The sequence below is a fragment of the Rhizobium sp. 3T7 genome, from assembly GCF_020166565.1.
GTDB lineage: Bacteria > Pseudomonadota > Alphaproteobacteria > Rhizobiales > Rhizobiaceae > Rhizobium.
This window is the reverse complement of sequence record NZ_JAIQXS010000017.1, coordinates 1-113,045: the sequence shown is the minus strand read 5'-3', so window position 1 is coordinate 113,045 and position 113,045 is coordinate 1. Positions and strand designations below refer to the sequence as shown.

At 59.1% G+C, this 113,045-nt stretch carries 100 protein-coding genes and 13 pseudogenes (1 of these 113 running past the window's edge); 55 read left to right on the top strand and 58 right to left on the bottom strand.

All coding sequences use genetic code 11. The annotated features are described in order from the left end of the window. Positions 1-837: the 3' portion of an efflux RND transporter periplasmic adaptor subunit gene (locus K9B32_RS21570; protein WP_224565833.1), read on the top strand. The gene continues 234 nt to the left of window position 1, outside the view; only the last 837 of its 1,071 coding nucleotides appear in the window; its start codon lies off the left edge, out of view; it ends in the stop codon at positions 835-837. 10 nt (positions 838-847) lie between these two features. Further along, entirely contained in the window at positions 848-3,898 is a 3,051-nt protein-coding gene (locus K9B32_RS21565) for an efflux RND transporter permease subunit (RefSeq protein WP_224565831.1), read from the top strand. Between the two features lie 398 nt (positions 3,899-4,296). Here the strand turns inward: K9B32_RS21565 and K9B32_RS21560 are convergent, their stop codons facing one another. The 6 genes from K9B32_RS21560 to K9B32_RS21535 all read right to left on the bottom strand — a co-directional run bounded on the left by K9B32_RS21560 (position 4,297) and on the right by K9B32_RS21535 (position 10,551). Next, a complete protein-coding gene (locus K9B32_RS21560; protein ID WP_224565829.1) occupies positions 4,297-6,006 on the bottom strand; it encodes a GH32 C-terminal domain-containing protein in 1,710 nt (569 codons plus the stop codon). Between the two features lie 3 nt (positions 6,007-6,009). Further along, positions 6,010-6,903: a carbohydrate ABC transporter permease gene (locus K9B32_RS21555; protein WP_224565827.1), complete on the bottom strand. Its 894-nt coding sequence runs from the start codon at positions 6,901-6,903 to the stop codon at positions 6,010-6,012. Then, positions 6,896-7,828: a carbohydrate ABC transporter permease gene (locus tag K9B32_RS21550; RefSeq protein WP_224565825.1), complete on the bottom strand. Its 933-nt coding sequence runs from the start codon at positions 7,826-7,828 to the stop codon at positions 6,896-6,898. Before K9B32_RS21550 ends, K9B32_RS21555 begins: the two co-directional genes overlap by 8 nt. Positions 7,829-7,911: 83 nt before the next feature. Beyond that, positions 7,912-9,204 (bottom strand): ABC transporter substrate-binding protein, encoded by a 1,293-nt coding sequence (locus K9B32_RS21545; protein WP_224565823.1) that lies wholly within the window; start codon positions 9,202-9,204, stop codon positions 7,912-7,914. 39 nt (positions 9,205-9,243) lie between these two features. After that, positions 9,244-10,242, bottom strand: a complete 999-nt coding sequence (locus K9B32_RS21540; protein WP_224565821.1) for a LacI family DNA-binding transcriptional regulator — start codon at positions 10,240-10,242, stop codon at positions 9,244-9,246. Positions 10,243-10,344: 102 nt separating this feature from the next. After that, positions 10,345-10,551: a hypothetical protein gene (locus tag K9B32_RS21535; protein WP_263491042.1), complete on the bottom strand. Its 207-nt coding sequence runs from the start codon at positions 10,549-10,551 to the stop codon at positions 10,345-10,347. Positions 10,552-11,000: 449 nt separating this feature from the next. Here K9B32_RS21535 and K9B32_RS21530 point away from each other — a divergent pair, with 449 nt between their 5' ends. Together K9B32_RS21530 and K9B32_RS21525 are read left to right on the top strand one after the other, a co-directional pair. Beyond that, the gene (locus K9B32_RS21530; RefSeq protein WP_224565816.1) at positions 11,001-11,969 is read left to right on the top strand and encodes a hypothetical protein; all 969 of its coding nucleotides are present in this window, start codon (positions 11,001-11,003) and stop codon (positions 11,967-11,969) included. Between the two features lie 125 nt (positions 11,970-12,094). Further along, entirely contained in the window at positions 12,095-12,463 is a 369-nt protein-coding gene (locus tag K9B32_RS21525; protein ID WP_263491041.1) for an IS5 family transposase, read from the top strand. Positions 12,464-12,563: 100 nt separating this feature from the next. On the opposite strand, the pseudogene K9B32_RS29165 reads toward K9B32_RS21525, so the two are convergent. Both K9B32_RS29165 and K9B32_RS21515 read right to left on the bottom strand, forming a co-directional pair. Then, positions 12,564-12,686: pseudogene (locus K9B32_RS29165) on the bottom strand (helix-turn-helix domain-containing protein); the annotation flags it as partial. Positions 12,687-12,761: 75 nt separating this feature from the next. After that, the gene (locus K9B32_RS21515) at positions 12,762-13,013 is read right to left on the bottom strand and encodes a transposase (protein WP_224565812.1); all 252 of its coding nucleotides are present in this window, start codon (positions 13,011-13,013) and stop codon (positions 12,762-12,764) included. A 471-nt stretch (positions 13,014-13,484) separates the two neighbouring features. On the opposite strand from K9B32_RS21515, the pseudogene K9B32_RS21510 reads away from it, so the two are divergent. The 5 genes and pseudogenes from K9B32_RS21510 to K9B32_RS21490 all read left to right on the top strand — a co-directional run. Continuing rightward, positions 13,485-13,718: pseudogene (locus K9B32_RS21510) on the top strand (IS630 family transposase); the annotation flags it as partial. 472 nt (positions 13,719-14,190) lie between these two features. Beyond that, positions 14,191-14,649, top strand: a complete 459-nt coding sequence (locus K9B32_RS21505) for a (2Fe-2S)-binding protein (protein ID WP_224565810.1) — start codon at positions 14,191-14,193, stop codon at positions 14,647-14,649. A gap of 5 nt (positions 14,650-14,654) precedes the next feature. Beyond that, positions 14,655-16,808, top strand: a complete 2,154-nt coding sequence (locus K9B32_RS21500; protein ID WP_224565809.1) for a xanthine dehydrogenase family protein molybdopterin-binding subunit — start codon at positions 14,655-14,657, stop codon at positions 16,806-16,808. 2 nt (positions 16,809-16,810) lie between these two features. Then, complete coding sequence (locus K9B32_RS21495) at positions 16,811-17,452, top strand: Isoquinoline 1-oxidoreductase subunit (RefSeq protein ID WP_224565807.1); 642 nt, start codon at positions 16,811-16,813, stop codon at positions 17,450-17,452. 154 nt (positions 17,453-17,606) lie between these two features. Beyond that, positions 17,607-18,038, top strand: a pseudogene (locus tag K9B32_RS21490) (DUF983 domain-containing protein). Between the two features lie 170 nt (positions 18,039-18,208). On the opposite strand, the pseudogene K9B32_RS21485 reads toward K9B32_RS21490, so the two are convergent. The 3 genes and pseudogenes from K9B32_RS21485 to K9B32_RS21475 form a co-directional block, all read right to left on the bottom strand. After that, a pseudogene (locus tag K9B32_RS21485) lies at positions 18,209-18,472 on the bottom strand (DUF736 domain-containing protein); the annotation flags it as partial. Between the two features lie 387 nt (positions 18,473-18,859). Continuing rightward, a complete protein-coding gene (locus K9B32_RS21480; RefSeq protein ID WP_224565805.1) occupies positions 18,860-19,915 on the bottom strand; it encodes a Fic family protein in 1,056 nt (351 codons plus the stop codon). Between the two features lie 133 nt (positions 19,916-20,048). Further along, a complete protein-coding gene (locus tag K9B32_RS21475; protein WP_224565803.1) occupies positions 20,049-20,357 on the bottom strand; it encodes a DUF736 domain-containing protein in 309 nt (102 codons plus the stop codon). A gap of 481 nt (positions 20,358-20,838) precedes the next feature. Between K9B32_RS21475 and K9B32_RS21470 the strand changes: the two genes are divergently transcribed. Next, entirely contained in the window at positions 20,839-21,024 is a 186-nt protein-coding gene (locus tag K9B32_RS21470; RefSeq protein WP_224565801.1) for a hypothetical protein, read from the top strand. Between the two features lie 180 nt (positions 21,025-21,204). Here the strand turns inward: K9B32_RS21470 and K9B32_RS21465 are convergent, their stop codons facing one another. Then, complete coding sequence (locus K9B32_RS21465) at positions 21,205-21,732, bottom strand: YqhA family protein (RefSeq protein WP_224565799.1); 528 nt, start codon at positions 21,730-21,732, stop codon at positions 21,205-21,207. 453 nt (positions 21,733-22,185) lie between these two features. On the opposite strand from K9B32_RS21465, the gene K9B32_RS21460 reads away from it, so the two are divergent. The 3 genes from K9B32_RS21460 to arcA all read left to right on the top strand — a co-directional run bounded on the left by K9B32_RS21460 (position 22,186) and on the right by arcA (position 26,432). Beyond that, complete coding sequence (locus K9B32_RS21460; protein ID WP_224565797.1) at positions 22,186-23,622, top strand: basic amino acid/polyamine antiporter; 1,437 nt, start codon at positions 22,186-22,188, stop codon at positions 23,620-23,622. A gap of 108 nt (positions 23,623-23,730) precedes the next feature. Further along, on the top strand, positions 23,731-25,161 hold the full coding sequence (locus tag K9B32_RS21455; protein ID WP_224565795.1) for a basic amino acid/polyamine antiporter: 1,431 nt from the start codon (positions 23,731-23,733) through the stop codon (positions 25,159-25,161). 14 nt (positions 25,162-25,175) lie between these two features. Continuing rightward, a complete protein-coding gene (arcA, locus tag K9B32_RS21450) occupies positions 25,176-26,432 on the top strand; it encodes an arginine deiminase (protein ID WP_224565793.1) in 1,257 nt (418 codons plus the stop codon). A gap of 265 nt (positions 26,433-26,697) precedes the next feature. Here arcA and K9B32_RS21445 read toward each other — a convergent pair whose 3' ends face one another. Further along, positions 26,698-27,156 (bottom strand): pyridoxamine 5'-phosphate oxidase family protein, encoded by a 459-nt coding sequence (locus K9B32_RS21445; protein WP_224565791.1) that lies wholly within the window; start codon positions 27,154-27,156, stop codon positions 26,698-26,700. A 408-nt stretch (positions 27,157-27,564) separates the two neighbouring features. On the opposite strand from K9B32_RS21445, the gene K9B32_RS21440 reads away from it, so the two are divergent. Continuing rightward, complete coding sequence (locus K9B32_RS21440) at positions 27,565-28,059, top strand: GNAT family N-acetyltransferase (protein ID WP_224565789.1); 495 nt, start codon at positions 27,565-27,567, stop codon at positions 28,057-28,059. Positions 28,060-28,832: 773 nt separating this feature from the next. On the opposite strand, the gene K9B32_RS21435 is transcribed toward K9B32_RS21440, so the two are convergent. The 4 genes and pseudogenes from K9B32_RS21435 to K9B32_RS29160 all read right to left on the bottom strand — a co-directional run. Continuing rightward, entirely contained in the window at positions 28,833-29,027 is a 195-nt protein-coding gene (locus tag K9B32_RS21435) for a hypothetical protein (protein ID WP_183721417.1), read from the bottom strand. After that, positions 29,027-29,194, bottom strand: a complete 168-nt coding sequence (locus K9B32_RS21430; RefSeq protein WP_007799735.1) for a hypothetical protein — start codon at positions 29,192-29,194, stop codon at positions 29,027-29,029. Before K9B32_RS21430 ends, K9B32_RS21435 begins: the two co-directional genes overlap by 1 nt. A 216-nt stretch (positions 29,195-29,410) precedes the next feature. Continuing rightward, positions 29,411-29,848, bottom strand: a complete 438-nt coding sequence (locus tag K9B32_RS21425; protein ID WP_224565787.1) for a CBS domain-containing protein — start codon at positions 29,846-29,848, stop codon at positions 29,411-29,413. A 415-nt stretch (positions 29,849-30,263) separates the two neighbouring features. Next, positions 30,264-30,381, bottom strand: a pseudogene (locus K9B32_RS29160) (integrase); the annotation flags it as partial. 112 nt (positions 30,382-30,493) lie between these two features. On the opposite strand from K9B32_RS29160, the pseudogene K9B32_RS21420 reads away from it, so the two are divergent. The 15 genes and pseudogenes from K9B32_RS21420 (at position 30,494) to K9B32_RS21345 (ending at position 44,635) form a co-directional block, all read left to right on the top strand. After that, positions 30,494-30,707, top strand: a pseudogene (locus K9B32_RS21420) (type II toxin-antitoxin system ParD family antitoxin). Further along, positions 30,694-31,040, top strand: a pseudogene (locus K9B32_RS21415) (type II toxin-antitoxin system RelE/ParE family toxin). The pseudogenes K9B32_RS21420 and K9B32_RS21415 overlap by 14 nt, the downstream one beginning before the upstream one ends. Positions 31,041-31,573: 533 nt before the next feature. Next, positions 31,574-32,320, top strand: a complete 747-nt coding sequence (locus tag K9B32_RS21410) for a GntR family transcriptional regulator (RefSeq protein WP_224565785.1) — start codon at positions 31,574-31,576, stop codon at positions 32,318-32,320. 4 nt (positions 32,321-32,324) lie between these two features. Continuing rightward, a complete protein-coding gene (locus K9B32_RS21405; RefSeq protein WP_224565783.1) occupies positions 32,325-33,110 on the top strand; it encodes a transporter substrate-binding domain-containing protein in 786 nt (261 codons plus the stop codon). 82 nt (positions 33,111-33,192) lie between these two features. Further along, entirely contained in the window at positions 33,193-33,864 is a 672-nt protein-coding gene (locus tag K9B32_RS21400; RefSeq protein ID WP_224565781.1) for an amino acid ABC transporter permease, read from the top strand. Next, a complete protein-coding gene (locus K9B32_RS21395) occupies positions 33,861-34,520 on the top strand; it encodes an amino acid ABC transporter permease (RefSeq protein ID WP_224565779.1) in 660 nt (219 codons plus the stop codon). The genes K9B32_RS21400 and K9B32_RS21395 overlap by 4 nt, the downstream gene beginning before the upstream one ends. Next, on the top strand, positions 34,498-35,223 hold the full coding sequence (locus K9B32_RS21390; RefSeq protein ID WP_224565777.1) for an amino acid ABC transporter ATP-binding protein: 726 nt from the start codon (positions 34,498-34,500) through the stop codon (positions 35,221-35,223). The genes K9B32_RS21395 and K9B32_RS21390 overlap by 23 nt, the downstream gene beginning before the upstream one ends. Positions 35,224-36,110: 887 nt before the next feature. Beyond that, positions 36,111-36,449 (top strand): hypothetical protein, encoded by a 339-nt coding sequence (locus K9B32_RS21380; RefSeq protein WP_224565852.1) that lies wholly within the window; start codon positions 36,111-36,113, stop codon positions 36,447-36,449. Between the two features lie 1,024 nt (positions 36,450-37,473). Beyond that, positions 37,474-38,250, top strand: a complete 777-nt coding sequence (locus K9B32_RS21375) for a FadR/GntR family transcriptional regulator (protein WP_224565850.1) — start codon at positions 37,474-37,476, stop codon at positions 38,248-38,250. A 39-nt stretch (positions 38,251-38,289) separates the two neighbouring features. Beyond that, complete coding sequence (denD, locus tag K9B32_RS21370) at positions 38,290-39,273, top strand: D-erythronate dehydrogenase (RefSeq protein WP_224565773.1); 984 nt, start codon at positions 38,290-38,292, stop codon at positions 39,271-39,273. Between the two features lies 1 nt (position 39,274). Further along, a complete protein-coding gene (locus K9B32_RS21365; RefSeq protein WP_224565771.1) occupies positions 39,275-40,051 on the top strand; it encodes an SDR family oxidoreductase in 777 nt (258 codons plus the stop codon). Between the two features lie 98 nt (positions 40,052-40,149). Further along, positions 40,150-41,217 carry an ABC transporter ATP-binding protein gene (locus K9B32_RS21360; protein ID WP_224565769.1) on the top strand — a complete coding sequence of 356 codons (1,068 nt, stop codon included), beginning with the start codon at positions 40,150-40,152 and terminating at the stop codon, positions 41,215-41,217. Between the two features lie 160 nt (positions 41,218-41,377). Then, entirely contained in the window at positions 41,378-42,694 is a 1,317-nt protein-coding gene (locus K9B32_RS21355; RefSeq protein ID WP_224565767.1) for an ABC transporter substrate-binding protein, read from the top strand. A 93-nt stretch (positions 42,695-42,787) separates the two neighbouring features. Next, positions 42,788-43,720 (top strand): carbohydrate ABC transporter permease, encoded by a 933-nt coding sequence (locus tag K9B32_RS21350; RefSeq protein ID WP_224565765.1) that lies wholly within the window; start codon positions 42,788-42,790, stop codon positions 43,718-43,720. 15 nt (positions 43,721-43,735) lie between these two features. Next, positions 43,736-44,635: a carbohydrate ABC transporter permease gene (locus K9B32_RS21345; protein ID WP_224565763.1), complete on the top strand. Its 900-nt coding sequence runs from the start codon at positions 43,736-43,738 to the stop codon at positions 44,633-44,635. Between the two features lie 24 nt (positions 44,636-44,659). Here K9B32_RS21345 and K9B32_RS21340 read toward each other — a convergent pair whose 3' ends face one another. Further along, positions 44,660-45,328, bottom strand: coding sequence for an aldolase (locus K9B32_RS21340; RefSeq protein WP_224565761.1), 669 nt, complete (start codon positions 45,326-45,328; stop codon positions 44,660-44,662). A 16-nt stretch (positions 45,329-45,344) separates the two neighbouring features. Further along, on the bottom strand, positions 45,345-46,343 hold the full coding sequence (locus K9B32_RS21335; RefSeq protein WP_224565759.1) for a LacI family DNA-binding transcriptional regulator: 999 nt from the start codon (positions 46,341-46,343) through the stop codon (positions 45,345-45,347). Positions 46,344-46,585: 242 nt separating this feature from the next. Here K9B32_RS21335 and K9B32_RS21330 point away from each other — a divergent pair, with 242 nt between their 5' ends. The 4 genes from K9B32_RS21330 to otnK all read left to right on the top strand — a co-directional run bounded on the left by K9B32_RS21330 (position 46,586) and on the right by otnK (position 50,989). Further along, on the top strand, positions 46,586-47,902 hold the full coding sequence (locus K9B32_RS21330; RefSeq protein ID WP_224565757.1) for an MFS transporter: 1,317 nt from the start codon (positions 46,586-46,588) through the stop codon (positions 47,900-47,902). A 68-nt stretch (positions 47,903-47,970) separates the two neighbouring features. Continuing rightward, positions 47,971-48,915 (top strand): L-threonate dehydrogenase, encoded by a 945-nt coding sequence (gene ltnD, locus K9B32_RS21325; protein WP_224565755.1) that lies wholly within the window; start codon positions 47,971-47,973, stop codon positions 48,913-48,915. A 13-nt stretch (positions 48,916-48,928) separates the two neighbouring features. Then, complete coding sequence (gene otnI, locus K9B32_RS21320; protein ID WP_224565753.1) at positions 48,929-49,705, top strand: 2-oxo-tetronate isomerase; 777 nt, start codon at positions 48,929-48,931, stop codon at positions 49,703-49,705. A 3-nt stretch (positions 49,706-49,708) separates the two neighbouring features. Next, positions 49,709-50,989, top strand: coding sequence for a 3-oxo-tetronate kinase (gene otnK / locus K9B32_RS21315; RefSeq protein ID WP_224565751.1), 1,281 nt, complete (start codon positions 49,709-49,711; stop codon positions 50,987-50,989). A 242-nt stretch (positions 50,990-51,231) separates the two neighbouring features. Here the strand turns inward: otnK and K9B32_RS21310 are convergent, their stop codons facing one another. The 7 genes and pseudogenes from K9B32_RS21310 to K9B32_RS21280 form a co-directional block, all read right to left on the bottom strand. Beyond that, positions 51,232-52,125 (bottom strand): GGDEF domain-containing protein, encoded by an 894-nt coding sequence (locus K9B32_RS21310; protein ID WP_224565749.1) that lies wholly within the window; start codon positions 52,123-52,125, stop codon positions 51,232-51,234. A gap of 481 nt (positions 52,126-52,606) precedes the next feature. Next, complete coding sequence (locus K9B32_RS21305) at positions 52,607-53,362, bottom strand: transporter substrate-binding domain-containing protein (protein WP_224565747.1); 756 nt, start codon at positions 53,360-53,362, stop codon at positions 52,607-52,609. 259 nt (positions 53,363-53,621) lie between these two features. Continuing rightward, positions 53,622-56,774, bottom strand: a complete 3,153-nt coding sequence (locus K9B32_RS21300) for an efflux RND transporter permease subunit (protein ID WP_224565745.1) — start codon at positions 56,772-56,774, stop codon at positions 53,622-53,624. An 8-nt stretch (positions 56,775-56,782) separates the two neighbouring features. After that, complete coding sequence (locus tag K9B32_RS21295; protein WP_224565743.1) at positions 56,783-58,090, bottom strand: efflux RND transporter periplasmic adaptor subunit; 1,308 nt, start codon at positions 58,088-58,090, stop codon at positions 56,783-56,785. Positions 58,091-58,102: 12 nt separating this feature from the next. Then, positions 58,103-59,449, bottom strand: a complete 1,347-nt coding sequence (gene hemA / locus K9B32_RS21290; protein ID WP_224565741.1) for a 5-aminolevulinate synthase — start codon at positions 59,447-59,449, stop codon at positions 58,103-58,105. 188 nt (positions 59,450-59,637) lie between these two features. After that, positions 59,638-59,784, bottom strand: a pseudogene (locus K9B32_RS21285) (NADH-quinone oxidoreductase subunit J); the annotation flags it as partial. Between the two features lie 34 nt (positions 59,785-59,818). Continuing rightward, a complete protein-coding gene (locus K9B32_RS21280; protein ID WP_224565739.1) occupies positions 59,819-60,772 on the bottom strand; it encodes a DoxX family membrane protein in 954 nt (317 codons plus the stop codon). A gap of 2,112 nt (positions 60,773-62,884) precedes the next feature. On the opposite strand from K9B32_RS21280, the gene K9B32_RS21275 reads away from it, so the two are divergent. Continuing rightward, positions 62,885-63,958: a PAS domain S-box protein gene (locus K9B32_RS21275; protein ID WP_224565737.1), complete on the top strand. Its 1,074-nt coding sequence runs from the start codon at positions 62,885-62,887 to the stop codon at positions 63,956-63,958. Between the two features lie 28 nt (positions 63,959-63,986). Here the strand turns inward: K9B32_RS21275 and K9B32_RS29155 are convergent, their stop codons facing one another. Continuing rightward, positions 63,987-64,337, bottom strand: a complete 351-nt coding sequence (locus K9B32_RS29155; RefSeq protein ID WP_224565735.1) for a PPC domain-containing DNA-binding protein — start codon at positions 64,335-64,337, stop codon at positions 63,987-63,989. A 220-nt stretch (positions 64,338-64,557) separates the two neighbouring features. On the opposite strand from K9B32_RS29155, the pseudogene K9B32_RS29060 reads away from it, so the two are divergent. From K9B32_RS29060 to K9B32_RS21250, 4 genes and pseudogenes are all read left to right on the top strand, one after another. Next, a pseudogene (locus tag K9B32_RS29060) lies at positions 64,558-64,743 on the top strand (ATP-dependent DNA ligase); the annotation flags it as partial. A 174-nt stretch (positions 64,744-64,917) separates the two neighbouring features. Then, complete coding sequence (locus tag K9B32_RS21260) at positions 64,918-65,391, top strand: Hsp20 family protein (protein ID WP_224565733.1); 474 nt, start codon at positions 64,918-64,920, stop codon at positions 65,389-65,391. Positions 65,392-65,463: 72 nt separating this feature from the next. Beyond that, positions 65,464-65,763, top strand: coding sequence for a DUF982 domain-containing protein (locus K9B32_RS21255; RefSeq protein ID WP_224565732.1), 300 nt, complete (start codon positions 65,464-65,466; stop codon positions 65,761-65,763). A 9-nt stretch (positions 65,764-65,772) separates the two neighbouring features. Continuing rightward, complete coding sequence (locus K9B32_RS21250) at positions 65,773-66,051, top strand: hypothetical protein (RefSeq protein ID WP_224565730.1); 279 nt, start codon at positions 65,773-65,775, stop codon at positions 66,049-66,051. Between the two features lie 137 nt (positions 66,052-66,188). Here K9B32_RS21250 and K9B32_RS21245 read toward each other — a convergent pair. Beyond that, positions 66,189-66,323 (bottom strand): annotated as a pseudogene (locus tag K9B32_RS21245) (DNA polymerase IV); the annotation flags it as partial. A gap of 12 nt (positions 66,324-66,335) precedes the next feature. Beyond that, positions 66,336-66,593 carry a hypothetical protein gene (locus K9B32_RS21240; protein ID WP_224565728.1) on the bottom strand — a complete coding sequence of 86 codons (258 nt, stop codon included), beginning with the start codon at positions 66,591-66,593 and terminating at the stop codon, positions 66,336-66,338. A gap of 78 nt (positions 66,594-66,671) precedes the next feature. On the opposite strand from K9B32_RS21240, the gene K9B32_RS21235 reads away from it, so the two are divergent. From K9B32_RS21235 to K9B32_RS21220, 4 genes are read left to right on the top strand one after another with little or no spacing between them, the layout of a single operon-like run. After that, the gene (locus tag K9B32_RS21235; RefSeq protein WP_224565726.1) at positions 66,672-66,980 is read left to right on the top strand and encodes a hypothetical protein; all 309 of its coding nucleotides are present in this window, start codon (positions 66,672-66,674) and stop codon (positions 66,978-66,980) included. 2 nt (positions 66,981-66,982) lie between these two features. Next, the gene (gene ligD, locus K9B32_RS21230) at positions 66,983-69,616 is read left to right on the top strand and encodes a DNA ligase D (RefSeq protein WP_224565724.1); all 2,634 of its coding nucleotides are present in this window, start codon (positions 66,983-66,985) and stop codon (positions 69,614-69,616) included. A gap of 31 nt (positions 69,617-69,647) precedes the next feature. Beyond that, positions 69,648-70,562, top strand: a complete 915-nt coding sequence (locus K9B32_RS21225; protein WP_224565722.1) for a hypothetical protein — start codon at positions 69,648-69,650, stop codon at positions 70,560-70,562. Continuing rightward, positions 70,528-71,046, top strand: coding sequence for a DUF4334 domain-containing protein (locus K9B32_RS21220; RefSeq protein WP_224565848.1), 519 nt, complete (start codon positions 70,528-70,530; stop codon positions 71,044-71,046). Before K9B32_RS21225 ends, K9B32_RS21220 begins: the two co-directional genes overlap by 35 nt. A 133-nt stretch (positions 71,047-71,179) precedes the next feature. On the opposite strand, the gene ligD (K9B32_RS21215) is transcribed toward K9B32_RS21220, so the two are convergent. From ligD (K9B32_RS21215) to K9B32_RS21155, 13 genes and pseudogenes are all read right to left on the bottom strand, one after another. Next, positions 71,180-72,223, bottom strand: a complete 1,044-nt coding sequence (gene ligD, locus K9B32_RS21215) for a non-homologous end-joining DNA ligase (RefSeq protein ID WP_224565720.1) — start codon at positions 72,221-72,223, stop codon at positions 71,180-71,182. Beyond that, positions 72,220-72,726 carry a transposase gene (locus K9B32_RS21210; RefSeq protein WP_224565718.1) on the bottom strand — a complete coding sequence of 169 codons (507 nt, stop codon included), beginning with the start codon at positions 72,724-72,726 and terminating at the stop codon, positions 72,220-72,222. The genes ligD (K9B32_RS21215) and K9B32_RS21210 overlap by 4 nt, the downstream gene beginning before the upstream one ends. Positions 72,727-72,855: 129 nt before the next feature. Continuing rightward, complete coding sequence (locus tag K9B32_RS21205; protein WP_224565716.1) at positions 72,856-74,757, bottom strand: potassium transporter Kup; 1,902 nt, start codon at positions 74,755-74,757, stop codon at positions 72,856-72,858. A gap of 714 nt (positions 74,758-75,471) precedes the next feature. Continuing rightward, positions 75,472-76,653 carry an aromatic amino acid transaminase gene (locus K9B32_RS21200; RefSeq protein WP_224565715.1) on the bottom strand — a complete coding sequence of 394 codons (1,182 nt, stop codon included), beginning with the start codon at positions 76,651-76,653 and terminating at the stop codon, positions 75,472-75,474. 60 nt (positions 76,654-76,713) lie between these two features. Further along, positions 76,714-77,496, bottom strand: coding sequence for an ABC transporter ATP-binding protein (locus tag K9B32_RS21195; protein ID WP_224565713.1), 783 nt, complete (start codon positions 77,494-77,496; stop codon positions 76,714-76,716). A gap of 1 nt (position 77,497) precedes the next feature. Further along, entirely contained in the window at positions 77,498-78,358 is an 861-nt protein-coding gene (locus tag K9B32_RS21190; RefSeq protein ID WP_224565711.1) for an ABC transporter permease, read from the bottom strand. 24 nt (positions 78,359-78,382) lie between these two features. Next, positions 78,383-79,399 (bottom strand): ABC transporter substrate-binding protein, encoded by a 1,017-nt coding sequence (locus tag K9B32_RS21185; RefSeq protein ID WP_224565709.1) that lies wholly within the window; start codon positions 79,397-79,399, stop codon positions 78,383-78,385. Positions 79,400-79,530: 131 nt separating this feature from the next. Continuing rightward, positions 79,531-79,671, bottom strand: a pseudogene (locus tag K9B32_RS21180) (alpha-hydroxy-acid oxidizing protein); the annotation flags it as partial. Between the two features lie 114 nt (positions 79,672-79,785). Further along, on the bottom strand, positions 79,786-80,517 hold the full coding sequence (gene hutC / locus K9B32_RS21175; protein WP_224565707.1) for a histidine utilization repressor: 732 nt from the start codon (positions 80,515-80,517) through the stop codon (positions 79,786-79,788). A gap of 36 nt (positions 80,518-80,553) precedes the next feature. Further along, positions 80,554-81,567 carry a zinc-dependent alcohol dehydrogenase gene (locus tag K9B32_RS21170; RefSeq protein ID WP_224565705.1) on the bottom strand — a complete coding sequence of 338 codons (1,014 nt, stop codon included), beginning with the start codon at positions 81,565-81,567 and terminating at the stop codon, positions 80,554-80,556. Between the two features lie 4 nt (positions 81,568-81,571). Further along, a complete protein-coding gene (gene hisD, locus K9B32_RS21165; RefSeq protein ID WP_224565703.1) occupies positions 81,572-82,900 on the bottom strand; it encodes a histidinol dehydrogenase in 1,329 nt (442 codons plus the stop codon). A gap of 282 nt (positions 82,901-83,182) precedes the next feature. Beyond that, complete coding sequence (locus tag K9B32_RS21160; protein WP_224565701.1) at positions 83,183-83,953, bottom strand: SDR family NAD(P)-dependent oxidoreductase; 771 nt, start codon at positions 83,951-83,953, stop codon at positions 83,183-83,185. 175 nt (positions 83,954-84,128) lie between these two features. Beyond that, on the bottom strand, positions 84,129-84,410 hold the full coding sequence (locus K9B32_RS21155; RefSeq protein WP_224565699.1) for a hypothetical protein: 282 nt from the start codon (positions 84,408-84,410) through the stop codon (positions 84,129-84,131). Between the two features lie 257 nt (positions 84,411-84,667). On the opposite strand from K9B32_RS21155, the gene K9B32_RS21150 reads away from it, so the two are divergent. Continuing rightward, complete coding sequence (locus tag K9B32_RS21150) at positions 84,668-84,805, top strand: hypothetical protein (RefSeq protein ID WP_224565697.1); 138 nt, start codon at positions 84,668-84,670, stop codon at positions 84,803-84,805. Positions 84,806-84,877: 72 nt separating this feature from the next. Here K9B32_RS21150 and K9B32_RS21145 read toward each other — a convergent pair whose 3' ends face one another. Continuing rightward, positions 84,878-85,738, bottom strand: a complete 861-nt coding sequence (locus tag K9B32_RS21145; RefSeq protein ID WP_224565695.1) for a Hint domain-containing protein — start codon at positions 85,736-85,738, stop codon at positions 84,878-84,880. 430 nt (positions 85,739-86,168) lie between these two features. Here K9B32_RS21145 and K9B32_RS21140 point away from each other — a divergent pair, with 430 nt between their 5' ends. Continuing rightward, positions 86,169-87,188 (top strand): YihY/virulence factor BrkB family protein, encoded by a 1,020-nt coding sequence (locus tag K9B32_RS21140; RefSeq protein WP_411969732.1) that lies wholly within the window; start codon positions 86,169-86,171, stop codon positions 87,186-87,188. Positions 87,189-87,369: 181 nt separating this feature from the next. Here K9B32_RS21140 and K9B32_RS21135 read toward each other — a convergent pair. The 4 genes and pseudogenes from K9B32_RS21135 to K9B32_RS21120 all read right to left on the bottom strand — a co-directional run. Then, positions 87,370-87,591, bottom strand: a pseudogene (locus K9B32_RS21135) (glycogen debranching enzyme GlgX); the annotation flags it as partial. Positions 87,592-87,668: 77 nt separating this feature from the next. After that, complete coding sequence (locus K9B32_RS21130) at positions 87,669-88,535, bottom strand: SDR family oxidoreductase (protein WP_224565691.1); 867 nt, start codon at positions 88,533-88,535, stop codon at positions 87,669-87,671. Positions 88,536-88,871: 336 nt separating this feature from the next. After that, a complete protein-coding gene (locus tag K9B32_RS21125) occupies positions 88,872-89,105 on the bottom strand; it encodes a DUF6894 family protein (protein WP_224565689.1) in 234 nt (77 codons plus the stop codon). 476 nt (positions 89,106-89,581) lie between these two features. Beyond that, on the bottom strand, positions 89,582-90,073 hold the full coding sequence (locus K9B32_RS21120) for a ferritin-like domain-containing protein (RefSeq protein ID WP_224565688.1): 492 nt from the start codon (positions 90,071-90,073) through the stop codon (positions 89,582-89,584). 97 nt (positions 90,074-90,170) lie between these two features. On the opposite strand from K9B32_RS21120, the gene K9B32_RS21115 reads away from it, so the two are divergent. Further along, positions 90,171-91,238: a DNA topoisomerase IB gene (locus tag K9B32_RS21115; RefSeq protein WP_224565686.1), complete on the top strand. Its 1,068-nt coding sequence runs from the start codon at positions 90,171-90,173 to the stop codon at positions 91,236-91,238. Between the two features lie 2 nt (positions 91,239-91,240). Continuing rightward, positions 91,241-91,837: a cysteine hydrolase gene (locus tag K9B32_RS21110; protein ID WP_224565684.1), complete on the top strand. Its 597-nt coding sequence runs from the start codon at positions 91,241-91,243 to the stop codon at positions 91,835-91,837. Positions 91,838-92,068: 231 nt separating this feature from the next. On the opposite strand, the gene K9B32_RS21105 is transcribed toward K9B32_RS21110, so the two are convergent. The 4 genes from K9B32_RS21105 to K9B32_RS21090 form a co-directional block, all read right to left on the bottom strand. Then, positions 92,069-92,971, bottom strand: a complete 903-nt coding sequence (locus tag K9B32_RS21105; protein ID WP_224565682.1) for a hypothetical protein — start codon at positions 92,969-92,971, stop codon at positions 92,069-92,071. Positions 92,972-95,250: 2,279 nt separating this feature from the next. Continuing rightward, positions 95,251-95,706 (bottom strand): hypothetical protein, encoded by a 456-nt coding sequence (locus tag K9B32_RS21100; protein ID WP_224565680.1) that lies wholly within the window; start codon positions 95,704-95,706, stop codon positions 95,251-95,253. 301 nt (positions 95,707-96,007) lie between these two features. Further along, entirely contained in the window at positions 96,008-96,418 is a 411-nt protein-coding gene (locus K9B32_RS29150; RefSeq protein ID WP_411969733.1) for a hypothetical protein, read from the bottom strand. 124 nt (positions 96,419-96,542) lie between these two features. Further along, positions 96,543-97,811, bottom strand: coding sequence for a DUF763 domain-containing protein (locus K9B32_RS21090; RefSeq protein ID WP_224565678.1), 1,269 nt, complete (start codon positions 97,809-97,811; stop codon positions 96,543-96,545). A gap of 207 nt (positions 97,812-98,018) precedes the next feature. On the opposite strand from K9B32_RS21090, the gene K9B32_RS21085 reads away from it, so the two are divergent. Next, positions 98,019-98,330 carry a hypothetical protein gene (locus K9B32_RS21085; RefSeq protein WP_224565677.1) on the top strand — a complete coding sequence of 104 codons (312 nt, stop codon included), beginning with the start codon at positions 98,019-98,021 and terminating at the stop codon, positions 98,328-98,330. 96 nt (positions 98,331-98,426) lie between these two features. On the opposite strand, the gene K9B32_RS21080 is transcribed toward K9B32_RS21085, so the two are convergent. Beyond that, positions 98,427-99,182, bottom strand: a complete 756-nt coding sequence (locus tag K9B32_RS21080; RefSeq protein WP_224565675.1) for an endonuclease/exonuclease/phosphatase family protein — start codon at positions 99,180-99,182, stop codon at positions 98,427-98,429. Between the two features lie 66 nt (positions 99,183-99,248). Between K9B32_RS21080 and K9B32_RS21075 the strand changes: the two genes are divergently transcribed. Then, positions 99,249-100,220: a lysylphosphatidylglycerol synthase domain-containing protein gene (locus tag K9B32_RS21075; protein WP_224565673.1), complete on the top strand. Its 972-nt coding sequence runs from the start codon at positions 99,249-99,251 to the stop codon at positions 100,218-100,220. On the opposite strand, the gene K9B32_RS21070 is transcribed toward K9B32_RS21075, so the two are convergent. Next, the gene (locus tag K9B32_RS21070) at positions 100,170-101,825 is read right to left on the bottom strand and encodes a phospholipase D-like domain-containing protein (protein WP_224565671.1); all 1,656 of its coding nucleotides are present in this window, start codon (positions 101,823-101,825) and stop codon (positions 100,170-100,172) included. The two genes, K9B32_RS21075 and K9B32_RS21070, sit on opposite strands and share 51 nt — an antisense overlap. A 167-nt stretch (positions 101,826-101,992) precedes the next feature. On the opposite strand from K9B32_RS21070, the gene K9B32_RS21065 reads away from it, so the two are divergent. The 3 genes from K9B32_RS21065 (at position 101,993) to K9B32_RS21055 (ending at position 103,383) form a co-directional block, all read left to right on the top strand. Next, complete coding sequence (locus K9B32_RS21065) at positions 101,993-102,604, top strand: hypothetical protein (RefSeq protein ID WP_224565669.1); 612 nt, start codon at positions 101,993-101,995, stop codon at positions 102,602-102,604. 73 nt (positions 102,605-102,677) lie between these two features. After that, positions 102,678-102,839 carry a DUF1328 domain-containing protein gene (locus tag K9B32_RS21060; RefSeq protein WP_224565667.1) on the top strand — a complete coding sequence of 54 codons (162 nt, stop codon included), beginning with the start codon at positions 102,678-102,680 and terminating at the stop codon, positions 102,837-102,839. A gap of 121 nt (positions 102,840-102,960) precedes the next feature. Further along, on the top strand, positions 102,961-103,383 hold the full coding sequence (locus K9B32_RS21055) for a hypothetical protein (protein ID WP_224565666.1): 423 nt from the start codon (positions 102,961-102,963) through the stop codon (positions 103,381-103,383). A 47-nt stretch (positions 103,384-103,430) separates the two neighbouring features. On the opposite strand, the gene K9B32_RS21050 is transcribed toward K9B32_RS21055, so the two are convergent. Both K9B32_RS21050 and K9B32_RS21045 read right to left on the bottom strand, forming a co-directional pair. Next, on the bottom strand, positions 103,431-103,877 hold the full coding sequence (locus K9B32_RS21050; protein ID WP_224565664.1) for a hypothetical protein: 447 nt from the start codon (positions 103,875-103,877) through the stop codon (positions 103,431-103,433). A 30-nt stretch (positions 103,878-103,907) separates the two neighbouring features. After that, positions 103,908-104,120: a hypothetical protein gene (locus K9B32_RS21045; protein WP_224565662.1), complete on the bottom strand. Its 213-nt coding sequence runs from the start codon at positions 104,118-104,120 to the stop codon at positions 103,908-103,910. Positions 104,121-104,196: 76 nt separating this feature from the next. Here K9B32_RS21045 and K9B32_RS21040 point away from each other — a divergent pair. After that, positions 104,197-104,355, top strand: a pseudogene (locus tag K9B32_RS21040) (IS6 family transposase); the annotation flags it as partial. A gap of 86 nt (positions 104,356-104,441) precedes the next feature. On the opposite strand, the gene K9B32_RS21035 reads toward K9B32_RS21040, so the two are convergent. Continuing rightward, positions 104,442-105,092, bottom strand: coding sequence for a GntR family transcriptional regulator (locus tag K9B32_RS21035; RefSeq protein ID WP_224565660.1), 651 nt, complete (start codon positions 105,090-105,092; stop codon positions 104,442-104,444). Positions 105,093-105,253: 161 nt separating this feature from the next. Between K9B32_RS21035 and K9B32_RS21030 the strand changes: the two genes are divergently transcribed. The 3 genes from K9B32_RS21030 (at position 105,254) to K9B32_RS21020 (ending at position 109,632) form a co-directional block, all read left to right on the top strand. Beyond that, complete coding sequence (locus K9B32_RS21030; protein WP_224565658.1) at positions 105,254-106,678, top strand: malonyl-CoA decarboxylase; 1,425 nt, start codon at positions 105,254-105,256, stop codon at positions 106,676-106,678. Further along, positions 106,675-108,189: a malonate--CoA ligase gene (locus K9B32_RS21025; RefSeq protein WP_224565656.1), complete on the top strand. Its 1,515-nt coding sequence runs from the start codon at positions 106,675-106,677 to the stop codon at positions 108,187-108,189. The genes K9B32_RS21030 and K9B32_RS21025 overlap by 4 nt, the downstream gene beginning before the upstream one ends. 96 nt (positions 108,190-108,285) lie before the next feature. After that, on the top strand, positions 108,286-109,632 hold the full coding sequence (locus K9B32_RS21020) for an SLC13 family permease (protein ID WP_224565654.1): 1,347 nt from the start codon (positions 108,286-108,288) through the stop codon (positions 109,630-109,632). 459 nt (positions 109,633-110,091) lie between these two features. On the opposite strand, the gene K9B32_RS21015 is transcribed toward K9B32_RS21020, so the two are convergent. Both K9B32_RS21015 and K9B32_RS21010 read right to left on the bottom strand, forming a co-directional pair. Further along, entirely contained in the window at positions 110,092-110,715 is a 624-nt protein-coding gene (locus tag K9B32_RS21015; RefSeq protein WP_224565652.1) for a response regulator transcription factor, read from the bottom strand. Next, complete coding sequence (locus K9B32_RS21010) at positions 110,705-112,615, bottom strand: PAS domain S-box protein (RefSeq protein WP_224565650.1); 1,911 nt, start codon at positions 112,613-112,615, stop codon at positions 110,705-110,707. The genes K9B32_RS21015 and K9B32_RS21010 overlap by 11 nt, the downstream gene beginning before the upstream one ends. Positions 112,616-113,045 lie beyond the last annotated feature (430 nt).

Sequence of the window (113,045 nt, the reverse complement as noted above, 5' to 3'; positions counted from 1 at the left end):
ATCGTCAGGAAGGGGGATGTCGTTGCTGCCATTGATCCTCTCTCGCTGGAGCTTGCGGTCAAAAGCGCGCAGTCCGAACTCTCCAACGCGCAGGCGCAGCTCGCAAACGCAGTATCGACCGAAGAGCGCCAGCGATCGCTTGCCGAAACGAAATCGGGAAGCGAGGCCGCCTATGAGGAGGCTGAACTGGGACGCAGAAGCGCCAGCGCCGCCGTTGCCAAGGCGCAGGCCAATCTGGACAAGGCCGAGGAGCAACTGGGCTATACGCAGCTTCTGGCAGAATTCGATGGCGTCGTGACGGCAACCTCGGCGGAAGTCGGCCAGGTTGTCGCAGCAGGCCAGAGCATCGCCACCATTGCCCGTCCCGATCAGAGGGATACGGTGATCGACATACCGGTCGCAAGCTTCGATGGCCTCAAGGTGGGATCGCCCTTCGAGGTTGCTCTCCAGTTGGACCCAACCATCCGTACGAGCGGCGTCATCAGAGAGATCGCGCCGGAAGCCGAGGCCACAACGCGTACACGACGCACGAAGATAACGCTCATCGATCCGCCGGCAGCGTTTCGCCTGGGCTCGGTCGTGACGGCAACCGCAACTGTCGTCGCTCAGCCGATGATCCTCATCCCGTCCTCATCGGTCCTGATGAAGGACGGAAAGCCGAACGTCTGGGTGGTTGATGCAGCAGCCGGCAAGGTTTCCATTCGCGCGATCAAGATCGACGGAGACGGTGTCGAGGGAGGCTCCGTGCGGATCGCCGACGGCATCAGTCCTGGCGACCGTGTTGTCGTCGCCGGCGTTCACAAGCTTATCGATGGCCAAGCCGTCAGGGTAGATTAGGGGAAGCCCCGTGAAAAAATTCAATCTTTCCGACTGGGCGCTCGAGCACCGTTCGCTCGTCTGGTACTTCATGATCGTCTTCATCCTGGCCGGTGCGTTTTCCTATATCGGGCTCGGCCGCGAGGAGGATCCCCAGTTCACCATCAAGACCATGATCATTCAGGCGCAGTGGCCTGGTGCATCAGCTGAGGAAGTAACCAAGCAAGTCACCGACCGCATCGAGAAGAAGCTCGAGGAGCTGGAATCGCTCGACTATACGCGCAGCGAGACGGTTGCCGGGCAAACTACGGTTTTCGTGGAACTCCTGCCGACGACCAAAGCCAAGGATGTGAATGCCATCTGGATGCGCGTCCGCAACATGATAGCCGACATCAAGGGAGACTTCCCGAGCGGCGTTGTGGGGCCATTTTTCAACGACCGCTTCGGCGACGTTTTCGGCAATATCTACGCGTTTACCAGTGACGGGCTGACGCAGCGCCAGCTTCGCGACCTTGTCGAGGACGCGCGTGCGAAAGTGCTGACGGTTCCAAATGTCGGCAAGGTGGACATTATCGGTGCGCAGGACGAGGCCATCTATCTCGAATTCTCCACCCGGAAGATCGCAGCCCTTGGTATCAACCAGCAATCCGTGATCGAGACGCTCCAGGCGCAGAATGCCGTCACGCAGTCGGGGTTCGTTGACGCCGGTCCCGAGCGCATCGCCTTGCGCGTCAGCGGCCAATTCACATCGGAGGAAAGTCTCAAGTCGATCAATCTTCGTGTCAACGACCGCTTCTTTCCGCTGACCGATGTCGCAACGATCAAGCGCGGCTATGTCGATCCGCCCTCGTCGTTGTTCCGATATAACGGCCAGCCGGCGATTGGTCTCGCAATCGGCATGAAAGCCGGCGCAAATCTGCTTGAATTCGGCAAGGCGCTCGATCAGGAGATGGATAGGGTCGTTGCCGATCTTCCTGTCGGCGTGGACGTCCAGCGCGTCTCCGATCAGCCTGCCGTCGTGGACGAGGCCGTATCGGGCTTTACGCGAGCACTGTTTGAGGCGATCGTCATCGTGCTTGCGATCAGCTTCATCAGTCTCGGCGTTCGGGCGGGGCTCGTGGTTGCCATCTCCATCCCTCTCGTTTTGGCGATCACCTTCCTCGTCATGGCCTATTGGGGCATTTCGATGCAGCGTATTTCGCTTGGAGCGCTGATCATCGCCCTTGGCCTTCTGGTCGATGACGCGATGATTGCCGTCGAGATGATGGTGGCCCGCTTGGAGGTGGGCGATGACCTTAAGAAAGCGGCGACATACGTCTACACCTCGACAGCCTTCCCGATGCTGACCGGCACGCTTGTGACGGTCGCCGGTTTCATTCCGGTTGGGCTCAACAACAGCGCTGCCGGCGAATTTACCTTCACCCTTTTCGTGGTGATTGCTGTCTCGCTCCTCGTTTCATGGATTGTCGCGGTGTTGTTCACGCCACTCTTGGGCGTAACGATCCTCCCGAAGACCATGAAGTCCCATCATGATCAGAAAGGCCGCTTCGCAAGAGCCTTCACATGGATCCTGGGCGTGGCGATGCGCTGGCGCTGGATTACAATTGGCGCGACCGTCGTGGCATTCGCCCTTTCCATCGGCGGGATGAGCCTGGTGCAACAGCAGTTCTTCCCTTCCTCCGACAGACCGGAGCTCATCGTCGACTGGAACTTGCCGCACAACAGCTCGATCTCGGAGACGAACAAGCAGATGGCCAAGTTCGAACAGGAGATGCTCGCCAACAACAAGGATATCGAGCACTGGACGACGTATGTCGGACAAGGCGCTCCCCGCTTCATCCTGTCGTTCGATGTTCAAACGCCCGACGTCTCCTTCGGCCAGACCGTCATCGTCACCAAAGGGCTTGATGTTCGCGACAAGGTCAAAGCCGAACTGCAGGACTATCTCACGAAGACCTTTCCCGGAACCGATGCATTCGTGAAACTCCTCGACATCGGGCCTCCGGTCGGCAAGCCGGTGCAATACCGCATCAGCGGACCCGATATCCAGAAGGTCCGGGACATTGCCCAGCAATTTGCCGGTATTGTCGGCCAGCACCACCTGCTGTCCAACATGACTTTCGATTGGAATGAACCGTCGCGCGTCGTCAAGGTCGAGGTCCTCCAGGACAAGGCGCGGCAATTGGGTGTCTCCTCGCAGGACATTGCAACTGCCCTTAGCGGCATTGTCGAGGGGTCCTCAGCAACCCAGATTAGGGACGACATCTATCTCATCGATGTCATCGGCAGAGCCCAAACTTCGGAGCGCGGTTCCATCGAGACGCTGCAGAACCTTCAACTGGCCGGTTCAAACGGCAACTCGGTGCCGCTCTCGGCAGTCGCCAATTTCCGCTACGAGCTGGAGCAGCCGACGATCTGGCGGCGAACCCGCACGCCGACCATCACCATCAAGGCTGCCGTCGTCGGACCGACGCAGCCGGCGACCATCGTCACCGAATTGCAGCCGAAAGTCGATGAGTTCCGAAAAGGACTTCCGGCCGGTTACAACATCGCGATTGGCGGCGCAGTGGAAGAGAGCGCAAAGGCGCAAGGGCCGATCGCGGCTGTCGCACCGCTGATGCTGTTTGCGATGGCGACGATCCTGATGATCCAGTTGCAGAGCTTCAGCAGGCTGTTCCTGGTCTTCGCCGTGGCTCCTACGGCGCTTATCGGTGTGGTTACAGCGCTGCTCCTCAGCAACGCGCCGATGGGATTCGTCGCAATCCTCGGCGTCCTGGCGCTGATCGGCATCCTGATCCGCAACTCGGTCATCCTTGTCGTCCAGATCGAACACCTTCGAAGCGAGGGTATGCCACCATGGCAAGCCGTCATTGAAGCGACGGAGCATCGAATGCGTCCGATCATGCTGACGGCCGCTGCAGCAACGCTGGCACTCATCCCGATCTCCAGGGAAATTTTCTGGGGTCCCATGGCCTACGCCATGATGGGAGGCATTGTCGTCGGCACGGTTCTGACCCTTCTCTTTCTCCCCGCGCTCTATGTGGCGTGGTTCCGGATACCCCGCGACGGCCTACAGCACTAACGAGGTTATCCGATGTCACATGTTGAGCAGAGGGGTTTTGCGGCAGCGATTCCCTAGCTGAACGCTTGCCGCGCAGCTGGACCTAATTCGCTGTGAGGCGGTCGTGTCTTTCCGTCCTGATGGCCTGATCAGTATTGGCGGGCGCGCAAGGCGGCTGGAGGATGTTCTCCAGCCCCTCTCAACTGCTGCGCCCGGCACGAGCACGGTGGACATGATGCTTGCCACGACCGTCGGCCGAGCGACAAATCGAGTGAGCTTTATTCAGGCGAGCGCGGAACGGCGATATCCCTCGATGATATTGTTGTTTCCATTTCTCTGGATCGAAATCGAAAAGCCGGTGAGGTGCAATGGCCATCGCATTTGCCGGCCAATCCCGAGGCGGAGTTCGCTGTCCTCGATCAGAGCTTGAGCTGCCAGACGCGAGCAGCCGCGACACTGCCTTCGGATGCGGCGAGTGTTGCCGATCCGATAGGGGCAAAGCCTGGAATGCGCTTCGTGCCGCACCAGCGGCCGTTGTCGGCAAATACTTCAATAGAGCCGGTGTCGACAAAGATACGCACCTGCTCAGGCTTGGCGCCGGCAGCCAGATAGCGCGGCGACGGCTTTCCCGTTCTGGCATCGAAAAGGATCGCCAGCCCATCTTCGTCTAGCCGCACACCAAGACTGATGTCGGGATGGTCGAAACCGAGTTCGAAGGACGCACCGGGTTGTTTGAGGTCAAGCAGAATCTCGGCAGCCCCATCGATGAACTCGATGCTCTTGCCGGCCAGCAACCTGTCGTCATCGAGAAGCTTGTGGCGCAGGCCGTCCACGGCCTCGACGGGCGGCGTCAGAACCGCGTTTCCATCAAGAAGAATGCGCCGCGGCAACGTCATGGCAGTTGGAAAATCGACGCTCTTGGAAACGTCGGTCCAATTCGCCAGCCAAGCCAGACCGACAGGTCCGTCATCGTCGACGAAGGCCTGAAAGGCATAGGCGTCAGATCCGAAGTCGAATTCCTGCTCAAACTCCGGTACGAAATTGCGGCCATCGAACCGGCCGACGGTGACGGACGACATGTTGCGGCGCCCGGTCGCGGGATCGCGGCTGGTCAAGAGACCAAAAATGAGAGCCCAGCGCACCTCATCGCCTGTGGCGTTGCCGAGAGGGACCATGCAGGGACATTCGGCGGCCGTCATGCCAAAGCGATCCTCGCGATGCAGGATGCCGGCGAAGCTCCAGCCGCCCGCTGCATCGTTATCTAACGTCTCATAGAGGAGGATCACGCCGCCTGATTTGTCACGGCTGCCGAGCAGCATCTTCCACAGGCCGTCGGGCCCCTTGAACACATAGGGATCACGGAAATCGAGAGTGAGCCCCAGTCCGTCCGGTCGCAGCGGCAGCACAACGGAGGGGTTGCCAACATGAATCTCGTCCGGGCAGATTGCAGAAAGCTGTATCTGCTCCTCCGGCTTGCGATCCGGCATCTGCTCGGTGAAGAAGATGCGGATCTGCTCGCCGTCCTCTGTCGCAACCGGGATGGCCGACCCGGAAAAAGCTCCTCCGCGGCCATCGTCACGCATCGAGAGTTCGGCTGCAGGAAACAGGAAGACCGGTAGATGCGTCCAGCGAAGGTAATCATGCGAGACCGCATGCCCCCAATGCATCGTGTTCCAACGCAGGCTATGTGGATAATGCTGGTAGAAAAGGTGCGCTTTCCCCCCGAACCGGCCGAAACCATTGGGGTCGTTCATCCAGCCAAAGGGCGGACGGAAGTGATACCCCGAATGGAGTTGGGGCGGCGCATTTGCTGGCGCGTAGTGAAGTATGCGAATGCCCTGTTCGAGCACGCTTGCCGGATCGAAACTGTAGATCACCGAGACGGCCGTGGTGGCCGGGTCATAGCTCAGTTCGGTTCTGCCTCCTTCATTCAGCACGACCTGATGAAATTCGAACTCTTCGGTCCTGGCTGAAGCCACGGTGCGTTCAACGCCCACGACGGTCACCGAGACGGAGGCCGTAGCGCCTGGGACACGCGCCTTCAGCCAGATGTGAACAACGTCTCCGGCATGGAGATTGGCACTCACATTCTCACGCGACAGCGCGAAACTTCCTGCTTGGACTGTCATCAATCAACCTTTCACGGCAGAGCCGACGAACGAACTCACAAACCAACGCTGGAAGGCGAGGTAAAGAGCGAGAATGGGGATCATCATCAGGACGGAGGCGGCCATGGCACGATCCCAATAGATGCTGTCCTGGCCAAAGAAGGTGGCGATGGCCACGGATATCGGACGCGCATAGTCGGTCTGCGTCACGAGGGTCGGCCAGAGATACTGGTTCCAGCTTTCGATCCCCATGAGGATCGAGACGGTGGCAAGCGCGGGCAGGCTGAGCGGCATGTAGATGGAGCGATAGATCCGGAAGACCGAGGCCCCATCGATTTCCGCCGCCTCGTAGAGCTCCTTGGGAAGCTGTGCGAAGAACTGGTAGAACAGAAAGATGTAGAGGGGGCTCGCGACCCAGGGGAGGATCTGTACCGCGAACGTGTCGGTCATGCCGGCGCGCGACACCATCACCACCAGCGGCATAATGATGCTCTCCTGCGGAATTACATAGAGCGCGACGACAAGCGCAAGCAATACGGCTTTGCCGCGCAGTGAGCCCCAGGCCAGCACGAAGCCGGCCATCGAATTGACGATGAGACCGCCGCCGACTGTGAGCGCCAGGATCAGCAGCGAGTTGAGAAGATAGCGACCGAATGCCAGTTCGCCGGAGAAGTGCGCGACCTCCTTGAAGTTGGCAAGCGTCGGATCAGACACCCAGAAGGCACGGAAGCTGCCCATATCAGCCAGAATCTGGAAGCGATCGTCCTTCAGGCTCGCGATCAGGAGCATGAACAGCGGCGAGATCACGACCAGCGCGATGATAAAGATGCTAACGGCCTGGACGAGGTGGAATGACGCCTTCTTGGAAGCCCGGGGCTTCACGACCGGCGTCACTTGGCTCATGACGAGATCAGACATCGAAGCGCCTCAACAGTTTGCGCTGAATGAGCGCGATTATGAGCACGATGACGAACAGGATGACGGAGACGGCCGAAGCATAGCCGAGTTTCTGCTCCTCGAATCCGGCCCGCACCATGTAGTGCACGACTGTTTCGGTGCTCCCTTTTGGTCCGCCTTGGGTGAGGATGGCGACCTGCGTGTAGAGCTTGAACGCCTGGATGGTCGTAATGACAAGCACGAAGACATGGGTCGGCCGCAGGCCGGGCATCGTCACGTGCCAGAAGCGGCGCAGCGCATTCGCACCGTCGATCTTGGCGGCATCATAGAGCTCGTCCGGGATCCCCTGCAGACCCGCGAGGTAGACGATCATCTGGAAGCCATAGGCCTGCCACGCCGAAAGCAGCACGATCGAGAACATCGCCCAGTTGGGATCGCCCAGCCAGTCGATTGGCTGGATGTGACCGCCGGACAGAAAGCCGACGATCTGGTTGAACGGTCCGCTGGGATATTGGAACAGCGTGCCCCAGATGACGCAGACGACAACCATGGAGGTGATCGCAGGCAGGAAGAACATGCCGCGCAGGAGATTGCGACCAGGTATCTTCTGGTGCAGCAGCAGCGCCGTTGCAAACGCGAGGCCGCACTGAACCGGCAGGACCCAGAACGTAAAGCGCGACACATTCCACAAGGACGTCCAGAACAGTGGATCGTTGAAGATACGCTGGAAGTTCAGCAACCCGACGAAGCGCACCGGCGTCGGTCGCGGGACCAGCGGCTGGTTCGTCATGGACGTCCAGAACGACAGGAGGAACGGCGCGATCAGGAAGAAGGCGAGAAGCAGGACGGCCGGTGCGATCATCAGGGCCTCCTGCACCAGCCGGCGCGGATCACGCCGTCCGCCCGAGCGCAGCCGTACGGCCGCGGGCGATTGTTGCAAAGTCATGATCTCCTCCTCCTGAAGATTGAATGCATCCAACGAGATTGCCGCCAGGCTGCCTTACCGGCTGGCCTGGCGGCAAAGGCCCCCTACTGTTGCGCATCGAACGGCGGGTAGCCGGCGTTGTCCTCGATGTCTTCATCGATCTTCTGCGCGGCTTCCTGCAACGCTTGCCTGGCGTCACCACCATTGAAGATCTTGTCGACGGCCTGCATGAAGGCCGAGGTGATCGTCGGATAGGCCGGATGCGGCGGGCGAGCGACAGCCGTCTTCGACGCCTGTTCGAAGGCAACGGCCATCGGGCCACCCGCAGCATAGACCGGCGAGTCGGCGGCAAAGCTCTTCAGTCCGGGGAAGCCGGAATTCTCCTTGGCGAACTCGCGATACGCCTTGTCCTTCAAAAGGAAGCTCACGAACCTGCCGGCAACGTCGGGATGGTCGGACGACTTCGTGATGCCCCAGATCCAGGTCCCGTTGGGGCTGACCCCTTTGGTGCCGAGCTTGGGCAGCGGCATGACGATGATATCGTCTTTCATCGCCGCGGCAGCTTCTGCATAGAACCAATGACCGCCGAGCGCCAGGGCAGCCGGCTTGCCGTCGGCGTAGAACTGGTTTGTGCCAGAGGAACCCGGAACGACCCAGCCGTTCTTCACCCACGTCTGCATCATTGTCAGCGCCTTGACACAGGCCTCGCCGTCCAGCGTGCCCGTCGCCTTCCACGACGTCCGGTCAATCAGGTCGCAGCCCGCCGACTCGAGAAGAGGCCCATAGGCATAAGTGATCCACTCCGTCTTGATGCCATAGCCGCGAAACGTGTCGATCGGCCATTTGACACCGTCGAGCTTGGAGAGTTTCTCCAGGTAGCCCTCAAACTCTTCGCGCGTCCAGGCGTCGTCGACGGATTTCGGAATACGGGCGCCGATCGCCTCCAAGTATTTTTTGTTGCCATAGAGCACGACCGAGGAGTCGGTGAGGCCGACGGCATAGAGGTCCTTGTCTATGGGATAGGTGCCCTGCGCCACGTTCGACGGCGTCATGTCGTCGACAATATCCTTGTCGATCAACGGCTTGATCGGCTGCAGGTAGCCAGACCACACATAGTTGGCGAGAAACGGCGCATCGAGTTCCATGATGTCGGGCAGCTGCTTGGCCATAACAGCCGCGCTGAACTTTTCATTGTAGGCATCGTGCGGCGCATAGATGAGTTCGACGTCGACATCAGGATTGGCTTCTTCGAAGCGCTTGGCAACATCGCCGTAGGTCTTCACCCAACCCGGATCGCCCTGATGCATCATGTGAATGACGGTCTTGGCCTCTGCCAGACCGGCGGTTGCTGCAAGAGCTGTCGAGACCAGAAGTGCCGAAAGTAAACGTTTACCCATTGTTTCTCCTCCTTTGGATACTCATGTTGCCGTTGATTTTCAGACGGAAGATCGAGAGATCAGCTGGAATGGAAGCCTTCGCGTGTGCGGTGGGACGACGTCCTCGCTCAGCAGCATCTCTGCCGCGAGCCGACCCATGGCGCGATGCGGCAGGGCCATTGTTGTCAGGGGCGGATCAAGCCTTGTGGCGATTTCGACCTGGTTGTCGAAACTGCCCACCGCGACATCGTCGGGAATGACCGCACCCACCCGGCGCAGCGCAGAGTACACCTCCATGGCAACGCGATCGTTGCCACAGAGAATGGCGTCAGGGGACTCGCTCGCGTTCATGAGGCCGGCGACATGAGTTCCGACCATACTGGGCGCGCGGTCACTGTAGATTGGACGGCGAACAGCAGGCACAACGCCGATCGGAACAATGCCTGCTTCATCGAGCGCCTTTCGAAAGCCGCGCTCGCGCAATTCCCCGGCGAGAAGGCCAGGAAGATTGATGAAGGCAATGCGGCGACGTCCGGCAGCGAGCAGGTGGCGAGTGATCTCGAAGGCAGCGCTCTCTTCGTCAGGCACCAGCGAGGTTACCCGACCGTTGGCTTCGCTGCAATTGATCATGATACCGACATTTCCGGCCAACTCTTCCGGCAGGGCGACGGTCTTGTGGTACATTGCCGCATAGGCGATGGCGCGAGGACGAAAGCGGCGCACCTCCTCCAGAACCGAGGCGACGTCACGAGTACCGTTGAGGTTCATCGCAAAGACGGCCATCTCCGCCGTCCGTGCGGCACCATCGAGGCCGCGGATGATCTCGGTCGCGAAGGGTGACGTGATAAGCTCATCGGCAACGACGCCGATCAGCGGCAACCAACCCTGTCGCACACCTCTGGCAGCGAGGTTGGTGACGTAGCCGAGTTCCTCGGCGATCTGCTTGACTCTCGAGCGCGTCTCTTCCGACATACGGGCGGATCCGCCATGCAGCGCGCCGGAGACCGTCTTGATCGAGACCCCCGCCCGTTCCGCTATGTCTGAAAGCGATGTCGCCAAGCCTCCCTCCCTTGGGTTATCGATTACCCAATAATCGGTCGGAAATGCGTTGTCAAGAACGGACGTTGTCTTGACCCAAGGAATAGCCAGGGTCCTATCGGATTATTCCGCAGCGCGGATCGCCGGTGCAGTTGGGGCGGAGTTTCCCAACCTGAACTTCTGCATCCTAGGGGATCCGCCTTTGCCGTCTTGCGAGGTCGACCAAGAGACAAGATGCAACTCCTCACCGGCGGCATTGGGCCTTGCAGCCTGCGGTCTGCGTACGGGGAGTTCCCGACCGACCGACTGCTCCAGACGCTGTATCCGCATGCCCACGGCCGATTGACTGCCGCCAACCATGGTGCGGCATTCGACGAGTTGCCGCTTTCAATGACGGTAACAAAGGTCTCAGCAGGTCGAGATCGAGTGGAGGGGAACAAAGCTGCGAAAAAAGGGTCTGGCTGAGACTGGCCCGTATTGGTCGCAGGCGAGCGTTTGGAAAGCCATCCGAAACGGAGACCGCGCTGTCCCCGTTGGCTGCAAGGCTAAATTTTTGCGATCGTTGCCCGAGTACCAACTGCCGCTTCGAGGGCGTGGTGGACTTACGAGATTTCCCGCAACCAATTGTGGAAGTGAAACGATGACGGGGCCGTAGCGTTTGTCACTGATCTCGTCGATCCCGAAACTTCGGATCGGTGCAGCAGCCAAGCCGAACTGTCGTGTGTACCGTAAATATAGTATAGTGACGATACTTTCTGCGGGAGTCCGGGGTGTTCATCATGTCTGATCGAGCCAAGCGCCTTAGAACCCTGAACTTCTGCTTACTATTCCTGGCGATCTCCGTTTCCCTATTCGCGATTGGGGTCGCAGTTAGGGTGTCGAGAGACTGGAAGACTAATCCGCTGAAGGACATCGATGATGGACACTTCAGTCTATTGGTTGACGACCGAGGGAAAGTCCTGATCAACTATAGTTGCGAAGGGGAGTACTCGCAGATTCAATATGACGTTGCTACGCGGCAGTACAACGTCAGCCCAATCTCGAATGCCTTTGCCTCGACGATGATCACATGGTTTTCAGAGCGTGATAAAGAAATCTATGGCCTGTCCGCTGGCGCTCCGGTAGCGATAACGGCCGGGGAAGTGCTCTTTTCGTGGAGGGTATTCCAGAGTGATCGATTGGAAGGGATACGGTTCATCCGGTCAATCGCGACGAACAAGACCTTTTGGTATGGCGTGGCCACGGTCGGTGGATACTTTGCTGGCGACTATGTCGGCGGTCTTATAAATGTTGGCTGCTACAAGCCAGGTGATCTGGCTTGGCTCCAGGGGCTTGATTGGAACGTGATCACACAGGGCCTATACACGTATACGATGTTGAAGCTGGGGCGCTGCATGCAAGATCATAAGTTTTATGTGCAGGCGAATATTCCGAGGGAGTACTTGCTAGATGCTGGCATAATCCAGGATAAAATCATGTCACAGACCCTTCCGATATATCGGAGGTTGCATTTGCCGGTGATGGCTTCCCAAAGTGTAAAGCTTCAAGTCGGCTACCAAGCGCAGCCTCCGAAGCTAGAAGAGATACGCAATGCTGATAGTTTGCTCCGCGAATGTTCGAGCGTGGACCAATTTTCTACCTTTTCGGAGCAGCGGCTAGCAGAGGCCGTTTCGGTGATAAAGAAAAATCGTACAGGACCTTGGGATATGACCAATCCGTTTCTCTTCAACACCTCAAAAGTGAGGTGACCAAGTATGACGGTAAGTTGGCCGAGTGAAACGTGATCTAGGCTCTGTTGACAAAGTGGATTCCCAAATCGGCTGAAGCGTGATTCAAGACTGCTTTTTAGGAGGCAGTATTGGCGCGAGGCGATTTGAGCAACGACGAATGGCGTGTAGCCGAGCCGTTCCTACCCAGAGAACGGGGACGCAAGTCGCGGCCCGCTCACGATAATCGTCGCTTTTTTAACGGGATGCTGCACGTTCTGCGCGTTGGCTGCCCGTGGCGCGACATGCACGAACGCTACGGCAAATGGAACTCTGTCTATGTCCGTTTCCGTCGATGGGCTGAGCAAGGCGTCTGGGACGCGCTCTTGGAAAGGCTCGTCGAACTGGGTCTTGCCGACGATTGGCAGCACATGATCGACAGCACGACCGTTCGGGGTCATTCGCAGGCTGCGGGCGCAAAAGGGGGACTGATAAGGAGGCTTTTGGTCGATCACGCGACGGCTTGCCCTCATTAGCTGTCAGAAACCGCTCGATCTCGGCCTTCCACGCCCCGATCCTTGGTAGCGGTTGCCGTTCTCGCTCATAGGTAAAATCGGTCTCGTTGGAGCGCAGTATCTTGCGAACCGTGTTGCGCGACATATGGAGCTCCCGGACGATCTTCTTCACCGACCAGCCCTGCACATGGAAGGCCCGTCGAACACGCGCAATCGTATCCACTCGCTTCAACTCCCGCTCCATCCGCCGCTAAATGCCGGATGGTCAGATGAAAGCTGAGGGGGGCAAAATTGGACCCCGATTACTCCGCCAAGGGGGTCAAAATTGCACGCCGAAACACACCCGGAAGCCATGGAATGTGCCGAGCGCCCATCGTTTCAGGTTGGCGAATACGATGTGAATCCATTTGAAGCTGATGTGCGCGGGTATCGGCGTGCGTGAGAGGTTCACCTGGGGGATCCTTCGATCCGGCGCAGCCCGATATGTGGAGTCCTCGTCTGTTCGCAGGTGCGATCCCGGTGTGTTCCCCACCACGAAGGGGATGAGGCTCGCGGACGGTCGGCAATGCATGCCAGCCTAATGCGGCCGACCACGAATCTTCCGCCTCTTTCGACCGCTCCAGCGATCCAGATCTGGTGTTATGTTCTCATCTGCGTCAACATGGCTGATGTTGTATGCAGCAGTTTTGAGCTAGTGCTCCCTCACGATCGAGTGTTCAAGTAATAGCCTGGAAATATCCGAAATGTGGGATTGGTTCCCTATAGTCTTCTTTCCGCTCAAGCTTCTCGTGTTAGGCACGGGCATGTTCTTCGCCATCAAGTGGCATCACGATCAAGCGAAGAAGAAATAACGAAACCAGCGGACCGTAAGCGCCCGCCGATTAGAGAAGCGCCGTCCATTTAGTCCGCTTAGGGCCCGCAAGCTGCCCAACCGCCCCCATCATCCATTAGAGCGGTTCATTGCTTGTCAGAATCGCCTCCAGATTCCCAAATCAGTTGAAATATGATTCAAGATGGATACTGGGATTGGAGGCCAGCATCCATGACGCGACCGTATTCCAATGATCTTCGAGAGCGTGTTGTCGCTGCAGTTGAGACCGTTCAGAGCTGCCGTGTTGTCGCCGAACGGTTCGATATGACGGTTTCCTCTGTCGTGAAGTGGTCGCAACGCTATCGTGCCGCGGGCAGCGTAATCCCCGGCAAGATGGGCGGCCATCGCCGGCGTGTCCTGGAGCCGCACCGCGCCTTCATCATCGAGCAGACGTCGCACCTGACCGCCGATAGCGGAAGGGGCCTTGGCCGGAAAGCGCCAGATGCGGTCATGGACTGAAGAGCGGCAGTTCATGGCACCAGCCTGACGTCCAATCTTACACTGCCAACAGCACGGCTGAATCTGGCGAGCAAATCATGCATGATACCGAGATCACGACCTTCGAAAAGGTAAAGGCTTGATTGATCGCGTACCTCGGCTTTGGGCCGCCCGTCATTGCCAAATGGCGGAGTATCTCGATCTCGACGGACTTCGAAACGGCGGTAACGAAGTCGGCGTGACGAACAAGGGGGCCGGCTGTTGGCAGAAAGCTTCTGGCGCTTCCTTCCTAAGCGGAGCGAGATTGGTTTACCCTCTTGTCGTTCAGGCAGAACGCGCCAGATTTCACAATGCTTCGAGGGCAGGCGGCTAATCTTGCTGGCAACCTGCTTGCAATTTGCGTTTACAATAGGGGGACGGCTCCAGCCGATAGTTCGCGATGTCTTTCGATCTTTCAGTCAATGGTAAGAACTACGCTGTCGACGTCGATGGCGACATTCCGCTTTTGTGGGTCCTACGGGATACGATCGGACTCACCGGTACGAAATTCGGCTGCGGCATTGCGATGTGTGGCGCGTGCACCGTCCATGTCGACGGAGTTCCGGTCAGGTCGTGCGTGATGCCCGTTGCCGATGCGGCGGCCAAGCCGATCACTACGATCGAGGCGATCGGGGAAACCGAGGCAGGCGCGCGGATACAGAAGGCTTGGCTCGATATCGATGTCGTTCAATGCGGTTATTGTCAGTCGGGCCAGATCATGTCGGCAACTGCCTTGCTTGCCGCAAACTCCACGCCGACGGACAAAGACATTGACGCCGTAATGGCCGGAAACATCTGTCGATGCGGAACTTATCCTCGCATCAGGGCTGCCATCAAACAGGCTGCGGAGACGAGGTAGCTGTCATGTCGCTCCACGACAAAATCAACCTCACAATCTCGCGCCGGCAATTTCTCATCGGGGCCTCGCTGACGGCCTCGGGACTTCTCATCGGTCTTCAACCAGAAAAGTCCTCCGCCGCGGTCGCGGCGTTGGAGCCGAGCCCGTTCATCCGCATCCCCGCCAAGGGCAAGATCGTTTTCATCATGCCTTCCGTGGAGATGGGGCAAGGTATCTACACGGCGGTAGCCATGCTCCTTGCGGAGGAGTTGGAAGTCCCGCTTGAAGAAGTGGTTCTCGAGCATGCGCCTGCAGATCCGACCCGATATGCAAATCCACTTCTTGGCGATCAAATTACCGGGGGGTCGGTAGCCATCCGTGCCGTCTACGAGCAAATGCGCAAGGCAGGTGCCGCCACGCGGATTGTGCTGGTGAATGCTGCTGCGCGCGGTTGGGGCGTCCAGCCCGGGAGCTGCAAAGCCGAAGCCGCGCATGTTGTCCACGCGGAAAGCGGCCGTCGCGCTGCCTATGGAAGCCTCATTGAGGCGGCCGCCTCGGAGGCCGTGCCACAGGAAGTGCCGCTCAAAGCGGCCTCAAGCTTCGCCGTGATAGGCAGGTCCATCCGGCGTCTCGACAGTCCGGAAAAGGTTAACGGGACCGCCAAGTTCGGGATCGACGCGCGCCCGGAAGGCGTCTCGTATGCGGCGATTGCGATCTGTCCCCATTTCGGCGGCAAGCTCGGTTCGGTCGATGACGAGCCTGCTACGAAGGTCAAAGGCGTCAAGCAGGTGGTCCGAACCGAGGATGCCGTTGCAGTCGTCGCCGACAATACGGGCGCTGCGCGCAAGGGGCTGGCAGCCCTCTCCATCGAGTGGAACGCCGGCCCACACGGTGACCTCTCATCGGCGGAGCTTGAAAGGCGTGCCGAAGATGCGATTGGCGGCGAAGCCCTGGCGCACATCGATGAGGGGGACGTCGCCAAGGCCGAGGCAGAGCACGGGCCCGTACATCAATTCGTGTATCGCATGCCGATCCTTACCCATACGGCGATGGAGCCGATGAACTGTACCCTCCACGTTCGTAACGATGGATGCGACGTTTGGGTAGGCACCCAAGTGATGGGACGGGCACGCCAGGCCGTTGCAGATGTGACCGGGCTCCCGGTCGAGAAGGTGGTCGTTCATAACCATCTGCTCGGCGGGGGCTTCGGCCGAAGGCTGGACGTCGATGGCGTCATACTGGCGGCGAAGATCGCAAAACAGGTTGACGGCCCGGTCAAGGTGACGTGGAGCCGGGAGGAGGACATCCGCCACGACTGCTATCGCTATCTCAACTACAGCAAGGTCACCGCGACGCTCGGGCGGGATGGCATGCCCGTTTCCTGGCGTCATCGCGTCATCGGCCCTTCGGTCATGGCACGCTGGCTGCCGGCGTTCACCCGCGATGGGATAGACCTCGACATTATGGGGGGTGCGGAATCGCCTTACGATATCGCGAACAAATACACCGACTTCGTACGTCACGAAGCACCGGACGGGATGCTGACGGGCAACTGGCGTGGCGTCGGCGCGACCCGCAACATTCCGCCAGTTGAAGGCAGCATCGACGAACTCGCTCACATCGCCGGGATCGATCCGCTGGAATACCGGAGGCGGCTGCTGCAGCAGAAGCCGCGGCTACTCGGGGCCCTGAACCTTGCGGCGGAGAAAGCCAACTGGGCTGCCGCGCTTCCAAAAGGAAAGGGAAGGGGAATTGCACTTTCTGAGGACTTCGGCAGCTTCGCGGCCATGATCTCGCAGGTGAGCATAGACGACAATGGAAGGTTTACCACCGACCGTATCATCTGCGCTGTCGACTGCGGCCAGGTCATCAATCCCGACACCATAGAGGCTCAAATCCAGAGCGGCATTATTTATGGCTTGAGCGCGGCACTTTATGGCCGCATCACCGTACAAAACAGCGCTGTCGTTGAGAGCAACTTCGACGACTCGCCGGTCCTGCGTATGCATGAGACGCCGTCGATCGAGGTCTACATCGTTCCAAGTTCGGAAGCTCCGGGAGGTATCGGGGAAGTCGGCACACCCGGCGTTGCGCCATCGTTGCTCAACGCGATCTTCGTGGCGACCGGCGAGAGATTGCGCACTCTGCCCATCGACCAGTCCAAGTTGCGGAGGGTGTGATTATGACGAAGAGAACAATCGCCGTCCTCGTGACGGCGGCCATGACGTCCATAGCGATCGTTGCTGGCCTGGGCCCGTTTCAGACCAATGCTGAAAACTCCCAACAGAACGGCTTGAAGGCCATTTCCGACTTCAATTCGATCGAAGACAAAGCTGCTCGCTCAAAAGCAATCTTCGAAGAGGCGAGCCGTGTCCTGACGCATCCCCGGTGCATCAACTGTCACCCGGCGACGCGCCGCCCAACGCAGGGCGATGACATGCATCCGCACGTCCCGCTGATGATTGCAGCCGATAGTTCGCTGGGGCCTGCGGGTCTCGTGTGTAGTACCTGTCACGGTCCGGAGAACCGGAGTGTCGTCGGAAGCCGCCTCAAGTCGATACCTGGCAATGCCCACTGGTCTCTCGCGCCTGCGAGCATGGCCTGGCAGGGGCTCACCGTCGGCGAAATATGTCAGCAGGTCAAGGACCCAGGACGCAACGGCAATCGTTCACATGCTGACCTGGTCCGTCACATGGGGACCGATCATCTCGTTGGCTGGGCGTGGCATCCGGGAAGCGGCCGTGCTCCGCCCCCAGGGTCCCAGCAGGAATTTGCGGCGTTGATCTCGGCATGGATCGATCTGGGGGCCGAATGCCCGGGTTAAACTGGACGATTGTTCCCCTCCGTGCCGACCCGCTTTCCACGCGTGGCATGTCAACCGTCGGCGTGCCTGGGTGGCACGAGGATAATGACGGGAACGCAACCCGCCCATGACGAGTTCGAATAAGCGCTGCCACCCGGTGGTGAATGGCGAAGCGATGACCAATGACTACAACGAGACCACCAATCCAGCACTCACGGGAATCAAGGGGCGCTGCCCGCGGTGTCAACGCGGACACTTGTTTAACGGGCTCCTATCATTGGCTCCATCTTGTGAGTATGTGGTTTGGATTACGCGTTTGCCGACCCTGCGGATGGCCCCGCGTTTTTCGCCATGAGCATCGTCGCAGCCCCGGCGCTCGCATTTGCTCTGTGGCTCCAACTGACCTTTACCCCCCCGGCTTTGGGTACATCTCGTTTCAACTTTGCCTTTGACCGTAGTGGCATGTGTCGTGCTGTTGCGGCCCTTGAAAGGATGGCTGGTGTGCTTCCAGTACGTCCATAAAGCTGAACAGGGCCGCATTGATCGGGACTGGCGAGGTCGAAAAGGAAGACCACCACGTCCTCGCCTGCGGCTAGGTCCAGCCTGATCCAGCATAACGGGGGGAACATCTTGCGGGCGTTATTTCGACCGGCTGATCTCAGTAAAACGACTTGCGACGCGCAACAAACGCGCGGAGGAGGGGAAGGAAGAAGGCCTTACTGAACCGTCCAAGTGGTGGTTGGGACTGAAGGCAGAAGCAGCGGCCGACGACATCGCTGTCGCGTAGATCGGAGCGGAGAAGCTCGGGTCATCGAGCTTGACTGAGAGGTAGTCGCGGTTGCTCTCGCTGGAGTGCTTCTGCCAGGCCGCACCAAACTCGACATTATGTGGAGCTCCACATAATGTCGATTATGCAGAGAGCGGGCCCTTGTCGGAGGGGTTTTCGATGCGGGCTATGCGAGCCTTCACGTTAAGGGCAAGCGTGCGGATCGAGCCGTCGAAGCCGTTTTCGCTGGTGGTGAAGATGCCGATGGTTGCCATTGTCGTTTTCCTTTTCGCAGTTTCGGGCCGCACCATTGCGGCCTCGATGGCTGTCGCAAGGACCGGTGACGATTGGACCGCACCCCCGGGATCCACGTTGCGCTCGCGCAATGGGGCGGGTCATAGGGCCGTAATGAAATGGAGGGCGGCCGGGAGGAACTTTGTTGCCGCGCGAGGAATGGCGGCGGAGCCGTCAGGGGAAGAAAGTTTCGGATGGCCGTTGCGGGAAGGCGATCGAGGCGGAGCCGTTTCTCTGGTCAGACATGCCTCATCGAGCCCGCGAATGGAGCGCCGCTAACGTCCGGCTAAGGGATGTGACAATGGCGGCCGCGCGCAGTTGGGGCATAGCTCCGATCTCGGCGCATCGGCGGACCGATCACTCCGGCTTTAGCTCAGGCCGTACCAGGTCCCACGACCCGCTCCATGAAGGGTCAGATGTCCCTGCTCTGTCAACGCCCGAAGATGATCCTTGACGGTGTTGCGGCTTGCGCCTGTGGCCTTGGCCGCGTCCATCACCGTAACGCGCCCGCGCTCACGCGCCAGTTCGAGGATCGAGACGGACAGCTCTGGCAGGTCGCCCAGCAGGATGCGTTCACGCTCGATCTTGCGCTCGAGCCGCTGCTTCTGGCGCTGCAGGCTCCGGAGGAAAAACTCGACCCACGGATTCCAGTCCTGTTGATCTGTCCTGATCGTGCCCTGCGTTCGACGAAGCGCAAGGTAATAGGCTTCCTTGTTCTGCTCGACAACGCTTTCGAGAGAGCTGTAGGGCACGTAAGTATAGCCCGCCCGAAGGAGCAGCAAAGTGGTCAAGGCTCGCGACAGGCGGCCATTGCCGTCCTGGAATGGATGGATTTCCAGAAAGACCACGACGAAGACAGCGACGATGAGCAGAGGGTGAAACGTCCCATCCTTCTCCTGGGCCTGTTGCCAGGACACCAATTCCGACATCCGGCCCGGCGTATCGAAGGGGGATGCTGTCGCGAAGACGACGCCCAGGCTTCGCCCATCTTCGTCGAAGGCTTCGACGTTGTTGGCAAGGGTTTTCCAGTTTCCCCTATGTCGCTCATCCTTGGTCGAGTGTGCGAGTAGATCACGATGGAGTTGGCGGATGTGATTTTCGTCAAGCGGGATCGCGTCGAAGGCAGAGAAGATCGTTTCCATCACCTCGGCATAGCCTGCGACCTCCTGTTCGTCTCGGCTGGTGAATGAGCCGATACGCAGGTTCGAGAGCAGCCTCTCGACTTCGCGGTCGCTCAGTTTTGCGCCCTCGATACGGGTAGACGATCCGATGCTTTCGATCGTCGCCACCCGCCGCAAGCTGGAGAGCCGGTCTGGCGCAATCCGGCCAAGCGCTCGCCACGCACCTTTGAATTCGTCGATCTCGGCGATCAACGACAGGATCTCAGGCGTGATGTGCAATTTCGTGAGGTCAAGGATCGTCATCCATTATCCCATCCGTTTCCATCCGAATGGGATATGACATACCGGGCTCCATTTTTCCATCCATTTTCATCCAATAAGGAACAATAGCGGAAAAAGGCAGAGGCCCCGCCCGATGGGTGGAGCCTCGAGGAGCTCAGTCGCGGTTGGGCCGCGACCAGATCAGCTGCAGGCCGTCTTCGCCTTCGACTTCGGCCAGCGTGGCGTAGATCGGAGCGGGGAAGCTCGGGTCGTCCAGCTTGACCGAGAGATAGTCGCGGCCCTGTTCGGAGGTCTTCTGCCAGGCGGCGCCGAGCTCGACATTGCCGGCGTAGATGCGGAAGTGCGGACCCTTGTCGGAGGGGTTTTCGATGCGGGCTATGCGAGCCTTGACGTTAAGGGCAAGCGTGCGGATCGAGCCGTCGAAGCCGTTTTCGCTGGTGGTGAAGATGCCGATGGTTGCCATTGTCGTTTTCCTTTTCGCAGTTTCGGGCCGCACCATTGCGGCCTCGATGGCTGTCGCAAGGACCGGAGACGATTGGACCGCACCCCCGGGGTCCACGTTGCGCTCGCGCAATGGGGTGGGTCATAGGGCCGTAATGAAATGGAGGGCGGAAAGTCGCAGATTTGTTAGTTGGAGAGGAATGGATGCGCAGCGCCAGGGGTAAGAAATCTGGGGCTGGCCGTTGCGAGACGACGATCGAGGCGTAGCCGGTGTCCGGTCAGACATGCCTCATCGAGAACGCAGAGGGAGCGCCAGCATAGAGGGAAAGGAGCGCAAAATGGCGATCGCGAACGGATGACCACATTCGAAAAACGGATCAGCGGTGAAGCGGCTTGCGACCGGCAGCACCCTAGGTGCTCTCCCTTTTGCATTCTCGGCCCGATTACATGTGCCATTGCAGAGGCTATCGTGGCGCCGCGATTCGTCGCTCGGAGGAGGATCCATGCGCAAACAGACAAAGCCGTTCACCGTCGAAATCAAGCCGTCCCCGAAAGCCAAGGTCTGGCAACCAGAAACCATCGATCTGGGGAACGCTGGATCTGAGAGCAACAGAAGAACTCCAGGTCACAACGATGCCGGACGAGGCGCCAACCGCCGTCGAGGACAGTGGCTGGTCTTGATCAATTGATTGGACGATCAAGCCGCCCGCAGGGCTTGCTCCTGCGATGAAAGCTCACAGCAATTGGCTCTGATGGCGCGTGCTCGATACGGATATGTTTAGGCCGACGAGGCGTGACGGCGAACCCGCCGTCCGTTTTCGCCAACAGTTCGTCATCCCGGTGCGACAAGGAATGCCTGAAAGGCGACTTTAAGAGCGCGATGTGACATCGCCGCTCTCAGCATCTGTCTTAACCGCAGCGGGACGCGGGTGCGACGAAACGGTTGCGATTATTTTCATTGCCGCGGCCAATAAGACAATAGCGACAGGCAAGACCAGCGCGTTCCATTGCGGCATGGTATCGGCAGTCTCCGCAACCAACGTCACGAAGTGGACGACGAGATAGAGAATAATCATCTGAAAGAAAAGATTCTTAAGCTCGGCGATGCCTTCAATTACCATCCATTCCGGCAATTTCTTTCGCCAGGGCGAAGACGGGTCAATGACAAATCCTACGGTGATCGCGCAGCCGAAAATTACCAGCACGATACCGAACAACAGCTTGTCTGTGCCCTGCAGGACCGCAGTAACGACGGCTTGGTCTGGATCAGTTCGAATGTAGGCGAACGCGTCCCAGATTGTGAGAAGGCCTTCCCAGAACATCAGGAAAGACGCGGCGATGACACCGACAGATGCCAGCGCCATCACGTAACGCAAACTCAATAGCACGGCGATCATGTCGTCTCGTCCCCGGAAAGCGGCTTACTCGCAGGTCAGTTTCGGAAAACGAAATCACTATTGGCTGTTAGCATTCAGTACCATTAACCAGGCATCCCTGTCCATTCCGCGTCGAGTGGTGCCTCGTTCAGAAAAAACACGGCCGCGGCCCGTTGGGGCGGTAGCGGAGCCAAGGCCAACCGGCTGCGACTGCTTGGAATACATGGTGCGGCGACACCTGATCTCGGGATTGTCAAGGAACTGTCCGACAAGGCATTTGATTTTTTTAAGGACCGCGCAATATGCATACACGCAGAAATAGATCCTCAGGGCCCGGTTCGGCGACTGATGGATAAATTGGCTTTGCGAACAGCACCAGGTGCGCAGTGGTCCCTCTGGTTGGCGCAACCGGAGCCGGCGCGGCCAGTTGCCAGTTGAAGGCGTTTTGCCCCTTGTGTTCTCATTGGAGCAAGCATGTCCAGTTCTTCTCATGAGACCAAGTTTTCCGCCTGGACACTGATGGGGATCGTGGTTGGTTCCATGGTCGGCGCGGGAATTTTCTCCCTGCCTCAAGCCTTCGGCAGAGCGACCGGACCGCTGGGTGCGATGATTGCCTGGACAATTGCCGGTGTCGGGATGCTGATGGTCGCTTTCGTGTTCCAAACTCTTTCAGAGCGGCGACCTGACCTTGACGCGGGTATATATGCTTACGCCAAGGAGGGATTTGGCAACTACGCCGGCTTCTTGTCGGCGCTCGGTTACTGGAGTGCTGCTCTTTTAGGGAACGTATCGTATTTTGTTCTCATAAAATCGACCCTCGGGTTGTTCTTTCCAATTTTCGGAGATGGAAATACGGTCATTGCAGTAGCGACCTCTTCATGCCTGCTGTGGGGAATGCACTGGCTCATTCTTCAAGGCATCCGCCAAGCTGCCGCTTTAAACGCTGTCGTAACAGCCGCAAAGCTCATTCCAATCATGGTTTTCATCGTCCTGGTGTTTCTCGCCTTCAAATGGGAGGCCTTCAGCAGCGGATTCTGGGGAAGTGGTGATCGCACCTTTACTGCAATCGCTGAACAAGTGCGCAGCACCATGCTGGTCACAGTATTCGTCTTCGTCGGCATCGAGGGTGCAAGCGTTTATTCGCGATATGCCAAGAGCAGGTCAGACGTCGGGATCGCCACGGTAGGAGGATTTCTGCTTGTCTTGGGCTTGATGCTAGCCGTCACATTGCTGTCGTACGGCATATTATCGCCCGCTGAGCTTGGCCAGCTTCGCAATCCCTCCATGGCGGGTGTCCTTGCCGCGGCAGTGGGCCCGTGGGGCGCCGTGTTCGTCAGCCTGGGGTTGATCATCTCTGTCGCTGGCGCATATCTCGCCTGGGTTCTGCTCGCCGCAGAGATTTTATACTCCGCGTCAAAATACGAGACGATGCCTCGTTTTCTATCAAGAGAAAACAGTCGGGGCGTGCCTGCCAATGCACTTTGGCTAACAAATATCCTGGTTCAGCTATTTCTTATCGTTACGCTTTTTACGCAATACGCCTTCACATTGGCGGTAGCGATGACGAGTTCAATGATATTGATCCCGTATTTTTTTGTTGCAGCCTATGGCGTCAAACTCAGTTGGAGTCAGATGCCTTTCAAAGAAATAGGACGAAGCCCCAGTCGAACAGAATTTATGCAATCGTTGCTGGCACTGATCTACACGAGTGGTCTGATATACGCAGCTGGCGCGAAGCATCTGCTTCTCACCGCTCTTCTCTATTGTCCCGGTACGGTTCTTTTTGCCTTGGCGAGAAGGGAGCAACGCAAGGGAGTCTTTAACCACTGGGAAAAGGCCGCTTTCGCCCTGCTATTTCTAAGTGCAGCCGCGGCTATATTCGAAATTGCAAACGGCGGGATTAGCATATAGCCTGAGACAACTCATAAGGGCAAAACCGTGCCCTGCAAAGGATACAAAAGCCTTACATCAAACTGACAGCTGAACAGAGATAATGCTTGAACTGAGAGGTTTTCTCAAATGGCAGACTCGCAGCAGAAGTTCTCACTATTCTCTCTCACCGCAATGGTGGTCGGCTCTATGGTAGGAGCCGGAATTTTCTCTCTGCCACGTACTTTTGGTATGGCAACGGGTCCGTTTGGCGCGATCATCGCCTGGTGCATTGCCGGTGGTGGCATGTACATGCTGGCGCGTGTTTTCCAGGCGCTTGCCGAACGCAAGCCCGACCTTGATGCTGGTGTTTATGCCTATGCCAAGGAAGGCTTCGGCGACTATCCGGGCTTTCTCTCAGCCTTCGGCTACTGGATCGGCAGCTGTATCGGCAACGTCTCCTACTGGGTCCTGATCAAATCAACACTCGGCGGCTTCTTCCCGATCTTCGGCGACGGCAACACGGTGGTCGCGATCGTCGTCGCGTCGATTGGAATCTGGCTGTTCCACTTCATGATCCTGAAGGGCATTCAGCAGGCGGCCCTCATCAACACTGTTGTGACGGTCGCAAAAGTTGTACCCATCATCGCCTTCATCATCATCCTTTTCGTCTTTTTCAAACTTGACCTGTTCCGACTGAACTTCTGGGGTGGCGAAGGCATGCCCGAAGCCTCGCTCCTGGAGCAGGTTCGGGCGACGATGCTGGCAACCGTGTTCGTCTTCATCGGTATCGAGGGCGCCAGCAACTACTCCCGCTACGCGCAGACGCGCGCCGATGTCGGCACGGCGACGATCATGGGTTTCATCGGCGTGTCCGCGCTGATGGTCCTCGTTACGCTGCTGCCCTATGCGGTCCTCCAGCGCCCCGAGATCGCCGCTATGAGCCAACCCTCGATGGCGGGCGTGCTTGCCGCCGTGGTCGGCCCCTGGGGTGCGGTTTTTATCAGCGTCGGCGTCATCGTTTCGGTGCTGGGTGCCTATCTTGCCTGGTCGCTGGTGTGCGCCGAAGTGCTGTACATCGCCGCACGCACGAACGACATGCCCCGTCTGTTTGGTACGGAAAACCAAAACAAGGTTCCAGCGGCGGCCCTTTGGCTGACCAATGGCATCGTCCAGCTTTTCGTCATCAGCACCTACTGGTCCCGGGATGCCTTCGCGCTAATGCTGAACCTGACCAGCGCCATGTCGCTAATCCCGTATCTTTTTGTCGCCGCATTCGGCTTTCTGTTGGCGAAGCGGCGACTGACCTATGACGTCAGGCCGGCGGAACGCAACCGGGATCTTATCATCGCGGGCATTGCCGCCATCTACACGATCTTCATGATCGTTGCAGGCGGCATGAAGTTCGTCCTGCTATCGGCTCTTCTTTATGCGCCCGGGACAGTTCTCTACTTCTGGGCGCGGCGGGAGCAGGGCAAGCAGATCTTCAACACAACCGTAGACTGGGTAATCTTCGCCGCAGCCGTTATAGGTTGCATTGTCGCGATCATTGCTTTGGCCACCGGATACCTGACAATCTGAAAAGGAGGAAAAGCATGTCTTCTGCAAGTTCCACTCCTCGGGCCCTTGGCGTCCATTCCGAAGTTGGGCAGTTGCGCAAGGTGCTGGTGTGCGCTCCCGGACGTGCCCACCAGCGGCTGACACCGACCAATTGCGACGCGCTGCTGTTTGACGATGTGCTGTGGGTCGACAATGCCAAGCGCGACCATTTCGACTTCATGAACAAGATGCGCGACCGCGGTATCGAGGTCGTGGAAATGCACAATCTTCTGGCTCAGACAGTCGCCGTGCCCGAAGCCAAGAAGTGGATTCTCGACCATCAGGTCGCCCCCAACCAGATTGGCCTCGGCCTGCTCGGCGAAGTGCGCTCCTATCTCGAAGGGCTGTCTGACCGTGATCTTGCCGAAACGCTGATCGGCGGTCTCTCGACCTACGAGTTCCCCGAGGCGATCGGTGGCGAGCAGCTGGCTCTTATTCGCGATGCAGCCGGCGTCAATGAATACCTGCTGCCGCCGCTACCGAACACGCTCTACACGCGTGACACGACCTGCTGGATCTATGGCGGCGTCACGCTGAACGCGCTCTACTGGCCCGCGCGTCACGAAGAAACCATTCTCACCACCGCAATTTACAAGTTCCATCCGGATTTCGCTGGCAAAGTCAACGTCTGGTGGGGTGATCCGACCAAGGACTGGGGCCTTGCCACGCTCGAGGGTGGCGACGTTATGCCCATTGGCAAGGGCAATGTCCTGATCGGCATGAGCGAACGCACGTCACGCCAGGCGATCAGCCAGGTCGCGGCCGCGCTGTTCGAGAAGGGGGCTGCCGAGCGCGTGATCGTCGCCGCCATGCCGAAGCTGCGCGCCGCCATGCATCTCGACACGGTGTTTACCTTCGCAGACCGAGACTGCGTGCTGCTCTATCCAGATATTGTCAATAGCATCGATGCCTTTTCTTATCGGCCGGACGGCAAGGGCGGTGTCGAACTGCACAAGGACAAGGGTAGCTTTGTCGAGACGGTACGTGACGCTCTGGGACTGAGAAAGCTGCGGGTCGTCGAAACTGGTGGCAACGACTATGTGCGCGAACGCACCCAGTGGGACAGCGGCGCCAATCTCGTCTGTGCCGCACCGGGCGTCGTCTATGCCTATGACCGCAACACCTATACGAACACCTTGCTTCGCAAGGAAGGCATCGAGGTCATCACCATTACTGGCGCGGAGCTCGGACGCGGACGTGGCGGCGGCCATTGCATGACATGCCCCATTATCAGAGACCCCGTCGATTATTGACGAACCGAAGTCTTCCCCAACGGCTTAGGTGGCAAGCCGGTGAAGGCGTCAATAACGGGTGTAGCAATGAGTGAAACTGGGCGCGAGCCCTGAACACCTTTGGCGTATTGCCGATCCTTGGGCATCGGCCCAACGTCACGACCGGCCGTTGTTTGCCTGGGACCGTGACTGGAAATTCGGCGGTGGTGGTTGAGGTTCGACAATCTCGCCGTCGGCCAGAGGAGTTCAACAGGCGCCCGGCGCGGTTGCTTCGCAAAGGTGGGTTCTATTCCAATTGCGTGGCAATCCGGCCGGAGACGTCGTTCAAATAGATGCCGTAGAAGAGATGGGCGGGAACACTCGCCGGAGGAGCCTCGTTCGGCCTCAGCGATCCGATCTCCCACCAGTTCAGACGCTTTTCCAGCAAGGACCAGGCATGAAGGCGTTCCTCATGCCAGGCCTCGTCGTCCGGCAGTTCCTGAAACCTGCCATTGAGCACCACGCTTTTCCAGCTTCCCTTTGACGGCCATTCCTCGACCTGAAGACAGACGTTCGGGTTTCGGCGCATCCATTCGACTTTGCGTCCTGGCATCGAGAAGCTATAGGCTACTCTTGCGTGGAACGCGAAGTAGATGGGGACGAGGTATGGTTGCCCTTCGTTGCAGCAGGCCAGATGCCCGTAGTGCGCGCCTTCGAGCATTTCCAGGCATTCTGCGTGAGTCATGTTTCTGAGTGTCATTGACATATTTGTTGCTCCCTTTCCTCAAAGACGGCTTTGGATTGCCACAAGTAGAAATTGCTGCGTCTCGTCGCCGCTCGACCGGTACAAGAGTACGTTGGTGACCCGCTGCGATCATTGCGATGAGAACCAGAAATAGCGCGTGGTCGGAGACGAACCAGCGCAGTCATTTGGTAGCAGTCTTGGTGCGTGCCCGAATAGGACGGGGCGCGCATCGGGGGGCCAAGACGTCAGCCGGACAGGCGGCCTTGCAAGGTGATCTGTCCTCGCGGCTGCAGGCGCCCGTCGGGACGGCATGATTGATTCGGCAACGCGGCGACTTGTGCGACGTCAGGCAGGACGCCGATCAGAAAGCACGGCGAGGATCAAACTGGCTAGCGGTGGCCTCGGACATGGCATAGACTTCACTGAGAAATGACGACGGCATCAATCAGATCCACGGTAAAAATCCGTCCCGCTACCTCGGCGGACGCGGCTGTACTTGGTTGTTTCGGTGCGCTCCTTGTCGAGCTCCACCACGAGCTCGACCCGGCGCGCTTTATCGCAACCATGACGAACACCCCAACAAAATACGCGAACTTCCTCGAACGCGAGTTGAACCGAGCCGATGCTGTCGTCCTCGTCGCGCAAGAAGACAGCATGATCCTAGGATATGCGTACGCGGCTTTGGAAGGAGCCGACTACATGTCTCTACGTGGTCCGGCGGGCGTTATCCACGATCTGTTCGTTGATCCGGCACGTCGGCGCGAGGGTGTTGGTCGGATGCTGCTCGACGCAGTCGTTGTCGAAATGGATATGCGGGGCGCCGAGCGGATCGTACTGTCTACAGCATACGGAAACGAAGCTGCACGGAGCCTATTCGCCTCCTTGGGTTTCCGTCCGACGATGGTCGAGATGACCCGAGCTTGAAGACGATATTCGGGCTTTCATGTGGAAGGCTCAATCAGGCCGGTGGGAGTACGTTCGACGGTTCGCGGGGCCGGGTTCCTCGCAGGAAGGATCGTAGACCTAGTTTAGCCAACCCGGTCTCAACCGCCTGCGTTGTTGACACCTGCATTTGCGGACGAATGCCAGGCCGTCTCGTTTTCTGTTCGTAGTCGCTGAAGGCGTTCCTGAGACCGAGCAGCCCTTCGGCCGCGGTTTCAAACATCGCCTTCAACTGCGGCTCTTCGACCTTGTCGATATCTCCAAGGACATGATCGACCATTCCATGGAGGCGTATCTGCATCCTTTTGCGCAGGGTGAACCGGATTCCAATCTGCTTCGCTGACCATTGGCCTTCTCCTATGGGCTCGTGGCTCGTTTCGAGCCCTGGTTCCCGACGGTTGCAGGTCTTTCGGCTTCATCCGGCTCCACCTGCTTCATCCTTGAACCCACCCCGTTTTTGGCCGCGAAGTTCGACTGCTCCTGTCAGTCTCGCGGCAGTTGCCCCAGAAGCAATCCGTTGCCGGCATGGTTCCCGCAGCCGGAGCATTTTAGTCTCCTGGCCAAAGTGGCAAGGGTTACGTGTTTGCCTATCCGCCTGCCAAGCTCCCATCGATCGAGCGGGGTGCTCTTTAGGCATAAAGGACAGGTGGCCAGGAGCACGAACATTTCCGGTAACGATCCGAGTGTTTCGCGATCAAGGTTGACGGCATAGTCCACAGGCAACGCCAGATTGATGCCGCGGCGGTGACGCATGTCTATTTCCGTTCGAACTCCGGCTTCCAGCCACGCGTCATGCCACGGCTGATGACGCCCTCAGTCAAGGCGAGCTGGTGACGCAGATGCCTGATGTCCTCGAGAAGCGTCGCGATGGTCGCATTTACGTCGTCGTCGTGCCAAGCGAGCGCTGCCTGCACTTCGAAGTCGACGTCTTCCTTTGTCATGGGCAGCATCAGTGCAGGTCCAGGCTGAGTTGCTGGCCTTTGATCGAAGGCAGCGGGCGGCCGATGTCGATCTTGCCAAAAACGCGCTTGCGGCGTTCGGCATCACGTTCACGTTCCGCGCGGCTGGCTGCAACAACTGCCAAAGCGTTTGCAATAACCTGTTCGGTATGGCTCATGAGAACCTCCATTGAATGTTCTTATTTTGTTCTCATTTGGTCGCCAGGTCAAGTGTCGTTTCCGGCTGGCATTTGGACGCATGACAAAAGAGCTGTGCCAGGCGTCCTTATGCGCGTCATTGCAGCGGCCTTGCGCCCAAAGGCAATGGTGCAAGCATTGGGTGAGCAGATGGCCGCGGGCCTGCCGGCAGGTTTGCTATGGCGCCACACGGACCGTCAGTGGGCCGTCTGTGAATGTGCGCCGCCGCGTTGCGAGATGCCACTCAGTGCCCTGCCTGTTTCCATGGTGTCGCCCGTCATAGCCAGATCGCCTAGCGAGATGATGCCGACGAGCCGCTTGCTTCGGTTCAGTACCGGCAAGCGCCGCACTCGAAGATCGCCCATGTTATGAAGGACATCTTCGACATCTTCGTCGTCGAAGCAGTATTTGACATCGGTGCTCATCACGTCACGCACCTTTGCGTCCGGGCCTTTACCCTCTGCCACGCCACGAATGGCGATGTCGCGATCGGTGATTATGCCGACAAGCCGGTCATTATCACCCACCGGCAGAACGCCGGCATCGAGACGTCCCATCATTAAGGCGACATCCTGTAATGTCTGTTCCGGATCGGTGATCTGAACATCGGTGGTCATGCAATTGCTGACTTTCATGGTAGTAACCTCCCTCACGTTGCTCGCGCCAAGTAGCGCGGGATAAAAGAATCAACGCGCACCGATCGGAAACGTTCCTGCCAAGAGCCCTCTAGACCGATCGTTCAAAGTCCGGCTTCATGAAGGTGCTGGAGCGTCAAATCGCCCACTTGTGGAGGTTTCAGACCAGGTCCGTTCGGGAACAGCTCGATGATCTTCGATGACCCCGGGCACGTGGTTTTTCGGGGAGCCGACTGCAGCATCTCGTCGGGTCGCCTTGCTGCAGATCCGTCCGCTGACCGGGTTCGGAATGGGACGAACCTAGCGCAAGTTTCCGGCCTTGGCGTTGAACACCGGCATCAATCTCAACGCCAGCGAGCGGAGGGCCTAATCGAATGTCTTTACGACCTGGGATTGCCCGGCTTCCCACGCTCTCATTTCGCCGCCTTGATTGCTCCATTGCCTCGGGCAAAGGGACGCGGCGATTGGCCGCCTCGGTGATATCCAGATCGCAGCCCGTGCGCGGAGAGCTCCCCAGGCTCGAGCCCGGCCATCGCCCCCCACTCGTTCCTCGACCTCACAGCGATTACATCGGAAACAGAGGAATCAAGGAATCCCTTGACATATGCGACTGGGTAGCAATCCTCGAAGCTCAAGGAGATTATTATAAGCGTAAAATCATCGATCTCGCTGACCGAGCAACAGGACGCCTTTGCCAGATCGCTTGTCGACAATGGGCGGTACTCAAGCCTGAGTTCGGTTCTCCAGGGAGCTGATCCATCGACGGTTAAACGGACCGACGCTGTCGGATGATGCAATGGCGGATGCAGTTGACGACATGATTGCGCGGAAACGGCAAGCTCTTCGTGTCGAACCTTGAATACTCGGCCGAAGCGGAGCGCGATCTTGAACGCATATTTGATCATCTCTTCGCAGCCTATAGCGATCTTGGCGATCATGCGCACGAGGCCCTGGGGAACATGCTGCCGGCCGAATTCGCGCGCTACGTTTGTCGATCCAGCGGCTGACTGAGACGCCGCTAGATTGGAACATTGCGATCCAATATCTATCCGGGCATCCGCTTTTTGGGCGAGACAAGGCCGCAGTTTGGTTCTTGCCGATAGTGGATCGTGAGACGATCATCGTTGCTGCCATCTTCTTCGGCGCGCAGGAGCATATCCGACACATGATGAGGCGACTGTTCGACAGTTGAGACTCGCGGTCGGAAACAAGGCAGCAGGCGGCTGGTTGGAAAGCCATTCGACGACAGCGGGGCGGGAGAAGGCCTAAGCAGTTCCGAAAGGACGTTGGCATCAAGAATGATCACTGGCCAAAGTCCGGCGCTTCACGGATTGGCTCACGTGCTGGATTTTCAAGGGTGACGCCGCCGGCAGGCGCAACGTGCGACAGGATCGCCTGTGCCAAAGTCCGGCGACACTCGTTCGCGAATGCGTGATCCAGGTCGCGTTGGATTTGCCAAAGGCATGCTTCTTGGAGCGCCGAGCAGGCCAGACGCCTTGGTGAGATTGATCCGGAGGTCGCCGACGACGGTATTTACGCGCCATCTCCGCGATCGCGTCGCCGAGCTGCTTGTGAGTGCAGCAATAACGGAGCGAAAAGTTCAAAATTTTGGCTGCGGCCCAACACATATGACCATGATCTAGGCGAATGCGCCCCAATACTTCTCTAATGAGTTGATATTATTAATTTCATTAGACTGGCATGCACCTTGCTTACCCGTCTTGTATGCAAGATAGCCATACAGCTGAGACCACGCAGAACCACATCGAAGAGGCCATCATCTCGGGCATTCTATCCGCCCGGATCAGGCCCGGCACGCGGCTGAGCGAAAATCAGCTGGCGTCGGTTTTCGGCGTGTCCCGGACCCGGGTGCGGGAGGCGATGATGCGGCTCGAAACGCGTGGCATCGTCACAGTAAGCCCTCGACGGGGCTGGTTCGTGGTCGAGCCGTCCGCCGAAGAGGCGATGACTGTCTATGAAGCAAGGCGCGCCATCGAGTCCGGCCTGCTGCGGGGCATGCGCACGCTCACGCACGAGGGGCGCAAGGTTCTTGCCGCCCACTTGGACGAGGAAAAGGCTGCGATGGCCGCCGGCGACCGCCAGCGCCTCACCTGCCTCATGGGTGATTTCCATATCCGCATTGCCGAACTTGCCGGCAACACGATCCTTGTCGAAATCCTGCGCGACCTCACCGCCCGCACGATCCTCATCTCGATGCTCTACCAGTCGGAGTTCCATGCCGGGCAGTCCCATGAGGGACACTGCCGTATTTTCGAAGCGATGGAGGCCGGCGATTTCGTCAGGGCCGCCGAGCTCTCCGTCGAACATCTGGACGAGGTGGAGACCGGCCTGGATCTCACGACGCGCCCGGACCCTCTGTCGGAACTGCGCAACTCCCTGTCGCTCCCTCCCAGGACCGTGCCCGCCCAACCGTCGAGCACACGAAAAAACGCAACCTCAAAGGAGAAATGAACACATGCTGACAAGAAGAACATTTTTTGCAATCGCAACGCTGGCAGCCGCCGTCGGCTTCGCTTCCGCGTCCCATGCCGATGCGCTCGGCGACATCACCGCGCGTGGCACGCTGCGCGTCGCCGTGCCGCAGGATTTCCCGCCTTTTGGCAGCGTCGGCACCGACATGGCGCCGATGGGCTACGATATCGACGTGGCCAACCTGATCGCCGAAAAGCTTGGTGTTAAGAGCGAACTCGTGCCAGTCACCAGCGCCAACCGCATTCCCTACCTGCAGACGAACAAGGTCGATCTGGTCATTTCCAGTCTTGGCAAGAATCCGGACCGTGAAAAGGTCATCGATTTCTCGGCAGCCTATGCTCCGTTCTTCAACGGCGTGTTCGCGCCCGGCGAACTTTCCGTCGCCAAGGTGGAAGACCTTTCCGGCAAGACCGTCGGTGTCACCCGCGGCGCTGTCGAAGACCTCGAGCTGACGAAGATCGCGCCGGCCGATACCACGATCAAGCGCTACGAGGACAACAACGGCACGATCTCCGCCTTCCTCTCCGGTCAGGTCGAGACCGTTGCGACCGGCAACGTCGTTGCCGCCGCCATCCTCGCCAAGAACCCGCCGAAGCGCCCGGAACTGAAGTTCCTCATCAAGAACTCCCCCTGCTACATCGGCCTCAGCAAGGAGCAGCCGGCGCTTCTGGAAAAGGTAAATGCCATCATCGCCACCGCCAAGGCCGATGGCACGCTGAACGCCATCGCCCAGAAGTGGCTCGGTACCGACCTCCCGAAGGACCTCTAAGGAAACCGCGCTTTCAGGGTCATCCCGCGCGCTCGACGCGGGATGACCCACGTCACCGCCGGTATCAGAGAGGGAGAATTTCGTGAGCTACCATTTCGAATTTGGATGGCTGCTTCAGTATTACCCGCAGATCGTCAAGGGAGTACTGATCACCATCGAGCTTATCGCGATCGGCGGTGTGCTCGGCATTTCACTCGGCACCTTCTGCGCCTGGGTGCGCGCGCTTGGACCTGCCTGGCTGAAACCCGTGATCGCCGCCTATGTCGAGCTGATCCGCAATACGCCGTTCCTGATCCAGCTTTTCTTCATCTTCTTCGGCCTGCCGTCGCTTGGCCTGCAGCTTAACGAACTGACGGCCGCCAACATCGCCATGATCGTCAATCTCGGCGCCTATAGCTGCGAGATCATCCGCGCCGGCATCCAGGCGACGCCGAAGGGACAGTTCGAAGCGGGCGCGAGCCTTGCCATGACGCCGTTCGAAACCTTCCGTCACGTCGTTCTCGTGCCGTCGCTCCAGCGTATCTGGCCGGCACTCTCCTCGCAGGTGGTGATCGTCATGCTCGGCTCCTCCGTCGTGTCGCAGATCGCCGCCGAAGACCTGACCTTCGCCGCCAACTTCATCCAGTCGCGCACCTTCCGGGCCTTCGAGGCCTACATCGTCTCGACCGCCATCTATCTGGCGCTGGCGATCCTGCTTAGGCAGGTGCTTTCGGTCGTTGGCGGGTTCATCTTCCCGAGGAGGCTTACGCGATGATCGAGTTCACCGTCTGGGACATCCTGCGCAACCTGCTGCTTGCCACGCGCTGGACCATTCTCCTCTCGCTCGTCTCGTTTATCGGCGGCGGCGCGGTCGGGCTGATGCTGCTCTTCCTGCGCATCAGCAAGCGGAAATCACTCAGGGCCTTTGCGAAATACTACATCGAGCTTTTCCAGGGCACGCCGCTCCTGATGCAGCTCTTCATCGCCTTCTTTGGCCTTGGCCTTTTCGGCGTTGACGTGCCGGCATGGCTTGCCGCCGGTCTGGCTCTGATCTTCTGGACTGCTGCCTTCCTCGCCGAAATCTGGCGCGGCTGCGTCGAATCCGTCGCGAAAGGCCAATGGGAAGCCTCCGCCAGCCTCGGCATGGGCTGGCTCCAGCAGATGCGCTACGTCATCCTGCCACAGGCGTTGAAGGTCGCCGTGCCGCCGACGGTCGGCTTCTCCGTCCAGGTCGTCAAGGGAACGGCGCTGACCTCGATCATCGGCTTCGTCGAATTGTCCAAGGCAGGCACCGTCGTCACCAACGCCACCTTCCAGCCCTTCACCGTCTACGGATTCGTCGCCCTCATCTATTTCGCGCTTTGCTGGCCTCTGTCGAAGAGCAGCCAGATCCTCGAAAGGAAGCTCAATGTCGCTCATCGAAATCACTGAAGTCCGCAAGAGCTACGGCACGAACGAGGTGTTGAAGGGCATCAACCTGGACGTGGAGCCCGGCGAAGTCATCGCCATCATCGGCAAGAGCGGTTCGGGAAAATCGACCCTGCTTCGCTGCATCAACGGCCTTGAGACCATCACTCAAGGCTCGATCTCGGTGGCCGGCGCCCAGCTTCTGGACGACGAGGTGCACTTGAAGGCGTTGCGCCTGAAGGTCGGCATGATCTTCCAGCAGTTCAATCTCTTCCCGCACCTTTCAGCCGGCGCCAACGTCATGCTGTCTCAAACCGTCGTCAAGAAGACGCCGAAGGCGGATGCTGAAGCGGTCGCTCGCAAGATGTTGGACCGCGTCGGCCTTGGCCATAAGTTCGATGCCTATCCCGACCAGCTTTCAGGCGGCCAGCAGCAGCGCGTCGCCATCGCCCGGGCGCTTGCCATGCAGCCGATCGCACTGCTTTGCGACGAGATCACCTCGGCGCTCGACCCGGAACTCGTTGCCGAAGTGCTGGCTGTCGTGCGCGAACTTGCCGCCGAGGGCATGACCCTGCTTATGGTGACGCATGAAATGAAATTCGCGCGTGACGTCTGCTCGCGCGTCGTTTTCATGCATGAGGGCAAGGTTCATGAGATCGGTCCACCGGAAGAGTTGTTTGCCGCTCCGAAGACGCCGGAGCTGAAGCAGTTCTTGGGCGTTCATTGATTGGTAAGAGCTTGTTAATCAAACTGCGTGGGAGAACTTACCCCCGCGTTCCGAAGTCTTAACCCTGCGGCCTTCGTCAGGTTGAGTGGGAAGGGATCCCTTGGACGCCGGTAGCGTCGGGTCATTTCCGCCGAGGCATTGCCAAACATCTGCTGAAAACAATGCCGCCGGCGGGGAGCGCCGAGAGCGCAACTGTCCGGTGGTGTCGGAACGCATGCGGATTGGTGGGCCGCGGCTAGGTGAGGCAGGCGAGGGCGGTCAAGTGTTCGTGATAGCCCTCGCATCCGCTTGATGGTGCGGCATTTTCGCGTCAAGGACGCAAATCATCGCGGCGGGGAGATTCCATATGAGCAGATTTCACGCATTTGCGGCAGTTGGAATGATCATTTGTCTGACCGCGATCATTTCAGCTTGTACGACGACACCACGAAATCCGAACCCGCCTGATTATCAATACCAACCGAGGACTTCCGTGAATCCGGCCTGTGCCGGCGGGTTCAGACCGAGCAATGAGCGGTCGTGCAGCTACTGACCCGGTTGCGACTTGGTGTCACTTGGGATCCAGCAACTCGGGACGCGGCTCGATGGACTGGCTGACCTTTACGACCATCAAGCGCGACGAACTATTCGACTTGATCGCAGGAACGTTTAGGGCGCGAAATGCGCGCTTGCCCGCCGAAAAATGCGGTCTTTTTCTTCAAGGTCACCAATGGCGGGCGCGGTCACCACCTGCGCCCACACAAGCAGCGCGCCGGCAGGTTTACTCTGTACGCGGCCGATCGCCCGCGCCACAACCAGTCCGCGAAAAGCGTAAGTCTCTGTACACGCAACGTTCATGGGCGGTTCAGGCTTGATGGCTCTATGTAGTTAGCGAGGAGGAGTCGATGATGAAAAAGCTCTTATCCGCTCTCACAGCAATGGGCCTGGCGGCATTTTTCGCCCTACCGCTAAACGCCGCGCCGATGTTCGTGCCGATACCCGAGCAAGCGCAGACCGGCGATGTCGTGCAGGTCAAAAACCGGCACCATGGTCATTGGCGTTCGGATCGCTATTGGAACCGGCGGTACGCCTACCGTTCCTGCCGTTACTACGGCAACTGTTACCCTCGCCACTACGGGTACCGCGGTTATCCGAGGTACTATGGCTATCCTCGGTACTACGGCGGCTATCCTGACTACTACGGCTATCAGCGGCGGTCGGGCGTGACCCTGTATTTTGATTTCTAGCCGGTAGCGCTCGCAGGTAGGGAGAAGAGTCGCAACGATTGCGACTCCAGCGACGATCCAAAACGGTTCACCCATCAATGCGGCCGTCGCTCGCGTTCGGGCGGCGGCTTTTTCTTGTGCTGTCAAGCGCAGACATCGGAATGAAAAAAGACCGCCTCGGGTTTAGCCGGGGCGGTCAACGCGGATTCGATGTCCGCTAACCCGGTGAAGGGAGGAACACCGGCGCTGCTGCTCGCCTCGTGGGAGGGGAATGAGGCGACGACAACCTATCAGCTGACCGCACCTTGCGAAGCTATACAGCGGTTTGCCTGAGCTGGACCCTGGGACGGGCCGCGCTGCAGTCACCATCCAAGGGCGTACCACAAGGTAACGCTTGCGGCACCTTCACGTTCGATGGAAGACTTCGTCGGTTAGGAGCAGGAGAAAGTTCTCGTCGTCGATCTTATTCGCAACTTGGCCGTCTTCCGTCATATAATCGACGACAGGTGCCCGCGGTTTCCCGTCTGGCGGGGATGACGGAAATTTTCGTTGTTCGATAATAACGAGGCAGCGTCCAGAAGCGTCTGCACAGTTTATTCGTGCAGTATTTTCAAAGATAGGCATTTGGGATCACGAGGGTTGATATCGGTGCGAAGCGCAGATGGGGTTCCATCTCGTGGTGATCAATAGCCGAATGGGTTGGCCGCGTTTAAGGAGCGCAGCATGCCGCGTCGGCGCGAAGGCCGGCGGGTTTCCTTTTTACCACGACGAGACAAGCAAAAGCCCGGCGCTGGCTCCGCGCCGCTAGGTCTCATGCGGACCTGGATGCGCTGCAGGAGATTAACTGGCGGCGCGAAGAAGGTTCCGGCCGCGCCGGAGCTTCTGGCCCACATGCCGAAGCACAAGATGAGCAACGGCGCCGTTGCAGAGCCGATTTTTGATGCAGTGCAGCGACGAACCTCTCTTGACTGGACATGATTTTCGCGGCTCCATGACAACTGATCTGCTGGACCAACCAGTGGGTCAGTTAGAGGTGATGACGGCGATGAACGGCAGCCCGATACTCACGCAGATGCCGAAGGTCGGACAAAGTCTCGACCGGCGCACGGCTCGTGACCTCATCGCCGACAAGCTGATGGTGCTAATCGCCACCAACATGCTGCGTCCCGGCGACGTCTTGCCGGGTGAACGGGAACTCGCCAATGTGCTTCATGTCAGCCGCGAGACTGTGCGCGGTGCCATCCAGACGCTTTCTGCGCGTGGCATCGTCGAGGTGTCTCAGGGCAGCCGCACGCGGGTCTGCAATGTCGATCTCAGCCATCTCACCGTTACCATCGCATCGCCCAACGCCATCGACAGCTACGATCTCGACGATGTTCATGCGGCCCGGCTGCATATCGAGCTGAAGGTCGTCGGCGATGCTGCCGATCGGATTGATGGAGAGACGCTGGACAAGCTCAAAAGCCTGCTCGAAGCGCAAAAGTTGTGTGGCGATGACGCCATGCGCTTCCTGATCTGCGACCGCGAATTCCATATCGGAATCTATCGGGCTTGCGGAAACCCGCTGCTCTGCGATTTCGTCACCGATCTCTACACCTACATGATGGACCATCGGCGCAGCGCGATGTCACGGCCGGGCGCCATAGCTGCCAGCTATGACGACCACACCGAGATCGTGGAGGCACTGGAGCGGCGCGACCGGGACGCGGTGGTTGGCGCGTTTCGACAGCATCTCACCCGGATCTACGACACGACGAAGGAACTGCTTGGCGCAAATGGGCAGCCGAAGCGGGAAAAGAGCAAGAGCAGGACGAAAGCGTGATCCGGCTTGGCCGGCAGCAGGTAGGGAGGTTCACCGCGTATGCATGTCATGGTGATTGGAGCGGCCGGGATGGTTGGCCGAAAGTTGGTGGAAAAGTTCGCCGCGGAGGCAGGCGTGCTTGGCTACGATATTTCCAAGCTGACACTGGTCGATGTCATCCAACCGCCGGTGCCGCAGGCGCTGTCGGCCGCTGCAACGACACTTGCGCTCGATCTTTCAAGTCACGGTGCGGCTGAGAAACTCGTCGCTTTGCGGCCCGGCGTGATCTTCCATCTTGCCGCGATCGTTTCCGGTGAGGCCGAGGCTGATTTCGACAAGGGCTACAAGGTCAATCTTGACGGAACGCGGGCTCTCTTCGAGGCGATCCGCCATGAGGGTTTGCGGGAGCCCTATGTCCCGCGCGTCATCTTCGCCTCGTCGATTGCCGTTTTCGGAAAGCCTTTCCCGGAAAAGATCGGCGACGAGTTCTTTACCACGCCACTGACGAGCTACGGCACGCAAAAGGCGATCTGCGAACTGCTTCTCGCCGACTATTCGAGGCGCGGCATTTTCGATGGCGTCGGCATCCGCCTGCCGACGATCTGCATCCGCCCCGGCAAACCCAACAAAGCGGCATCCGGCTTCTTTTCCAATATTCTGCGGGAGCCGCTGGCAGGTCAGGAGGCGGTGTTGCCGGTGGACGAGAACGTGCGCCACTGGTTTGCAAGCCCGCGTTCGGCGGTCGGTTTCTTCATTCATGCCGCACGAATGGATACGTCCGCGGTCGGCCCGAGACGCAATCTGACCATGCCTGGCCTTTCCGCCCTCGTTGGTGAAGAGATCGAGGCGCTTCGGCGTGTGGCTGGGGAGAAGGCCGTCAAGCTCATCCGCCGTGAGCCCGACCCGGTTATCGGCTCGATTGTTTCAGGCTGGGCGACCGATTTCGACGCGCGGCGTGCTTGCGAACTGGGCTTCAGAGCCGAAACCAACTTCGATGAGATCATCAGGATCCATATCGAAGACGAACTCGCAGGACATGTTTGAGATGGTTCGCGCTTTGAAATCCGGCGAAGGCAAGATCGCATTGGTAACGGGCGGTGGTACGGGCGTTGGACGCGGCGTCGCCGAGGCCTTGAGCACGGAGGGTTATACCGTGGTCATCACCGGCCGGCGCGCCGACGTGCTCGACAAAGCCGCTGGCACCATAGCGGCGCAAACGGGAGGAACCGTGCGGGCGATCGTTGCAGATATCGGCGACCCGGCTGCGGTCGCGCGTCTTTTCGAAGCGATCCGCACGCAGTTCGGCCGGCTCGACCTCCTGGTCAACAATGCCGGTTCCACCGTGCCGCCAGTGGAACTGGAGGATGTGACTTTCGAGCAATGGAGCGGTATTGTCGCCGTAAACCTCACGGGTGCCTTTCTCTGCACGCAGCAGGCATTCCGGCTGATGAAGGCGCAGGCGCCGCGCGGCGGGCGGATCATCAACAACGGCTCGATTTCGGCCCAGACGCCGCGGCCGAACTCGGCACCTTACACGGCAACCAAGCATGCGATCACGGGGTTGACCAAGTCGATCGCGCTCGACGGGCGCAAATATGACATCGCCTGCGGCCAGATCGATATCGGCAATGCTGCGACCGACATGACGTCGAAGATGAATTCCGGGGTGTTGCAGGCGAATGGCGAGACCGCCAGTGAGCCGACGATCCCGGTCGCGCATGTCGCCGAGGCGGTTGTCTACATGGCAAGCCTGCCGCTGGAGGCGAATGTGCTGACGATGACGGTGATGGCGACGAAGATGCCGCTGGTGGGGCGAGGGTAATGGCAGTCGAAAGGGAACCGGACGGGGTCCAAGAGCGGCATGAGGAGGCCGCCGGACAATCCGCCGATTTCAGATGAAATTCACAGGGAGGAAAGCATATGGCAGGCGTTGACTTCGTCGATGTCAGAAAATCATTCGGAGCCTTTCCCGTCATCAAGGGCGTGAACATCGAAATCGAGGATGGCGAATTCGTCATCCTCGTCGGCCCCTCGGGCTGCGGGAAATCGACGCTTCTGCGAATGCTGGCCGGGCTTGAAAACATTTCGGCAGGCGAGATCCGCATCGGCGACAAGGTCGTCAACACCCTGCCGCCCAAGGATCGGGATATCGCCATGGTGTTCCAGAACTATGCGCTTTACCCGCATATGACGGTCGCAAACAATATGGCCTTCTCGCTCATGCTGAACGGCTCGCCGAAATCCGAGATCGACAAGCGCGTCGGCACCGCGGCGGGAATTTTGGGGCTTTCAAAGCTGCTTGATCGCTATCCGCGCCAGCTCTCCGGCGGCCAGCGCCAGCGCGTGGCCATGGGCAGGGCGATCGTGCGCGATCCGCAAGTGTTTCTCTTCGACGAACCGCTGTCGAACCTTGATGCGAAACTGCGCGTGGCCATGCGCGCCGAGATCAAGGAGCTGCACCAGCGGCTGAAGACGACGACCGTCTACGTCACGCATGACCAGATCGAGGCGATGACGATGGCTGACAAGATCGTCGTCATGCATGACGGCATTGTCGAGCAGATCGGTTCCCCGCTTGAGCTCTATGACAGCCCCGCCAATCTTTTCGTCGCCGGTTTTATCGGCTCGCCGGCGATGAACATGATCAAGGGCAGGCTCGATCCGCAAAATCCGAACAGCTTTATCGCAACCGATGGGATGTCGCTGCCCGTCGCGCGGCCGCCGTTAGCGGGAAGGGGGCGCGATCTCATTTACGGTCTGCGGCCGGAATATATGTCGCTCGACCCGAACGGGTTTGCCGCCAGTGTCGCGGTTATCGAGCCCACCGGCTACGAAACGCAGATGATCGTGCGCTTCGGCGGAACGGACGTCACCTGCATTTTCCGCGAACGCGTGAACGTGCGGCCGGGAGAGGCAATCCACCTGTCGATCGATGCCAATCACGTTCACCTGTTCGATGCCGAAACCGGAGCGCGGCTGACCGACTGATACTGCCCCGCTTGCGGCTGTGCGAGGGAAGAGGAGCCCTGGCGCATCCGGTTTCGGGGCCGGCGTTTCCGGCCGTGCCGGAAGCCATTGCCGCCGCATTCGCCAAACGGGACGGCGGGTGCCGGTACGGATATGTCCCGTGCCACGAAGGAGGAGCATGATGACTTTCAAGAGACGTGATTTTCTTACCGCATCCGCCGCAATCGCGGGCATGGCCGGTCTTTCGCCTTTCGGCATCCGTCCGTCTTTCGCGCAAGCGGCGGAACCGGCCTACAAGCCGGAGGAAGGTGCAAGCCTGAGGCTGTTGCGCTGGACACCCTTCGTCAAGGGCGATGAGGAGGCATGGCTTGCCAATACCGCAAAATTCACGGAAGCGACCGGGGTTGCGGTCCGCATCGACAAGGAAAGCTGGGAGGATATTCGCCCGAAGGCCGCGGTCGCCGCGAATGTCGGGTCCGGGCCGGATCTGGTGATGTGCTGGTTTGACGACGCCCACCAATACCCGGACAAACTTGTCGATCTGACCGAGCTCGCCAACTATCTCGGCGGCAAATATGGCGGATGGTACGATGGCGTGAAAGGCTATGCGACGCGCGACGACAAGTTCATCGCCATGCCGCTGACGGCCATCGGCAACGCCGTGTGCTACCGTGACAGCCACATGAAGGCGGCCGGCTTCAGCGAGTTTCCGAAGGATACTGATGGTTTCCTCGAACTCTGCAAGGCCATGAAGGCCAAGGGAACGCCCGCCGGGTTCCCGCACGGCAAGGCCGTCGGCGACGGCAACAACTATGCCCATTGGCTGCTCTGGAGCCATGGCGGCAAGATGGTCGATGAAGGCGGCAAGGTTGTCATCAACAGCCCCGAGACGCTGAAGGCGATCAACTATGCCAAGGCGCTGTACGAGACCTTCATTCCAGGCACCGAGAGCTGGCTCGACATCAACAACAACCGCGCCTTCCTCGCAGGCCAGGTGTCGCTGACGGCCAACGGCGTCTCGCTCTACTATGCGGCGAAGAAGGACCCGGCGACGGCGGAACTTGCGGCCGATATCCGCACCACCAACTTCCCGGTCGGCCCGGTCGGCCAGAGCGTCGAACTGCATCAGACGAGTTCGCTGCTTTTGTTCAACCACACGAAATATCCGGAAGCGGCCAAGGCTTACATCAAGTTCATGATGGAGGCCGACCAGATGAATGCCTGGATCACGGGCTCCAGCGCCTATTGCTGCCAGCCGCTCAAGGCCTTCGCCAGCAATCCTGTCTGGACGTCCGACCCGATCCACGCGCCCTATGCGCGCGCTTCCGAAACGCTGCGTCCCAACGGCTATGCCGGGCCGCTCGGCTATGCCTCCGCCGGTGTGATGGCCGACTATGTGCTGGTCGACATGTTCGCGACCGCCGTCACGGGGCAGAAGACGCCGGAAGAGGCGATTGTCGAGGCTGAGCGCCGAGCAAACCGCTATTACCGGGTCTGAGCCTGCGGCAACCGCAAGGCCGCCCAGATAGGGTATCGGCGGAAATGCTGCCGCCGGTCCCCATTCCCAAATTCGTCATACGGGAGATGTCCGATGCCCACAGTATCGTCCAGGAAGCCGCCGTCGGCGATGGCTTCGCTCATGCAGAACAGGAATATGATCGGCTTCCTCTTCATGCTGCCGGCCGCCGTCTTCCTTGTCTGCTTCCTGACCTATCCGCTTGGTCTTGGCGTCTGGCTCGGCTTCACCGACACGCGCATCGGCCGTGACGGAGTGTTCATCGGCCTCGAAAATTACATCTTCCTTGCCGAGGACTCGGTCTTCTGGCTCGCGGTCTTCAACACGCTTCTCTACACGATCGTCGCGTCGATCCTGAAATTCATCCTCGGGCTCTGGCTGGCGCTTTTGTTGAACGAGAACCTGCCATTCAAATCCTTCTTCCGGGCGATCGTGCTCTTGCCCTGGGTCGTTCCGACCGTGCTTTCGGCGCTGGCCTTCTGGTGGATCTACGATGCGCAGTTCTCGATCATTTCCTGGTCGCTGATGCGCCTCGGCGTGATCGACAGCCCGATCAACTTCCTCGGCGATCCGACGAATGCCCGGGCCTCGGTGATCGCAGCCAATGTCTGGCGCGGCATTCCCTTCGTCGCCATTTCGCTGCTCGCCGGCTTGCAGACCATTCCCGCTTCACTGCAGGAGGCGGCATCGCTGGACGGGGCGACAAGCTGGCAGCGCTTCCGCTACGTCACGCTGCCGATGCTGACGCCGATCATTGCCGTCGTCATGACCTTCTCGGTGCTGTTCACCTTTACCGACTTCCAGCTCATCTACGTTCTCACCAAGGGCGGGCCGGTGAATGCGACGCATCTGATGGCGACGCTGTCCTTCCAGCGCGGCATTCCCGGCGGACAGTTGGGCGAGGGGGCGGCGATCGCCGTAGCGATGATCCCCTTCCTGCTTGCCGCTATCATGTTCAGCTTCTTCGGCCTGCAACGCCGCAAATGGCAGCAGGGCGGCCAGGATTGATTGGGGAGAATGACAATGGCCACGACCGTTAAATCCGCAGACGCCGTTTTGACAGATGACGTACAAGGAATGAGCTATCTCAACCGCCTGCCGCGCCGGATCGTGATGGTCTATCTGCCGATGGCGGTGTTCGTCTTCGTGCTGCTCTTTCCGTTCTACTGGATGGCGATCACGGCGATAAAGCCGAATTCGCAGCTGACCGACTATACGAACTACAGCCCCTTCTGGGTGGTCGGCCCGACGCTCGATCATATCAAGTACCTGCTGTTTGAGACCTCCTATCCGGGCTGGCTGTGGAACACGATGCTGGTTGCGACCTGCGCGACGTTTCTGTCGCTCGCAGCTTCGGTCTTTGCGGCCTACGCAATCGAGCGGGTGCGGTATTCGGGCTCGCGGCCGGTGGGGCTGATGATCTTTCTCGCCTACCTCGTGCCGCCCTCGATCCTTTTCATTCCGCTCGCCTTCATCGTCTTCAAGTTCGGCATCTACGATTCCAAGTTGGCGCTGATCTTCACCTATCCGACCTTCCTCATTCCCTTCTGCACGTGGTTGCTGATGGGCTATTTCAGGTCGATCCCGTTCGAGCTCGAGGAGAGCGCGCTGGTGGATGGCGCGACGCGCTGGCAGATTCTGATCAAGATCATCCTGCCGCTTGCTGTCCCCGGACTGATATCGGCGGGCATCTTTGCGTTCACGCTGTCCTGGAACGAGTTCATCTATGCGCTGACTTTCATCCAGTCTTCGGAAAACAAGACCGTGCCCGTCGGTGTGCTGACGGAACTGGTCCGCGGCGACGTGTTCGAGTGGGGGGCGTTGATGGCGGGTGCGCTGTTCGGCTCGCTGCCGGTGGTAATCCTCTATTCCTTCTTCGTCGACTATTACGTCTCGTCCATGACCGGGGCGGTGAAGGAATGAACAGCCTCAAGTACGATCACGTATTCAATCGTGGTCGTGGTCGTGATGCGACGGCAGGTCGAGGCCGAAGGTCTTGGCAAGATCGGCCACTTCCGCCGGGCTGAGGTAGCGGGGGTTGAGATTGCGCAGCAACAGATAGAGCTTCGCCGTCTCCTCCAGCTCCTCGGTCGCGAACACCGCCGCCTCCAGGCTGTCGCCGGCGACGACCGGTCCGTGATTGGCCAGAAGCACCGACGAATATTTGCCCGCCAGCCCGCGGATTGCGTCGGCCACCGCCGGATCGCCGGGACGATAGTAAGGGATGAGCGCCGTCTCGCCGGCGCGCATGAGATAGTAGGGGGTCATCGGCGGCAGGGCGGCGCGCGGATCGATCTCCGGCAGCATGGTCAGCGCCACCGCGTGGGTGGAGTGAAGATGGACGATGGCGCGGGCGCTGCCGCGCGTATCGTAGAGTGCTGTGTGAAGCGGAATTTCCTTGGTCGGCTTGTCGCCGGCCAGATGCCGGCCTTCGGCATCCAGCCTTGAGATGCTGGCCGGATCGAGGAAGCCGAGCGAGGCGTTTGTTGGCGTGACGAGCCAGCCGCCATCCTCAAGCCGCAACGAAATATTGCCGGACGAACCGGGCGTCAGCCCGCGCTCGAACAGCGAGCGGCCGTAGCGGCAGATTTCCTCACGCAGGCGCGCGTCGGACATGACAGTTCCTCCTTAATCAGGCGGTTGCCCCTTCGATCAGCTCGAAACCGAGATCGACGACCTGGGGTGGCGCGTTTTCGACGACGAGCTGCGCTGCCATTTGTCCCGTCGCCACGCGCGGCGTGCGGATGGTCGACAGCGGCTGCGGCGTCGCCCGGCCGATATCGAGGCCGTTGTAGCCGAAAATGGCAAGCTGCGAGGGGATCGAAATCCCCCGCGCCAGGCAGTGAAAATAACCGCCCAGCGCCATGTCATCATTCGAGAAATAGACTGCTTGGAGACCGGGCGTGCGGGCGAGCAACCGCTCCAGCCCCAGCCTGCCGTTCTCCACGGATGATGCCCCAGCGAGGATTTCGCGGTCGGCAAGCGGCGCGTCATCCGCGCCGAGCGTTTCGCAAAAGCCGGAAAACCGCTTGCCGGCGCGGGTATCGCGGGTCAGGTCGTGACCGACATAGCCGATCCGGCGATAGCCCCGCTTGAGCAGGAAGGCGGCACTGTCGCGTCCGGCCGCGCGGTTGGAAAAACCGACCGCCATGTCGAGAGCATCGCCGTCCACATCGAGCAGCTCCACGATCCGGCAACCGCTCGCGCGCAGCATCCTTACCGTGCCCTCGGTGTGCTCGTATCCCGCCAGCATGACCGCAGCCGGCCGCCAGGCGAGCATCGCGGCGGCGAGCGCTTCCTCCTTCTCGGGATCATAATCAGTGACGGAGAAAACTGCCTGATACCGGTTTTCCTCCAGGACGGCGCTGGCGCCTCGCAGCACATCAGGAAAGACGATGTTGGACAATGAGGGAATGACGAAGGCGACAAGACGCGAACCGGTCGAAGCCAGCGTTCCGGCAATCCGGTTCGGCACATAGCCGAGCCGCTCGACCGCAGCCATCACCCGGTCCCGCGTCTTGGCGGAAAACGAGCCGTGGTTGCGCAGCACGCGCGACACCGTGCTCTCGCCGACACCGGCCGCTTCGGCGACCTCGGCGAGCGTCACCGTCGCCTGATGTTTGAATTCCATGGTCACTTTTGAACCCAGCTCTGCGACGACGTCCTCGTCAGCGGGCATGCCCGCGCGGTGATGCATCGGTACCCATTTTTCACCGCTGCCGCCAAGAAGCAAGATTTTTTTGGCAGCGCTACCAATTTTGCATTGGCAGCGCTGCCAAAATCGATTAATAAAAATGGCAGCGCTGCCAAAAGCGGCTTGGCGTGCCGCGGGAGGACCGACTGAGACCGCGGCAACAATTGGAGGAGAAAATCATGACGCTGCAAACGCAAGCGCCAGTCGATGGCGTGTACGCTCCACAGGCGGTGGAAGACCGTGCCTATGGCAAGGTATTCTGGCGCATCGTGCCCTTTTTGATGCTGTGCTACGTGGTCGCTTATCTCGACCGCGTCAATGTCGGTTTCGCCAAGCTGCAGATGTCGAGCGAGCTCGGCCTGTCGGAAGCCGCATACGGCGTCGGCGCAGGCATTTTCTTCATCGGCTATTTTCTGTTCGAAGTGCCGAGCAACATCATCATGAACAAGGTCGGCGCGCGGGTGTGGATCGCCCGCATCATGGTGACCTGGGGCATCATTTCCGCCGCCTTCATGTTCACCTCGTCGGAAACCGCCTTCTATGTCCTGCGCTTCCTGCTGGGCGTTGCGGAAGCCGGATTTTTCCCCGGCATCATTCTTTATCTGACCGCCTGGTATCCGGCCCATCGCCGCGCCAGGATCATCACGACGTTCATGTCAGCGATCCCGATATCCGCCATTTTCGGCAATCCCCTTTCGGGTCTCTTGATGGACAGTTTCCACGGCACGCACGGCCTTTCCGGCTGGCAGTGGATGTTCCTCATCGAGGCCATTCCAGCCATCCTTTTCGGCGTCGCCACGTTCTTCTACCTTGATGATAAGATCGGTGACGCGAGATGGCTGAGCGATGAGGAAAAGCAGGTGCTGACGACGAATATCGAGGCGGAGAACAAGGCCAAGGTCGCAAGCCCGCACAGCATTGCCGGAACCCTGACGGACCGCCGCGTCTGGCTGATGTGCCTGATCTATTTCTGCTTCGTGCTCGGGCAATACGGCCTGAATTTCTGGATGCCGACCATCGTCAAGGCCTCGGGCGTCACCGGAAACCTGAACATCGGACTGATCTCTGCGATCCCCTATATCTGCACCTTCGTCGCCATGCTTTCGCTCGGTCGCTCCGCCGACCGGCTGCGCGAACGCCGGTGGCACCTCGTCATTCCCGCGCTCATCGCTGCCGGTGGCTTTGTCGCGGCGACTTCGGCGACAAGCACGACGGTCGCAATCGTCTGCCTCTCGCTGGCCGCTGCTGGCGCCATCAGCTGCGCCCCACTCTTCTGGTCGCTTCCGACCGCCTTTCTCGCCGGTACGGGGGCTGCGGCCGGTATTGCCTGGATCAACTCGGTCGGCAATCTCGCCGGGTTCCTCGGGCCGTTTCTGGTCGGCTATCTGAAGGACCTCACCGGCAGCAACAGCGCTGGCATGTATTTGCTGGCGGCAGCGCTGATCATCGGTTCGCTGGCCGTGCTGGCGGTGCCTGCAAAAACCGTCAATCGCTAGACATCGACCCTCCGGGTGGCCGCATCCGGAGGGGCAGCCTTTCCCTTACAAGACTGGAGAACATCGTCATGTCACCGCTTGCTGAAAACCCCGGCCCCGCCGTTGTCGCGGCCGTCATAGGTCTGGGTTCCATGGGGCTTGGAATGGCCCGATCGATGAAACGCGCAGGTCTCGACGTCGTCGGCTACGACATCACGCCTGCGGCGGTGGATCGCTTCGTCGCCGAGGGTGGCCGCGGCGCGGCCACGCCCGCCGGCGCGGCAAAGGGTGCCGATATCGTTGTTTCGGTCGTCGTCAACGGCGCGCAGACCGAGGCCGTCCTGTTCGGCCCCGAAGGCGTGGCGAAGACGATGAAGCCCGGTGCCGTCTTCATCTCCTCGGCGACCATGGATCCGGCCGTCGCCCGCGACCTGTCGCAACGCACGGAGGCGCTCGGGCTCAATTATCTCGATGCGCCGATTTCAGGTGGTGCCGCCAAGGCGGCGAGCGGTGCCCTGACGATCATGGCATCCGGCTCCATGCAGGCGTTCGACGCGGCCCGCCCGGGTCTCGACGCCATGGCCGGCAAGGTCTACGAACTCGGCGACGCGGCCGGAACGGGTGCTGCCTTCAAGATGATCAACCAGCTTCTCGCCGGCGTGCATATCGCGGCGGCCTGCGAAGCGATAACCTTCGCCGCCAGGCAGGGCCTCGATCTTGACAAGGTCTACGAGGTGATCACGGCTTCGGCCGGCAATTCCTGGATGTTCGAAAACCGCGTGCCGCATGTGCTGGCCGGAGACTATACGCCGCTAAGCAGCATCGAGATTTTCGTCAAGGACCTCGGCATCGTCCAGGACATGGCCCGCTCGGAGCGCTATCCGGTGCCGCTGGCGGCCGCAGCCCTGCAGATGTATCTGGCCGCCGCGGGTGCCGGCATGGGCCGTGACGACGATTCCTCGCTCGCGCGCCTCTACGCTAAGCTTTCGGGCGCTCAATTGCCCGGTGCGGCCAAAGAGCTACAAAGCCTGTAAAGGGAACTTCACCATGCCGGTTTTCGCCGCCAACCTGACGATGATGTTCAACGAATGGCCCTTCCTCGACCGCTTCGACGCTGCGGCCGATGCCGGCTTTTGCGCCGTCGAATATCTCTTTCCCTATGAAGCCCCGCCGGAGGCGATCGCCGAACGGCTTGCCCGCAACAATCTGCAACAGGCCTTGTTCAATCTGCCGCCGGGCGACTGGGCCGCCGGCGAGCGGGGTATCGCGGCCCTTCCAGGACGCTTGGAAGCATTGAAGTCGGATGTGGAGCGGGCGCTCGACTATGCGGCAGCGACGGGCGTGAAGCGGTTGCATCTGATGGCCGGTCTTGCCGACCCCCATGACGAGGACGCCGCCTCATCTTACCGGCGCTCGGTCGCCTACGCTGCCTTGCGGCTTGCGGAGGAGGGCATCGACCTCCTGCTTGAACCGATCAATGGGCGAAACATGCCGGGATATTTCCTCAATGACTTCGGCGCCGCCGAGCGGCTGATCACCGACCTTGGCCTGCCGAACCTGAAGCTCCAGTTTGACATCTATCACCGCCAGATCATCCATGGCGACGTGGTCATGGCCTTGCGTCGCCTCATGCCTTTCACCGGCCATATCCAGATTGCCAGCGTGCCGTCACGCAACGAGCCGGACGGGGAGGAGCTCAACTATCCCTATCTGTTCGGCGAAATCGACCGCCTTGGCTATGACGGTTTCATTGGCTGCGAGTACATCCCGCGCGGCCACACACTGGACGGTCTTGGCTGGTTCAGACCTTTTGCACGGAGCTAGACGATGGCTATATTGCTCGGATCGATCGCGGACGACTATACGGGCGCGTCCGACCTTGCCAACACGCTGACGAAAAACGGCCTGCGCACGGTGCAGACGGTCGGCATCCCCGATCCGTCGCTGGCGCTGCCGGACGTCGACGCGGTCGTTGTTTCCCTGAAGATCCGCTCGGTGCCTGCCTCGGACGCGGTAGCGGCCGCGACTAAGGCGCAACGATGGCTGCGCGGGCGCGGCTCGACCCATGTGCTCTACAAGATCTGCTCGACGTTCGATTCCACCGATGCCGGCAATATCGGTCCGGTCACCGAGGCGCTAAGCGATGCCGCGGGCGGTGGCGTGGTGCTGGTGACGCCCGCCTTTCCGGAAACGGGCCGCACTGTCTATCTCGGCCATCTCTTCGTCGGCGGACAGCCACTGAACGAAAGCCCGCTCAAGGACCACCCCCTCAATCCGATGCACGACGCCAATCTCGTGCGCGTGATGGCCAGGCAGTCGCGCGGATCAATCGGGCTTGTCGACCTGCCGTCAATTGCGGCGGGACCGGCTATGGTCAGAGCCCGGCTCGAGGCCTTGCGTGAGGCAGGTGTCAGGTCGGCGATAGCCGATGCGGTCTTCGAACGCGATCTCGAGACGCTCGGCGAGATCGCGCTGGAAACGCCGGTGTCGACCGGCGCGTCGGGCCTCGGGCTTGGCCTTGCCCGCGCACTCGTGCGCTCAGGTCGGGCCTTAGCCGGCGGTGATACAACGGCGGACGCCATTCGCCCCGTCGGCGGGCTTTCGGCGATCGTCGCCGGCAGTTGCTCCAGAGCGACGCTCCGGCAGCTTGAGGTCGCCGAACGATCGATGCCGGTTCTGCGGCTCGACCCGGAGCGGCTGCTTGCCGGTCCAGATGAGATTGCCGCAGCGATTTCGTGGGCTGGAGACCGCATCTCCGCCGGTCCGGTTGTCGTCGCCGCGAGTGCCGCGCCGGAAACCGTTTCCCGGCTGCAAGCGCAATACGGACGCGACGCCTCGGGCCACGCGATCGAAACCGCAACCTCGATCATCGCCGCCGAACTGGTGGCAAGAGGCGTGCGGCGCCTGGTCGTCGCCGGCGGCGAAACCTCGGGCGCCGCCGTCGACAGGCTCGCCATTCCGGCATTTCTGATCGGCCCGGAGATCGCGCCTGGCGTGCCGGTCTTGCGCACGATCGGCAATGCCCAGGGCGATATGCTTTTGGCGCTGAAATCGGGAAACTTCGGAGGCGAGGACTTCTTCACGGCGGCGCTGACGATGATGCGCTGAGCAAGATGCCAACGAACCCGACGAGATCATTGAGCAAGCGGTCTTTGCGCAAGGGGGCAAGGTCAGTCATCCTCGACGTTTCGGGCTGTGCTTGCCGGGCAACCGCTAAGTGGTGCTGACACGGATAGGGCAGCACGGCCGGCCGATCCAATACGCGCACGCTCCCGAGCCGTTCGGCGCTGTGGGATGTTTGGAGACGATTGCCGCCGGAAGCTTTCGCCGGCGCGGCAAAGGCGATTGTTCTATGACCTCAGATGCGATTGGCGCGCGGTCGTGTCATTTGGCAGCTCACTATAAGCAACAGCGCAATCTCGTCCGGACCTTTTTGCCGCATAGAGCGCGCGATCCGCTTTCTCCAGAAGGTCCGAAGGATCGTCCGCACTGGAGGTTGTGAATGAGACACCCACGCTGCCTGTGAAACGAATTGTGTTTCCGTCAATGCCCGTGGTTTCAAGTTGCGCGATTTTCTTGCAGAGGAAGCGGGCGTATTCTGCCGCATGATCGGCGCAGGGAGCATCGTAGACAACCACGAATTCTTCGCCACCAAACCTTGCCGCGAGCGGGTTGGATAGATCCGGAATGTTGGCCAGTAGGTCTGACAGCGATTTGAGACAACGGTCTCCGGTCGGATGTCCGAATCGATCGTTGATGGCCTTGAAGTGATCAATGTCGATGAGCAAGATCGCGGTTCCTGTCTCCGACGTTGACCTGAGGATCGACGCCGCTAGAAATTTCTCGAACATCCGTCGGTTCGCGAGGCCTGTTAGCGGATCCTTTTCAGCCAGCACTTGCAACACGAGGTTGGTTCGCCGCAGTTCAGACGCGGTGCTTCCATAAGAAATCACTGCATCGCCAATGAGCGCGAGCTCCTTGAGTTTTGGCCGGTCCGTTGCGGCCTTTAAGACTTGGTCCTTCTCGATCCGATCGAGGTTCACGATGGCGGCGACAATCGGGGCGGTCAAATGCCTGCGGGCAAGAGCGAGCAGCAGCGCCACAAGGATTGCCGGGATAGTGAGGAAGATGATTACCAGGTAACGGACTTCTACTGCGCGCTCTTGTATTCCCGCCGCTATGTCGTCGGCAACGAAAGCGGAGTTGTCACTTGTCTCCTTGGCCATCTTCTCGATGATCCGCATGGCCTCCTCGTAGGCCGAGAGGTCGGCAGGCGATTGGCTAGACTCCTGCTGAGCGCCGGCCCGTTCCGCCGCTTGATCGCGACGCTGCTGATGAGCGGAGACGATCGACTTGGCAAGACCGGCAACTTTCTTTGAGCCGTCGATCAGGAGTGGCGAGCCGTCGAAACCAAAACCTTGAGCCAGGGCCTGTATCTGAAGCTGAAGTTGCCGCTCGAGACGCCGATCGTTGGTGAGAAAGACCGCCCTTACGAGGGAAGACATTCTTTCGATCTTAACTGCGTTGCGTGTCTGGGCGAGGATGAGAGGAATCTGCTTCTCGCGGGTTTCGATCGCTTCGTGTTCAATTCGCGTCAGCAAAAGAGCTGCGCCTATCGCGGCCACCGCGCAATAGGCGACGACGACTGCGAGCAAAATCCTTCCAGCAGACCGAAGTGAGATGTTCCACGATGAAGCAGCCTTAGGTTCCTTCAAGTCTCCATCCCTAGTAAATGCTGAAGGGGAAGTACTGGTCGTTGATTCTATCGTAGACCCCGTTGAGCTTGATCTGCTTCAAGGCGTCGTTCACTCGAGCGATCAGTTCCACGTTGCCTTTTTGCGCAGCAATGTGAGCGGAACTTTGTAGAAATTCGCTCGAAATCGGATCGCCGACGTATCCGTATACGGAACCCTTCCCCGTCTCCATGAAACTCAGGAGTTCGATGGCGTCGCCAATCAAAAGATCAGCTTTCTTCTCTTCAAGCAGTTGCTGTGCAGACGGTTGATCCTTGGCCAAGACGAGAACGCTTTGTGTGTATGCCTGCTTCACGTAGTCAGCCTGAATTGTTCCCTCGGCGGCGGCGATACGGACACCGGCCAACGCGGTCGGCGAGCTATCTGTGAACTTGTCCGCGTCACCAACGAGCACAGAGTGGGATCGATAGTACGGGGCTGAAAATTCGACGCGTGCGGCGCGTTCCTTTGTGTAGGCCATGCTGGCAACGATCAAATCGTACTTGTCTGCCTCAAGCCCGTCGATGATCTTTGGCCACTCGACGGTCTGGAACGTGCATTCGCTCTTGAGCTGTTCGCAGAGCGCTTTCGCAATATCCACGTCGAACCCTTTAAGCGTCCCGTTCTGGTCGATGAGATTGAAGGGCGGATACGCGCCCTCGGTGGCAATCCGGAGTCGCTCGGCCGCGTTGGTCGCCGACATGCCGGCGAGCAGTGCAATGACGGCTATGACTGAAGTGCGCATCATGAAGTTTCTCCAATAAGATCATCATGATGATGCAAAATGCCTAATGAACTGCTGATGCGACCCTTGCGATTTGATGATTTGAATAAAGAACAAGGGTGGTACCAAATCTCTTTGGTCCGCCAGGCTCAAAACATTCAGCCACCGCCGTCCATTTGCATGGCCTCACAGCGATCGCACATTGGAAGGCCGTCACCGGCACGACCTGAGCCAGGCAGCTGCCAAAAGCCTCCTTGGCCAAGTTGATCTGACGTCACCCTTCTTACGGATTATCGTTGTTCGGCCGGTCAAGCCACAGCCGCGGTGGGTGCTGGCCTAAGCAATGGCCGGTGATCAGGGCGCCAACCCTGTGGACCTGTAGGAAGAGTGCGGGCACGAATACCAGCGACAAGAGCGTCGAGGCGATCAGGCCGCCGATGACGAAGATCGCCATGGGCGCACGGAATGCACCACCATCGCCAACCCCGAGGGCGACAGGCACCATGCCGGCGGCCATGGCAGCCGTGGTCATGACAATCGGGCGAAGGCGCTGCTCGGCGGCCAGGACGACGGCATCGCGCGGCGGCGCGCCCGCGTCAATCATCCGACTGGCCAGGTCCACGATCAAAATCGCGTTCTTGGCGACGATTCCCATGAGCATCAGGGCTCCGATCAAGACCGGCATTGTCACGCCATGGCCGGTTGCGGCCAGCGCGACGAGGCCTCCAGACAGCGATAGCGGCAGGGATCCGAGGATGGTCAGTGGCTGGAAGGGGCTGCCGAAAAGCACGAAGAGAATGACGAAAACAAAGGCCGATCCGAGAATAGTTGCTTCAACGAAGCTTGCGAAGAAGTCTTCCATCGAGCGCGTTTCCCCGGCTGTTTGCAGGCGTATACCGGCCGGCAGCGGATGTTGCTCGATCCATGATTGCAGTTGCGCAAGTGCCGTTCCGGGCGAGGCGGTCTCGGCCAAGTCGGCGTTAAGTTCGATGCGGCGCAGCCCGTCCTGGCGCAGGATCAGCGCCGGCCCGTACCCTTCCACGATGCGGGCAACCGCCCCCAGTGGAACCACCTTTCCATCCGCAGTGCGCAATGGCATGAGCTCAATGAGGGATGAGTCTGCGCCTGATCTGCGGACCTCAACACGAACAGGAACGTTCCTGCCATCGATCTGGATGGAACCGAGCGCCCGATCCCTGTCGCCCATCGTTGCGACACGCAATGCGTTCGATAGCGAGTCGAGTTCTAATCCCACAGCGGCGGTAAGGTCGAGGTCCGGAATGACCTGAAGCTCTGCCCTGTGCGTGGTGCCGGATGATGTCACGTCACGGATTGAAGGCATGGACGCCATGGAGGACGCAAGCCACTCTCCCGCGCGCTCCAACGCCGCCGCATCCTGTGACAGCAACGAGACAGTGAACTGCCGCCCCCCCGTCAGGCTAACCTGGCTGCTGCGAATGTCGGCGATGGACCTCAATTTTCGGGTGATGTCAGAAGCGATGGCTTGGCGCGTTCGTGCTCGGTGGGCCGGGTCTGTCAGCGCGAGCTGGACGGCGATCGACTGTCGGCTCGCCAGTCGGGCGCCGGAAGCCCTATAGGCGTAGACATGTACGACCTCGCTGTCGGATGCGAGCAATCTGGCGATTTCGCTGGATTTCTCACGCATTGCGGCGTTGCTCGTACCGCCTGCCATCTCGATTGCAAATTTGAGCCGCGTTCCATCCTCTTCCGGAATGAAGCCACGTGCCAAGCCCGGAAGGACGAAGAGGGCGGCCCATGCAAGCGATGCGATCCCCAGGCCGATCGTGATAAAGGACATGTCGATGGCTATGGTGTATCGGGGAGGCAGGTCCGTGTGGGATCGTCCAAGCGCAACGCGATGACGGCCGGTCGCGAACCTGAGGAGCCCCAAATAGCGGCCTTCAGTGGGCAAGGCAGGGGTACTTGGATCAGGCGTACGCGGCCGGAGCAGTCGCGAGGCAAGCAGCGGCGTTATGAGACGGGCAACCAGCAGAGATGCCAGTGTTGCCGCTGCCACCGTCATGCCGAACTCGCGAAAATATTGACCGGGCGTGCCCCCGATCATGGCGAGCGGCGCGAAGACGGCAACGATGGTCAATGAGATTGCGATAACGGAGCTGCCGATCTCTTCCGTTGCGTCGATGACCGCCTGATGCGGCGCCTTTCCCATTTCAAGGTGCCGCGCCGTATTCTCGATCTCGACGATGGTGTCATCGACAAGGAGACCGATCGCCAACGTCAGTCCGAGCAGCGAGACGAGGTTCAGCGAGAAACCGAGTGCGTCCATGATGAAGAAGGTCGGGATCACTGCGAGTGGCAGGCTGATTGCGGCGATCATGACTGAACGCCAGTCCCTCAAGAAGAGAAACAGCACCGCAATCGTGCAGATGGCGCCTTCGACCATGGCATGCATCGTGCTTGCGGCATTGTTGCGCGTGTAGCTGGCGTTCTCGTCCAGCAGCGTGAACTGCAGACGCGTGTCTTTGCTGGCGAAGTCATCGACCGCTGTGCGTATGCGGCTGAATGTTTCGACCTCGTTTGCGCCTTTCTCCGTGAAGAAGGACAGGGCCAGGATCGGTTCGCCGTCCAGTTGGGCGAAGCCTCCGGCGTCGACCCAGCCATCCTCAACGCGCGCAACATCCGAAAGCCTCAAGCCGGCACCGTTGGTATCGGGCAGCGCGACGCTGGCCAGCGCGGCAATGCCCGTCAGTGCCGATACGGTCCTTATTGGTCGATCGAATTCGTTGGCCGATACAATGCCGGCCGAGGCGTTGGTCGTGGCGGTGCGAAGCGCGGCGCCGACAGCGTCGGCGGATAGCCCGCGAGCAAGCATCTCGTCAGGGTCGAGCCAAACCCGAACCTCGCGGGCGTCGCCGCCTCGCAGCACGACCTTGCCGACGCCGCGAATTCGCTCGAACCGACGCAGGACATCGTCGTCAAGAACGCGGTCGAGCGCTTGGTAAGACATTGCGTTCGACCGCACGGCGAAGGTCGCAACGGCGATCTCGCGCAGGTTCGATAGCGCAATTGCCGGTTCCTCGATCGCCGCGGGAAGCTCGCCACGCATCGAAAGCATTGCACGATCGGTCCGTTCAAGCGCCACCTGAGGATCAATGGCGGCGTCGAACTCGACATTGAACGTGACCGCGCCATCCTCGATGGCTGTATCCAGTCGGCGGATGCCGTCTAGTCTCAACAAGACATCTTCGCATTTCTGCGCAACATCGTATTCGAGATCGCTGGCGGATGCTGCCTGCTGCCGAAGCACGACCTTGACGATAGGAGATTCCATTTCCGGGAAACGGCTGATCGGCAACGCGCGCAGCGACAGAAGGCCCATCACCACCAGGAGAACGAAGATCGCAATGCTATAGGCGGGGCGTTTTATCGACCAGCGGGAAAGGTTGAACGACATGCGCGACCTCACCTGTTCGAGGCAAGAACGGAGGCGGCGGGCACTGGTCTCACGTGGGTACCTGCCTGGACAATGCCGCCAGCGCGCAGCACGACCTGCTCCCCTTCAGTCAGACCTGACAGAATCTGGATCTGCTCTGCTGTGCTCTCCCCTGTCACCACGCTTCGTCTCTCCACGATGCCCGAAATCACTACATCCACATGTGCTCCCTCCGGCGCTTGGTGGATTGCGGTGAGCGGCAAGACCACCGACGTGCCTTCGATATAAGGGAGCTCGGCGCGGGCGAATGCGCCGATTTTCAAGGCCTCGGATTGGGGAAGGGCAATACGAAGGCGCGCCATCCTGGTGGACGGATCGACGCTCGGCGAGACATGTCGCAACGTGCCGGAGACGGTTGTGCCCATCCCCTGGATGGTGACGACGGCGGGCGAATGAGGCTGAATTCGCCCGACGAGACGCATTGGCACCAATGCCTCGAACTCGATCACGCCCTCCTTGACAAGCCGGAACAGCGGCGCGTCACCGGAGGCGATATCGCCGAGCTTTGCGATCCGCTCGGTGACGATGCCGGCGGCCGGCGCCCTGAGGCGGGTCCGTTCGAGTTGGGCCATTAGTTCTCGGCGCTTGACATAGGCGATCGCGCGTTCGGCAACGGCAACGCGTTTCGTTTGGTGCGCCGTTCGCAGCTTGGCGTTGGCCACCTTCACGTCGGCCTCACGCTGCTCGAGGACATCGAGCGACGTCACGCCGCTACGAGACAGAGGCTGGGCCCTTTCGAGCGCTTTTCGCGCCAGCTCGAGATTGGCTTCCTCGAGAGCGATCGCGCTTTCGCTCTGCAGTAGAAGCGCATTCGCCCGTTCGATCTCAACGTCGTTCATCGAGACAGCGATTTCGTCGAGGTCCGACGACAGGATGGCGAGTACTTGTCCTTCCCGCACCTTGTCGCCTTCGTCCACGAGGACGGCTTCAATTCTGGCATGCTGGCTTTCGGTGCCGACGGACACTTCCTCGCGCGCAACGAGCGAGCCCGAGACGAATGTGCGCGTTTCAAGACGACGGCGTTCGGCACCGACCGTGGTGACGGTGACGGTCGGTTCGCCGCCTGCGCCAGGCGCTGCAGTCTTGTTAAGGGCCGTTCCCGAGACACGCGGCGGTGAACCCGCCCCCTTGCCGACAAGAAGGGGGCTGACGAGGATAGCAACGGCAATTGTCGCAAGTGCGGTCGCGGTTGCGGCTTTTCGCAGCAAGATTGCGCGGCGAAGTACAGGACTGTCGGGCGGGGCCGATGTGTTCGTCCATGGCCGTCTGATGTTCATGACGACACCTCTCTACGCCCGGGGGTGAGCCTCCAGCATGGCGCGGTCGCTGCTCATCGCCAGGAGCTGGCGGCAGGCCGTGCACATGGCCGGTTCCTTAGGGCGCCAAGCATGTGCCGGCACTGCCTGAGGCATTTTCACGCGAATCCTTGGGGCCCGGGCGAGGCCGGTCTGCTCCCACACCTCATCCAGTGCCTCGACGAGGTGTTCGATGTCACCACGGCTATGAAGAGGGGAGGGGGTGATGCGCAGTCTTTCCGTACCGCGCGGAACCGTGGGATAGTTGATCGGCTGGATATAGATGTCGAAATCGTCGAGTAACCGATTGGCGACGGTCCGGCATTTCACGGGGTCGCCAACCATTACCGGCACGATGTGGCTGGGATTGGCGCGGTGGGGAATGCCCCGCTCGTCGAGACGCTCGCGCAGCAACCGAACGCGATCCTGCTGTGCTTTTCTCTCCCATTGGCTTTCCTTCAGGTGCCGCACCGAGGCAAGCGCACCGGCCGCCAGCATCGGCGGAAGCGCCGTCGTAAAGATGAAGCCGGACGCGAAAGAGCGTACGAAGTCGATGACGGGCGCGCTTGAGGCGATGTATCCGCCAATGACCCCAAATGCCTTACCGAGCGTGCCCTGGATGATTGTCAGGCGATTCATGACCCCGTCGCGTTCCGCGATCCCTGCGCCACGCCTGCCGTAGAGACCAACGGCGTGGACTTCGTCCAGATAGGTCATGGCGTCATATTGCTCGGCAACGTCGCACAGGTCGGCAATCGGGGCGATGTCTCCGTCCATCGAATAAACGGACTCGAAGGCGACGAGCTTTGCGCGGTCGGGTTCGACCTCGCGCAGACAGCGCGCCAGGTCGTCCGGGCTGTTATGCTTGAAAATCCGGTACTCGGCGCGGGAATGGCGAATGCCCTCAATCATCGAGGCGTGGTTGCCGGCATCGGACAAGACGACGCAGTTCGGCAGCTTCGCGGCCAGCGTCGACAGGGCCGCCCAGTTGGAGACATAGCCCGACGTGAACAGCAGGGCGGCCTCCTTGTCGTGAAGGTCGGCCAATTCGCGCTCCAGCAAGACGTGACTATGATTGGTACCGGCGATGTTGCGCGTGCCGCCGGCGCCTGTGCCTGACAGATCGATCGAACGATGCATGGCTTGCCGGACCTTGTCGTTCTGTCCCATGCCGAGATAGTCGTTGGAACACCAGACGATGACGTCACGCACACGCTCGCCGTCGTGATAGCGGGCACGCGGAAAGGCGCCCGCCACTCTTTCTATGTCGGCGAAGACGCGATAGCGCCCTTCCTGACGGAGCCCATCCAGGGCGTTGCTGAAGAACGCGCTGTAGTCCATTGCCCCTCCTCGGTCGGCTCCTTGCCTCGACGCGCGAGGTTGCCGGCATTCGCACTACGACCCTCCCGTATCGTAGGGATGTTACGGTCTCACAGACATAGACCTAGGTTGAACGAAGTGTGCGACATAGGCCGCCATCGGGCGAGACCAAAGTCCGACATCGGGACTATGGGACGTCGTCGTACTTGCTGCGCAATCATGGCTGAGTTCGCTTCGCGCAAGATGAAGATTGCTGAGATCTGCCGGAAAAAAGCCATCGACGCCAATGAGGTGTGGACCGGATTCCTCGCCACGGCCACCGTCAGGGCCGCAATCAGGGACACCGTCGCGCACAGAAGAAAGACCCCGTCCTTGTGGGTTCAAAGGCCGTCACTTTTTTGACATCGCCAGGTGGTGTCCAGAGCGCGCTGATATTTGCGTCGGTGTGTCGCGACCATAAAGAACCGCATGTAAATTCCAGTAGGTTGGCGCCAGGATCGCCAAGGCAGCAATGAAGCCGATGGGCGCACCGACAATCGCTCGTCGGAAACCCGGCGCAGTTTGGATTTCGCGAGACGGGTCGATCGCCGCAACCACCAGCATCATTGTGATCAGACCGTGGCCAACGAAGTCCAGTCGTCCAAATGGTATGACGGCTGCATTGAAGATGATCAGTAGTGCTATGGCAGAAAACCGCCGCACGACAGGTGTCCAGATCAATCCGAGGCCGAGGACAAACTCGACGACACCTGCCATCGGCAGAAATACGTCCGTCGGCATCCCGAAGGTCAGGAACGGTTTTTCCTGCGCCAGCGGATAGAACCAGTCCGGATAGGCGAACTTTTCGAGGCTAGAGCGCATCAGTGTAATGGCGATCGCCCAGCGCAGAATGGTGAAGCGCTGTTCTTGCCATGAAGACCCCTCAAGCGAGAACAACACCAGATAACTGGCAACGCCAAGGGCAAGCACAAGATAGTCGAGTAGATGAAAGAGCTGATACTCATGAAGCGCCGTACCCCAGAGCGCGAGTATACCAATGGCGGAAAGCCACATCGTTCGGCGTGAGAAGAGGCCGGCTGCGATAGACAACTGTGCCCACGAGACCCATTCCGAATGCGTTCTTAGGTCCGGCGTAAGATAGACACCGCCAATAACGAAGATGGCGATGAAGAAGGCTGCCGTCGCGGCGCGGACGAAGTCGTCAGCCCGGTTCCACAATGGTGCTGCCAGACGGTCCATAGCCGTAAGGATCCTGTCGCCGACGGCTGTGCGCTCGACGGCGACGGTGATCGCGAAGAGCGGGATCGCGATCGCGACGGCAAGCCAGAACCAGACGCTCGTCAATGTTTCCGCAAATGGTCGTGAGGCTGATGCTATGTCAAACGGCGCAAACCATTTGACATGAGCCTCGGCCAGCGTGGGCGTCCCCGTGCTAATCATGATCGCGGCGGCAGCTTGCCCAAATCGTCTTAAGGGAATTTCGCCCCTGTTCATTCGATAAGAGGTCACACGCATCACATCCCCCTTTGCGGTGGCTGCCGTGGCCGGGCTGGCTCTTTCGAGGCCAACGTCCGGTCTTATTTGCCTGAGACTGCGATTGCGGCGCCGTGCGTCTTTTCAGCCGCGCAAGCGTCGCTGTAACAGTTTGAACCGCTGCCCGGTTTCGTCCTTAAATCGGCTCCGATTTGCGGAACCAGGCAGCGGCTGGAGCCGACGAAGGCGGCGCCACGGTATGCGCAGAAATGATCTATCGAGCACCGCCGTCGGGACTGGCGATCCGAGCTGGGAAATGGGTCGGTATCCGGGAACTTGCCGTGGAGAGAGGATCGCCAGAAGCCGGTCCAATGGGAACGGCGGAAGGTCCAGCAAGTTTTGCGACTTTCGTCGCGGCCGCTATACGGCCTTCCGTCCTAGGGAAACAGGCGACACACCACGTAGTGTCTTCGAAACTTTATACTCTGCAATTCTTGGGTGCCAAAACACTTGAGCTTAGCAACTGGCCAATCGCGCGAGAAAGCCTTCAAGTCGGAAGGCAAGGCCCTCGGTCACTCCTGACCCTCAACGAAAGGAAGAAGCAGGAAGTGTGCGACGATCCGGCGACGAGAATGTATTTCTCAGCGGTCGCCAGAAAATGTGCGACCAGCCGGCAAACGGTTATGAATGCGAGGACAGAAGAGCCTACAGCTTCGGGACGAATATCGAATAGATGCTGTTTAAGGTCAACGCTCATACCGAAGAAAAGCCCCGCAATGTTGGCGGGGCCAGTCGTCGACGGAAAGGTCGCGTCACAGAAGGGACAATCCTGACACGATCTATCGGGTGGCGTATGCATACCCCCCACGGGTTCTGTCGAAACCTATCCGGGTTCGCTCGCGTTCGTCGGGCCGTATCACCAGTTCAACGCCCACCAGATAAGCCCAACTGCTGCAATCAGAACAGCCAGGACGTAGAAAATTCGCGAGGCCATTGAATCTCCGAAAGGTTTAAAGATCGGAGGGTGCAACCTTTGATGGGCGAGGTCAAGCGCTGGAGAAGGCTGCGCTATGGATTTTTCCGGCAGGCCGCTCATGTCCAGATCGGACGTAGACACCGCGTTTGTCCACGCAAATCTGGCCATTCGCACAAACGCAGTAGCCCCTTTACATTGCTGCATGGGTAGAGAGGTCCGGAAGCCTCACAATAGGACTGCACCTCATCTTCAAGCTCGGTACAAGGTCGCACGTTTATAATGTTGAATTAGCGGATGTTTTTGATGTCGTGTGTTGTCGAGAGTTAAATTCTAACTATCGGAAAGCTAGCTATCCAATTGTAGCCATTGCCATTTCTGCTTCTTCACTTTCTCGCCAATGGAGGCTATGAGTGCGCAGGCAGCAATGTAGGCACGCCGTCCTGATTGAGAAACAGCGGCGACCTCCAAATACCCGATTGGTCCTTTTGACGAGCTGTGGTGAACAGCGGGGGGGGGGCGCGTCCTCGCTAGAGTGCCAGGCTGTCGATGTGGATTTCCCCCTCCAAATCGCGTGGCAACGTCTTCTCCGTAACGCATTCCAGGGAGAGCCGGAGTTCGACGCCGGGAATATCGCCTCAATGCCGCAGAGTGATGCGGTGTCCTAACTGGAAACGCCATTGGGCGGGCGATCGACCCGCCCCCGATCTGTCCTTGCAACCGGAGCAGCCGGTCAGATCGCAGCGCAAAGTGACGTTTTAACTTTGCACCAGAGCGGACATTCCAACGTTGCCGCCACAGATATTTCAACAACAGGGCCGATAGTTCGGATCCCTTCAAGGCGAAGGCATTTTGCCAGCGATCTCGCGTTCGGACGGCGTCATACGGATTTGCGATCCCTAATATCATTCTGACTGTTGTTGGTGGTGTTTAGCGAATATGGTCGGCGGTGCGCTAGCGGTCTCGGCCGTCTCGATTTCTTGAAAAATGCTCTGATTGGCGAGGCGTAAATGTCGATTTCCGATAACCAGCAACACGAGGGCGAGGCCCAGCTCCGTTTGCGACAGCTGGAGGCCGACATAGAAGCTGCGCAGCACGGACATAATGCTGCAGCTTTTCTTGCAGCGATCGTCGAATCCTCTGACGACGCGATCGTTAGCAAGAGCCTCAGCGGAATCATCACGACCTGGAACAAGGGCGCTGAGCGTCTTTTCGGTTATACCGCAGACGAGGCTATCGGCAACCCGATCACGATCGTCATTCCACCCGATCGCCTCGACGAGGAACCCGCCATTCTCGCCCGCATCCAGGCCGGCGAGCGCGTCGATCACTTCGAGACGATACGACGACGTAAAGACGGTTCCCTGATCGATATTTCTCTTACCATCTCGCCTATTCGGGATAGCAACGGAAAGATCATCGGCGCATCGAAAATTGCCCGCGACATATCAGAGCGTAAGCGCGCCGCCGAGCGTCAGGAACTTCTGCTGCGCGAGATGCATCACCGGGTAAAAAACCTGTTCGCCATTACCGGCAGCATCATCACCCTGGCGGCAAGGACGGCAACGACGACTGCCGATCTCGCTGCGGGGATGAAGGACAGGTTGATGGCCCTCTCGCGGGCGCATGAGATGACATTGCCGAGTTTGAACGGTGAGGCCGCGACCGGCGCTCCGGAGACCACCCTCTTTCAGCTTCTGTCGAATATTCTCGCGCCTTATGAGCGGGACGGTGCCAATCGTTGGCAGCTGATCGGAGATGACATCGACATCAGCGGCACCAAAATTACAAACTTCGCGCTGCTGTTCCATGAATTCGCGACTAACGCCGCGAAATATGGTGCGCTGTCCGTTGAAGACGGAAAGTTGGAGATATCATCGGCGGTGAAGGGCGAGATCGTGGAGATCGTCTGGCTTGAGAGCAACGGTCCTCCGCAGGCTGCGTTGGAGCCACGTTCGATGGGTTTTGGAAGCCGGCTTCAGCAGATCATCAGTCAGAGCCTCGGGGTCGATATCACGCGCGACTGGATGCCGAACGGACTCTCGATCCGACTGTCGGTCCCCCGCGGCGCTATCAGCGACTAAACCGAGGCAGCGCAGCCAGCCTTGTGTCTCAACCGAACGGACCAAGTAGCAGGACGTTGGCGCCGATCGACGCGTCGACGATCCGTTCAAGCCGGTCTGGTAGGGTCATCACGTGGATCTCCATCGAACCACGCCCGACCTCCAGCGCCAACAGGTGACCGCCGATCGCTGCGAAGGACGAATTGCCTGCGGTTGCGTGCAGGTGCGGCAGCGGCTTTCCATTCTTCCAGGCAAGCGAGCCCGTCAAGTTGGTCACCTCAAGGTTTTCGTAGCTCTTCGGACTATATTCGCGGGCTTCGAAATCAAAGAAGCCGAAGGTGATCCGACCCGCGAACCCAAAACCAGAAAGCATGGCCGAAGGTATGTCTTCGCCGACCATCAGCGTTCCGAGGCGAGGGGCGTCGCTGGGCGCTGATCTGTTGGCATTGATGGACAGCCGATCGATCGAAAAGGCGCTTCTTGGAGGATACGACTGGAGCGGTCGAGGCGCCTGTATTGTCACCGCTTTGTGCCCGGAAAGGGTGCTTGGGCTAACATCCAGGACATCGCCTGCGCGGCCGAATTCGGGTTCGCCGGACAAGAGGCGCGCGACTGGTACCAAGTCTGCCTCGCCGCGGGGCGCCATCGGCAGCCTACTGCTTGCGGCTCGTCGCGGCCATGTCTTCGGCCAGCCGACGCTGATTGCCGAGATCGAATTCCGGAGCTGGACCGACGACGGCGATCTGCGTTACGCATCCCACAAAGGCTTGCGCGAAGTTCAGGATAATGCGGCCGTTTATGAGTAGGAACGAGCTGGTGGAAGAAGCCGAAAACGAGCAAATTTTTTTCTGCCGCTACTCTTGAATCCGAAATTCTCAAAAACCAAATCGATTGCCGCCAGCTGCTGAATGAGGGCTGGCCTTGCTGGAAGCGCCGCTTTCGGCGCTTCCATATCCATGTTGCTCAAGGAGGATATGGCTATGGCAACATCTTACGACTATGCACCGCTCTACCGTTCGAGCGTCGGCTTCGACCGGGTTTTCAATCTTCTGGAAAACGCCCAGCGCGCCCGGTCGATCAGCGACTGGCCGCCCTATGACATTGTCAAGACTGGTGACGACACCTACCGGATTTCGATCGCGGTGGCGGGCTTCACCCAGGACGAACTCGACATCACCTTCCAATCCAATCTACTGACGGTCACCGGCAAGAAGCAGGAAGCGGCTGCCGAGGGCTACCTGCATCGCGGCATTGCCGGCCGGCCGTTCGAGCACCGGTTCGAACTCGCCGACCATGTCAGAGTGAACCGGGCGGACCTCAGCAACGGACTCCTGTCGATCGATCTGGTTCGGGAGATCCCCGAGGCACTGAAGCCGCGCAAGATCTCGATCGAGAGCGCTCCTGCTTCGATGTCTGCTGCTCCCGCGCAGATCGAAGCGCACAAGGCGGCTTAACCTGCATTACGCTCAACAAGGGCGCCGTCACGACGGCGCCCATCAACATTCCGGGTTGGGAAGGAGAGAGCGATGAAACCCGATATGTTTAGACAGCCTGTTTCCATTCTCGTCGGCCTTGGCTTCCCAGCAGAGGTTCGCAGCGTCATGGATGCCTACCGGCATCTTTCCGAGTGGCCGACGTCACTCAGGGACAGCGCGCATGCGATTGCCCTCAAGGCCTGCAGTGCGGCACTGCGTGGCGAGATTGAGGCGGAAACCGCGCGTGGCCTGTTTGCGGCCTTCGCCGAGAAACACGATCTGCTGGCGCCGGAAACCAATATGATCGCGGCCTCACGCCTACGGCGTGACCCGGATCCACACGTACAGTGAGGTGGTCCGATGACGCACGACATGTTGCAGCAGGCGGCTAGCAACGCCATGGCGATGGGGCCAGCGGTCTTGCTTCAGGGTATGCAGCTTCAGCGGCCAATCGATGTGGTGAGAGCCCCGGCTCTTTCCGCCGATGATAAGCGAACGATCCTCGCGGCCTGGGCCTCCGACTTTTACGCTATCGATTCCAAGCCGGCCCTCCGGCAGGTGCCGGGAGTGCCAGAGCCGATTTCGATCGATGAGGTACAGTCCGCGCTGAAAGAACTCGATCGGCGCTATGGTATCTGACGGACGCGCGTTCAAGCGGCCTGCTTCAACGATTTGACGAGCCGCTGGATCGCCTGTTCGAGGGAACGCTGCCAATGATCTTGCTAGGCGCTCGCCGCATCCCACGGCAGGCTTTTTCGTTTTCGGCGCCTTTCCTGCTACAGGTTGAGATCGAGTTGCGGCTGCCCCTCGGTCGCGTCGCTGGTCTGATCGTTGGTCAGCGACGAGAGGGTGACGCCGAGCAGGCGCACGGACCGCTTGAAGGGATAGACGGTTGTCGGAAGTCCGGATGCGTGTCGAACACGTCAGTCATCCATCGCTCGTAGTGTTTCTCGATCGCGCTCAGCGCGATGTTGGCCAGCAACGGGGAGATGATCCCACCCTGCGGCGTGCGCACCCGTGCGCAGGAATTGGTCCTGCGCCAGGACACCAGCCTTCAGCAACGGCCCCACCAAACCCGTCATCCGCCGGTCGCCACGCATGCGTTGCGTCGGCATCTGAAATTTCGCGCCGAAACAAAAAGAGAACATAGCAGCCTTCGACGCGATATCAATCGGATTCATTGCGCCTTGGCCTCGCAGTCGAAACTACCAGCCGTCGGAGGCGTTGTTATCCTCAGGAGATCAATCAGGAGACAGCCAATGGCGGACGACAGCACCACGACGATCAGAGCGACATTTGAAACCCGAGAAGCGGCTGATCTTGCCGTCGAACACCTGGTTCAGCAGCACGGCATCTCAAGGCCCGACATCTTCGTTCAGTCGGCAGGCGACAGGAACACTGCAGGATCTGCGCCATCGGGCGGGGATGCGACTCATGAGGAGGGCGCCCGTCGCGACGCGCCGCTCGCCGGCGAGATCGAGGTTTCGGTGGACATCGCATCCAGCCAGGTCGCTGCCGTCCAGCGCAGTCTCGGCGACGCCGGCGCGCTTGGTTTATCGAGTCGCTGAGTATGGCCGACAGTCTCTCGAAATATCGCGCCAAGCGTGATTTCCAGAAGACCAGCGAACCGAGTGGGGAGGCACACGTCAAACCGTCGAACCGCCGCCGGTTCGTGATCCAGAAGCACGATGCGACCCGACTTCACTATGACCTGAGGCTCGAGCTCGATGGTGTCTTCAAGTCCTGGGCGGTGACCAAGGGGCCATCGCTCGATCCGCACGACAAGCGGCTCGCCGTCGAAGTGGAAGATCATCCCCTCGACTATGGCGATTTCGAAGGCACCATCCCCAAGGGCCAATATGGCGGCGGCACGGTGATGCTGTGGGATCGCGGCTACTGGGAGCCGGAAGGTCGCAAGTCTCCTGAACATGCCCTGAAGAACGGAGACTTCAAGTTTACGTTGGACGGCAAGCGCCTGCATGGCAGTTTCGTCCTGGTCCGGATGCGCAACGACCGCGATGGCGGCAAGCGAACCAACTGGCTGCTGATCAAACATCACGACGATCATTCCGTCGAAGAGAACGGCGCGGCGATCCTGGAGAAGAACGCGACCTCTGTCGCCTCCGGTCGCAGCATGGATCAGATTGCCGCGGGTAAGGGGCGCAGGCCAAGACCGTTCATGATGGCGAATGCGGCTGTGGAGGCCGACGCGGTCTGGGACAGCAAGCATGGGCTGGCGGCCGACGAGCGGAAGAAGTCACGCAAGGATGTTGCGACCTCCACCGCCGCCGACCTGCCGGATTTCATCGACCCACAACTTTGCGAGAAGGTTGCTCGGCCGCCGGCGGGTAACGATTGGCTGCACGAAATCAAGTTCGATGGTTACCGCATCCAGATGCGTGTCGCCGATGGTTCGGTGACGCTGAAGACCCGCAAAGGCCTCGACTGGACGGCGAAATATCCCGAGATTGCCGAGGCCGCCTCGCAACTCCCCGACTGCATCATCGACGGCGAAATCTGCGCGCTCGACCAAAATGGCGCGCCGGATTTTGCCGCACTGCAGGCCGCGCTTTCGGAGGGCAAGACCGGCGATCTCGTCTATTTCGCATTTGACCTGCTGTTCGACGGCGGCGAGGATTTGCGGTCGATGCGATTGGTCGAGCGGAAGGAGCGGCTGCAAAATCTAATTGCCGAGTCAAGCGACAATTCCCGCATCCGCTTCGTCGAGCATTTCGAATCCGGTGGCGACGCAGTGTTGCGGTCCGCCTGCAAGCTGCATCTCGAAGGCGTTATCTCGAAGCAGATGGATGCGCCTTACCGATCAGGCCGCACCGACACCTGGGCGAAGTCGAAATGCCGCGCTGGCCATGAGGTGGTGATCGGCGGCTACGCCAAGACCAATGGCAGCTTCCGGTCTCTGCTGGTCGGCGTTCACCGCGGGGATCATTTCGTTTATGTCGGTCGTGTCGGAACCGGCTACGGCGCCAAGAAAGTCGAGATGCTACTTCCGAAACTGAAGGCGCACGAGACGGCAAGATCGCCGTTCACCGGTATCGGTGCTCCGAAGAAGCAGGCCGAAGTTGTCTGGGTGAAGCCCGAGCTCGTCGCCGAAATCGAATTTGAAGGATGGACCGCAGACGGCCTCGTACGCCAGGCAGCCTTCAAGGGACTGCGCGAGGACAAGCCGGCGAAAGAGGTCGAGGCCGAGAGGCCGGCATCGCCTGCCACGACAGATGCCGCTGAACCTGCTCCGACTGCCAAGTCCAAACCTGTCCGGCGCAAAGGCGCCAAGGCCGAGGTCATGGGCGTCCTCATCTCCAATCCGGACAAGCCGCTGTGGCCGGACGCGGGCGATGGAGAGCCTGTCACCAAGGAGGATCTTGCCCGCTACCACGAAGCCGTCGGCTCTTGGCTCATCGATCACCTCAAGGGCAGGCCTTGTTCGATCATCCGTGCGCCGGATGGTATTGGCGGGGAGCAGTTCTTCCAGCGCCATGCGATGCCCGGCACATCGAACCTTCTCGAACTGGTGAAGGTCTTCGGTGACAAGAAGCCGTATCTGCAAGTAGATCGAATCGAGGGGCTCGCGGCGATTGCGCAGATCGGCGGTATCGAACTGCATCCGTGGAATTGCGAGCCAGGACTGCCGGAAGTGCCCGGCCGGCTGGTGTTCGACCTCGATCCCGGCCCCGACGTGCCGTTTTCGACTGTTGTCGCGGCCGCGCGTGAGATGCACGACCGGCTGGTGGAGCTCGGCCTCGTCAGCTTCTGCAAGACCACCGGCGGCAAGGGACTGCATGTCGTAACCCCGCTTGCCGTCAACAAGCGCAAGCCGCTCACGTGGGCTGAGGCCAAAGGATTTGCGCACGATGTCTGCCAACAGATGGCGCGCGACAATCCCGACCTCTATCTCATCAAGATGAGCAAGAGCCTTCGAGGCGGGAGGATCTTTCTCGATTATCTCCGCAACGACCGTATGGCCACCGCCGTGGCGCCACTGTCACCGCGCGCACGGTCCGGTGCCACGGTGTCAATGCCGCTTAACTGGACGCAGCTGAAGTCCGATCTCGACCCGAAGCGGTTTACGGTGCGAACAGTCCCTGCACTTCTTACGAAAACCTCCGCCTGGCAGGACTATTGTGATGGCGAGCGACCGCTTGAGCAGGCGATCAAGCGCCTCGGAAAATCAAAACGGGCAGCGTGATCATCCATGGGTGGCTGCCAGGTGATGTCGCATGGACGAGCAAACGAAGGACACATCCGACCGGCCGCCGCGTGAAGGCGCAACCACTGACCTGCCGCATGACCGGATAACGGTAGAGCGATTTCGGCAGGCATTCCCGCGTGCGCGGTGGAGCGACCGCCTGAATGCCTGGTTCGTGCCCGGCCGCACCGCCGAGAAGCGCATCGGCCGCTGGATGGCCGAGTTGGAAGCCGGGGCCGATAGATTCGCCGACGAGAAGGGTAGGGACGCCTTTACGTTCGAGCCGATCAAGAGCCGGTATCTCGAGGCCGCGCCCGCGTTCCTGCAGATCCGGACGCCTTATTCGCCCAGCGTCGTCAACGAGATCCGGGAAATCCCCTACGCGCGCTGGGATGCTGATCGCCGCCTCTGGACTGTTCCATATCGTTCGCTCGATGAGCTCCGGCAACGATGGCCAGCGATCGAGGCGGCGGCAGAGCGGAATGAGCCGGAAGCACGCCGCGCAAGGCGCGAGGCGATCAAGGGGACAGAGGAAGACGAAGCGTCCAAGGCAAGAACAAGGGAGCGGCGGCGAAAACGCTATCCGGTCCCCGCCGAGGACGGGCCGCCGTTCGAGCGCGCGATTGGAACGCATGTCGGGGTGGTCTTCTTCATAGGCACGGACGGCGAATTGGCGGATCGGGCGACGGTTAGCGCCTTCTACTTTCCCGCAGCGAATAGCGAAGAATTTGTCTGGGCATCCTGGCGAACAGGCACATTGGAAGAATTGGTGACGACCTGGCCGGCACGCACGCCACCGGACCAAGACGAACTCAAGCGCGGCTGGTGGATGCCTGATCTGGAGGAGTTGCGGATTGCGCGGCGCGACGCCAAATCCAGGCGGCGGGCCAGCGAGCGCAAGCAGAAGGACAATTCTTCCGGTGGGAGAACAGCAGACCACCCTTGAGGCGTTTCGACGCCTGCCGCCGATCGGACCGCGCGACCTCGTCGGCCTATGGAAAGGACGCGGCATTCCGGCCGGTCATCCGTTCGACGGTGTGCTTGAAAATCTCGGCTGGTACGGCAAGCGGTTCAGGCCGGACATGCGGGCGGACGCCTTGCTGTTTCACGCAAGTGAGCAGCGCCTGGTCGCGATCGATCCGAAAAGGATACCGCTCCGCCTGGCGCTTCGTTTCCATGGGGTTGGCAGGACCCGCGTTGCCCGCAACCTGTTTTTCTATCTGCAGCGTCGACTTCGGGCGAGGGGGCCGGTCGCCTCCCTGAAGACAATCGTGTTTGGCGGTGTCGAGAGTGCGGCGATGGTCTATGACGACCAGCCGATCGTCGATCACCTTCGCCGGATGGACGAGGACAGGGTCATGGGAGCGATGACGATCAGCGGCGACGAGCGGATCTATTTCTTCGAACTCGATCGCGTCAATGAGCCTTGAAAACCGGACGGTCGGACATCATCTATCGGCCATCACCCGTTTTGATGACCGCTTTGTCGAGCAGCTTGGCTGCCGCACACGGTCGTCCGGGTCCGACAGGGCGCTCCCCGCAAGGGTCGAGCGCCCTGTCTTTTTAACCGGTCGGCTTGTCGCTCATGTCGAAGACCGTGGCATTGTCCTGAACCTCGCGCAGGCCCTTGTAGGATGCGTGTCGCAAATTGCCGTCATGTGTCCATCCACGAAATTCGATCTCTGCGATCAATGTCGGCTGGGCGAAGACCAGGTTCTTGCCCTTGAGCGGTACCGCCGGCCTAGTGGTCTTCAGCTTGTCGAGCGTGATGCGAAGGCCCTCGGCATCCTTTGTATTGAAGCCGGTGCCGACCGAGCCGACATAGATCCAGTCATGTCCCTTGCGGCCGGCAAGAAGTAGGCTGCCGATCCCACCGCGCGCAACCGTCGACTGCTCATAGCCGATGATCATGAAGCTTTCGCTCTGGACGCATTTGATCTTCAGCCAGTCGCCGGTGCGGCCGGAACGATAAGGCTGATCCCGGTGCTTGGCGATGATACCTTCGAGCCCGAGGGAGCAGGCATGTGCCAGAAGTGCCGTTCCATCGCCATGCACTTCCTCCGACAGCTGGATTGCGCCGGTGACGCCATCGAGAAAGTCCTCGAGCAGATGCCGGCGGACGGAGAGTTCGGTTCCTGTCAGGTCATGACCGTCGAAATACAAAAGATCGAAAGCGAAGAACACCGATTCCGTCGACGAACGCTTGCCGCCCCGTCCACCGAGCGAGCGCTGCAGCGCCCCGAAATCCGATCGACCCTCTTTGTCCAGGACCACCGCCTCCCCATCGAGGATGGCGGTGCCTACACCCAGCTTTCGGGCTGCCTCAGCGATCGCCGGAAAGCGATGCGTCCAATCATGGCCGCCGCGTGTGATGATCCGCACACCCTTTGGCTCGATGTGAATTGCCAAGCGGTAACCGTCCCACTTCACTTCGAACGCCCAACCCACGCCTTTGGGAGGGGCGGTCTTCAGAAGCGCAAGACATGGCTCCACGCGCGCGGGCATCGGATCAAACGGAAGATTGGGTTGCGCCGGATCGCGCGGCTTGGCTGGTTTGGACTTAAGAACCTGGTCGTCCTGAAGCAATGGTTTGGCTCGGCGGCTCATCTGCCCGCCCGCTTCTCGGCTGCGACCGATTTCTTTAGCGCGTCCATGATATTGACAACGTTGTTTGGTGGCGATGATAGCGCGGATTTGCCCTTGGCTTTGGCGGGCTGCTTCAACGCTTTCTTCTTGGCGGCGATAATGTCGAGAAGCCGCTCCTGGACCGGGTCAGCGACCATTTTCGGGCTCCAGTCCTTCGTCTGCTTTTTGATCAACTGCTGGACGAGCGGCATCATCTCAGGATCGGCCTCTTCGTCAGCGATCGCCTCGAAATAGCTATCCTCATCGCGGACCTCGTCCCCATAGCGCAGCGTCCAGAGAACGATACCTTTGCCGCGTGGCTCGATCATGACGGCGCGCCATAAACGGATCTGCGCAGGATAAATGTCATGGCGACGAGCGACATCACCAATGCGAACGCCGGGCTGATCCGTTTCCGCCAATATCTCCAGCTTCGCTTCCTTCGACCACCGCCGCCTACGCTCAACGCCGGAAATGCGAGCCATGCCAACCTCTCAGATCTGATATTAGTGTCAGCACCAATGCTGGTTCTAATGCCAGAACATCGCCTAACTGGCTCGTTCAGCAAAATCCGCTCACCGGACGCTCACGACATCGTCGCAGTCCACAAACAGTCAGATGACAGTTTGAAGCCCGAGTTCCACTACTCTGCCACTGGGAAGGCCGAAGTAATCGGTGGCGTTGCCTGCGTTCTGCGCGAGAACGATGAACAGCCGATCCTGCCAGAAGGGCATTCCGCCTTTCTTCGAAGGAAGGATGGTCCGGCGTGACAGGAAGAACGACGTCGACATGATGTCGAACTTCAGTCCGAGGTTCCGCACAAGCACCAAGGCGCGCGGAATGTTCGGCGTCTCCATGTATCCGAACGTAATCACCAGTCGGCTGAACAGAGGACTGAAACTCTCGAGAAAGATCTTCTCCTCGTCAGGTACGAACGGCTCCGTCGCGGTGACGACGCTGAGGATGACATTGTGCTCGTGGAGGACCTTGTAGTGCTTCAGGCTGTGCAGCAACGCTGTGGGCGCGCCTTCGACGTCGCTCGTCAGAAAGACGGCCGTTCCGGGCACAGTCGGAGGCGGCTTCTTGGCAAGCCTGTGGATGATCCCCTCGAGCGGAACTTCATCGGCACGCGTCCGGGCGGCCAACAGTCGGCGTCCCGCCATCCACGTCTGCATGATAAGGCCCATGGCGCATGCCACGGTGACCGGAACCCATCCTCCCTCAGGAAACTTGGCGATATTCGCGACGAAGAACCCGGCGTCAATGAGAAAGAGCGGGATGATGATGGCTGCAGTGGTCGCGGTCATCCATTTCCAGATGTGCTTCATCACGACGAAGAGTAGGACGCTGGTGATGAGCATCTCGCCCGTAACCGCGATACCGTATGCGGCAGAAAGTCCGCTCGAACTCCTGAAATACAGAACGAGTGCTACGACGAATACGAAAAGGAACGCGTTCACTTGCGGCATGAAGATCTGACCGGAGTGTGTTTCCGAGGTGTGCAGGATCTGGAGACGCGGTAGCAAGCTGAGGTGCATGGCCTGACGAACAAGGGAATATGCCCCCGAGATCACTGCTTGGCTCGCAATGACCGTGGCCGCGGTTGCCATACACACGATCGGCACCCGCGCCCATTCCGGATGCATGTCAAAAAAGGGATGTTGCGTCATATCCGGGTTCGCAAGCACGAACGCGCCCTGTCCGAAGTAGTTCAGAAGCAGGCAGGGGAAGACGAGAAAAAACCATGCCGTCACGATTGGCCGTCGGCCGAAATGGCCCAGGTCGACATAGAGCGCCTCCGCCCCCGTGACCGCAAGAAACACTGCTCCGAGGACAGCGATCGCGTGCCCGACATTGCTCGAGGCATATAGAATGCCATGAAGCGGGTTGATGGCGCTGAAGATTTCTAAGTCGTCGAGAATATGGATGCCGCCGCTTATTCCGAGAATCAGAAACCAGACTGCCATGATGGGGCCGAACACCGATGCAACCCCGCCTGTCCCGAAGCGCTGTACGAAGAACAGCATGGCAATGATGGTGACGGTGATCGGCACGATCCATCCGGAGAGGCCAGGGGCGACGACCTGGATCCCTTCGACGGCGGACAACACGGAGATTGCAGGCGTTATGATCGCGTCGCCGAGAAACAGGGAAGCGCCTGCGACGCCCAGAACGAGGATCCATGCTGGCTTCCCAACGAAACTCTGGTGTGCAAGCGTCATTAAGGAGAGCGTCCCGCCTTCGCCTCGATTGTCGGCCCTCAGAACGAACGTTACGTACTTCACGGTGACGACGATCGTCAGAGCCCATACAATCAGCGAAAGAATGCCAAGCACGTTCTCCCGGTGCGATCCCGATCCTGCTGTCGCATGCAGAGCCTCGCGAAACGCATAGAGCGGGCTGGTCCCGATATCGCCGTAAACGACACCAAGTGCTGCCAAAACCAAAGCGGGTAACCCGCTTCGTGTCTCAATCGCCAGTTCCGGGTCTTCGGATCGGAGTTGCGGATAGGTCACCGGGCAGTCCTGATGGGAGTGAGTAACTTTTCGAGGTTACGGTAATGATCTCGTTGAACGTTCGACAGTTCGATTGGTTCGAAGGGGTGAACCACACCGCTACTTGAGCCGTCATTGTCTCCGGCCGGCGCAGAATCTTGCTTGCCTTGCGGTCCAATGCCTACCAAATGCTCGGAGCGTTAGCTCGGGGCATATCGCAAGTGCAAGAACGTGAAAGCCGGTCGCCATGGTACCAATAAACTCGTGCTCCTTGGCGCTTCGCCCACCAAGGTTGCGCAATACCATACCACAGAGGTTCGCGCTATTGCACAGAACCTACGCCAGAATGTTTGATTTTCAGGTACTTAAGTCGGGTTGATCGCGTGACGCCGGTTCAACTCCCGCACGAGCAAGGATCAAAACAAGTTCACCTTCTAGCTCCGAAAAATTTTTGCTCCGTAGCTGCCCCTCAATCCGAACTTGGCGGTTGAATGACGCATACCTTTTTCGGGATCGGTAGCCATCTGCGATCAAGTGGCAGAATCAGTTAGGTTCTCAAAATCCTCAACGATATGGAGAGTCTGAACTTCAAATCTACTTAAGACGATCCTCGCTTTCAGAGCTCGTTGCCACGATATCGAATGGAGTTGACGCTTCAATTTGCTGAGGTATCCGTTCTAATCAGCAGAATAGGCGCCATACCTTCATCAACTGAGCTGGCAAAAGGTCTTAGGCTCAGAGCACCGAAACAACAGCCTTGGCGAGGTCGTCGAGCCGATCCTCTCTGAGGCCAGCGACGTTGAAGCGGGAATCGCTGACCATATAAATGCCGAACTCGTCCCGCAGCCGATCGACCTGCGTTTCGGTCAGGCCGAGCCGCGAGAACATGCCCCGGTGATCGGCAATAAAGTCGAAGCGAGAGGAGTTTGACTGGCGACGGAGCGCCTCGGCAAAACCCTTGCGCAGATTGAGCATGCGAAGCCGCATGGTATCGAGCTCGGACTTCCAGTCGGCGCGCAGCGCATCGTCCTCGAGGATAATGCGGACGGCGGCGGCGGCATGGTCCGGCGGCATGGAATAGAGCACGCGAGTGGTAGCGAGCGCCTGACTGCCGGCGATCTTTACGCTTTCTGCGTTCTTGCCCATCAGGATAACGGCCCCGACGCGGTCGCGGTAGACCGAAAAATTCTTCGAGCAAGAGGTGGCGACAGCCATTTCCGGCACCCTGCTTGCGAGTAGGCGAACGGCGGCGGCGTCTTCCTCCAAACCGTTGCCGAAGCCTTGATAGGCAAGATCGACGAAAGGGAAAAGATCACGTTCGACGAGAAGTTCCGCGACCCGACCCCACTGCTCGATCGTCAAATTGGCGCCGGTCGGGTTGTGGCAGCAGCCATGCAGTAGGATGATGTCGCCGGCCTTCGCCTGCTTCAATCCCTCGAGCATGGCATCGGCCCTCACCGTGCCGCTGACTGGATCGAAATAGGGATAGGTCGCGGTTTTGAAGCCTGCAGCCCTCAGGATCGGCACATGATTCACCCAGGTCGGATCGGAGAGCCAGACGGTGGCGTCAGGCCGGGCCTTTACAAGCAGGTCGGCGATCGTGCGGAGCGCGCCCGAGCCGCCCGCTGTCTGGCAGGCGAACATGCGCGAGAGATCGGCCTTCTCGCCAAAGACCAGCTTCAGCATGGCCTTGTTGAAACCTTCATCGCCTGCCATGCCGACATAGGTCTTGGTCGTCTGGCTTTCATAAAGGCGCTTCTCGGCGTCACGCACGGCCCGCATGATGACGGTCGCGCCCTGCGAATCCTTGTAGACGCCGACGCCGAGATCCATTTTCGTCGGCCGTGCGTCATTTTTGTACAGAACCGAGAGGCTGAGGATCTTGTCCGGCGGCGCGGCAGTGAGGGTTTCGAACATGGCTTTTCCTTTGAATTGAGGTCAAATGCGAGCTGCTTCAGCCGCCCCGCATTGACGGAGTCAATGTTCCAATTCGCTTCGCGATCCGGCGCGGATTGCGGCAAGCACCTGCTTTTGAAGGGTAACGAATTCCGACGTCGAAATCATGTCCTGGCTCCGTGGACGGGCGAGCCCGACGTGGAAGGTCGCGTTGATGCGTCCCGGATTGATACTCATCGCAACGATCCGGTCGGACAGATAGACGGCCTCTTCCACGTCGTGGGTGACGAAGAGAACGGTCAGCCGATGCTCTTCCCAGATCTGCGTAAGGAGTTCCTGCATCTGGTGTCGGGTCAACGCGTCAAGTGCGCCGAACGGCTCATCCATCAATAGCATTTTCGGGCGATAGGAAAGGGCACGTGCAATGGCGACGCGCTGCTTCATCCCGCCCGACAGTTGCGACGGAAATGCATCGGCGAACTTGGTGAGCTTCACCAGTTCAATGTGGTGACGGGCGACATCCCGGCACTCGGCTGTCGGTAGTCCGGCCGCCTGCAGGGCAAATTCCACATTCTGTTGTGCACTAAGCCACGGCAGCAGTGTGTAGGATTGGAAGACAACGCCGCGATCGAGCCCTGGGCCGACGATCGGCGCACCGTCCGTCAAAAGAACGCCATTGTCGAAGCCCTGAAGTCCAGCCACGATAGACAGCAGCGTACTCTTGCCGCAGCCGGATGCGCCGACCAGGGAGACGAACTCGTTGTCGGCGAGTTCCAGGTCGATACTGCTGAGGGCATGAACGCGGTTCTTCCTGCCACCATACCACTTGTCGAGCCCCTCAATCTTAAGTTTGGATTCGCTCATCTCAATGCCTCGAAGCGTAACGGAAGAAGACACGCTCGAGGGCCTTCATGCTCTGGTCTGTGATCAGACCGAGCAAGCCAAGGAGCAAGATGTAACCAATGATCGTCTGCGTCTGAAAATATCGCTGAGAGACGACGATGCGATAGCCGAGGCCGGATGTCGCCGCGACAAGTTCTGCCAGCACAAGCCAGGTCCAGGCCCAGCCAAGGCTGATGCGCAGCGTGTCCCAGATGCCGGGGAGAGCGGACGGCAGGACGATGCGGCGCAAGATCTTGGTCTCCGACATGCCGAGCGTGCGGCCTAGTCCGACGAAGTCGGTTGGCACACGCTTGACGCTGTCCATGACCATCAGGACCTGCTGGAAGAAGGTTCCGATAAAGATGATGACGAACTTTTGGATATCGCTTGTGCCGGCCCACAGAATGGTCAGCGGAACAAAGGCGACGACTGGCATATAGCGGACGAAGTCCACGAAGGGCTCGATGGCCGCTTCCCAGGTCTTGAAACAGCCGATCATGATCCCGATCGGGATCGCCAGGGCCGATGCAATAAGAAAACCGACGAGCATGCGATAGATGCTGATACCCGCATCGGTCCACAGCGTGCCATCCATCGCCAGTTCTACCATTTTTACCCACACCGCTCCAGGCGAGGGCAGGAAAATCGGTTTCACCCAGCCGGTGACGGTGGCAACCCACCACACGGCGAAGAGCAGGGCAAAAACAGCAACCGCAATCAGAAAAAACGACTGACCGCTGATCGGATCCCCGATCCGAAAGGCACCGGGTGGTCTACCGACGCCCGCGCGCGATTGCGCGCGGGGCCTTTCCTTCGGTGTCGACGACAATTCTGAGCTAGACATTACGGTCCCGTTGGTGGCCAGAGGTCACTTGTTCGCTGCATCGACAAACGATGTGTCGATCATGGCGTCGGCGGAAACGTCCTGGGTCACGAGGCCGGCTGTTTTGGCCGCCTTCAGAACGTCGGCGAAGGTCTTGGTCTTGAAGTCACCGGCAAAGGCCTTGGCCGCTTCAGCAGAGGTATAGTATTGGACGCCGTCGAAGGCCGTTTTCAGATCATCCGGGGAGGCGCCCACGGCCTTCGAGATGATGGTGCGGTCCTCCTCGGTATTGGCCTTGTAGTCGGCCAGAGCCGCATCCCAGGCCTTGATCATGGCGAGCACCTGCCCAGGCTTCTGCTTCAGCACCTCCTCGCGAACGACGAGGACGTCCGAGACAAGGCCCGGATCCTTGCCGGCTTCAAAAAGCAGCTTGATATTCTTGTCCTGGGCCAGCGCCGTTGAAATGTAAGGCTCGTAGGTGACAGCAACGGGAACACGGCCTGCAATCAATGCCGTTCCGGCATCAGCTGCGGGCATTGGCACACGGACGATATCGTTGATCGTCATGCCGTTGCTTGCAAGCGCGTAGTTCAGCAGGATGTCGCTTGTCGTGCCTTCCTCGAAGGCGATGTTCTTACCCTTGAGGTCAGCGACGCTCTTGATGTCGCTTCCGGCAAGGATTGCGTCCGCCTTCAGGCTGAAATCGAGAAGTGAGACGATCTTCACCGGCAGGCCGGCGGCGACCATGCCCATGGCGGTGTGCGTGGCGATATTGGCAGCGTCGAGCTGACCGCTGGCAAGTGCTGCGTTGATGTCTTTGTCTTCGCTGAAGTTGACAAGCTCGACATCCTCAAGGCCGGCTTTCTTGAACAGGTCCTTGCTGGCGGCGACGTGCCACTGACCGTAACCGAGCCATGGCTCGATGCCGATCTTGAAGGTGCCCGGCTCCGGCTTGGATGGGATTTGATCCTGAGCGCCGGCCTGTGCGATAGCGAGGACGCCAACAATCCCAAGCGCGATCGCTGCGCGGGAAAACTGCTTGCTGATGGATTTGTAGTTCATTGGGAACCCCTCTTTTGATGATTTCATGGATCACATAGCTCGCATTTTCTGAAACTATACGCCCAACCATGAAGGTCATGGTGGACGGATATCGTGTGTGGGTGGTTATCTCCTTTCACCGGCGTTAGTGGTCACTGTTTGAATATAAGGTGCGAGCCAGGTTCCTTTAGGTCGGCGATCGAGCTCACGCCCATCAAAACCAAGGTAATCGAGAACTCGCGACGCAATGTCTCGATCGCACGGTCGACGCCGGCCTGGCCTGGAGCTGCACGACCGTAAGCACAGGCTCACTGCCGTCGCGCTTCTTGGCTTTTTCCCGGATGGCTGCGGTCCGGCTGTTAGGCTGCCCCATAATTTCTCTCACTCCTGGAATGACGCGAAGATTTTCATTTTTTGGGCGGCAAGTATCTGCTGCCGAGCGAGTAGCGGCTGCCGACATAGGTGAAGGTATTGACCGTTGCGATCGCTTGCCCCGTCCATGTTTTTCGGTTGAGGACCAGGCAGCTGTCGCGCTCACGAATGTGCAGGAGGCGTGCATGTCTCTCAGTCGCCGGGATGGCGCTGATGAGATGCTCGACTTCGGTGAGCGGCGTGCTGTGCTGAAGGTAATCATAGGTGCCGATGGAGGTGAAATCCTGATCGAGATAGTTCTTTACCAGCTCTGTATTGACGTACCGCTCCTCAAGTTGAACAGGGACGGCATTTTCGTAGTGAACGACCAGCGAGTGATCAATGGGGCAAAGCTTCTTGAACTCGAACGCGTCCAATAGCATTTGATCCGGCCGCTCGATCCGCTCGAGCAGGATCACCTCCGCGCGGTGTTGGCTTCCACGCGCTTTGATCTCGGTGATGATGTTGCTGATCTCGATGAGGGTCGATTGCGCCTTGGGAGGCGACACGAATGTCCCGACGCCCTGGACCCTACGCAGATAGCCTTCGGCCGTCAGTTCACGAAGCGCGCGATGGACCGTCATGCGAGAAACGCCGAGCGAAGACGTCAACTCGTGCTCGGACGGAAGCTTCTCGTTCTGTGGCCAGTTGCCGTTTCCGATATTGTCGAGGACGAAGCCCTTGACCTTTTCGTAGAGCGGCAGCGCGGTGTTTGAAAGACCGGGCAATTTCTATCTCCGTCTCACGCCGAGGCGTGTGCTTGATCAATCTGCTATTCGAATGATCGTTTTTAATTTGGTTGAGCGACCATCGATCAGTCGGCGGTACGCATCAGCAACTTCGTCGAGTGAATCCAGGATCTCGCTAAATTGCAGAAGTGAGGACTGCAGCTTTGGCAACAGCGCAATGGCGTCGGCGAGTTCGCCTTCAAAGGCATGGCAGCCAACCAGAGAAATCTCGCGCTCGACGAGGACATTGGGATCCAGATCCAGCTTTTCGTGACTGATGCCAACGAGAGCGAAGGCGCCGCCCCCGTCCAGCAGTTCGATTCCTTGCGCGATGGCTTTTGTACTTCCCGTTGCATCCACCGCGTAACGCAGTCGCGCGTCGCCGAGCGCAGTCCTTGCTTGCGACTTATCCAGCGCGACCACCGATCCTCCGCAAATCGCGGCCACCATCTCGGCACGGCTGCCATTCAAATCCGCAAACAACAACTTCCCATCGTGGAGATGTGAAAGCAGCAAACCGCACAGACCGCCTATCGTCCCGCAGCCGACTAGGAGAATCGCCTCGCCTTGGGGTGGGTTAAGCCGTCGTATCGCATGAAGGGCGACGGCCAAAGGTTCGGCCATGGCCGCCGCTGCAGGATCAAGTGACGGCTCGTGCTTGAAAACCAGACGAGCGGGTAGTTGGGCCTGCTCCGCAAATCCTCCGTCGCATACCTCGCCGACGAAGCCGAGATGTTCGCAGATATTGGTGCGGCCTGATCTGCATGCTTCACATTGACCACAGTAAAAGCGGGAGTCAGCTGCGACGAGGTCACCGATCGCGAGACCTTCGACGTCCTCACCGATTGCGGAGACGCGACCGCAGAACTCGTGTCCAGCGGTGGATGGACGCCTGCTGATCCACTGGCCGGTTCTGTAGTTGTGAAGGTCAGAGCCGCAGATGCCCACGGCGCGAACATCGATCGTCACGTAACCTGCCGGGGGCGACAGAAGTCTGTCGACTTCTTCGACCCTGAGATCAAGCGCGTCGTAAAGGCGGACCGCCTTCATCCTATCAACCCCGCTTTGGCAGGTAGTTGTCGCGGACCGCCGAGACCGCATGCGCGTGAGATGAGAATCCTTCATACTCCGCAAGCGTATGAGCACGCTTCGCAAACTCGGGGTAGGCCGACGCTGTCACGTAGCCGATCGAACTGCGCTTCACAAAATCGGTCACCGATAGCGGGCCGAACGTGCGCGCCCAGCGGCTCGTTGGCAGCACGGCATTCGGACCGAGGCAGAAATTGGCGATGCTGACAGGCGTATGCGGACCCATGAGGATTTCCGCAGCCTCGGTGATGTGACCGAGATGGGCGAAGGGATCCTGCGACAGGATTTCGAGATGCTCGGGCGCGTAGGCGTTGACGAAGTCGTAGCTTTCCTCGATCGAGGAGGTGAGGATGATCCCACCGCATTTGCCCGAAAGGACAGCGCTCGAGAACTGAACCCTCTGTTCGGTCATACGTGCCCAATGCTCAGGCAGAGCGGCGAGGGCCTCCTCGGCCACGCGGCGGCTATGGGTCACGAGATAGGCGGAAGAGTCGGGACCATGCTCGGCCTCGATCAGGAGATCGAGCGCGGCAAGGCCGCCATGGACAGTGTCGTCCGCGAAAATGATCGCTTCCGAAGGGCCAGCAGGCAGGCCGGTGTCGATGATGCCTGACAGGCTCCGCTTGGCTGCGACCACCCAAGGGCTTCCCGGCCCAACGATCTTCAGTGCCGGCTTGATCGTTTCCGTCCCGTAGGCAACCGCTGCGACTGCCTGAGCGCCGCCTACCTTGTAGACAGTTTGCACGCCGGCCAGACGCGCTGCCACGAGTGTTGCGGCGTCCACGCTACCGTCCGGGGCAGGCGGAGTGACGATCGCAAGGTTCGGAACACCTGCCACGACGGCCGGGACGGAGGTCATCATCGTGACCGACGGAAACGAACCTTTGCCGCGCGGAACATAGAGGGCGGCGGACTTGATCGGGGTGAAACGGTCGCCGGCAAAGGCGCCTGGCTTGATCTCCTTCAGCCACATGGCTTCAGGCTTCTGCTCTTCATGAAAATGACGAATATTCTCGATGCCGAAGGTGATGGCCTCGATCACATCCTCGCTAACGAGTTTGAAGGCGGCGTCGAATTCTGCTTCCGTTGCCTTGATCGTTGCTTCTGTAATATTTGCCTTGTCGAGGTCACGGCCGAAGCGGGCCACGGCGCGGTCACCCTCGGTGCGAACGGCCTCAAGGATTGGTGCCACTTTCTCGATGAAACCGGAGATGTCTGTTTCGGACCGTCGCAAGAGCGCGGCCTTCTCATCCGGTCCAAGATTGGAATATTCATGAAAAGTGACTTCGGTCATTGCTCATATCCTTCTTGGCGCACAGAGGCGCACAGCCGCAGTCGTCCGCGCGCTGACGGCACGACGATCCAAGTTGCCCACAGGTCATGCGGGAACGCACCGCAAGTCGGTGGCCACCGGCGCAATACCCTGCAAGCTATTCGTGCGAGGACGCCGGATATGGCTATCCGGCAAATTCCCAGGAAGTCGAAGACTTCGTTCCCGTTTTTTATTGTCTAGAGTTGTCTATACATCTATAGACAATATGATCATTCGTGTGCTGTCAAGCGTCATCTTCCGTTTCTAGATCGACGCCAAATAACCGCCGTCGACAGGAATGCATTGGCCGGTAATGTACGCCGATGCGCCACTTGCGAGGAAGACGACGGCGCCGCCGATGTCGGAACCATCGCCGAACCGTTTTTGTGGGATCTTGTCCAGCATTTTGGCCGACCAGCCCTGGTTCTGATAAAAACCCTCGGTCATCGCTGTGCGGAAATAGCCCGGTGCCACTGCATTCACGCGGATGCCCAGCGGCGCCCATTCGGCCGAAAGCGCTCGGGTCATACCGAGCAGTCCCGACTTCGAGGAGCCATAGGGCACAGCGGTCGGGATGCCGATATAGGAGGTAAGTGAGCAAAGGTTTATGATGCTTCCGCCCCGAGGCTGTTTTGACATCCGCCGCGCTGCGCCTTGCGACCAGAAGAACGCGCCCTTGAGGTTGGTGCCGATGATCTTGTCCCAGATCTGTTCATCGACGTCGAGCGAGGGGGATACCTGTTCATAGCCGGCATTGTTGACAAGGATATCGACTTCGCCAGTGATGTTTTCGAACTTGCTTAGCGTTTCGTCGATGGACGAGATGTCTGTCACATCCTGGGCGCTCGTGATGCAGGTCCTGCCAAGGGCCTCGATCCTCCCTTTGGTTTCGCTTAGCGAATTTTGATCGCGCGCCGTAACGCAAACATCGGCACCCGCTTCGGCAAGCGCCAGCGCAATCCATTGGCCCAGGCCGCGGCTCGCACCGGTCACAACTGCCACTCTTCCTGCCAGATCGAACATCGTATTGGCCATGATGATCCCCTTGCTTTTGCAGGATAGAACCACCGTCCAACAATAATGTCTATACATGTATTGACAAAAAGAGGGATAGCGAAGCCGCAATGCCTGATGATTCCAGCCTGATAGGTCTTGGACATGTTGGACAACATTGCAGGCGGACGGCTGGCGATGCGGATCGGAGCCACGTTCAGCCAATCCTGCAACAACGCATGGAAGCGCGCCGAGCGTAACCTTTGCGGTGAATCAGCGGCAATTCGATGATATTGGGCAGGAATCGTTCGTCCATCAGCCGGACATAGACACCGGACACTGAAGCGAGATTGACCGTGCCTTTCGGGTCGGAAAGAACCCCGCGCCGGCCGGCTATCGGATCCAGCGTCAGCATCAGATTTGCAGCCAGGTGATCGCGTTGATCAAACACGATATGGCCGATGCCATTGGCCTGCGCAGCGGCAATGGCGCGCGCCACGGGCGCCTCGTCCGGGATACCCAGGATCAGGATCATGGGGCAAGGTCAAGCGTCATGACGTACTCAACTTGATGACCATTTGGGTAGGCGTATCTGACTGATGTCCGCTGAACACGCAGGGAAATCCCCGCGTTTGAGCATGGGGCAAAGGACTTCCCTTCTTGTCCTGCATGTGCTGTCAGAACAGCTCCAGACTACGCCAGTCTGCTGGGATCCAAAGTCTCAAAGAAATCTAGGGGCGGTTCAGAAGACTGCGCATGCGCAGCGAAGCTGTCGAGAACCCTACCCGTCGTCAACGGTGCGTTCTGCAATGGCAGATCGACGTCGGAGCGATGGAGGCCGCAGCGACGGCCGAAAATGCCGAGGCCGCCGCCGCAGCGGCGACCTGGCCGTAGACAGAACGACACACAGAACCCAGGGGTTCGAGGCGGCGCCGTGTGTAATCCTGGCCGCAGGGTGTTTCCGGGTTAACGCAAAAACAACTCCTTGGCCCGGACATCGATCTTCTTGCAAGCGTCCTCGAATGGATCGAACATCGGCGTTAAAGGAGAAGCTCCCATCAGAAGAAGAGCTTTAAGATGCTGCCAGCCGCCTTCCTCGCCAAGGACGGTCGCATAGGATGTCATTTCCTCGCGCGCCTCACCGGCGTATAACCGTTCGTATTCCGCGAAGTTCGAGAAGTTTTCGCGATTGCTGTCCGAGGGATGGAAGGTCTCCGCCGCAGCGCCTTCAGCAAGGATCACTTCGTGGGTCGCTAGCAGGACGGCGTAATACTCGATCGTCATATCGTCAGGGGGTGCGATGGGAGCAATCGTCGTACCATTCACGAGATCCTTCACGCGGATCAAAACGCCGTTCAAAAATAGCGCATGGCCGGGCGACAGGTAGAGATCGGCATGGGGAGTGCAACTATCCAGCGCATGCCGCGCCACTCGGATCGGCACGACGCTTTCATGCCAGCTCGCACCGCTCTTCTTGAACACTTGGCGACCCACCCATTTGGTCGGGCGGGCGTCTCCGCCTGCAAGCGCGACGCGATCGCCAATCCGAAGATCCTCGACCCGCTTTTCACCGCAATCCGTGAGGATAGCTGTCCCCCGCAGAAAGCACTGCGCACCGCCGCCACCGCCGGAGTTTCCCTGCCCGTTGCCGGGGCCGCCCCCGTTACGCCATCCCAAATGCAGGCCCGCCGCGCGTGCTGGCGACAACGAAGCCGCCAGGGCAACGGCCGTCACGCTCGCCAAACGAGCACCGGCAGCGGCGGCCACCCCGAGAAAACGCCGGCGCGCGGTATTGCGAGGCAGATTGGGATCGTTCGAGTAAGACATCCTGACACTCCTTTGAAAAAGGAACGGGAGCCCTAATAGACCGTGGGATGAGATCCCGAACACAAGGCTTACTGCTGTATTCACTCAGACAGACGCGTGAATTCTAGACTGTCCCCGGCGCGATGCCAGATGAACCTAAGTCGTATACCTCATTGGTCTATCTGCCGGAATTGCCTTAGCGCGAGCGCGGTCTTTTTCAATTTTAACAAGACGGCAACAATCACCATTAGTGGAAAACGAACGACGTAGTCGTTACTGCTCAGCACATTCGGGCGGGCTCCGCCATGCCTGTGAAGCGTCGGGGGGCTCGACTTTCCGGTTCGCTGCATCCTTTTCGGGATAAGTGCGTTATCGAGTGGCAATGCTGCGCAATGGCCCCGAGGCGTCTGCCATGAAACCTTCAAGCACAATGGCACTTCTTATTCTATCGATGGCTTTTGTCGGCCTGCTTACCACGGCGCGCAGTGAGGTAAATGGCCCCATGCAAACGGTTGCAGACGATCGTGGAAGGGGTAGAGACGCGAGGGTTCCAGAGGCCATTCCAATGAAAGGCCTCCGCGACGTCTTTTGGCGCGTGGTTCATGAGGTTCTTGATGACCGCGTGACACTCATCGCAGCCGGCGTAACATTCTATCTCCTTCTGGCACTCTTCCCCGCACTTGCCGCTCTTGTTGCCATCTATGGTCTGATTGCAGATCCGGCGACGATGGCCGAGCATTTGCGCGAGCTTTCAGCCTTGCTGCCGCCTGGCGCCTTCGATCTCATCGCCGAACGGATCAAAACCCTCGTTGAAGCAAAAACCAGCACGTTGGGGCTGACATTCTTTGTGGGCCTGGCAATCGCGGTATGGAGCACTCATAGCGCCACGCTTGCCATTTTCGACGCGATGAATATCGCTTACGAGGAAACGGAAAAACGGGGCCCGATCAGGCTCAACACTCTTGGTCTCTCTTTCACGCTTTGCGCAATGCTGGCTGCGACCTTGATGATTGGACTGGTGGCGGTGATGCCCGTCTTGTTGTCTTACCTGTGGCTCGATCAATTCAAGGAAAACCTGGCGCTTTTACTACGCTGGCCTTTCCTCCTCCTGATTGCAGCGATCGCAACAACAGCCGTCTATCGGTTCGGACCAAGTCGCGAACCGGCAAAACTCCGGTGGATGACCTGGGGCGCTGTTCTCGTTACGGTGGCATGGTTTTTAATGTCAGTCTGCTTCTCATTCTATCTCGACCATTTCGCCAACTACAACGCAACCTATGGCACTTTGGGGGCGTTGATGGGCTTCCTTGTCTGGACCTGGCTGTCGCTTGTCATATTGATCGTAGGCGGCGAATTGAATGCAGAGCTGGAGCACCAAACCGCAAGGGATACGACGACCGGCGCCCCCTTGCCCATGGGAGCCCGCGGGGCCTACGTTGCAGATACACTGGGCAAGGCGGCCGATGAGTGAGTTGTCTGATCCGGGCGCGACAAGACTGAAACAGCCAGCTCCCCCACGACATCGAGAAATCGTGGCCATTGCCGGAAACCTTCGGCAATGCGGGCGGTCTTGTCATCCGCATAGGGGATTATCACAAAGTTCGCTATCGTCACCGCGCTGACAATAGTGATCGTTGCGAGGGCTCAATACGCGCCGTGATGAAGTTCACGCAGCCCATGGCCTGCGCCCGCGTAGATCATAGATATGCCGGAACCGAGGACACGGGCGGCGAAGTCTTGCGTCATGCCGTCTTCGTCCCGCAATAACGGCGGAGCGTATCTCGACATTTGTCGTTCCATTCAGCCCATCCGGGTGGAAAACCACCGACTTGATAGCCACCTGGTCCTCCGTCCCACAGCTCGCCTACGAGTTTGCGGGGCCGGGGCAAGCGTCTTTATCTTCCGGCCGGATCCCGCCCTCGAAGAGGCATCGTGACGCAGGCTCCGGTGTCTAGATCATGATCTCGCCGCCGGTCACCGGGATAACGGCGCCCGTCATATAACTGCCAAGCTCACAGGCGAGCAGGACGAAAGCGCCCGCCAGTTCCGCTGGCTGTCCGGCGCGACCGATCAAGGTCTGTTCACCGAACCTCGCAACCTTATCAGCGGGCATTGTCGACGGGATGAGCGGCGTCCAGATCGGGCCGGGTGCTACGGCGTTAACACGGATTCCTTTGTCAGCGAGCATTTCGGCGAGACCTGCCGTGAAGTTCGAGATTGCTCCCTTCGTCGACGCATATGGCAGGAGATAGGGAGAGGGTTGTCGCGACTGGATGGATGTCGTGTTGATTATCGTGCTCCCGGGCTTCATGTGCGCAACCGCCGCCTTTGCAAGATAAAAGGGAGCATAGATATTGGTGCGGAATGTTTCGTCCCATTCCTCGGCTGTTATGTCGGCGATGTCGGCATAGGTGCGCTGGAATGCAGCATTGTTCACTAGAATATCTATCTTTCCAAACTCTTTGACAGCCCGTTCAACCAGCGCCTCGCAGTGGTCTACGGACTTGATGTCCCCGGGCAATAATATCGCTTTGCGTCCTGTCTTTTCCACCCACAGACCCGTATCACGTGCATCGTCATCTTCATTCAGGTAAGACACGACGATATCAGCACCCTCCCTGGCAAAAGCGATCGCTACCGCCTTTCCGATGCCTGAATCGGCGCCGGTGATGAGGGCAACCTTTCCGTCGAGCTTGCCGCTGCCTTGGTAACTGTGTTCCCCATGGTCGGGGACGGGATTCATCATGTTTTCAGCGCCAGGTGGTTCCTGACGCTGCGAGGGGTATGGGGGCTCAGGCCGGCGTGCATCGCTGGGCATTTTATCACTCCGCGTCAATCGCTACTGGCGTCTAACCTTTCCGGGAGGGAAGAGTTCCCGGGTTGCTTGAAACGTCGTTTGTTTGAGAAGGCGTGGAAGAAGCGCTTTCCACGGATGAATTCTCGACTTTGCGTGGGCGACGGGCTTCCACGTCGACCGTCACTCTTCAAAAGAACGGTGCAACCAACGAACGGTTCTGGAACATCCGGCGTCGATCAAGGTTTTGCCCAATCATTGCAAGCGACAGTCTCAAGTCTCATCCAGAATTGATGCCTAGGTTGGTGGCCGACTTATGCGGTTTCGCATATCTGAGTAAAAGATGGGATACGCCGCTTATCAGCCCAACACGATCGAGCGCAGCGCTATCACGGCCACGGCAGTGCGTGTCTTGTCGGTAATCTCCATGCTGCGTCCGTCGGCCGACCGACAACTTCTGATTTCCGATGCAAGAAGCTCGCGTGCAGCGCCGTTCGCTTCCGAAATCGCACTATTGAGATCCGAAAGTAGAGTGCCATCGGGATCCTTGATAAGTTCGCCGCCCTCTCGGATGTTGAAGAAAAATCGTTTCATAGTCCTAGCTTCCTGGCAGCGATGCCGGCTCCTTCATTGCGCTTGATCGCACGCGCTGAAGAGACGAAGCCACGGCCTTGGAATGACATGCGCACTGCTGGAAACTCTAGGCCACGACAGCACCTTACGGTGTATTCGATGACGTCGGGACCAAACCGAGTCGCGACCTCTTGGGTATCGGTGAAAGTTGACGCGAGTGGGCATCCGTGGGGCTGAGTGCTTTGCGAACTTCGTCTTCATCCCACCCGGCACTGACTGCGGATGCAACGAGCTTCCCAATCTTTTCGGCTCAGACGCACGTGATATCTCGTCCAGAAACCGCTTTGCGGGTAGGAGACACTGGATGAGATTTGCTTCTCGCGCGCGAACATCGTCACAGTACTTCGGCGATGCCCCATGAGGCATCTTTGGTTCCTGTTTATGCAAAGCTTCGAGGGAAGCTCGGCCGCATACGTCAACGGCCGAGCTGACCGTAACTAGGCTGCCTTTGCGTTGGCTGCTGCAACGGCGAGCTGTGTCAGTTTCTTGTCGGTCGCTTCTTCCTCGGCAAGGCTCTGCTTCAGCAACGGGATTGCATCCCTCAGACCGAGCTGATTGGCCCAGGCGATAAGCGTGCCATAGCGGGCGATTTCGTAGTGCTCGACGGCCTGCGCCGAGGAAATCAGGCCGGCATCCAATGCTGGAGACCCCTTGAATTCTTCAATGATCTCCTCACCCTCTGAGATGATACCTTGTATCGCCTCGCAAGTCTTGCCACGGGCGGGCTTGCCAATAATCGCAAATACCTGCTCAAGCCGCTCGATTTGCCCCTGGGTCTCGTCGCGATGTTGGAGAAACCCAGCTTTGCCTTCTTGCGCCTGAGCAGCGCGGGCCATTTTCGGTAGCGTCTTCAGGATCTGCTTTTCCGCGTAGTAGATATCCTTGAGGGTGTCGAGGAAGAGATCGTCCAGTGTCTTTTGAGTAGCCATTGTGTCCTCCGTGATCACGGGTGTGCACTGCCCAAACTCAAAGCTCGCTCGGATGTTCCCGAAAGGAACCATGATGCCGCCTCGGTGTTTCGTGACCATGACCAATATGCATTCCAAAAATGCGATAGACGCGGTGGTTGCGGAAGCCAAGCTTTCCACTGGCGTCGTTTACCTTTCCAGCCTCGAGGCGGGGATTACGCGCAGGCGCGGAAAGAAAGGCTTTCTCTACTACGCCCCGGATGGACGGCGCCTGACGAACAAAGAAGAGATCACCCGGTTGAACAGCCTGGCGATTCCACCAGCCTATCGCGATGTCATCATCTCGGCCGATGCTCGATCGCATCTGCAGGCGGTCGGTATCGATACGCGAGGACGCAAACAGTACCGATATGATCCTGAGTGGCAGGCCGAGCGCGAACGGGCCAAATTTGACAGGCTGGCCGACTTTGGTATGCGGCTTCCCGATATTCGCGAGCGCGTGGATAGAGACCTGCGCGCGCGGGGGCTGACCCTTGACAAGGCACTCGCAACGGTCGTGTGGATGCTCGACAATCTCTATATCCGCATCGGAAATGCCGGTTACGCTGAGGCAAACAAGTCCTACGGATTGACGACCCTGCGCAATCGGCATGTGAAGATCGATGGTGCGACCGTAAGATTTCGCTTCAAGCGCAAATCAGGCAAAGAGCGGAACCTTACCCATTCGGACCGCCGGATCACCAACGTCATACGTAGACTGCAGGAGCTTCCCGGTCAGCAGTTGTTCAAGTACCTGTGCGATGGTGATTGCCGGCAGATCTCCTCCCAGGACGCCAACGCCTACATTCGAGGGGTCGCGGGTGACGAATTCACGTCTCGCCAATTTCGAACCTGGGGGGCCACCTGCCTGGCAGTCGCGGCGTTGGCGCCGCTCGATACTGCAAGCTCAGAGCGAGCAGTTGTTTCGCAAATGAACGAGGCGATCGATCTAGTCGCAGCCAAGCTGGTCAACACCAGGGCCGTCTGCAGGTCCTCCTATATCCATCCTGCCGTATTCAGGGATTTTCGCGCTGGCCGACTGGGTGACGTACCCAGACGTAAAACGACCCGTCAGCGGCTGTTGAGGTGGCTGGACGAGGAGGAAAGCGCTGTCTTGCGTTGGCTCAAGTCACAGCGGGGCGAATAGGCATGCGCGTGGAGCGGTGGACTCATCTTTGTATTGATATGCAGCGCATGTTTGCAGAAGACACACCCTGGCAGGTGCCCTGGATGAAGGATGTCTCCCCCGAAGTGGTCGAGGTTGCATCCCGCTTTCCCCAGCGCACGATTTTCACAAGATTCATTCCACCACCAAATGCTGGAACAATGCCTGGCATGTGGAAGGCCTACTACGAGAAGTGGTGGATGATGACCACAGATCTACTATCGCCTGAAATGATTGGCCTTGTTTCCTCCTTGCATGCTCTCGTTCCTCCGGCTCGCATATTCGACAAGTGCTTCTATTCTCCCTGGGTCGACGGCCGCCTTCACACCGCGCTTAGCGGCGAGGAAGTGGGAACCATTGTACTGAGTGGCGGCGAGACGGATATATGCGTCCTTGCTGCGGCCCTTGGCGCGATCGACCTTGGCTATCGTGTGATCTTGCTGAAGGATGCCGTTTGCAGCAGCGCCGACGACACGCATGATGCTTCCCTGCAATTGCTGGGAGATCGCTTCTCGGTACAGGTCGAGATCATGCGAACTGAAGATTGGTTGATCGACGCGGCGGATCCAGACCTGCGCTGAATTTTCCGAGTATCCAAATTAAACAACCGCTTTGCAGCGACTTCACGGCCGACGAATTCCACAGCAGCAACGAGCTAGCAATCTGTGCTGATGTTCCGGTAGGGGGCACTCACAGGTTGCACCAGCTATTCACATGGACGAAACCACGCAAGTCTCGCGCGCCTGCGGTGGGAGACTGAGAAAGCGTGCCTTGCGGGACTTTTCTCCATTGCGCGTAACGGAGATTGAAGGTCAATATCGGGTGGCGACCAGGTCTTCCTCCTCGTCGCGCTGCTTGCCTCCCAACGCCGCGGCAGCAGAGGAAATGAAGGCGCCGATTAATAGGGACAGGGCGCCAACGAGCGCAGTGGTGGCGGCAGCCTTCCGCGTCTTGTCCAGGGCATCTTGAGTGGCGACCTTTGCATCCTCGATCTGCTTGAGAACCGCGTCGACCCTAGCACGGGCATCCGTTTCAGAAAGATTGGTGCGTGCTGCGACGATGCTGGCGATATAGGTTTTGTCGTTATCTGGTACCTCGCCCCTTGCCGCTCCTTGCAGCAAAATTCTTGCGATCTCCGTGCTTGCCGCTCCATCCTCTTCATGCGCCCGCTGGGTAACCTGTTGAGGGCGAAGTAACGCGTCGGTGAAATAGGACGTCGAAAGGTCGGGCCCCTCACGCGAAACGGCGCTCGCGGCGCCCCCTGCGATGCCTGTCGTATTGGCAGCAGTGCCGACGGCGCTCGCCCCTGCTCCGGCGAGAGACGTCAAGGACGACGCCAGAAACCCTGCCACAAACAGCGTTGCCAGAGCCCAGCTGAGAAAGCCGTGGGCGGTATCGCGAAAGAAAACCTCGTCGGTATGTGCAGCAGCCCACTTCGTTCGAAGCCGCCCCGTAAGATATCCTCCGAGGGCGGAAGACAGCCATTGAACAACAACGAGCCAGATCGCTGCGGACACACCGACCGTTGCGGCCGAGCTGCTTTCGCCAGACCAGGGAGACACCATCGTCAGGCCCATTCCGGAGCCCACCAAAAGGAGAATGAGTGTGATTCCTGTCGCAGCAACGGCGCCGCCGATGATCGGACCCCAGGCGAGCGCAGACGTGGAAGATTCGACCGGCAGAACGTCCGTTACTTTACTTTCGCTTAGAGACATTCTGGCCTCCTAGCGCATGAAGAGGACGAGCAGGATAACGATCGGCAGGGGGATGCCGAGAAGCCAGAGTAAAATACCTCGACCCATCTGAACAACCTTCCATAAGAGACTTTCGCACCTTCCGAACGCTGCGCCCCAAACTTTGTTCCCTTTGCCCGTTACCTCGCGGCCGCTCGGCAAGGGCGAGATGCTTTGCGCTTGAGCGTCCGCAACTGGGTGACAAGACCACGGTTGATTTGGATGCCGTCCCCACTACGACCGAAGGAAAGGCGAGGGGGCTTTGTCTTGCCGACTGTGCGGCGGCCGGACATGTGCTGCTAGCTCGGCCGTGCGCTCTAGTGAGCCGCCGCGGAGTTCAATGATCGTGCAATGGTCGCCTCCGCCGCCACTATACGGGCGGTTGGCGAGCTTTTTCCCTGGAACCCGCCCAATGCGTTCGAGTCAGGGCCGGCGCATGAGGCTGGTGGCTTGTCCATTTTCTGCGGCGAGATCCTTCCGCTGTGTCTTGTAAGCGGTGAAATTGGCGCCTCGAGTTAGATTGTCGTGCTGGCATCGGAGGCTTCGGCGGACGAAGCCGACGCGAGCATGGTTACGGGGACCGCCGAAACGAACAATGAAGAATGCGCGTTGATGATCCGGCCGGACTCAAGCTTCACGACGCCTGACCAATCCGCTGAGGAAGCGCTGAAGATCCTTTCTGTGAACTGCAATTTCGACCTCGTGATCACGGATCATGCGATGCCAAAAACGACCGGCCAGCTGGCCGGCATGATTGAGCAGACGCCTCCTGGTCGTTCTGGCAACGGGCTATGCAAATCTTCCACAAGGCGCGGATCGTACACTCGCGCGATTACCAAAGCCCTATTCACAGGCACAGTTGGTCGGGGCGGTTTGAAAAGCCGTCGAGCCATAGGGAGGCGGGGCGTTCCCCCATGCAGGAGAGGTTTCCAGCTTTGTCATCGTTAGTTTAGCGACCACGTGAGCTTCGCTCGGATGAAATGCAACGACAATACACTTAGAAACACCGCGAGGAGCCCGTGTTGCAAGCTCAACCCGCTGGCGCCGCCGGCCATGAAGGCATCGTATCTCATGCTTCGAACGGGGTGCGCAGACGCAAATAAACCTATCCTGAGCGAGCACCGATACTGGAGTAGATGATACCCGCACTTGTGATCTAGCAAAAACCCATTCCTCATTCCGTGTTCGACAGCGTACACACCGCGCAGGCGCTGTTGCGATGAGGTCGGGCCGCCCGAGCTAGCCGATTTCCGGGCACCCTTGGGAGTTGCCAAAGACGATTCTGTCCGGCCCGGTTCGGGTGAAACCTTCAACGACAACGCTTCTCGACGTTACCCTAGCAATCTCAGGCCTCCTAAATCCTGCGTCCCGTGCAAGCTCGAGAGCGTCGTCGGGATTGCAGCGGTCTCTTGCGCGCCGCTCCCGGTTTCGATCATAAATTCCAACTCCACCTGGGCCGACTCGAAACTCCAGGTCTTGCGCGTATAGCGCCGGGGATGGCCAAGTGACGATTGTGGTAACGAGCGCTCCAGCCAATAGGGTTCTGGTCAAGCTCATAGCAAATCCTCCGAACTTCGGTTTGTGTCTGAGCAACAGATCAGCGACCAAGTTGTTCCAGCATCGATGCTCGGACAAAGATACCGCAAGCTTTTCAAGATTGTGATCTCGGCGACGGCGCACTTCATGGCCCGCACCAGATGCGAGCTCCGTCGAAGCCTATAGCGGCAGCATTACAATTTGGAAATATGAGGGCGGCGTGTGAAAACCATTGGGGGCAAGGTGAAATCTGGGTGGCGGAATTGCCATATGATCAGATCGTACCTTAAACGCAAGAAAACTGGTAAAGTGGTATGTAAAAGCGTGAAGGCCTGAGATGCACGCTCCGAAGTACCTTGCGGATAGCGTTCTCAGACTGCATTCCTCCAAACTCTGGTCGCCGTTGGCCTTGTGGGGGATGGATCTTCCGCTATTGCCAACGGTCTTGCCCTTGATCGAAATCGAAAAATGCTGTTCGCCCAGTCGATCAAGAACATCACCAGCGTCCGTCCCATCACTATCTACGTGCGGATCTCATAGAGCTTTGCGGCAACATCACACTCGACAAGGTGCTTAAGCGCCTTGAATGCGAGCACTTTCCCCATGGAAGTGACTATGGAAAGCTCGCAATTCGAAGGCACCGTCAGGTAAGAGTGATGCGAGTTCCGGTTTGGTCAAATGAGCGGCTGCGATCACATAGTCGCCCGCGTCAGACCGTCGGCTTTTTACCGCGTCGCTCCGAACACAAAGGCAATCGCGGCGACGACGGCAACCGCGGTAATCGGCCTGTCACGAACGGTTTCCTTAAGATCCTCAAGCAAACTGCCGGCTCGTGCCTTCGCTACTCCAACTGAGTCCGATGCCACGCCGGAAACGGACTTCGCCAGCCGATTTGTGTCGAGCCGCAGCGAACGAATATTCTCGCCTATTGAACCTGAGTGGCGCGGATCGCCATTATTGCTTTCCATCGTGTAGGGGTCGGCCTCCAATTTCACGCGTGCAGCGCCTTTCGCGTCCGTCCTTCCGGTAGAAACGGCTGTGTGGGTAGCCGAAACGGGGTCAGAAGCGGGAAAAGTGTCTTCCAATCCCCGTTCGAGCCCTCCTTGGCGCGCGCGATGTCTTTTCTCGGATTGTTCTTTCTGCATGGATTTAACTGCTGGGGAATCCTTGGGGTCAGGCATTGGTGATCTCCACTATCCAGTGCCTTATGAAAGCTCCAGGATAAGCAGAAGTTCCCGCCGGTGGACGATTTCGTCAGCTCGTCAAACGCGCTGTGCACAGTCGTTCTTGGAAACTTGGAATAGTCTAGCCGATGTCTGAGGCGCATTCACGACGTCAGGGCACCCTGAATATGAAGAGCGCCGTAGCAATCCAAAACAGCGCGCATATTTCCATCGCAATCAGCATCCCGATGAGCGGTCGCTCATCCTGCACTCCCCTATGTGCACACGAGCGCCGAAACACATTGTTTTTCCGATTATTTCAGGAGGCACGCATAAGAGTGCCGCAGAACTTTGCTGGCTTGGACGCAAGCAGCTTTGTAGCCGGCAAACGGCCCGGATGTCTGAGCGGGGCCTGCAGATCATCAACACCCGATCTTGTGGACATGACCGGATTTCCCCATTTCACAGGAAACCTCGAAGTGGAGCCTCGAGATGGATCCCTTGGCGACCAAACTATCCTCCAATCCAGGCGGACGCGTTCTGCGCCCTCGGGGTCTCCGTGGACGATCACCGAGACCTCGTCGTTACCCTTGGCGTTCGACGCAGTAAACTTCTTCTTCCACTCGCAGCTCACCCCGGCCGCTGAAACCTCCGAAATCGGATAGCCTCGCTCGGTGATCTGAAGCACGGCGTCACGCTTGAAATCGTCGCTGAAATGGGCTTTGCCCATAAAGGCCTCCTTGCCTCAGTTTTAGGGAAGAAGGTGTCTACAAATCTGGGTTTTTAACGATCGCATCGATCGCGCATCACTCGAAACGGGGGGCTGGAACCTCAAAGAGGAATACGGGCAAACCTCAAGGCTTGCGGCGCGAGCGCTCCAGCTCTTCCTCTACCGGCTGCTCCCATCCGAAGACACTGCGACCACCCCATTCGTGCGACAGCAAGAATTCACCGCCGACAATTTCCTTCAGATCGGGGCCCGTGGCGTAGCGTTCCAATTGCCGCGACTGATCGTCGAGTCGCCTCAAAGCCTGTAGCTGCTCCTCGCGGCCAAGCCTTGCCCGGCCAACTGCCGATTTCATCACCCTGATCGTTTCGTCATAGACTTTGACCGGCACCGGGAAGGGATGACGATCTTTTCCGCCATGGGCAAGCGAGAAGCGGGCGGGGTCCGAGAAGCGGCAAGGCGTGCCATGAACAACCTCGGCCACCAATGCCAGGGCATTCACCGTCCGCGCGCCGATTCCCGGAATCAGAAGAAGGTCCTCAAAATCCTTTGGACCACGATCGGCCGCTGCCGCGAGCGTGCCATGCAGGCGTTTCATGTTGACGTCCTGCTCACGCACGTCGTGATGGGCTGGCATGATCAGATGCGGCAGCAGGGGCTGCTCGGCGGCGTCTTTCCTTTCCCGCACCGGTTCAAGCGCAATGACCTCGCGCAGGATCTTGTCCGGCCCCAACACGCCCAGCAAGTCGAGCTGGCTTCTCCTCGAGTTTGCCGCTCGGTGGTCAGTGAGATTGACAATATCCCCCTGTCCGCGTCCCTCGATTGCCGCATGCGGAGAATCCACGAAGCTTTTAAGCCCCTCCGAATGCCAGTGATAACGTCGCGCCTGCCTTTTGTCGCCGTTCATGCCTTGCTGGACGACGACCCACTTACCGTCGTCGGTGACGATGAAGCCATGGAGGTAAAGATCAAAACCGTCCTGGACTGCGGCACTATCAACCTTGGCGACCAGCCTGCTGGTTCGCGCAAGGGCGGCGCCATCAAGGCCGACGCGGTTGCCGATGGCCATCAACTCGTCCGGTGTCTGCCTAGAATGTCTGCCGCGGCCGCCGCAGACATGAATGCCAAGGTCACCCGCCATCGGATTGAGGCCCCGTTTCAAGGCTCCAATGACACTCGTGGTAATGCCGGACGAATGCCAATCCATGCCCATGACCGCCCCGAAAGACTGGAACCAGAACGGGTGTGCCATGCGGCTCAATAACTCGTCGCGGCCGTAGTGAATGACGATTGCCTCGGTGATGACGGCACCAAGCCTTGTCATGCGCTCGCCGAGCCACCGTGGGACTCGGCCACCATGAAGGGGAAGATCTGCGCTGCCGGCTCGTTGAACCATGCAAAGCTTATAAGGCGGTTCGAGACGCCGCGACAATAAAAAGTTCTGAAACGCGTCACTCAGGGGGTAGGCGAGGGTCGGGTTTTGCGGGCGCTCGGTCTGTCTTGTCGCACTGCTTTCATCTTACAGGTTGGCCAGTGAGGGCCGGTTGCCGTGAATCGATTTTTCCATCAGACCTTCATAAGCAGACCACAAGGAGGGCAGGAATTGTTCAGGGTGATTGCGGGCGGGCGTCAGATACAGAAAGAACAGGGTGTTGGAGGGCCGTCCAAGATTGTTCGGGAGGGTGAGAGGCGTCTTCGCATAGCAGGCATTGAGCGATACGAAGCGCGAGAGCGCATCGCCGGGTTCGCCATGCCTATGTCGCTCAAGCACTACAAGGTGCAGATTGAATACGCGATCGCCGTCTTGTCACAACTTGATCCGATTCCGCCCGATTACATGTCAGACGGCTACTGGCCCTCGTATGAGAATGCCGGCCGGCGACTTGAACCGGTCACCGAAAGTATGGTGGAATGAGCCACGCGAGTACTGATAATACTCGTCGGGTCTAATGTGCGGATCGCTTCGAAGCGCATTGCAGTTTCAAGCATTGATCCGTCCTGCGGGGCAGCCTCATCCGACGCGAAGGTTCACCAGCAGTGGCAGGTGATCTGAGGCTCGGCGTGCAAGTAGATCGAATACAATTGACGAAGACGTTACCCGGATTTCCCGCGATACGAAGACATGGTCGATACGCAACAGGGGATATCGGGAAGGAAATGTTGGTCGTGGCTTTGTCGCTGTCAACAACTGGGCATCTCGAAAGTGCGTTGACAGACGTTTGTAGGCGACCGACGAGGGCGTAGCGTTTAGATCCCCGCAGACGATTGACGGCAAGGCAGAAAACGCGGCATGTCCGATCCAGTCGTCGCCAAGCAGTGCTGCGACTTGCCGGGCGCGGTCGCGGTTGCGAAGCCCGAGGTGCGTGTTGAGCACATTGAGCGTTTCCCCGTGAATATCGACTTGCACCCAGATTGCGCCGCGTGTTTCGCCCATCGAGGGAAGGGATCCTGCCTTCACCAGACGCGTGGGCAGTGCTGTTAGAATGGCGTCACCATAGCGTTCTTCCTCGATATGCAGTGCCGGGTGAAAGTGCGCGTTCATTTTGAGCAGCATCGCAATAGTCGCCACCTGGTCGATACCGCCGGTTCTTTTTCGGCCAACGTCCAGCTCCTGAAGCGCAATGATGTCTGCCTGAGATCGAGCGATGACGTCCGCAATCCGGTTCGGGTCAATCTTGCGGTCCGTCCCGATACAGCTGTGAACATTATAGGTGAGGATCTTGATCTCGCGTTGGTCGCGCGGGGGGTAGGGGGGTGGTGTCGCCATTCAGCGGGAACCCGGCTGATCCTATTTCGTTCCCAAAGAGAACGGCATCAAACGAACGGATCCTCCATGTCGGCAAGGCGCGTCATTTTCAATTTTCTCCTCGTGTTCGGCCTGCTGCTGGCGGCCTACCTGCTCTACAGGGTCTTTAGCCGGTACACATTTGACGAGGTCCTGCAATCGGTTCGCCAGATTTCCAGCTGGCGTCTGGTTTCAGGCGTCGCTTTTTGTGCTCTTTCCTACCTTTGCCTCACGGGCTTTGATTGGATGGCTTTGCAATATGTTGGCCGGCCGCTGACCTATCCGAAAGCAGCGGTTGCCTCCTTCACCGCGCTTGCGATCGGACATAATCTGGGAGTGGCCGCCCTAAGTAGCGGCGCCGTTCGATATCGCTACTATACACGATGGGGGCTGAACGCCGAGGAGGTCGCCAAAGTCGTCTTGTTTTGCGGGGTGACCGTCATGCTCGGGCTGTCTGCACTCGGGAGTATTGTTTGTCTGATAAATCCGACCGATGTCAGCAAACTCTTGGGCGTGAATGCCGGCGATCCTCTCTGGATCGGTCTTGGCGTTCTATCGTTGCCGGTAACCTACGTCGTTCTTTCTGCAACGGTTCGCTCGCCATTGCAGCTCTGGAAATGGCGGTTCGCAATGCCAAACACCAGTCTTGCAATTGGACAGATCGTGATTGGTACCCTCAACTTCAGCTTCGTTGCAGCCTGTCTGCATCAGGTCCTTGCAAGCGAGGCGCCGGTCAGCTTCGTTCAAAGTGCAACTGCGTTCGTCCTCGCCAACGTGGCCATTCTTGTCGCTCACGTGCCCGGCGGACTTGGTGTGCTTGAGGCCACAGTCACCACCGTGCTGCCAGGCGCCGCGTCGATTGGCGGGCTCGTTGCGTTCCGCGTGATCTACTTTCTGCTGCCGCTGCTGTTGGGACTGCCCGTTTTCGCCATCAGCGAGTTGATAATCGGCAGCGGGAAGAAGACGCACCTAGATAAAGGCAGCAAAAAACCGCCCCAGCCTCAAGCGCAGCTTCTGTAGCGGCCAATACGGCCGCCGGGGATCGACAAGTGCGGACCACAGCAGGAGGCCTGTCTCGCCGCGATCAGGGTCAACCTCGAACTCTCTCAATCCACGCTCCCGGGTGTTCAGCGCAGCGATCGCTCCAAGCATTGATCGCGACCTCTCCACATCACAGACCTCCGCAGGACTGACGCCCAAGTGCTCCGCGATCAGGCGGTGACGAAGGGTCGTAATGGCCTCTTGATGAGCCGGGCAGTCGGCCTCGAGTGCGAGGTCGCACTCCGTATCCAGACCTTCTGAACGATTGTTAAGGTTTGAGGATCCCACGCGAACGAAGCGGTCGTCGATGATGATAAGCTTCGAATGAATAATGATTTCCTGCTCGCTGCCGTTGTCGTCAGACGTGACGGCATACATCACCTTCAGCCGATCGAAGCGATCGGCGCGCTTCAAACGCCCTATTAGTCGGTCGCGGTTATTGCCCATGGCAAACTTCTCTATCAGGCCGTGCGAGGTCTTTGTCACGATAACCGCCACCTCTGGCCCTTCAGGCTCCTTCAATCGCCTTGCAAGCGCCCGGCCGACGCCGGCGGACGCAAGATATTGAGTTTCGACATAGATATGCTGCTTGGCTGCGGCAATGGCATCGCGAGTAAGCCGACGCGCCTCATAGCGCCCACGCTTGCCAATCAGGCCAGGTTCGGTCAAGGCGATGGCAGCGGGAGCTTGAACCATGTCTGCAACCAAAGTTTGGCGGATGGTCATCGCGCCGATCTCGGAAGACACACTTTCGCCGGTTGTCCTGTGCCAGCGTCGTCTCGCCACGTCGCGGATCATCCGCGCTGCCTCACCCGAAACCAGACACTGTACATCGTGAACAGGCGGGTAAGGGGTACCGTCAGGCGAGAGCCTTAGAGGATTTGCAATTCGGTGGTCGGGTTCGTCCCATCGCCTGGCCGTCAGGTCGATCCCACCCATGAAGGCGACGCTTCCGTCGATCGAAACCAGCTTCTGGTGATGGCAAGCGCGCAGCGGATGCTTAAAATCGAACGTCAACGAAATTTGGGGATGTGCCGAGATGGCGCTTTGTCCAAAAAGCCGCAGTGACTTGCCCGAATAGATCGGGCCCATCCCCCAAACCAGAATCCTGACCCTTAGCTGAGGGAGTACATGCACCAGTGACAGGAGACGCTCGCCAAGTGTTTCGGTACTAACATCGGGTCTAAGGCGAATATCCGGGTTGAAATCCCAACCGATGATCCAGATCTCGCGCTGCGCTTGCTTCAGCGCTTCGTCGAGCGCAGAAAAGTATGCAGCGCCGTCGATCAGAAATGCGGCTTCGTCAGCGACGCCCGTGCGCCAGGCATTGCGCCCACGCCGGACAATATTTCGTGAAGGCTTGTGACGGACCAAACGCCTCAGCCCGGGGAAGACAAAGTGAAAGCCATCTGGAGTGGGGGCATTGCCTGCCGATCGATGCTCGTGCATTTGGCGCTGTTTTTCCTGTAGCTTCGTGGCGATTTCGATGTCTCGCGAAACGCGCGCGGCGAGCGGTCTGTTCCAGATCCGGCCAAAAAGATCGAGTGTTAGCTCGGTACGATCACAGCGGGTACGCCAGCCCATGTCCCAACACGTGCACCGTCCAACCCGCGTGAAGGCGGCGCCCCAACTTGTTGCGATGACGAGCAAGTGGTTGCTGGCTCGAAGATAGGGACGAAACGGCGCCATCTCGCCGAGATTGACGATGCCCTTTCCTCACCTGCGCCCGGCAACAAATGGATTGCTGTCAGTTGCCGGCTGACCGTTTTGACAGCGACGCCACGCTCATGCCGAAATTGCCTGTTGTTGGTATTTCGTGGACCAAAGGGCGCAATATGGAATTTATCAGTCGTTTCGTTGACCAGCCGATGCTTCAGGGGGCGTCGCGAGCACTCCAGATCTGGCATGAGAAAAGCCGGCGCGCCCCGGACGATCTCGGCCCTGCTTGGGATCTCATCGTGATTTCGTGCCTGATTGCCGCCAGTTGCTGGTTCCTCTCAGGAACGGAATGGTTGATTGCGGCAAGTACCTTGATGCTTCTGTCATTGCGCCCCGCATGGAAACTTCTGGCAGGGCCGAAGCGCGGTGAATACGACGCGTGCGCCTATCGCGCCAGGGCGGCCCTTGCAATCAGGAAGCGAGAAGCCGAGTGGTCGGTGCGGATGCTCGTGCTCCTGATTTCTGCGTTGCTGCCGATGCTTGCTCGAGCAGGCGATCAATCCGGAGAACTGTTCATCCTCGGCGCCGGTGTCTGGTTCGTTTTGACTATTCCCGTAAATGCATATCTGGCCGCCGCTGAACCGCCAAAGCCCAATGATGGCGACTTTGCATTCACCAGGAACCGGACGCTGGCCGCGGTCTGAGACACTACTGCCCTGCCTCGGAACCAATCGCCGCCCGCTCCGTTTTCCTCTCGTCAAAATGACGGAGGTTGAAATGCTTTACTACGCTCTTGTATTTTTGGTGGTCGCGTTGATTGCCGGTGTACTTGGCTTCGGCGGTATCGCTGGAGCTTCCGCTTCGATCGCCCAGATCTTGTTCTTCATCTTTCTGGTCCTTTTTATCGTCTCAATCGCAATGCGTGTGTTGAAGCGATGAAAAGTTCGTTGGTAAGCATCGCTCGGTGGCGGAAAATCCGCCGCCCTGTCCCTTCGCGCGAGGTTAGGGAGCAAAAGCCTTGAGCTCGGCGATGACGGGCGGGAAATTTGGAGAGATTGGCATGGATGCCGACGCTACTGGACGCCCGGGCGGGTTCGACACCGACGACGAATTGCAAGAGCATCTGGCTTTGCTGGAGGCAGATGCTGCAGCGGAGGATCGAAGGTCGCCTGACGCGCTATCGGGGCGAACTTTTGAGGACGTTTACGCGGACTTTTTAGCAGTCAGAGATGAAGTTGAGCATCTTCGTGCCAGGCTTTCCGTTGTGACGGAGCAAGCTGGGACGGTAATCCGTTCACGTGCCGAATGGGCGGATGCGAGCGCGCATGCGCAACTCGGTGATTACCCATGGCTGAAACTGGCGGGAGCCATGACCGGTACGTATGTCCTGGCAAGCCTCCTTCGCAAGATACCGCTCGGATCAGCATTCACCGCGGCCCTGCCGCTTGTGGCAGCAGCCATTCAGCGCCGGACCGAGGGTTAAGGGTCTCCTCGACATCGGTCCGGTTTTGCCGGACGGCCGCCGGAAGTTTAGGTCTGGGTTGATATGACAGTGTTCACCGAGACGTTGCCGACCAATACACCACGCTTCACGTCGGAACGTCCGCGCTCGAGTTCGACAACCGTATAGAGCTTGTCGTCTCGAAAGGCGCTTGCGTTCGATGTCGTGACATCCTCAGCTGGAGCGGCGTCAATCTCCATGAAGTCGAGTTCCCGGCTTGCTGCTACCACACGCGCATCGCCAGCGGTTCTGGCCGCAACAATGACAATGCCATGGTTTGTGGCATTGTCCCACCGCGGATCATCTGGGGCGGCGATCGGTTCGAGCCGATAGACATTCAAGGGCTCGTCCGGTGAGTACGCCTCGACTGCCGCAGCATCACGGATCTGTGCCTGACTCTCCGTCGAGCGACCAAAGGTCGTTCGGCTGGTTGCATTGTTGAGTTCGTCCTGGCCTGTTTTGACGACGTTCGACATAGCTCGTTCTCCCTAAACATGCGCCACTTGCTAACCTTGGTCGTTGTCTTGCTTCACTTCAGAAATGTCGTAGTTGAGGTTCCAGTCCTTGCCCTTCTTGCCGCCAGGGGGAGTTTTGTTCACGGTAGCATCCTGCGACCCGGTAACCACTGTGGGCTTGGCACTTTCAACGCTGGTGCTATCGCGCTTTGCTTGCGATGGTGCGAAGGCACCCTTCGCGTCTGTTGCGGTTTCCGATTTCATGATTTCCTCCATTCTCAGTATCGAACCGACGCGGCCCGACTTGGTTCCCTTCGCAGGGTGATGTCAGCTCGGGTGGGAGCGGATCATGCAGCGATTTCGCTCGCCGGGTTCGCTGCAACGTTTCGTCAGCGTGTTCTCCACGATCGGAAATCTCTTCGTCCCGCCTCACCCGAAACACTCAGCCATCGCCGTCCACATGCATCGCCTTACAGCGATCGCACATTGGAAGGCCATTGCGGCGTGGCCGCGTGATCCAAGCTCATCTGTCCATGGTGCTCCCGGCGAATTTAACCTGACATCACCGTTTCGTGAGTTTGGAAATTATTTGGCCGCCATGCTGGCGACCAGATCGCTGAACCTTTCGCCCTGAATGCCGACATGTCCGCGCAGCAGGCGGCGAGCCTCGTCTCCATCTCCGGCAAAGATCGCTTCGACGATAGCGCAATGTTCCGAGAAGGATGTCGAGAGGCGGTTGCGGACGCGCAGTTGGAGGCGGCGGTAGGGGCGCAGGCGCCGGTGCAACTGCGCGCATTGCTCCTGAAGGAAGTCGCTTCGGCTTGCTGCGTAGATCGCCTTATGGAATTCCTCGTTGTCATAATAATAGGCATCGCTGTCACCGGCGCCGGCCGATTGCTCGCAGCGACTGTGGGCGGCTGTGATCGCTGCTCGCGATAGCTCGTCCAGCCGCCGCGCGGCAAGCGAACCTGCCAACCCCTCCAGCTCGGCCATGACCTCGAACATCTCGTAGACGCGGTGGGGCCCCGGATCGATGACGACAGCACCTCGGCGCGGACGGATTTCTATCAGGCCAATGGCGTCAAGTTGCATCAGCGCCTCGCGCACCGGTGTGCGGGAGACTCCGAAACGCGTCGCAAGCACCATTTCGTCGAGCCGCTCACCGGGGGAGAACTCGTTGGAAAGAATTGAATTTTCAATTTCATCCCGAAGCCATCGGCCGACATTCTCGGACATTCGTCTCCCTTCCCATCATACATAAACGCAATTCTTGTATACACGATCATTGACCTCGTGTACGAAGACTGGCATTCTACATACTAACGGTGAAACCCGGCGATGGGAAGCAGCCGTCATTCGGCTACGCAACCGGAGCCATCCGAAGAGAGGAGATTGGCATGTCTGAGACTTCCTTCTTCACCGACATGCTGCAGAGCATTACGGATCGCGGACGCCAGCTGCTGTTTTCCGGCGCGCGCGCCACCCAGGCCGCAGCCAAGGCCGATCTCCAGACACTCTCTGAAATGCTGCTATCGAGCCGGGGCGAAGCCTCGGGCATGGCGCTTGCCGCCGAAATCCTCGATCGCTGGGGCGCGCTTGAGAGCGAGGGCGCGCAGGCATTCCTCGATATGCTGCATGAAAAGTTCGGGCCCGACACGACCAGGCTCGACCAGGCGATCGAAAACTACCGTACCGATAAGAGCTCTGCCGCGGTCATTGCCCTTCACCAGGCAGCCGAGCCGCGGCGACAGGAGCTCCTGCGCCGATTGAATCACGCGCCGAACGGCACTGCAAAACTCGTCCGGATGCGCCAGCAGCTGCTTGCTTCCAAAGACCAATCCGAAGGTTATCACGCGCTTGATGCCGACTTTACCCATCTGTTCGGCTCCTGGTTCAATCGTGGCTTCCTGACGCTGCGCCCGATCGACTGGACGACGCCGGCTTACATCCTTGAAAAGATCATCAAATACGAGGCCGTGCACGAGATCGCCGGCTGGGAGGAGTTGCGCCGTCGCTTGGCGCCGGCCGACCGTCGATGCTTTGCCTTCTTCCATCCCCGGCTGGCCGACGAGCCGCTGGTGTTCGTCGAGGTGGCGCTGACACGATCCGTGCCGAGCACGATCGGAGATGTGCTCGTCGAGGGGAGGGAGCAGATCAATGCCGACGAGGCGACGACGGCCGTCTTCTATTCGATCTCCAATTGCCAGGATGGCTTGCGCGGGATCTCGTTCGGCAACTTCCTGATCAAGCAGGTCGTGGAAGACCTGCGCAGAGACCTGCCCGGCCTGAAGAATTTCGTCACGCTGTCGCCCGTGCCGGGCTTTGCCCGTTGGCTTGCCAAGGCGCGCGACTCGGTCGCCGACCGGTTGCTGCCGGAAGCGGTCCGCCAAGCGCTGATGGCGCTGGACGATCCGAACTGGCCCGACAACGAGAAGACGGCGACCGAAGTAGAGCGCGTGTTGCTGCCTCTTGCGGCGCGCTATTTCCTGACGGAACGGACGCCGGAGGGCCGCCCCGTCGACCCTGTCGCCCGCTTTCATCTCGGCAACGGCGCTCGACTGGAAAGATTGAATTTTCTTGGCGACCGCTCGGCCAAGGCGATGCAGCAGGCACACGGCCTGATGGTCAACTATCTCTATAAGCTCGACGACATCGTGGCCAACCACGAGGCGCTGGCGCAGCGCGGCGAAGTGATTGCCTCGCCTGCCGTCAAAAGCCTGCTCAGCCAGAACGACGAAAGACGCCGAAGCGGCAACGGCCAGCAAGGCTCTCGGCCATTCGCGCAAATAGTGAACTCAACGCTTGGAGGAGGGCGAAAGTGAGCAACCAGCTTTTCGACGCCATGCGGGCGGTTGCGCCCGGTCACGCACCATTCATCCGCATCGATAGCACCCGCACATGGAGTTATGATGACGCCTTCGCTCTTTCCGGCCGCCTTGCCGGCGCGATGGACACGCTCGGCATTCGCCCCGGCGACCGGGTGGCGGTGCAAGTCGAAAAAAGTGCCGAGGCATTGATCCTCTATCTCGCCTGTCTTCGAACCGGCGCCGTCTACCTGCCGCTCAACACCGCCTATACGCTGGCCGAGCTCGATTACTTTATCGGCGATGCGCAGCCGCGCTTGGTGGTTGTGGCGCCGGCTGCTCGAGGCGGCGTGGAGACAATCGCCAAGTCCCACGGCGCGATCGTCGAAACGCTCGACGCCGATGGCAGCGGATCGTTGCTGGATCTCGCCCGCGATGAGCCGGCCGACTTTGTCGATGCCTCGCGCGCTGCCGACGATCTGGCGGCGATCCTCTACACCTCGGGGACGACGGGACGTTCCAAGGGAGCGATGCTCACCCATGGGAACCTGCTCTCGAACGCCCTGACCTTGCGAGATTATTGGCGCGTCACCGCCGGTGATCGGCTGATCCATGCCTTGCCGATCTTCCACACGCATGGGCTGTTCGTCGCCACGAACGTCACACTTCTTTCCGGCGCCTCGATGTTCCTGCTGTCGAAGTTCGATCCGGAGGAGATCCTGTCGCTGATGCCGCAGGCAACCATGCTGATGGGCGTGCCGACCTTCTACGTACGCCTCCTGCAAAGCCCGCGCCTCGACAGAGAGGCGGTCGCCAACATTCGCCTCTTCATTTCCGGTTCGGCTCCACTGCTTGCAGAAACACATACCGAGTTCCAGGCCCGCACCGGTCACGCCATCCTTGAGCGCTACGGCATGACGGAAACCAATATGAACACGTCGAACCCCTATGAAGGGAAACGGATTGCCGGAACGGTCGGTTTCCCGCTGCCGGGTGTGACGGTGCGCGTCACCGATCCCGCCACCGGCCTCGTGCTGGCTCCTGAAGAAACCGGCATGATCGAGATCAAGGGGCCGAACGTCTTCAAGGGTTACTGGCGCATGCCGGAAAAGACCGCGGCCGAGTTCACCGCCGATGGTTTCTTCATCAGTGGTGATCTCGGCAAGATCGACGGCGACGGCTATGTCCACATCGTCGGCCGCGGCAAGGATCTGGTGATTTCGGGTGGATACAACATCTATCCGAAAGAGGTCGAGGGCGAGATCGACCAGATCGAGGGTGTGGTTGAGAGTGCCGTGATCGGTGTGCCACATCCCGATTTCGGAGAAGGTGTGACCGCTATCGTCGTGCGCAAGCCGGGCGCTGTCCTCGATGAAAAGGCCATCGTCAGCGCCCTCCAGGACCGTCTTGCACGCTACAAACAACCCAAGCGCATCATCTTCGCCGAGGACTTGCCGCGCAACACGATGGGCAAGGTTCAGAAAAACATCCTGCGGCAGCAATACGCCGATCTTTATACCAGTACGTAAGGCGACCGCGCCCTCTGGGAGGAGGGTGCGCCGACATCCGGCATCAATCTTGAAAACAGCAACTACGACGCTGGAGGCGTCGGAGGGAGGGGAATCATGGGTATTGAACTACTGTCCATAGGCCTGCTGGTCGCTATGTTCATCATTGCGACGATCCAGCCAATCAACATGGGTGCGCTCGCCTTTGCCGGCGCCTTCGTGCTCGGCTCGATGATCATCGGCATGAAAACCAACGATATATTTGCCGGCTTTCCGAGTGATCTATTCCTGACGCTGGTCGCCGTCACTTATCTCTTCGCCATAGCGCAGATCAACGGCACGATCGACTGGCTCGTCGAATGTGCCGTCCGCCTGGTGCGCGGGCGGATCGCCTTGATCCCCTGGGTGATGTTTCTCGTTGCCGCCGTCATTACCGGTTTCGGTGCTCTTGGGCCTGCTGCGGTCGCCATTCTCGCACCCGTCGCGTTGAGCTTTGCCGTGCAGTACCGCATTCACCCGGTCATGATGGGCCTGATGGTGATCCACGGCGCGCAGGCAGGCGGATTTTCACCGATCAGTGTTTATGGCGGAATCACCAACCAGATCGTTGCGAAGGCCGGCCTGCCTTTCGCTCCTACCTCACTGTTTCTCTCCAGCTTCTTCTTCAACCTGGCGATCGCAGTGCTGGTGTTCTTCGCTTTCGGCGGCGCGAGGGTGATGAAGCAAAAATTCACATCACTTGGTCCCTTGCCCGAACTCCATCCCGAGGGCGTATCGGCGTCGATCAGAGGTCACGGCGGCACGCCGGCAAAACCGATCAGGGAGCATGTCTATGGAACGGCGGCTGATACCGCGGCGACGTTGCGCCTGAATAACGAGAGAATTACCACCTTGATCGGTCTGACGGCGCTCGGCATCGGCGCCTTGGTTTTCAAGTTCAACGTCGGCCTCGTCGCAATGACCGTCGCCGTCGTCCTCGCGCTCTTGTCACCGAAGACCCAGAAGGCAGCGATCGACAAGGTTAGCTGGTCGACCGTGCTGCTGATCGCCGGCATTATTACCTATGTCGGCGTCATGGAGAAGGCCGGGACGGTCGACTATGTGGCGAATGGCATATCCAGTCTCGGTATGCCGCTGCTGGTGGCGCTCCTGCTTTGCTTTACAGGTGCCATCGTCTCGGCCTTTGCATCCTCCACCGCGCTGCTTGGCGCGATTATCCCGCTCGCCGTTCCGTTTCTCCTACAAGGGCACATCAGCGCCATCGGTGTGGTTGCGGCAATCGCGATCTCGACGACGATTGTCGATACCAGCCCATTTTCCACCAACGGCGCGCTTGTCGTCGCCAATGCGCCGGACGACAAGCGCGAGCAGGTGCTACGACAGTTGCTGATCTACAGCGCCCTGATTGCGATCATCGGCCCGATCGTCGCCTGGTTGGTGTTCGTCGTGCCTGGGCTGGTCTGACGGCGGGCTGCTAATCACCAGCGCTACGGCGCCGGAATGGGAGGGTATTTCTACCGGCCGACCATACTCGATAGCAACAGCGTGCGTTCGCCTCGATGGACAAGGTGTTCTTCGGCCCGGTGCTTTCAAGGCGAGGGGATAGGAGTCGATATCCAAGACTGGGCGGTATGTTGCCGACGTCCGATCGTCTCTATTGAAGCTCGCCTTGCCGCCATTGATCTGAACTGCAGGCAACCGACAAAGCGGGTTTCGCCAAGGCGGGCGCAAATGGCGTTTTTGGGACCGGTAGCGGACTGGCAGCTCCCGGTGTCGTTCACTCAGTAGAAGACGCTCAAATCGAAGCGCGAAGTTTTCAGGTCCGGATTGTGGCACAAAGGTACCGGCTCAATTGCCATCTGTCGATGTAGGAACCTCAGCTCTTGCAAGGGATAGAACCCCGTTTTCTCCAAATAGCTGCCTTCAGTCCTCCAGAATGCCCGCGATCCTAACCAAATCTGCAACTGACGATGCGTGCATTTTCCGCATCATGTGGCCGCGGTGAAGCTTTACGGTGGCCTCGGCGAGCTGAACCTCAGCCGCAATCTGCTTGTTCAGTTTCCCGGCGACGACCAATGCCATGATCTGCCGCTCACGCTCGGTAAGCTTGGAATACCTCAAGCGCAACCCAGCCATTTGGTTTGCCTCTTTGCGTCGAGCATCATCATCCGCCAAAGCGCGGTTTACCGCCTCCAGTAAGTCCTGTTCGCGCACGGGCTTTGTCAGGACATCAATAGCTCCGGCTTTCATTGCGCGGACCGCCATCGCGACATCGACATGGGCGCTGATCAGCACCACCGACCTTGGATGTCGGCTTTTCGCCAGAGCTTCTTGAAACTCCAGGCCGCTCTGGCCTGGCAGGCGAATATCCAGAACAATACAACCTGCCCGGTCGGGATCATCCGCAGAAAGGAACTCCGGCACCGAGCCATGGGTTTCAGTGGCAAGCCCTACGGATTCGAACAATCCCCTCAAAGCTTCGCGGACGCTTTCGTCGTCATCTATGATGATGACGGTCGGCGGGCCTCTTTTGCGATCATCGATCATGGTCGGCTGTGACCTCCGCCATGGGCAATGTAAACGTAAACACCGTACCAACCCGACTGTCTGCCGCCGAAGCCCAAATCCGGCCGCCATGGGCTTCAATAATGGAGCGGCATATGGAAAGTCCCATCCCGATACCGTCGGCCTTCGTGCTGTAAAATGCTTCGAACACTCGGTCCAACTCGTCGGGAGGAACACCGCGCCCCGAGTCCGAGACACTCACTCTCACGAATTGCTGCTCGTCCTGGGTGCATCTGATCCTGATACGTCTTTCGCTTGAAGCAGCGGCCATCGCTTCGGCGCTGTTCATGACCAAGTTTAGAACCACCTGTTGCAGCTGAGTTCGATCTCCAATGACCTCCAGAGACCATTTCGGAAGATCGAGATCGAGTTCGATCTTTCGGTGACGAAGTTCCCCTCGCAAAAGATCCAGCACATCACGCAAGGCGCCCTTCAAGTCAGTTTTCTCCATCCGGGCTGGTGATTTCTGAGCCAGTGCTCTGATACTCGCGATGATGTCGCCGGCGCGATGACCATCGTTGACGATCCTCTCCGCCGCGAGCCGGGCCTGTTCGATATCGGTATGTCCCGGTTGCAGCCAGCGCAGACATGTACCGGCGTTCGTGACGATTGCCATCAGCGGCTGGTTGACTTCATGGGCAATCGAAACGGCAAGTTCACCTGTGGCCGTCATCCGGGTCACATGCGCGAGGTCACTCTGGCTTTGCCGCAAGGACTCTTCCGCTCGTTTACGATCCTCGATATCCACGACGACGCCGTACCATCTCACAACATTTCCATCTGAATCCAGAAGGGGGCTTTGTCGAAGGTTAAACCACCGATATTCGCCATCGGCGCGTCTGATACGGGCGTCTACCGGGCGGCTTTTTTTTGAGGCTACGATATCGTCCCAGGCCATGCGCATCAGCTCGACATCATCAGGATGAAACATGCGATAAAAACCGAAGCCGACGATCTCTTCAAAAGGTAGACCGACATAATCAATCAAGTTTCGATTAAAATATTCAAGCCGGCCATCCGAGGTGCAGGACCAAGCCATGGCGGGTATCGTGTTGATGATAAGACTGAGCTTGTGTTCACTTTCCCTGAGCGCAGCTTCGCTTTCCCGAAGAGCATTCTCCGCACGTTGCAGGTCTTCGATATCGATGTTGACACCGAACCAACGAACGACGCCGTTGGCATCGACTAGCTTTCGCCCTGAGAAGTAAAACCAACGGTATTTGCCGTCTGCTCCGCGAATGCGTCCTTTCAAAACAGTGTGGTCGGAATGCTCAAGGTCTCTCTTCCAGATATCCACCATACCGGGAATATCGTCTGGGTGATAAAGCTCCAGGAAGCCCCAGTCGAGAATTTGGTCAGCAGGACGGCCTGCATAGTCCAGCCAGCTTTTATTGACAAAATCGGCGCTGCCATCCGGTCGCGCTGACCATACGAGAACAGGCAGCGAATTGATGATAAGGCTAAGGTTCTGCTCGCTGGCCGCAAGTGCAGTCTTCGTTTCCTTCAATGCGTTTTCGGCCTGTTTGCGGTCTTCGATATCGAGGACCACACCATACCATCTCAAGACATTTCCTTCGGCATCGAGCCGCGGCTTCTGCCGCAGCGTGCACCAACGATATTGGCCATCTGCGCGCCTGAGCCTGCCCACGACCTCTCTGGCATGCTTCGAGGCCATGATGTCATGCCATTCCGAAGCAAGATGTGACGTGTCGTCAGGATGAAATAGCTTATAGAATCCCACTCCGGAGATTTCCTCAAGCGGCGCCCCGATAAACTCGAGAAAGTGCTGGTTGGCAAAATCGAGCATGCCTTCCGACGTTGCGGACCACACCATGGCGGGGATCAGATCAATAATGGGATCGGTTTCCGGCTCTGGTTCCACCGTGCTCTCCGTTCAGAGTTTGAGACGTTCCAGAGCCTAGAAGTTCCGACTCAATGTCAGGAAATAGAGAAGGGTGGCCGATCGTCCGCCGGAAATAGTTACGGGATTTCCAGGCGTTGCGTAAGGACAATTCGATATACGAAGGTCTATGGTTGCAATGCCATCGTCTAGTTGCACGTGACCTAGATCGCAATTGAGAGCGATCAGAAACCCGCTTACTCCTACACATAGAGGCCCTTGATGAATGGCGACGTCGGCTGATCCGTCGTCGCCTTCACATCGAACGTGCATTGAAATTCTACATCACTGCCATTTCCTGACCTGAGGCAACAGCTTCCGGTGACGTTGTTTGTCGCGACGGCGTTTGCTCGGCCTGAACGGCCCAAAGCAGCCCTCACTCGAAACCAATTTCGTTTCATCTCGACTTATG

What these genes read in the sequence shown, in the direction of transcription:
- K9B32_RS21560 (WP_224565829.1), bottom strand. Translation starts at nt 6,006, where the DNA reads ATGACAGTCCAAGCAGGAAGTTTCGCGCTGTCGCGTGAGAATGTGAGT.
- K9B32_RS21555 (WP_224565827.1), bottom strand. Translation starts at nt 6,903, where the DNA reads ATGTCTGATCTCGTCATGAGCCAAGTGACGCCGGTCGTGAAGCCCCGG.
- K9B32_RS21550 (WP_224565825.1), bottom strand. Translation starts at nt 7,828, where the DNA reads ATGACTTTGCAACAATCGCCCGCGGCCGTACGGCTGCGCTCGGGCGGA.
- K9B32_RS21545 (WP_224565823.1), bottom strand. Translation starts at nt 9,204, where the DNA reads ATGGGTAAACGTTTACTTTCGGCACTTCTGGTCTCGACAGCTCTTGCA.
- K9B32_RS21535 (WP_263491042.1), bottom strand. Translation starts at nt 10,551, where the DNA reads ATGCGGATACAGCGTCTGGAGCAGTCGGTCGGTCGGGAACTCCCCGTA.
- K9B32_RS21530 (WP_224565816.1), top strand. Translation starts at nt 11,001, where the DNA reads ATGTCTGATCGAGCCAAGCGCCTTAGAACCCTGAACTTCTGCTTACTA.
- K9B32_RS21515 (WP_224565812.1), bottom strand. Translation starts at nt 13,013, where the DNA reads ATGCATTGCCGACCGTCCGCGAGCCTCATCCCCTTCGTGGTGGGGAAC.
- K9B32_RS21505 (WP_224565810.1), top strand. Translation starts at nt 14,191, where the DNA reads ATGTCTTTCGATCTTTCAGTCAATGGTAAGAACTACGCTGTCGACGTC.
- K9B32_RS21500 (WP_224565809.1), top strand. Translation starts at nt 14,655, where the DNA reads ATGTCGCTCCACGACAAAATCAACCTCACAATCTCGCGCCGGCAATTT.
- K9B32_RS21495 (WP_224565807.1), top strand. Translation starts at nt 16,811, where the DNA reads ATGACGAAGAGAACAATCGCCGTCCTCGTGACGGCGGCCATGACGTCC.
- K9B32_RS21480 (WP_224565805.1), bottom strand. Translation starts at nt 19,915, where the DNA reads ATGACGATCCTTGACCTCACGAAATTGCACATCACGCCTGAGATCCTG.
- K9B32_RS21475 (WP_224565803.1), bottom strand. Translation starts at nt 20,357, where the DNA reads ATGGCAACCATCGGCATCTTCACCACCAGCGAAAACGGCTTCGACGGC.
- K9B32_RS21470 (WP_224565801.1), top strand. Translation starts at nt 20,839, where the DNA reads ATGCGCAAACAGACAAAGCCGTTCACCGTCGAAATCAAGCCGTCCCCG.
- K9B32_RS21465 (WP_224565799.1), bottom strand. Translation starts at nt 21,732, where the DNA reads ATGATCGCCGTGCTATTGAGTTTGCGTTACGTGATGGCGCTGGCATCT.
- K9B32_RS21460 (WP_224565797.1), top strand. Translation starts at nt 22,186, where the DNA reads ATGTCCAGTTCTTCTCATGAGACCAAGTTTTCCGCCTGGACACTGATG.
- K9B32_RS21455 (WP_224565795.1), top strand. Translation starts at nt 23,731, where the DNA reads ATGGCAGACTCGCAGCAGAAGTTCTCACTATTCTCTCTCACCGCAATG.
- arcA (WP_224565793.1), top strand. Translation starts at nt 25,176, where the DNA reads ATGTCTTCTGCAAGTTCCACTCCTCGGGCCCTTGGCGTCCATTCCGAA.
- K9B32_RS21445 (WP_224565791.1), bottom strand. Translation starts at nt 27,156, where the DNA reads ATGTCAATGACACTCAGAAACATGACTCACGCAGAATGCCTGGAAATG.
- K9B32_RS21440 (WP_224565789.1), top strand. Translation starts at nt 27,565, where the DNA reads ATGACGACGGCATCAATCAGATCCACGGTAAAAATCCGTCCCGCTACC.
- K9B32_RS21435 (WP_183721417.1), bottom strand. Translation starts at nt 29,027, where the DNA reads ATGCTGCCCATGACAAAGGAAGACGTCGACTTCGAAGTGCAGGCAGCG.
- K9B32_RS21430 (WP_007799735.1), bottom strand. Translation starts at nt 29,194, where the DNA reads ATGAGCCATACCGAACAGGTTATTGCAAACGCTTTGGCAGTTGTTGCA.
- K9B32_RS21425 (WP_224565787.1), bottom strand. Translation starts at nt 29,848, where the DNA reads ATGAAAGTCAGCAATTGCATGACCACCGATGTTCAGATCACCGATCCG.
- K9B32_RS21410 (WP_224565785.1), top strand. Translation starts at nt 31,574, where the DNA reads ATGCAAGATAGCCATACAGCTGAGACCACGCAGAACCACATCGAAGAG.
- K9B32_RS21405 (WP_224565783.1), top strand. Translation starts at nt 32,325, where the DNA reads ATGCTGACAAGAAGAACATTTTTTGCAATCGCAACGCTGGCAGCCGCC.
- K9B32_RS21395 (WP_224565779.1), top strand. Translation starts at nt 33,861, where the DNA reads ATGATCGAGTTCACCGTCTGGGACATCCTGCGCAACCTGCTGCTTGCC.
- K9B32_RS21390 (WP_224565777.1), top strand. Translation starts at nt 34,498, where the DNA reads ATGTCGCTCATCGAAATCACTGAAGTCCGCAAGAGCTACGGCACGAAC.
- K9B32_RS21380 (WP_224565852.1), top strand. Translation starts at nt 36,111, where the DNA reads ATGAAAAAGCTCTTATCCGCTCTCACAGCAATGGGCCTGGCGGCATTT.
- K9B32_RS21375 (WP_224565850.1), top strand. Translation starts at nt 37,474, where the DNA reads ATGAACGGCAGCCCGATACTCACGCAGATGCCGAAGGTCGGACAAAGT.
- denD (WP_224565773.1), top strand. Translation starts at nt 38,290, where the DNA reads ATGCATGTCATGGTGATTGGAGCGGCCGGGATGGTTGGCCGAAAGTTG.
- K9B32_RS21365 (WP_224565771.1), top strand. Translation starts at nt 39,275, where the DNA reads ATGGTTCGCGCTTTGAAATCCGGCGAAGGCAAGATCGCATTGGTAACG.
- K9B32_RS21360 (WP_224565769.1), top strand. Translation starts at nt 40,150, where the DNA reads ATGGCAGGCGTTGACTTCGTCGATGTCAGAAAATCATTCGGAGCCTTT.
- K9B32_RS21355 (WP_224565767.1), top strand. Translation starts at nt 41,378, where the DNA reads ATGACTTTCAAGAGACGTGATTTTCTTACCGCATCCGCCGCAATCGCG.
- K9B32_RS21350 (WP_224565765.1), top strand. Translation starts at nt 42,788, where the DNA reads ATGCCCACAGTATCGTCCAGGAAGCCGCCGTCGGCGATGGCTTCGCTC.
- K9B32_RS21345 (WP_224565763.1), top strand. Translation starts at nt 43,736, where the DNA reads ATGGCCACGACCGTTAAATCCGCAGACGCCGTTTTGACAGATGACGTA.
- K9B32_RS21340 (WP_224565761.1), bottom strand. Translation starts at nt 45,328, where the DNA reads ATGTCCGACGCGCGCCTGCGTGAGGAAATCTGCCGCTACGGCCGCTCG.
- K9B32_RS21335 (WP_224565759.1), bottom strand. Translation starts at nt 46,343, where the DNA reads ATGGAATTCAAACATCAGGCGACGGTGACGCTCGCCGAGGTCGCCGAA.
- K9B32_RS21330 (WP_224565757.1), top strand. Translation starts at nt 46,586, where the DNA reads ATGACGCTGCAAACGCAAGCGCCAGTCGATGGCGTGTACGCTCCACAG.
- ltnD (WP_224565755.1), top strand. Translation starts at nt 47,971, where the DNA reads ATGTCACCGCTTGCTGAAAACCCCGGCCCCGCCGTTGTCGCGGCCGTC.
- otnI (WP_224565753.1), top strand. Translation starts at nt 48,929, where the DNA reads ATGCCGGTTTTCGCCGCCAACCTGACGATGATGTTCAACGAATGGCCC.
- otnK (WP_224565751.1), top strand. Translation starts at nt 49,709, where the DNA reads ATGGCTATATTGCTCGGATCGATCGCGGACGACTATACGGGCGCGTCC.
- K9B32_RS21310 (WP_224565749.1), bottom strand. Translation starts at nt 52,125, where the DNA reads ATGCGGATCATCGAGAAGATGGCCAAGGAGACAAGTGACAACTCCGCT.
- K9B32_RS21305 (WP_224565747.1), bottom strand. Translation starts at nt 53,362, where the DNA reads ATGATGCGCACTTCAGTCATAGCCGTCATTGCACTGCTCGCCGGCATG.
- K9B32_RS21300 (WP_224565745.1), bottom strand. Translation starts at nt 56,774, where the DNA reads ATGTCGTTCAACCTTTCCCGCTGGTCGATAAAACGCCCCGCCTATAGC.
- K9B32_RS21295 (WP_224565743.1), bottom strand. Translation starts at nt 58,090, where the DNA reads ATGAACATCAGACGGCCATGGACGAACACATCGGCCCCGCCCGACAGT.
- hemA (WP_224565741.1), bottom strand. Translation starts at nt 59,449, where the DNA reads ATGGACTACAGCGCGTTCTTCAGCAACGCCCTGGATGGGCTCCGTCAG.
- K9B32_RS21275 (WP_224565737.1), top strand. Translation starts at nt 62,885, where the DNA reads ATGTCGATTTCCGATAACCAGCAACACGAGGGCGAGGCCCAGCTCCGT.
- K9B32_RS29155 (WP_224565735.1), bottom strand. Translation starts at nt 64,337, where the DNA reads ATGGTCGGCGAAGACATACCTTCGGCCATGCTTTCTGGTTTTGGGTTC.
- K9B32_RS21260 (WP_224565733.1), top strand. Translation starts at nt 64,918, where the DNA reads ATGGCAACATCTTACGACTATGCACCGCTCTACCGTTCGAGCGTCGGC.
- K9B32_RS21255 (WP_224565732.1), top strand. Translation starts at nt 65,464, where the DNA reads ATGAAACCCGATATGTTTAGACAGCCTGTTTCCATTCTCGTCGGCCTT.
- K9B32_RS21250 (WP_224565730.1), top strand. Translation starts at nt 65,773, where the DNA reads ATGACGCACGACATGTTGCAGCAGGCGGCTAGCAACGCCATGGCGATG.
- K9B32_RS21240 (WP_224565728.1), bottom strand. Translation starts at nt 66,593, where the DNA reads ATGAATCCGATTGATATCGCGTCGAAGGCTGCTATGTTCTCTTTTTGT.
- K9B32_RS21235 (WP_224565726.1), top strand. Translation starts at nt 66,672, where the DNA reads ATGGCGGACGACAGCACCACGACGATCAGAGCGACATTTGAAACCCGA.
- ligD (WP_224565724.1), top strand. Translation starts at nt 66,983, where the DNA reads ATGGCCGACAGTCTCTCGAAATATCGCGCCAAGCGTGATTTCCAGAAG.
- K9B32_RS21225 (WP_224565722.1), top strand. Translation starts at nt 69,648, where the DNA reads ATGGACGAGCAAACGAAGGACACATCCGACCGGCCGCCGCGTGAAGGC.
- ligD (WP_224565720.1), bottom strand. Translation starts at nt 72,223, where the DNA reads ATGAGCCGCCGAGCCAAACCATTGCTTCAGGACGACCAGGTTCTTAAG.
- K9B32_RS21210 (WP_224565718.1), bottom strand. Translation starts at nt 72,726, where the DNA reads ATGGCTCGCATTTCCGGCGTTGAGCGTAGGCGGCGGTGGTCGAAGGAA.
- K9B32_RS21200 (WP_224565715.1), bottom strand. Translation starts at nt 76,653, where the DNA reads ATGTTCGAAACCCTCACTGCCGCGCCGCCGGACAAGATCCTCAGCCTC.
- K9B32_RS21195 (WP_224565713.1), bottom strand. Translation starts at nt 77,496, where the DNA reads ATGAGCGAATCCAAACTTAAGATTGAGGGGCTCGACAAGTGGTATGGT.
- K9B32_RS21190 (WP_224565711.1), bottom strand. Translation starts at nt 78,358, where the DNA reads ATGTCTAGCTCAGAATTGTCGTCGACACCGAAGGAAAGGCCCCGCGCG.
- K9B32_RS21185 (WP_224565709.1), bottom strand. Translation starts at nt 79,399, where the DNA reads ATGAACTACAAATCCATCAGCAAGCAGTTTTCCCGCGCAGCGATCGCG.
- K9B32_RS21170 (WP_224565705.1), bottom strand. Translation starts at nt 81,567, where the DNA reads ATGAAGGCGGTCCGCCTTTACGACGCGCTTGATCTCAGGGTCGAAGAA.
- hisD (WP_224565703.1), bottom strand. Translation starts at nt 82,900, where the DNA reads ATGACCGAAGTCACTTTTCATGAATATTCCAATCTTGGACCGGATGAG.
- K9B32_RS21160 (WP_224565701.1), bottom strand. Translation starts at nt 83,953, where the DNA reads ATGGCCAATACGATGTTCGATCTGGCAGGAAGAGTGGCAGTTGTGACC.
- K9B32_RS21150 (WP_224565697.1), top strand. Translation starts at nt 84,668, where the DNA reads ATGCGCAGCGAAGCTGTCGAGAACCCTACCCGTCGTCAACGGTGCGTT.
- K9B32_RS21145 (WP_224565695.1), bottom strand. Translation starts at nt 85,738, where the DNA reads ATGTCTTACTCGAACGATCCCAATCTGCCTCGCAATACCGCGCGCCGG.
- K9B32_RS21140 (WP_411969732.1), top strand. Translation starts at nt 86,169, where the DNA reads ATGGCTTTTGTCGGCCTGCTTACCACGGCGCGCAGTGAGGTAAATGGC.
- K9B32_RS21130 (WP_224565691.1), bottom strand. Translation starts at nt 88,535, where the DNA reads ATGCCCAGCGATGCACGCCGGCCTGAGCCCCCATACCCCTCGCAGCGT.
- K9B32_RS21125 (WP_224565689.1), bottom strand. Translation starts at nt 89,105, where the DNA reads ATGAAACGATTTTTCTTCAACATCCGAGAGGGCGGCGAACTTATCAAG.
- K9B32_RS21120 (WP_224565688.1), bottom strand. Translation starts at nt 90,073, where the DNA reads ATGGCTACTCAAAAGACACTGGACGATCTCTTCCTCGACACCCTCAAG.
- K9B32_RS21115 (WP_224565686.1), top strand. Translation starts at nt 90,171, where the DNA reads ATGACCAATATGCATTCCAAAAATGCGATAGACGCGGTGGTTGCGGAA.
- K9B32_RS21110 (WP_224565684.1), top strand. Translation starts at nt 91,241, where the DNA reads ATGCGCGTGGAGCGGTGGACTCATCTTTGTATTGATATGCAGCGCATG.
- K9B32_RS21105 (WP_224565682.1), bottom strand. Translation starts at nt 92,971, where the DNA reads ATGTCTCTAAGCGAAAGTAAAGTAACGGACGTTCTGCCGGTCGAATCT.
- K9B32_RS21100 (WP_224565680.1), bottom strand. Translation starts at nt 95,706, where the DNA reads ATGCCTGACCCCAAGGATTCCCCAGCAGTTAAATCCATGCAGAAAGAA.
- K9B32_RS29150 (WP_411969733.1), bottom strand. Translation starts at nt 96,418, where the DNA reads ATGGGCAAAGCCCATTTCAGCGACGATTTCAAGCGTGACGCCGTGCTT.
- K9B32_RS21090 (WP_224565678.1), bottom strand. Translation starts at nt 97,811, where the DNA reads ATGGTTCAACGAGCCGGCAGCGCAGATCTTCCCCTTCATGGTGGCCGA.
- K9B32_RS21080 (WP_224565675.1), bottom strand. Translation starts at nt 99,182, where the DNA reads ATGGCGACACCACCCCCCTACCCCCCGCGCGACCAACGCGAGATCAAG.
- K9B32_RS21075 (WP_224565673.1), top strand. Translation starts at nt 99,249, where the DNA reads ATGTCGGCAAGGCGCGTCATTTTCAATTTTCTCCTCGTGTTCGGCCTG.
- K9B32_RS21070 (WP_224565671.1), bottom strand. Translation starts at nt 101,825, where the DNA reads ATGGGCTGGCGTACCCGCTGTGATCGTACCGAGCTAACACTCGATCTT.
- K9B32_RS21060 (WP_224565667.1), top strand. Translation starts at nt 102,678, where the DNA reads ATGCTTTACTACGCTCTTGTATTTTTGGTGGTCGCGTTGATTGCCGGT.
- K9B32_RS21055 (WP_224565666.1), top strand. Translation starts at nt 102,961, where the DNA reads ATGGATGCCGACGCTACTGGACGCCCGGGCGGGTTCGACACCGACGAC.
- K9B32_RS21050 (WP_224565664.1), bottom strand. Translation starts at nt 103,877, where the DNA reads ATGTCGAACGTCGTCAAAACAGGCCAGGACGAACTCAACAATGCAACC.
- K9B32_RS21045 (WP_224565662.1), bottom strand. Translation starts at nt 104,120, where the DNA reads ATGAAATCGGAAACCGCAACAGACGCGAAGGGTGCCTTCGCACCATCG.
- K9B32_RS21035 (WP_224565660.1), bottom strand. Translation starts at nt 105,092, where the DNA reads ATGTCCGAGAATGTCGGCCGATGGCTTCGGGATGAAATTGAAAATTCA.
- K9B32_RS21030 (WP_224565658.1), top strand. Translation starts at nt 105,254, where the DNA reads ATGTCTGAGACTTCCTTCTTCACCGACATGCTGCAGAGCATTACGGAT.
- K9B32_RS21020 (WP_224565654.1), top strand. Translation starts at nt 108,286, where the DNA reads ATGGGTATTGAACTACTGTCCATAGGCCTGCTGGTCGCTATGTTCATC.
- K9B32_RS21015 (WP_224565652.1), bottom strand. Translation starts at nt 110,715, where the DNA reads ATGATCGATGATCGCAAAAGAGGCCCGCCGACCGTCATCATCATAGAT.